Annotated in this window: 84 protein-coding genes (1 of these 84 only partly in view); 44 read left to right on the top strand and 40 right to left on the bottom strand. The window is 58.2% G+C overall.

Features of this window, described 5'->3' with window-relative positions; genetic code table 11:
- Positions 1 to 724, bottom strand: the 5' portion of a protein-coding gene (locus ACP7AJ_RS06555; protein WP_426059459.1) for a bestrophin family protein. It extends 122 nt beyond the left edge of the window; only the first 724 of its 846 coding nucleotides appear in the window; it begins with the start codon at positions 722 to 724; its stop codon lies off the left edge, out of view.
- 75 nt (positions 725 to 799) lie between these two features.
- On the opposite strand from ACP7AJ_RS06555, the gene ACP7AJ_RS06550 reads away from it, so the two are divergent.
- From ACP7AJ_RS06550 to ACP7AJ_RS06540, 3 genes are read left to right on the top strand one after another with little or no spacing between them, the layout of a single operon-like run.
- Positions 800 to 1,096, top strand: coding sequence for a transposase (locus tag ACP7AJ_RS06550; protein WP_426059394.1), 297 nt, complete (start codon positions 800 to 802; stop codon positions 1,094 to 1,096).
- Positions 1,097 to 1,123: 27 nt separating this feature from the next.
- Positions 1,124 to 1,501: a hypothetical protein gene (locus tag ACP7AJ_RS06545; RefSeq protein WP_426059393.1), complete on the top strand. Its 378-nt coding sequence runs from the start codon at positions 1,124 to 1,126 to the stop codon at positions 1,499 to 1,501.
- A gap of 25 nt (positions 1,502 to 1,526) precedes the next feature.
- Positions 1,527 to 2,030 (top strand): IS3 family transposase, encoded by a 504-nt coding sequence (locus ACP7AJ_RS06540; RefSeq protein ID WP_426059392.1) that lies wholly within the window; start codon positions 1,527 to 1,529, stop codon positions 2,028 to 2,030.
- Here ACP7AJ_RS06540 and ACP7AJ_RS06535 read toward each other — a convergent pair.
- Together ACP7AJ_RS06535 and ACP7AJ_RS06530 are read right to left on the bottom strand one after the other, a co-directional pair.
- Complete coding sequence (locus tag ACP7AJ_RS06535) at positions 2,027 to 2,812, bottom strand: phage integrase SAM-like domain-containing protein (RefSeq protein WP_426059391.1); 786 nt, start codon at positions 2,810 to 2,812, stop codon at positions 2,027 to 2,029. The genes ACP7AJ_RS06540 and ACP7AJ_RS06535 overlap by 4 nt on opposite strands.
- 1,162 nt (positions 2,813 to 3,974) lie before the next feature.
- Complete coding sequence (locus tag ACP7AJ_RS06530; RefSeq protein ID WP_426059390.1) at positions 3,975 to 6,218, bottom strand: ATP-binding protein; 2,244 nt, start codon at positions 6,216 to 6,218, stop codon at positions 3,975 to 3,977.
- A 381-nt stretch (positions 6,219 to 6,599) separates the two neighbouring features.
- Here ACP7AJ_RS06530 and ACP7AJ_RS06525 point away from each other — a divergent pair, with 381 nt between their 5' ends.
- The 3 genes from ACP7AJ_RS06525 to ACP7AJ_RS06515 all read left to right on the top strand — a co-directional run bounded on the left by ACP7AJ_RS06525 (position 6,600) and on the right by ACP7AJ_RS06515 (position 8,458).
- Positions 6,600 to 6,986 carry a hypothetical protein gene (locus ACP7AJ_RS06525; protein ID WP_426059389.1) on the top strand — a complete coding sequence of 129 codons (387 nt, stop codon included), beginning with the start codon at positions 6,600 to 6,602 and terminating at the stop codon, positions 6,984 to 6,986.
- 287 nt (positions 6,987 to 7,273) lie between these two features.
- The gene (locus tag ACP7AJ_RS06520; protein ID WP_426059388.1) at positions 7,274 to 7,915 is read left to right on the top strand and encodes a hypothetical protein; all 642 of its coding nucleotides are present in this window, start codon (positions 7,274 to 7,276) and stop codon (positions 7,913 to 7,915) included.
- A gap of 318 nt (positions 7,916 to 8,233) precedes the next feature.
- The gene (locus ACP7AJ_RS06515; protein ID WP_426059387.1) at positions 8,234 to 8,458 is read left to right on the top strand and encodes a hypothetical protein; all 225 of its coding nucleotides are present in this window, start codon (positions 8,234 to 8,236) and stop codon (positions 8,456 to 8,458) included.
- Between the two features lie 222 nt (positions 8,459 to 8,680).
- Here the strand turns inward: ACP7AJ_RS06515 and ACP7AJ_RS06510 are convergent, their stop codons facing one another.
- The 4 genes from ACP7AJ_RS06510 to ACP7AJ_RS06495 all read right to left on the bottom strand — a co-directional run bounded on the left by ACP7AJ_RS06510 (position 8,681) and on the right by ACP7AJ_RS06495 (position 12,305).
- Positions 8,681 to 9,217: a hypothetical protein gene (locus ACP7AJ_RS06510; RefSeq protein WP_426059386.1), complete on the bottom strand. Its 537-nt coding sequence runs from the start codon at positions 9,215 to 9,217 to the stop codon at positions 8,681 to 8,683.
- A gap of 2 nt (positions 9,218 to 9,219) precedes the next feature.
- A complete protein-coding gene (locus ACP7AJ_RS06505) occupies positions 9,220 to 10,581 on the bottom strand; it encodes a 4Fe-4S binding protein (protein ID WP_426059385.1) in 1,362 nt (453 codons plus the stop codon).
- Between the two features lie 145 nt (positions 10,582 to 10,726).
- Complete coding sequence (locus ACP7AJ_RS06500; RefSeq protein ID WP_426059384.1) at positions 10,727 to 10,957, bottom strand: hypothetical protein; 231 nt, start codon at positions 10,955 to 10,957, stop codon at positions 10,727 to 10,729.
- A 10-nt stretch (positions 10,958 to 10,967) separates the two neighbouring features.
- On the bottom strand, positions 10,968 to 12,305 hold the full coding sequence (locus ACP7AJ_RS06495) for an NAD(P)/FAD-dependent oxidoreductase (RefSeq protein ID WP_426059383.1): 1,338 nt from the start codon (positions 12,303 to 12,305) through the stop codon (positions 10,968 to 10,970).
- 172 nt (positions 12,306 to 12,477) lie between these two features.
- Between ACP7AJ_RS06495 and ACP7AJ_RS06490 the strand changes: the two genes are divergently transcribed.
- From ACP7AJ_RS06490 to ACP7AJ_RS06480, 3 genes are all read left to right on the top strand, one after another.
- Complete coding sequence (locus tag ACP7AJ_RS06490; RefSeq protein ID WP_426059382.1) at positions 12,478 to 13,236, top strand: DUF547 domain-containing protein; 759 nt, start codon at positions 12,478 to 12,480, stop codon at positions 13,234 to 13,236.
- Positions 13,237 to 13,507: 271 nt separating this feature from the next.
- A complete protein-coding gene (locus tag ACP7AJ_RS06485; protein ID WP_426059381.1) occupies positions 13,508 to 13,942 on the top strand; it encodes a hypothetical protein in 435 nt (144 codons plus the stop codon).
- Positions 13,943 to 14,359: 417 nt separating this feature from the next.
- Positions 14,360 to 15,091: a carboxypeptidase-like regulatory domain-containing protein gene (locus ACP7AJ_RS06480; protein WP_426059380.1), complete on the top strand. Its 732-nt coding sequence runs from the start codon at positions 14,360 to 14,362 to the stop codon at positions 15,089 to 15,091.
- Positions 15,092 to 15,232: 141 nt separating this feature from the next.
- Here the strand turns inward: ACP7AJ_RS06480 and ACP7AJ_RS06475 are convergent, their stop codons facing one another.
- A complete protein-coding gene (locus tag ACP7AJ_RS06475) occupies positions 15,233 to 16,717 on the bottom strand; it encodes an APC family permease (protein WP_426059379.1) in 1,485 nt (494 codons plus the stop codon).
- A 269-nt stretch (positions 16,718 to 16,986) separates the two neighbouring features.
- Between ACP7AJ_RS06475 and ACP7AJ_RS06470 the strand changes: the two genes are divergently transcribed.
- Both ACP7AJ_RS06470 and ACP7AJ_RS06465 read left to right on the top strand, forming a co-directional pair.
- Positions 16,987 to 19,755, top strand: a complete 2,769-nt coding sequence (locus tag ACP7AJ_RS06470; RefSeq protein WP_426059378.1) for a hypothetical protein — start codon at positions 16,987 to 16,989, stop codon at positions 19,753 to 19,755.
- 140 nt (positions 19,756 to 19,895) lie between these two features.
- The gene (locus ACP7AJ_RS06465; RefSeq protein ID WP_426059377.1) at positions 19,896 to 20,948 is read left to right on the top strand and encodes an AAA family ATPase; all 1,053 of its coding nucleotides are present in this window, start codon (positions 19,896 to 19,898) and stop codon (positions 20,946 to 20,948) included.
- 41 nt (positions 20,949 to 20,989) lie between these two features.
- Here the strand turns inward: ACP7AJ_RS06465 and corA are convergent, their stop codons facing one another.
- A complete protein-coding gene (gene corA / locus ACP7AJ_RS06460; RefSeq protein ID WP_426059376.1) occupies positions 20,990 to 22,198 on the bottom strand; it encodes a magnesium/cobalt transporter CorA in 1,209 nt (402 codons plus the stop codon).
- A 175-nt stretch (positions 22,199 to 22,373) separates the two neighbouring features.
- Between corA and ACP7AJ_RS06455 the strand changes: the two genes are divergently transcribed.
- The 5 genes from ACP7AJ_RS06455 to ACP7AJ_RS06435 all read left to right on the top strand — a co-directional run bounded on the left by ACP7AJ_RS06455 (position 22,374) and on the right by ACP7AJ_RS06435 (position 28,759).
- Positions 22,374 to 23,387 (top strand): hypothetical protein, encoded by a 1,014-nt coding sequence (locus ACP7AJ_RS06455; RefSeq protein ID WP_426059375.1) that lies wholly within the window; start codon positions 22,374 to 22,376, stop codon positions 23,385 to 23,387.
- A 97-nt stretch (positions 23,388 to 23,484) separates the two neighbouring features.
- The gene (locus ACP7AJ_RS06450) at positions 23,485 to 24,774 is read left to right on the top strand and encodes a hypothetical protein (protein WP_426059374.1); all 1,290 of its coding nucleotides are present in this window, start codon (positions 23,485 to 23,487) and stop codon (positions 24,772 to 24,774) included.
- A 43-nt stretch (positions 24,775 to 24,817) separates the two neighbouring features.
- Positions 24,818 to 25,798 (top strand): glycosyltransferase, encoded by a 981-nt coding sequence (locus tag ACP7AJ_RS06445; RefSeq protein ID WP_426059373.1) that lies wholly within the window; start codon positions 24,818 to 24,820, stop codon positions 25,796 to 25,798.
- Between the two features lie 102 nt (positions 25,799 to 25,900).
- On the top strand, positions 25,901 to 27,604 hold the full coding sequence (locus tag ACP7AJ_RS06440; protein ID WP_426059372.1) for a hypothetical protein: 1,704 nt from the start codon (positions 25,901 to 25,903) through the stop codon (positions 27,602 to 27,604).
- A gap of 174 nt (positions 27,605 to 27,778) precedes the next feature.
- Positions 27,779 to 28,759: an acyl-ACP desaturase gene (locus ACP7AJ_RS06435; RefSeq protein WP_426059371.1), complete on the top strand. Its 981-nt coding sequence runs from the start codon at positions 27,779 to 27,781 to the stop codon at positions 28,757 to 28,759.
- 162 nt (positions 28,760 to 28,921) lie between these two features.
- Here the strand turns inward: ACP7AJ_RS06435 and ACP7AJ_RS06430 are convergent, their stop codons facing one another.
- A complete protein-coding gene (locus ACP7AJ_RS06430) occupies positions 28,922 to 29,203 on the bottom strand; it encodes a DUF427 domain-containing protein (protein ID WP_426059370.1) in 282 nt (93 codons plus the stop codon).
- Positions 29,204 to 29,407: 204 nt separating this feature from the next.
- Between ACP7AJ_RS06430 and ACP7AJ_RS06425 the strand changes: the two genes are divergently transcribed.
- Positions 29,408 to 30,514, top strand: a complete 1,107-nt coding sequence (locus ACP7AJ_RS06425; RefSeq protein WP_426059369.1) for a vWA domain-containing protein — start codon at positions 29,408 to 29,410, stop codon at positions 30,512 to 30,514.
- 69 nt (positions 30,515 to 30,583) lie between these two features.
- Here the strand turns inward: ACP7AJ_RS06425 and ACP7AJ_RS06420 are convergent, their stop codons facing one another.
- On the bottom strand, positions 30,584 to 31,624 hold the full coding sequence (locus tag ACP7AJ_RS06420) for a hypothetical protein (RefSeq protein ID WP_426059368.1): 1,041 nt from the start codon (positions 31,622 to 31,624) through the stop codon (positions 30,584 to 30,586).
- Between the two features lie 411 nt (positions 31,625 to 32,035).
- Between ACP7AJ_RS06420 and ACP7AJ_RS06415 the strand changes: the two genes are divergently transcribed.
- Positions 32,036 to 33,556, top strand: a complete 1,521-nt coding sequence (locus tag ACP7AJ_RS06415; protein WP_426059367.1) for a sigma 54-interacting transcriptional regulator — start codon at positions 32,036 to 32,038, stop codon at positions 33,554 to 33,556.
- 164 nt (positions 33,557 to 33,720) lie between these two features.
- Here ACP7AJ_RS06415 and ACP7AJ_RS06410 read toward each other — a convergent pair whose 3' ends face one another.
- The 3 genes from ACP7AJ_RS06410 to ACP7AJ_RS06400 all read right to left on the bottom strand — a co-directional run bounded on the left by ACP7AJ_RS06410 (position 33,721) and on the right by ACP7AJ_RS06400 (position 37,269).
- Positions 33,721 to 34,554, bottom strand: coding sequence for an alpha/beta fold hydrolase (locus tag ACP7AJ_RS06410; protein WP_426059366.1), 834 nt, complete (start codon positions 34,552 to 34,554; stop codon positions 33,721 to 33,723).
- Positions 34,555 to 34,856: 302 nt separating this feature from the next.
- The gene (locus ACP7AJ_RS06405) at positions 34,857 to 36,620 is read right to left on the bottom strand and encodes a M14 family zinc carboxypeptidase (RefSeq protein ID WP_426059365.1); all 1,764 of its coding nucleotides are present in this window, start codon (positions 36,618 to 36,620) and stop codon (positions 34,857 to 34,859) included.
- A 223-nt stretch (positions 36,621 to 36,843) separates the two neighbouring features.
- Positions 36,844 to 37,269, bottom strand: coding sequence for a DoxX family protein (locus tag ACP7AJ_RS06400; protein WP_426059364.1), 426 nt, complete (start codon positions 37,267 to 37,269; stop codon positions 36,844 to 36,846).
- A 159-nt stretch (positions 37,270 to 37,428) separates the two neighbouring features.
- Here ACP7AJ_RS06400 and surE point away from each other — a divergent pair, with 159 nt between their 5' ends.
- The 8 genes from surE (at position 37,429) to ligA (ending at position 47,733) form a co-directional block, all read left to right on the top strand.
- Positions 37,429 to 38,286, top strand: a complete 858-nt coding sequence (surE, locus tag ACP7AJ_RS06395; protein WP_426059363.1) for a 5'/3'-nucleotidase SurE — start codon at positions 37,429 to 37,431, stop codon at positions 38,284 to 38,286.
- Between the two features lie 61 nt (positions 38,287 to 38,347).
- Positions 38,348 to 38,869, top strand: coding sequence for a SixA phosphatase family protein (locus ACP7AJ_RS06390; RefSeq protein WP_426059362.1), 522 nt, complete (start codon positions 38,348 to 38,350; stop codon positions 38,867 to 38,869).
- A gap of 725 nt (positions 38,870 to 39,594) precedes the next feature.
- Positions 39,595 to 41,055, top strand: a complete 1,461-nt coding sequence (locus ACP7AJ_RS06385; RefSeq protein ID WP_426059361.1) for a M20/M25/M40 family metallo-hydrolase — start codon at positions 39,595 to 39,597, stop codon at positions 41,053 to 41,055.
- Between the two features lie 445 nt (positions 41,056 to 41,500).
- Positions 41,501 to 43,222, top strand: coding sequence for a S8 family serine peptidase (locus ACP7AJ_RS06380; RefSeq protein ID WP_426059360.1), 1,722 nt, complete (start codon positions 41,501 to 41,503; stop codon positions 43,220 to 43,222).
- 47 nt (positions 43,223 to 43,269) lie between these two features.
- Positions 43,270 to 43,989, top strand: a complete 720-nt coding sequence (locus ACP7AJ_RS06375) for a hypothetical protein (RefSeq protein WP_426059359.1) — start codon at positions 43,270 to 43,272, stop codon at positions 43,987 to 43,989.
- A 162-nt stretch (positions 43,990 to 44,151) separates the two neighbouring features.
- Positions 44,152 to 44,772 carry a hypothetical protein gene (locus ACP7AJ_RS06370; RefSeq protein WP_426059358.1) on the top strand — a complete coding sequence of 207 codons (621 nt, stop codon included), beginning with the start codon at positions 44,152 to 44,154 and terminating at the stop codon, positions 44,770 to 44,772.
- Positions 44,773 to 44,865: 93 nt separating this feature from the next.
- Complete coding sequence (locus ACP7AJ_RS06365; protein ID WP_426059357.1) at positions 44,866 to 45,486, top strand: DUF4920 domain-containing protein; 621 nt, start codon at positions 44,866 to 44,868, stop codon at positions 45,484 to 45,486.
- Between the two features lie 141 nt (positions 45,487 to 45,627).
- Entirely contained in the window at positions 45,628 to 47,733 is a 2,106-nt protein-coding gene (gene ligA, locus ACP7AJ_RS06360) for an NAD-dependent DNA ligase LigA (protein ID WP_426059356.1), read from the top strand.
- Between the two features lie 39 nt (positions 47,734 to 47,772).
- Here the strand turns inward: ligA and ACP7AJ_RS06355 are convergent, their stop codons facing one another.
- Positions 47,773 to 48,960 carry a glycoside hydrolase family 2 TIM barrel-domain containing protein gene (locus ACP7AJ_RS06355; protein ID WP_426059355.1) on the bottom strand — a complete coding sequence of 396 codons (1,188 nt, stop codon included), beginning with the start codon at positions 48,958 to 48,960 and terminating at the stop codon, positions 47,773 to 47,775.
- Between the two features lie 529 nt (positions 48,961 to 49,489).
- Here ACP7AJ_RS06355 and ACP7AJ_RS06350 point away from each other — a divergent pair.
- The 5 genes from ACP7AJ_RS06350 to ACP7AJ_RS06330 all read left to right on the top strand — a co-directional run bounded on the left by ACP7AJ_RS06350 (position 49,490) and on the right by ACP7AJ_RS06330 (position 59,636).
- Complete coding sequence (locus tag ACP7AJ_RS06350; RefSeq protein ID WP_426059354.1) at positions 49,490 to 51,883, top strand: glycosyltransferase; 2,394 nt, start codon at positions 49,490 to 49,492, stop codon at positions 51,881 to 51,883.
- A 386-nt stretch (positions 51,884 to 52,269) separates the two neighbouring features.
- Positions 52,270 to 54,372 carry a hypothetical protein gene (locus tag ACP7AJ_RS06345; RefSeq protein WP_426059353.1) on the top strand — a complete coding sequence of 701 codons (2,103 nt, stop codon included), beginning with the start codon at positions 52,270 to 52,272 and terminating at the stop codon, positions 54,370 to 54,372.
- A 202-nt stretch (positions 54,373 to 54,574) separates the two neighbouring features.
- On the top strand, positions 54,575 to 55,069 hold the full coding sequence (locus ACP7AJ_RS06340) for a hypothetical protein (RefSeq protein ID WP_426059352.1): 495 nt from the start codon (positions 54,575 to 54,577) through the stop codon (positions 55,067 to 55,069).
- A gap of 432 nt (positions 55,070 to 55,501) precedes the next feature.
- Positions 55,502 to 57,319 carry a glycoside hydrolase family 15 protein gene (locus ACP7AJ_RS06335; RefSeq protein WP_426059351.1) on the top strand — a complete coding sequence of 606 codons (1,818 nt, stop codon included), beginning with the start codon at positions 55,502 to 55,504 and terminating at the stop codon, positions 57,317 to 57,319.
- A gap of 586 nt (positions 57,320 to 57,905) precedes the next feature.
- Positions 57,906 to 59,636, top strand: a complete 1,731-nt coding sequence (locus ACP7AJ_RS06330) for a serine hydrolase domain-containing protein (RefSeq protein WP_426059350.1) — start codon at positions 57,906 to 57,908, stop codon at positions 59,634 to 59,636.
- A gap of 37 nt (positions 59,637 to 59,673) precedes the next feature.
- Here the strand turns inward: ACP7AJ_RS06330 and ACP7AJ_RS06325 are convergent, their stop codons facing one another.
- Complete coding sequence (locus tag ACP7AJ_RS06325; protein WP_426059349.1) at positions 59,674 to 61,848, bottom strand: bifunctional alpha,alpha-trehalose-phosphate synthase (UDP-forming)/trehalose-phosphatase; 2,175 nt, start codon at positions 61,846 to 61,848, stop codon at positions 59,674 to 59,676.
- 338 nt (positions 61,849 to 62,186) lie between these two features.
- Between ACP7AJ_RS06325 and ACP7AJ_RS06320 the strand changes: the two genes are divergently transcribed.
- Positions 62,187 to 62,390: a hypothetical protein gene (locus ACP7AJ_RS06320; protein ID WP_426059348.1), complete on the top strand. Its 204-nt coding sequence runs from the start codon at positions 62,187 to 62,189 to the stop codon at positions 62,388 to 62,390.
- A 108-nt stretch (positions 62,391 to 62,498) separates the two neighbouring features.
- Here the strand turns inward: ACP7AJ_RS06320 and ACP7AJ_RS06315 are convergent, their stop codons facing one another.
- The gene (locus ACP7AJ_RS06315) at positions 62,499 to 63,425 is read right to left on the bottom strand and encodes a polysaccharide deacetylase family protein (RefSeq protein WP_426059347.1); all 927 of its coding nucleotides are present in this window, start codon (positions 63,423 to 63,425) and stop codon (positions 62,499 to 62,501) included.
- 131 nt (positions 63,426 to 63,556) lie between these two features.
- Here ACP7AJ_RS06315 and dapA point away from each other — a divergent pair, with 131 nt between their 5' ends.
- Together dapA and ACP7AJ_RS06305 are read left to right on the top strand one after the other, a co-directional pair.
- Entirely contained in the window at positions 63,557 to 64,441 is an 885-nt protein-coding gene (dapA, locus tag ACP7AJ_RS06310) for a 4-hydroxy-tetrahydrodipicolinate synthase (RefSeq protein WP_426059346.1), read from the top strand.
- Between the two features lie 737 nt (positions 64,442 to 65,178).
- Complete coding sequence (locus ACP7AJ_RS06305) at positions 65,179 to 67,050, top strand: right-handed parallel beta-helix repeat-containing protein (protein ID WP_426059345.1); 1,872 nt, start codon at positions 65,179 to 65,181, stop codon at positions 67,048 to 67,050.
- Between the two features lie 126 nt (positions 67,051 to 67,176).
- Here ACP7AJ_RS06305 and ACP7AJ_RS06300 read toward each other — a convergent pair whose 3' ends face one another.
- Together ACP7AJ_RS06300 and ACP7AJ_RS06295 are read right to left on the bottom strand one after the other, a co-directional pair.
- Positions 67,177 to 67,962, bottom strand: coding sequence for a (Fe-S)-binding protein (locus ACP7AJ_RS06300; RefSeq protein ID WP_426059344.1), 786 nt, complete (start codon positions 67,960 to 67,962; stop codon positions 67,177 to 67,179).
- The gene (locus ACP7AJ_RS06295; RefSeq protein WP_426059343.1) at positions 67,949 to 68,800 is read right to left on the bottom strand and encodes a hydroxymethylglutaryl-CoA lyase; all 852 of its coding nucleotides are present in this window, start codon (positions 68,798 to 68,800) and stop codon (positions 67,949 to 67,951) included. Before ACP7AJ_RS06295 ends, ACP7AJ_RS06300 begins: the two co-directional genes overlap by 14 nt.
- A 145-nt stretch (positions 68,801 to 68,945) precedes the next feature.
- Here ACP7AJ_RS06295 and ACP7AJ_RS06290 point away from each other — a divergent pair, with 145 nt between their 5' ends.
- The gene (locus ACP7AJ_RS06290) at positions 68,946 to 70,322 is read left to right on the top strand and encodes a M23 family metallopeptidase (protein ID WP_426059342.1); all 1,377 of its coding nucleotides are present in this window, start codon (positions 68,946 to 68,948) and stop codon (positions 70,320 to 70,322) included.
- Between the two features lie 142 nt (positions 70,323 to 70,464).
- On the opposite strand, the gene ACP7AJ_RS06285 is transcribed toward ACP7AJ_RS06290, so the two are convergent.
- Positions 70,465 to 71,277 carry a hypothetical protein gene (locus ACP7AJ_RS06285; RefSeq protein ID WP_426059341.1) on the bottom strand — a complete coding sequence of 271 codons (813 nt, stop codon included), beginning with the start codon at positions 71,275 to 71,277 and terminating at the stop codon, positions 70,465 to 70,467.
- A 179-nt stretch (positions 71,278 to 71,456) separates the two neighbouring features.
- On the opposite strand from ACP7AJ_RS06285, the gene ACP7AJ_RS06280 reads away from it, so the two are divergent.
- From ACP7AJ_RS06280 to ACP7AJ_RS06270, 3 genes are all read left to right on the top strand, one after another.
- A complete protein-coding gene (locus tag ACP7AJ_RS06280) occupies positions 71,457 to 71,720 on the top strand; it encodes a hypothetical protein (RefSeq protein WP_426059340.1) in 264 nt (87 codons plus the stop codon).
- Positions 71,713 to 72,051 (top strand): hypothetical protein, encoded by a 339-nt coding sequence (locus ACP7AJ_RS06275; protein ID WP_426059339.1) that lies wholly within the window; start codon positions 71,713 to 71,715, stop codon positions 72,049 to 72,051. The genes ACP7AJ_RS06280 and ACP7AJ_RS06275 overlap by 8 nt, the downstream gene beginning before the upstream one ends.
- An 81-nt stretch (positions 72,052 to 72,132) precedes the next feature.
- The gene (locus ACP7AJ_RS06270; RefSeq protein WP_426059338.1) at positions 72,133 to 72,786 is read left to right on the top strand and encodes a cytochrome c oxidase subunit 3; all 654 of its coding nucleotides are present in this window, start codon (positions 72,133 to 72,135) and stop codon (positions 72,784 to 72,786) included.
- A gap of 22 nt (positions 72,787 to 72,808) precedes the next feature.
- Here the strand turns inward: ACP7AJ_RS06270 and ACP7AJ_RS06265 are convergent, their stop codons facing one another.
- Positions 72,809 to 75,115 (bottom strand): gliding motility-associated C-terminal domain-containing protein, encoded by a 2,307-nt coding sequence (locus tag ACP7AJ_RS06265; protein ID WP_426059337.1) that lies wholly within the window; start codon positions 75,113 to 75,115, stop codon positions 72,809 to 72,811.
- 208 nt (positions 75,116 to 75,323) lie between these two features.
- On the opposite strand from ACP7AJ_RS06265, the gene ACP7AJ_RS06260 reads away from it, so the two are divergent.
- Entirely contained in the window at positions 75,324 to 77,408 is a 2,085-nt protein-coding gene (locus ACP7AJ_RS06260; RefSeq protein WP_426059336.1) for a M1 family metallopeptidase, read from the top strand.
- Positions 77,409 to 77,591: 183 nt separating this feature from the next.
- Here ACP7AJ_RS06260 and ACP7AJ_RS06255 read toward each other — a convergent pair whose 3' ends face one another.
- The 3 genes from ACP7AJ_RS06255 to ACP7AJ_RS06245 form a co-directional block, all read right to left on the bottom strand.
- On the bottom strand, positions 77,592 to 78,227 hold the full coding sequence (locus tag ACP7AJ_RS06255; RefSeq protein ID WP_426059335.1) for a hypothetical protein: 636 nt from the start codon (positions 78,225 to 78,227) through the stop codon (positions 77,592 to 77,594).
- A 261-nt stretch (positions 78,228 to 78,488) separates the two neighbouring features.
- On the bottom strand, positions 78,489 to 78,929 hold the full coding sequence (locus tag ACP7AJ_RS06250) for a DUF2147 domain-containing protein (RefSeq protein WP_426059334.1): 441 nt from the start codon (positions 78,927 to 78,929) through the stop codon (positions 78,489 to 78,491).
- Between the two features lie 697 nt (positions 78,930 to 79,626).
- Positions 79,627 to 80,526 (bottom strand): C40 family peptidase, encoded by a 900-nt coding sequence (locus ACP7AJ_RS06245; RefSeq protein WP_426059333.1) that lies wholly within the window; start codon positions 80,524 to 80,526, stop codon positions 79,627 to 79,629.
- Positions 80,527 to 80,656: 130 nt separating this feature from the next.
- Here ACP7AJ_RS06245 and ACP7AJ_RS06240 point away from each other — a divergent pair, with 130 nt between their 5' ends.
- Positions 80,657 to 82,477 carry a M61 family metallopeptidase gene (locus ACP7AJ_RS06240; RefSeq protein ID WP_426059332.1) on the top strand — a complete coding sequence of 607 codons (1,821 nt, stop codon included), beginning with the start codon at positions 80,657 to 80,659 and terminating at the stop codon, positions 82,475 to 82,477.
- A 114-nt stretch (positions 82,478 to 82,591) separates the two neighbouring features.
- On the opposite strand, the gene ACP7AJ_RS06235 is transcribed toward ACP7AJ_RS06240, so the two are convergent.
- The 11 genes from ACP7AJ_RS06235 to ACP7AJ_RS06185 form a co-directional block, all read right to left on the bottom strand.
- A complete protein-coding gene (locus tag ACP7AJ_RS06235; RefSeq protein ID WP_426059331.1) occupies positions 82,592 to 84,526 on the bottom strand; it encodes a KUP/HAK/KT family potassium transporter in 1,935 nt (644 codons plus the stop codon).
- Between the two features lie 140 nt (positions 84,527 to 84,666).
- Positions 84,667 to 85,398 carry a hypothetical protein gene (locus tag ACP7AJ_RS06230; protein ID WP_426059330.1) on the bottom strand — a complete coding sequence of 244 codons (732 nt, stop codon included), beginning with the start codon at positions 85,396 to 85,398 and terminating at the stop codon, positions 84,667 to 84,669.
- Positions 85,399 to 85,410: 12 nt separating this feature from the next.
- A complete protein-coding gene (locus ACP7AJ_RS06225) occupies positions 85,411 to 86,043 on the bottom strand; it encodes an FKBP-type peptidyl-prolyl cis-trans isomerase (protein ID WP_426059329.1) in 633 nt (210 codons plus the stop codon).
- Positions 86,044 to 86,268: 225 nt separating this feature from the next.
- A complete protein-coding gene (locus ACP7AJ_RS06220) occupies positions 86,269 to 86,403 on the bottom strand; it encodes a hypothetical protein (protein WP_426059328.1) in 135 nt (44 codons plus the stop codon).
- A 94-nt stretch (positions 86,404 to 86,497) separates the two neighbouring features.
- The gene (locus ACP7AJ_RS06215; RefSeq protein ID WP_426059327.1) at positions 86,498 to 87,082 is read right to left on the bottom strand and encodes a pseudouridine synthase; all 585 of its coding nucleotides are present in this window, start codon (positions 87,080 to 87,082) and stop codon (positions 86,498 to 86,500) included.
- Between the two features lie 51 nt (positions 87,083 to 87,133).
- Positions 87,134 to 88,417, bottom strand: a complete 1,284-nt coding sequence (locus ACP7AJ_RS06210; RefSeq protein WP_426059326.1) for a M20/M25/M40 family metallo-hydrolase — start codon at positions 88,415 to 88,417, stop codon at positions 87,134 to 87,136.
- Positions 88,418 to 88,486: 69 nt separating this feature from the next.
- Positions 88,487 to 89,731: a family 1 glycosylhydrolase gene (locus ACP7AJ_RS06205; RefSeq protein ID WP_426059325.1), complete on the bottom strand. Its 1,245-nt coding sequence runs from the start codon at positions 89,729 to 89,731 to the stop codon at positions 88,487 to 88,489.
- Between the two features lie 110 nt (positions 89,732 to 89,841).
- Positions 89,842 to 90,669, bottom strand: a complete 828-nt coding sequence (locus tag ACP7AJ_RS06200) for a polysaccharide deacetylase family protein (protein ID WP_426059324.1) — start codon at positions 90,667 to 90,669, stop codon at positions 89,842 to 89,844.
- A gap of 75 nt (positions 90,670 to 90,744) precedes the next feature.
- A complete protein-coding gene (locus tag ACP7AJ_RS06195) occupies positions 90,745 to 91,839 on the bottom strand; it encodes an OmpA family protein (RefSeq protein ID WP_426059323.1) in 1,095 nt (364 codons plus the stop codon).
- A gap of 183 nt (positions 91,840 to 92,022) precedes the next feature.
- Complete coding sequence (locus ACP7AJ_RS06190; protein WP_426059322.1) at positions 92,023 to 92,892, bottom strand: aldo/keto reductase; 870 nt, start codon at positions 92,890 to 92,892, stop codon at positions 92,023 to 92,025.
- 188 nt (positions 92,893 to 93,080) lie between these two features.
- Positions 93,081 to 93,725: a CatA-like O-acetyltransferase gene (locus ACP7AJ_RS06185; RefSeq protein WP_426059321.1), complete on the bottom strand. Its 645-nt coding sequence runs from the start codon at positions 93,723 to 93,725 to the stop codon at positions 93,081 to 93,083.
- 289 nt (positions 93,726 to 94,014) lie between these two features.
- On the opposite strand from ACP7AJ_RS06185, the gene ACP7AJ_RS06180 reads away from it, so the two are divergent.
- The 4 genes from ACP7AJ_RS06180 (at position 94,015) to ACP7AJ_RS06165 (ending at position 98,566) form a co-directional block, all read left to right on the top strand.
- Entirely contained in the window at positions 94,015 to 95,139 is a 1,125-nt protein-coding gene (locus ACP7AJ_RS06180; RefSeq protein WP_426059320.1) for a P1 family peptidase, read from the top strand.
- A complete protein-coding gene (locus ACP7AJ_RS06175; RefSeq protein ID WP_426059319.1) occupies positions 95,129 to 95,974 on the top strand; it encodes an aminotransferase class IV in 846 nt (281 codons plus the stop codon). Before ACP7AJ_RS06180 ends, ACP7AJ_RS06175 begins: the two co-directional genes overlap by 11 nt.
- A gap of 599 nt (positions 95,975 to 96,573) precedes the next feature.
- On the top strand, positions 96,574 to 97,386 hold the full coding sequence (locus tag ACP7AJ_RS06170; RefSeq protein ID WP_426059318.1) for an FRG domain-containing protein: 813 nt from the start codon (positions 96,574 to 96,576) through the stop codon (positions 97,384 to 97,386).
- A gap of 4 nt (positions 97,387 to 97,390) precedes the next feature.
- Complete coding sequence (locus ACP7AJ_RS06165; protein ID WP_426059317.1) at positions 97,391 to 98,566, top strand: DUF262 domain-containing protein; 1,176 nt, start codon at positions 97,391 to 97,393, stop codon at positions 98,564 to 98,566.
- Between the two features lie 284 nt (positions 98,567 to 98,850).
- Here the strand turns inward: ACP7AJ_RS06165 and ACP7AJ_RS06160 are convergent, their stop codons facing one another.
- From ACP7AJ_RS06160 to ACP7AJ_RS06140, 5 genes are all read right to left on the bottom strand, one after another.
- Complete coding sequence (locus tag ACP7AJ_RS06160; RefSeq protein WP_426059316.1) at positions 98,851 to 99,447, bottom strand: hypothetical protein; 597 nt, start codon at positions 99,445 to 99,447, stop codon at positions 98,851 to 98,853.
- Positions 99,448 to 99,528: 81 nt separating this feature from the next.
- Positions 99,529 to 102,945, bottom strand: a complete 3,417-nt coding sequence (locus ACP7AJ_RS06155) for a methylmalonyl-CoA mutase family protein (RefSeq protein ID WP_426059315.1) — start codon at positions 102,943 to 102,945, stop codon at positions 99,529 to 99,531.
- Between the two features lie 249 nt (positions 102,946 to 103,194).
- Positions 103,195 to 104,421 carry a formaldehyde dehydrogenase, glutathione-independent gene (gene fdhA / locus ACP7AJ_RS06150; RefSeq protein WP_426059314.1) on the bottom strand — a complete coding sequence of 409 codons (1,227 nt, stop codon included), beginning with the start codon at positions 104,419 to 104,421 and terminating at the stop codon, positions 103,195 to 103,197.
- Positions 104,422 to 104,513: 92 nt separating this feature from the next.
- Positions 104,514 to 104,921, bottom strand: coding sequence for a GlcG/HbpS family heme-binding protein (locus tag ACP7AJ_RS06145; protein WP_426059313.1), 408 nt, complete (start codon positions 104,919 to 104,921; stop codon positions 104,514 to 104,516).
- Positions 104,922 to 105,061: 140 nt separating this feature from the next.
- On the bottom strand, positions 105,062 to 105,925 hold the full coding sequence (locus ACP7AJ_RS06140) for a hypothetical protein (RefSeq protein WP_426059312.1): 864 nt from the start codon (positions 105,923 to 105,925) through the stop codon (positions 105,062 to 105,064).
- Positions 105,926 to 105,966 lie beyond the last annotated feature (41 nt).

The raw sequence follows: 105,966 nt of genomic DNA, 5'->3' as shown, positions 1-105,966 counted from the left end.
CGGGCACGGTTTCTTCGTCCAGCAAGTGCCGCAGGTTGATTTCCACGGTGCGGGCGATGGCCGTGACGGGCGTGTCGGTGGGCAGGTTGCTGAAGGGGTCTTGCATGTAGCGGGCGGTGCGCTCGACCAAGAAGAACGTGACGGCGAACATGAGCAGAATGGGGAGTTCCACCAGGCCGTTGATTTCGACCAGGCTCAGGGACAACGTGCCCAGGAACAGGTAGATCAGAAAATGCACCAGCCGCCGGTAGTTGGTGGGAAACACCGTGCTTTTGATGCGTTCGGCCCGCCCCATCGCGTCGCACAGGCGCACCAGGGTGGCGTCGAGCTGCACCTGCTGGAAGGGATTGAGGGCCCCTTGCTCGTACAGGTCCTGGATTTGCTCGGTGTGCAGCGCCAGGAGCGCCAACGGCTTGTTGGCGTGGCGCCCCGCGTAGGCCAGCTCGTGCGCCGGCAGGTAGCGGGCCAGCGTGGCCAGGGGGTCCTGGCCCCGCAGGGCCTCGCCCAGGCCGTAGCACCACGCCATCTGCCGGTACGCCAGGCGGCGCAAGAGCTCCGGCGACCGGTGCTCCGGCTTGACAAAGCTGCGCACCTGCAGCACCAGCGAGCGCGAATCGTTGACGATCGCGCCCCACACCTTGCGCGCCTCCCACCACCGGTCGTACGACTGGCTGAGGGCGAAGGCCAGCAGCAGCGAAATCGAACTGCCCAGAATGGCCGGCAACGCCAGCGGAATGGGGGGCAAGTATGAGGTGGTCTAGTTGAGCTGGACAGAACTGGGTGGTATCTTTCCTTCGTCATGAAAGACACGCCAAAACCCGACCAACGCCGCAAGTACGATGCGGATTTCCGCGCCGAAGCCCTGCGCCTGGCCGAGCAGAGCCGCTCGACCCAAGCCGCCGCCCGGGCGCTAAACATCGACCCCAAACGCCTTTATCAGTGGCAAAAAGCGGCCCAAACGCCGGCTGCGGCCGCGCTGGGGCCGGCGCTGGACCCGGCCACGGCCGCCGAGCTGCGCCAGCTGCGGGCCCTGGCCCGGCGGCAGGCGCAGGAGCTGGAGATTTTAAAAAAAGCCATTGCCAGTTGCCTGCTTTAAGCGCAGGCTCTCCAATACGCCGGACCAATGAGCCGCTATCAGTTCATCAACACGGAACGCGAACACTACCCGGTGCGACGGCTTTGTCACGTGCTGGGCGTGCCGGCCAGCGGCTTTTATGCCTGGCAGGCCGACCAGCAGCGGGCGGTGGGGCAGGCGAAAACACCGGCCTGGGAAACGGCGCTGGTGAAGGTCTTTGGGGTGCACCAACGCCGCTACGGCACCCGCCGGCTGCGGGTGGCCCTGCGGGAAAAAGCCACCGGGTGGGCCGCCAGCGCCTGCGCACGGCCATGCGTCGGCGGGGCCTGCACGCGCTGCAGCCCAAGGCCTTCGCCCCGCGCACCACCGACTCCACCCACGGCTTGCGCTGCGCCCCCAACCGGCTGCTCGACCAGCCCAACCTGAGGTGGTCTAGGCCAACCGCATTTGGGTGTCGGACATCACCTATTTGCCGCTCGCGAACGGCGCCTGGGCCTATTTGTGCGCCTTTCAGGACGCGTGCAGCAAGCACGTAGTGGGCTGGCACGTCATGGCCACCATGCCCGAAGAATTGGTCACCACGGCTTTGCAGCGCGCCTTTTGGGCCCAGCCGCCCACGCCGGGGCTCGTCGTGCACTCCGACCGCGGCGGGCAGTACTGCGGCAATGCCTATCGTGCCCTGCTCCACGAGCGCCAGGCCGTGCGCTCGCAGAGCCGCCGCGGCGAGTGCTACGACAACGCCCAAGCCGAGAGCCTGTGGTCCCGTCTCAAAACGGAGGTGCTCGAACTACGCGAGTGGCCCGTTTTTGCCGACCTGGACGACGCCCAGGCCAGTGCCGCCGATTATTTTGACTATTACAACCACGACCGGCTGCACTCCAGCATTGGCTATCAGATGCCTTATCATGCTCACCAACATTTACTTCAAACTACTGCCCTAAACTGTCCAGCCTAATCGGACCACCTCACTCTTACCTCCGTTTTAGTCTTGATTTGTCGTTTTACAACCATAAGTTGCTTCGCCTGGTCGACGCTTGTACTGCTGGGTTGTATATCGCCCCATTCCAGCGCCTCGACATCAGATAAGCGAAGCCCCGTGTAGCCGGAAAACAAGAAGGCTTCGACGAACCAATCTGGGATGCCCTGCCGATTGTCCAGCAGATGCTGCACTTGTTCCTTAGTTAGGTACTTAGGGGGCTTTTCTTCGCCCCGTACCCGGCGCACATTCAGGATGGGATTAGCAGCAATTAGTTTTTCCCGCACGGCTTGGTTGAGTGCTGTGATGATGATTCCCATGTAGCTGCAAACGGTAACGTCTTGGATGCGGGCACGCAGGTAGTCTTGAAAACGGCTGAGCCACTCTTCTGTCACGTTGCCAAAAGGTAGCTGTCCCTTTGTGAACCGGTGCAGGCGTTTGGCCACGCTTTGCCAGTTGTAGTTACGCGGCCCAGCTAGTCGATTGAAGTAGTCTACAAAGGAGGCACGCTTGTCGTAAGAGGTCGGTATGTCGTGCTCCTGCTTAATAAGCCGGTGTTCAACTTGGTTCTTTAGCAGCTCGGCGCTTCGGTAGGCCTCATCGTAAGCGTTGCGCAGGATGACGTTGCGACTCTTGGCGTCTTTGGGATTGACGTAGATTTTAAGGGTTTGTTTAATGCGTTGGCCGTTCAAGCGGTAGTCAAGAATCAAAGACACGCGGCCGTCGCTGAGCAGCTTTTCGCGGATGGTTACATTAGCCATATTGTGGTTGAGTTAGGGTTGTGAGGTGAACACTGGGGGTAGTGCCTACCGTAAAATACCCTTCGACCTAATGCCTAACAAATCGCTGATATCCCGAACATTTAGCCTAGAATTTGATCGAAATGCATCGGTTTGAAGGCGTTGTGCCTAGCAGGTAGTAAGGCTATGATTGAAGCCTTGACAGTCCTGTAAACGACGATTCTGCTTCAGGCTTGCCTCACTTCCACGGGGTACCGCAGGGGGACCAACTACCCGTACACTACCGTTAAAAACCAGCAGTAACAGCTAGATAACTTTTTTGAGGACGGGCAAAAAAAACCGCCCTGACGTGTCGTCGAAGGCGGTTTTTAGCTGGATACTGCTGGTTGTTGCTGAATGCTAATTAAGAGGCAAAACAGGGTGAGCCTATCATAATCAAAGTGGCCCTTCCGCCTGAAAAGCGGCCTTCACGCACCCGTCTGGCTGGGTTCTCAAAAGCAGGGGTACCGTCGGGGGGGGCGAAACCTGTACGGCAACTCTTTTTGCATATACGGCGAATGTGCTTAGCATATGCAAGGTACAGCCATCTAACGGTGTTCAACTATGTTTAACCGCTCTAGTGATACATCGGCTTTAAGTTAAACACCCGTGGCTGTTGCTGAGCTCTTGAAGACGCATTTGCAGCCCCATTTGCTTTACCTCAAGTGCTCTGTAAAGCGTGAGGCGCCCTCTTCTGGACGTGCACGCCTCCATCAGCTCGCTTAAGACTTGCCTTCAGTGAGCTCTGCAACAGCTACGGAAGTCTTAATTGGAGCTCTTTCCACTTTTCCCTTCATTAAAAAAAGGGGCAGCCATGTTGAAGGGCACACCGGGCGCACTAGCGGCTTGCAGTGTGCCCGGCTTGGTGTAAAACGATGCTTTTAGGTGCTGGCTGCGCCGCTCGATTAGCGGTTTAAGATGGGTTGTTGCCTGCTCTACTGACACATTTCAGCAGGAACCTGCGGTGCCCTGGGTCAGGCGGGAAAGCTACGACGAAAGAAGCCCGCCGATAACCGGCGGGCTTCTTTGTTTTCAGGCTCGGCAGGTTGAAGGAAAGATGCCTAGGGCTGTGGTCAAAGACCAAATGGATTGACTCGTGCATTGCGCCGAAAAGGCGTTTGGAGGGCTGGAATTAGGCCAGAAATCAGACCGGGAGGGTAAGTACTACCTCGGTGCCTTGGCCTTCCTGGGTTTTTACCTGAATGGTGCCGTTGTGGGCTTTCAGCACGTCCAAGCTCAGCGCGAGCCCCAGCCCGGTACCTTCGCCTACGGACTTGGTCGTAAAGAAGGGCTCAAAAATCTTTTCCCGCACACTCTTAGGCATGCCGGTACCGTTGTCAATAATCTGAATTTCAACAGTATTCGCCACTTGCTGGGTGCGCACGTGCACGGTGGCCTGGTAGGAGGGCTCGCCTTGCTGCTGGCGTTGCCGCACCGCGTGCAAGGCATTGGTGAATACGTTCAGCAGGGCCCGGCCAAGGTCTTGAGGGACTACTTCCAGCGGGGGCAGGGCCGGGTCAAGCTCGGAGGTTACTACGGCCTGAAAAGCCTTGTCGGCTCCCTGAACGCTCTGGTAGGCCAAGCGCAGGTATTCCTCCACGAGCTGGTTCAGGTTGGTAAGCTTGGGCTGACCGGTGCCGGACTGGACATGGCCCAGCATGTCTTTGATGATGGAAGAGGCGCGAAGGCCGTGCTGGCTGATTTCCTGCAGGTTTTGCTTGAGCCCGGTCAGAATCTCCTGCTCCAGGCCGCCCGGGCCCGGGGCTTGGCCCGGGGTGGCCATGTGCTCAATCATGGCGGTGCTCACCTCCGCAAACTGCTTCATGAAGCTCAGCGGGTTCTGGAGTTCATGTGCAATGCCGGCCGACACTTCTCCTACGAAAGCCCATTTCTCGGCGGCTATCAGCTGCTTTTGGGTTTGACGCAGCTGCCGCAGGGTGCGCTTGTTCATCTGGAGCTGCCGGTAGGCAAAGGCCCCGAAGCCGGAGACGAGGACAATGGCCACCAGCGCGCCCAGCAGCAGCTGGCTGCGCTGCCGCAGGCGCAGGGCCTGCACCGCCTGTGCCTGGCGCAGGTTGGCTATTTGGGTGCTCTGGGCTTGCTCCACCCGCTCGCCTTCGTACTGGGCCACGTAGTAAGCGCCCTGCTGGGCCGTCATAGAGTCGCTCAGCGTCATGTAGGCCCGGGAGTACTTGCGGGCCTCGGCGGTGTTGTCGCGCTGGTCGTAGAAGTCGGAAAGCTGGCGCAGGTAGTTCCGGCGCAGCACGTTCATCTTGTTGGCTGCGGCTTCCCGGTAGGCGGCTAGCCAAAACCGCTCGGCGGCGGCGTAGTTTTTTTGCGCCGTGTAGTACTGGGCCCACGCTGCGGTCAACTCAAATTCGCTTTGCCGGCGGCCGGTTACGTTCATGCCCAGCGAATCGGCTAGGTGCTGCACTTGGTCCAGCACGCGCCGGGCCTCTTTCATCCTGTGCATCTGCGTCAGCACCATGCTTTTATGCACCATCCCGTAGGCTCTGTCTTCCAGCTTGCTCAGGGGCGTGCCTGTATTCATTCCCAGGGCCAGGTCGGCGTAGCGCAGGGCCTCGGGCAGGTTGTTTTGCCGAAGGTAGATTTTTGAAATGTTCCGCAGGGCGTAGGAATCAACGCCTCCGCTGCGCCGGGCATAGTGGCCGGAGAGCTGCAAGGCCTGCTGCAGGTACTCCAGGCCCTTTTCGGTGTTGCCCCATTCGGCATAGTTGGCGCCGGCCACCAGCAGCTCGGAGATGTAATAGCGTTGGTCGAAGGTCTGGAACAGCTCGGCTGCGCGCAGATATAAGCTGATGGCCTGGTTGTAGGCGCCTTTGCGCCGGTAGTACCCGCCCAGTGAAAGGTAACAGGCCGCAATGTTTTCCTTCGCGTCGTGCAGGCGGTAGTGTGCCAGCTTGTCGCGGTAGTAAGCGTACCGTTCTTCTGCCTGGTCCAGGCGGTTGAACAGGGGGGCCAGCTCAATGAGCAGGCGGGGAATGGGGCGCTCCGTGCGGTCGAATAATTCCACGGCCTGTTGCAGGGTGGCCAGGGCTTTTTCATCGCGGCCGCCCTGCATCCAAAGTGCCACGCCGGCGCGCAACGTTTGGTAGGCCGCCTCTTCCTCCGGTTTTTTCCATTGGTCGAGCACCAACAGCTCATCAAGCAGCACCAGCGTAGTCTGCCGGTCCTGCGCCTCGCCCAGGCGGGCCAAATCAATGAGGTGGCGGATGGTGCGCAGGCGGGACGTGTCGGCGCGCTGAGTGCCCAGTACGGTGCGTATCGAGTCGGTGTCCGCGTCCCAATACCGGTGCTGGGCCCGGCCCGCAAAGCTCGACAGCAGTAGCAGCAGGCACAACAGAAACCGGAAAAGAACGGGGGGCACTACGGGGTAGATAAGTATAGTAGGCAGCTTGCGCTAACCAAGCAGATGTACGGCCGAAAATAGCGCGTTGTAAAGCTAACGCCAGCCAGGGATATCAAATATACGGGGGGGCGGTCACGTTTTCGACGACCGACAAATTAATATCCTGCCGAATTCTAATATTATTATGAACCGAAGGGCCCCCTGTCCTAATAGTCTTTTTTGAAAAAGCGCCCTAGTAGTTCGCTGGATTCACCGCCCTGCGGCCCTGCTTTGGGGGTAGGTAGGCGCTCTGCGAAGACTGTTGGGATAAGAGAACCCGTCGGTATCCGGCGGGCTTCTTTGGCATTGGGCATTGCCATTTCCCAGCTATTTGCGTAGCAGGCACGTAATTCTCACTCTATGCCCGCCGCCCGTTTACTCAAGCCCGCTGCCCGAATTCTGAAACCTTCCTCCCGACAGATCATGGCGCGGGACCCTTTCAGAAGGCTGAAAGCGGGTCACGACTTTATCGGTGAAATCTTTCCGGCCTTGAATTCTCCTGCTACGAAGGCCAGCGGAAAATACCTGCCCAAGAGCCTGGAACTGCTGGAGGAAATCCAGCTTACAGACGACATCTTCTTTCCATATTCCTGGCTGCTGGCCTCGCTGGGCTCTTTTCAAACTGCCGGGGCGGCCAGCGTCGTGCGTGCGTTTCTGCAAGCCCAATTCGACTACAATCCTCCGCTGCGCGCCAAGCTCCAGCAAGCTTCAGATGACCTATGTCAGGCCGAGAAGCTGGTGCGATGAATTGCAGAAAGGTTTATTTAATTGGCGCGAGTTTAGCACAGCGTAATTCGTGCCGACTATTCTGGAGGAGGCTATGCCTCCCAATAGAACAACCTGCCAAAACGAACCATGCGGTGTGGGCTTGCATTGCCGCTGGCGCGGCAGGGGAGGTGCACCTCCCCATTATGTTCAGTCAGGAGTTGCGCTCCGCTAAACTCGCGCCAAGGCTAAGGCAGGTTACTTAAAGGAGTAAATAATTGCCATTTGTGGTATTATTACCCTGCCTTCGCTTTCAGGGGCTTTTGTATATGCGCCCTTTGTGGTTGCCCGTTGCGGGCCTTTTCTTGTTAAGTGCGGTGGCTGCCCCGCCGTTTGCCTTGGTGGCGTTGACCCCGGCCGCCTTTCACCACGCCGTCCGCGCGGCGCCCCCTGCCTCGTTGCGGCTCGAATACCCTGTGCGCAAGTCCAACGGGGCGGTGCGCATCCCCTTAGGCGGGGGGGGCTACAAGACCTTTGCGGACCGACCCGTGAACGCGGAAGGGACCGACGAGACCGAGCAGCTCACGTACACTTATGTCGGCTATATGCCCGACTTCCGGCAACACTTGCTCCAGGAGCGCGCATACGAATCCTCGCAATGGCTGCTGGTGTCGGAAACGGGCGAGACGACGCCGCTGTGGTCCCAGCCGCTGCCTTCTCCCGACCGCGTCTACCTGCTCACGAGCAACGGCAGCTTGGACTACGACGTGATGCCGACGGGGCTACAGCTCTTTCGCCAGGTCGGGGGCCGGGTGGTGAAGCAATGGGAGCACCGCCTGACTACGTGGGAACCCCGCCAAGTGCAGTGGCTCACCAATGACCGCCTGTGCCTGCAAGGGGTGGTACCGGCCCACCTATCCGCCACGGGCAAGCGCAACGTCTTTTACCGTAGCCTTGTGTTGCAACGCTGACCGTTTAATGAAACGGTTGTGGCTGTTGCCGAACTCCTCGACGAGCGCTTTACCCGTGAATTATCGATTGGAATCCGCCCAAAAAGCGGTGGGAGCAGACGCCAGGTGGCAGAATCTCACGGTCAACGGGTTCTGTATTCGAAAGGAAGACTTCTGCAACAGCCACGGTCCGGAAAGTGAGACGAGGGTATTTTTGGCGTGCTCATAACGTATCGTTTTTGCTCAAAGCGCTTCTTTGCCTGCGTGTGGCCTGCTGGGTAGTCAGTGCAGTCGTAACCACCCTGCCACGTATTATCACGTGCAGGGGTTGGTATCTCCGTGACCCGTCAGCCAGTTGACAAGCCGTGGGAAATCGTCGCAGCCGGTGCTGCAGTTGCCAATCGGGAATTGCGGCTGCGCGTTGGATTAAAAGAGCGGCACTACACCATTATTCCAGTTCAGGTATTTATTTCGGCGGCCTATGCCTGCGACCCCGTGCCCGCTGGCAGCTTAGGTTCTGCGGAGCGAATGAACAGTCTGAGCATCACAAGCCTGCACGATTAAGATGCCCTTCATCTAACAGGCATCCCGCTCACCGACGTGCTGGAACTTAATGGGGTAGGGCAATCGATATTCCCGTCGCGTCAAAACCCGCTGGAGCCCTTCCGGTTTGCGGAATTCCGCTTGAGGTATACTCCCGCCGCGTCAGGCCCGCAACAGTTTCGCGTATACTACCGCCAGACCAACGGAGAAATCTATTCTGCAGAAACGGCTACTATCACATTGTTACGATAGACCCGAACTGCTCCAGCTCAGCCAGTATCTGCGCATAGCACCTCGTTCAGGCATTTTCTCTATTTTAACTAAACTGCGGTCCATATCCATAGCGGCGCCTGTAACTACGCTTGCTACAAAAGTTTGCAGGGCCCGCAAATGCATGAATTGGTGCCGCTGAAAGACATACTCCCATGTACTGTAGTATTGGAGCATTGCTGTGAGCTCAGCATCAGTGCGCTCAAAGCTCAGCAACTGGTCAAGTCGGGTGTTAACTGTAAGTTCTGCCTCTAAATCGATGTCATCGATGCCACTGACAAATGAAGGCTCTGACAACGCAAACCATTGAATAAATAAGGCTCCTTTTAACGCTTCTTCTTCATGGTCATTCGTTAACAGTTGTGTATAAGCCTTGTGTATCGATTTATATTCGTCAAACACACCCAAGCTTTTGAGGTGATGCGTTTGATGCTCAATAGTGCCAGTCACGCTTTCGGTGATGCGTATATTTTCTTTTTCCCGAGCCGCCAGAATTGCCAAAGCATCCATACTTAGGAAAGTATCCGCAGCGAGTCGGCATGAATGAGCTGCGAGCCCTGGTAGCGACCTTCGCGGGGCCCGTTTTCCAGGTTGAGTACGCCGCGGGGGCAGGCGGTGCTGCACATGCCGCAGCCCACGCACGAGGCCCGGATGATGGGCTCGCCGCGCTGGGCATATTGCTTCACGTCGATGCCCATTTCGCAGATGTTGGAGCAGTTGCCGCACGAAATGCATTGGCCGCCGTTGGTCGTGATGCGAAATCGGGAAAAGTGCTTTTGCAGCAAACCCAGATACGCAGCCATGGGGCAGCCAAAGCGGCACCACACCCGATTGCCCAAAATCGGGTAAAAGCCCACGCCTATCACGCCTGAGAACACGGCCCCGATGGCAAAGCCGTACCATTTGGCGGCCACGTTGCCTACCTCGCCGAGCAGGCTGCTGCCCATAGCGAAGTTTACCCAAAGCAATACCGTGATAGCGATGATGATGGCCAGAATAGGGTAGATGAGGCGCACTTCCCAGCGCCAGGCAGCGCGGCTTTTGTCAGAAAGGTGGCGGTAAGGGTCACCGGCGGTTTCGGCCAGGCCGCCGCAGCCGCACACCCACGAGCAGTACCAGCGCTTGCCGTAGAAATAGGTGAGCACCGGCGTGGCTAGCAACGACATTGCTGCGCCCCAAAACACCATAAATACACCCAGCCCGCCGTTTTGCAGCAGCCCCGTTACCGTGCCAGGAAACAGGTAATCGTACTTCAGCGGCCAGAAGTAGCTGAAGTAATACTCAGGCCGCTGGAAGAACAGCAGCAAGCCTGGGATGAGGTAGGCAAAGCCCAACTGGAAGAACATCACCGAAATGGTGCGAATAATATGGTAACGCGAGTGCCGGTATTTCCAGAGTGCCCGCCCGCCCATGAGCAGAATGGCCAGCGTGTAAAACTTGCCGTATAGAAACCATTGGTCGGCGGGGCGGGACCGCAGCCACTGGCTGAACCCATCCAGGCCGTGCACCAAGTTGTTGAGCGGGCCAAAATTTCCCTGTCCGTTGTCGTTGCTGTACCAATACAGCACCACATAAAAGCCCGTGAGCACAATGCCGGTGACCCAGGCCACGCTGCCACGCCCGGTGCTGGCTCGCAACCACAAGTTGTTCTGCTGCACCCCGGCCGGCTTGGTACCGAATTTCAGCCAGCTCCAGGCCAGGGTGCCGCCGCTCACCAAGCCCATGGCCAGGTAAAGCCAGGTTTTTTGGCGGCCCGGGTCGCCATCGGCCAGCGCGAGCAGGAGGGCCAGCAGGCCACCGGCTACCACCGCCAGGGTTAGCTTTTCGGCCGGCGTGGAAGTGGGCAGGGGAGGCGTGGCGAGTGTTGGGGTCATGGGGGTGATGCGGGTAGGAAAAACTAATTGCCAGTCAGGCTTCGTTTGTCATGCTGAGGCACGAAGCATCTCATCAAGTTAGAACCGTTCGTTCCACTGGGACAGGATGCTTTGTGCTTCAGCATGATAGATGAGGGGGCAACTCTTAATGATGATGGTGGTCGTGGGGCTCGTCGGGCTTGCCAAATAGGTTGATGAGTGTGCCGATGAGGTAAAAAACCGTCCAGCATACGTAGAGCCAATTGAAGCCAACTGGCATGCGGTCCACAAAAAAATGCAGAATTAAATGCGCCCCGGCGCTCATCAGCAGGCCTGTGAGGGCGATGAACTGAAAGCTGTTGAGGGCCGAGGGGCGGTAAAGTTTGGATAAGTCCACGGAAAAGATGCTAGTGGGTGAAGCGGGCGAACAGGCCCTTTTTCTGCTTCAGCATTACGGGATGCTGAGGGAACTGCTGGTTAAAATCAGCCACAATGGCCCGTTCGTGCTGCGGAAAAAACTCCGGGTCAAAATTAGCCGCGCCCAGGTGAGCCATTACGGTGGCAACGGGCGTCGCCTGCCGAATCCACTGCTCGCAGACGTCATGACGCAGGCGCAGCCCCAGCGTGTTGAAGCCTACTACGGCGGCGGGCGCCCCGGTGCTAAAATAAACGCGTAACGCCACCCGGCCGGATGGATGTTCCCAGTAAAAACTATCCAGCCCAGGGGTGGGGCCCGCCGGGGCCTGGCCGTAGGTCTGATATTCGAGGTTGAAGAACTTGGCCGAGTTGAACCACACGCCGCGCCGGTAGGGGGTGGATTGGCCGCAAATGGTATGAGCCACGGTTTCGCCCTGCATGCGGCCCGTGTACCAAAGCTGCTCAATGGCGACTTCGCCCGCACCGGGCTGGCGGTGCTGGGCGCAGTCGCCGGCCGCGTACACGTTGGGTATGTTGGTGCGCAGGTACTCATCGACGAGGATGCCGCGGTCAGTTTCCACGGTGGAGGTGTGGGCCAGCGCCAGGTTGGGCGCCACGCCGGTAGCGAGGCCCACCCACTGGCAGGCAATTTCCTCGCCGGAGGTGGTCACCACGGCCCGCACACGGCCGTGGGCATCACCCAATATTTCACGCAGCTGGGTGTTGTAGCGCACCGGCACGTGGTTTTCTTCAAATTGCCGGTCTACTAGGTTGGCTTCTTCGGGGGGCAGCACCCCGCCCCAGTAGCGGGAGTCTCGCACCAGCACCAGGGGCTCGATGCCGCGGGAGTGCAGCATTTCGGCCAGCTCGACGCCAATGAGGCCGCCGCCCACCACCACGCCCCGACTGATGCCGTGGGTATCACGGGTCATGGCTTCGAGGTCGGGCAGGCCGTAGAGGCCTTGCACGCCGGCCAGGTCCTGGCCGGGCCAGTTGTAGCGCTTGCTTTCGGAGCCAGTGGCCAGCAGCAGGTGGTCGTAGGATAGGGTGGTGCCGTTGTCGAGGGTCAGCAGGTTTTCGGCGGTGTTCAGGGCAGTGGCGGTGGCGTGCACCAGGCCCAGCCGGTTCTCATCCCAAAACCAGTCTCCGTAGGGCTTGATGTCCTGGGGGCGCAGATGACCCATGTACACGTACATCAGGGCCGTGCGAGAGTAGTGATGCGCGCTTTCGGAGGAAATGATGGTGATTTGCGCGTCAGGCTGTAGTTGGCGCACCGCCATGGCACACGTAACTCCCGTAATGCCATTGCCGATGATAACCAAGTGCATTTGCGTAGACAGCTGTAAGGATGAGAGGAGCTTCCCGTCAAAAGTAATTGGGGCCAAGGGACAAACCACCGGGCCTGCTTCCTACGTTTGTGGCTTAATGATTGACTAGGAGTGGTGTCAACCTCACAACTTTGTACTTGTTATTTTTTCTTTGATACCGTTACCCATTATTATGATTGTATTTGACTTTTCCCGCCGCTTTATTGCCGGTTTGGCTGTTGTGGCTGGGCTGTTTTTAAATACTGCTGCTGCTGCTGTCGCAGCCGCGCCACCTGCTTTGCCCGCGGCCACCTCGGCATTCCTGGCTAAGTTTGTTGATGCCGACGGCAACGTCAACTACGGAGCCATCAAGCGCAACCCCCTCGAATTACAAGGTCTGCTAAAGCGAGTGGCTAGCTTTGATGCCGCTGCTGCCCAGCCCGACGACCGCAAAGCCTTCTACCTGAACGCCTACAACCTGCTGGTGATTGGCGAAGTGGTAGCCCGCTACCCGCTCGAATCGGTGGAGAAAGTGCCGGGTTTTTTTGACAAAAACCTGGTGAGCGTAGCCGGCGAGAAACTTACCCTCAACGACCTCGAAACCAAAAAGCTACGGCAGCCTTACAACGACCCCCGCGTGCATTTTGCGCTGGTATGCGGCGCCAAAGGCTGCCCCAAGCTCAACCGGGCTGCCTATTTGGCCAATTCCCTGGATACGCAGCTTACCATTCAGACGCAGAAGGTGTTGCAGAGCCCCAGCTTCATTCGGGTCGATGACAAGGCCCGCAAGGTGCTGCTTTCCCAGATTTTCAAGTGGTACGACGCCGACTTCAAAGCCAGCGGCAAAACCGGGGTGGCCTACGTCAATCAGTTCCGGGAGGGCAAAACCATTCCCGCTACCTACGCGGTTGATTATTACCCCTATGATTGGAGCCTTAATAACCGCAAATAAGTTGAAAGATTCAACAGATAAGTAAGGTCGAGCTGCTGATATTCGGCTCGGCCTTTCTTTTTTAGGACGATGAGAGAGTAGCGTTTTACGCCACCCAACCTTATAGCGGCACCACGGTTAACAAGCAGACAATCTAGTGAATTAAGCATTCGAAGGCTTGCATTTGGCAGGCGCAACCCACCGCCCAGCAACGTATGACGGGCGCCTGCGTAAGTCTTTGGAAGCAGTGCTAGGTGCACCACTTTCCACATTTACCTTACCCCACCCGTTTATGATACTCGACGATATTTTCGGCAACGGTACCGATACCAACGAAGGCGAGAACGCCAAGATTACGGAGAACAAGGACTTTCCTAAAAACGAGGAGCTGGAAAAGCAGAAGGAGTACAACCAGGACCAAAGCAACAACAAGGCCAGCAACGACCCCACGGCCGCCCGCAACACCGGCGCCAACGGCTACACCCAGCGCGACAACCAAAAGGACCAACTGGAGAACCTTCACATTGGCGGTTCAGAGCTGGAGCCCCAGGGCGGCAACGACCATTCCAGCGCCGGCGAGCAAGCCCAGGGCCCCGGCTTTGAGGCCGAAGGCACCTATGAGTTGGACCACAACATCCGGACCCGCCACCAGGAATTCGGAGAATCGGAGCCCAGCGGAGAACCAACGCCCGCCGGCAAAAACGAAACCATCAGCGACAGCGAGTAGGCTTAAGCCTAATTCCAAACAGAGTGCCCTATGCGGGGCCGACGTCCGAGCCAACTGCTCGGCGTCGGCCCCGTTTTTTGTTTGTTTCGGCAGTGCCGTGCTCAACTGCTTCTTGGCGAGCAACGGGTGCCCAGACTAATTAAGGTGCGATACGAGGCGCTGCGGGAGAGAAGATGCAATTGCACTTTGCAAATAATAGATTTTAGACCAGCATTAGCCCATAAGTTGAGTTGAAGAGGAAGCCATAGTAAGGGTCGTGGTTGCAGTTTTTCAGTTGGTTAAGAAAAAAAACAAGCACTAGCATTGATAACCCGACAAAAGCTTAACTTGCGAGTCATATTAGGGATAGTGGATTGAATTATCCGCTGATTCTTAATAGCTTTCAAACATCCTTCATTCACTTTAAAAGTTAAAATTATGATTCAAGAAAAATTACCCAAAGTAGAAGAACAGGCTTACGACCCCAACCTGGATGCCCAGGACGAGGAGGTAATATCGGGGGGGAATAACCGCCTGATGTATGTATTGGTAGCCTTGGTTGTGGCGCTGGTAGTCGGCTACGTGCTGTTGCCCAAAGGCAGTGGCGGGGGCATGGCGTCTGCCACTCCTTCGTTCATGCTCGATGATGCGGCCGTCACAGCCACTGCTCCCACCTCGGCCGACAGCATTGCCGCTGGCCTGAAAGCCGCGCCGGTGGCCGCCAAACCAACCGAGGAGACAAGCACAGAAACAAGCACAAAAACATCTGACAAACCCGCTACCTCATCGAAGGCCTCGGCTCTTGCAAACAGAGCAGCCCTGGTGTCACCCTCCGCTGTGGCTCCCGTGCAGGCGCCCGAGCCCGAGCCGGTTGAAGCAGTGGCCTCAGCTCCCGAGCCCGCCGCCCCGGCCAACGTTACCCTAATTGGCCGGATTCAGGACGAGAACGGCCGGCCCATGGTGGGCGCCACCGTTTTGCTGAAAGGCAGCAGCAAAGGCACCAGCACCGACGCCAATGGCAGCTACTCGCTGGATGTGCCCGGGGGTAGCGACCACAGCCTGATTTTTGGCTACGGTGGCTACGACGACGAAGTGGTTCGCATCAGCGGCTCTCGCCCCGTGAATGTGACCCTGACGCCCCGTGCCAAATCCGGCCGCAAGCGCCGTTAAGGTAAGGCAGGCGCTACTTGCGCTCAGCCGCTGCGACCGGTTGCCAGCTTCAACAGGCACTGGACTATTTACAAAAAAGGCCTCCTATTGGAGGCCTTTTTTGTGCTATAAGTAGTCAGCAAAAGTGCTTGTAGCCAAGCCTTACCCTTCGGTGCGATTGCCGAACCGGCGGCCAAACAAGAAATACACCGGCAGCCCCAAAGCTACGAGCCCCAAGCCGCGCTGTGAAAACTCGGCCGTGTCGGGCGCAATGAGAAGAATGACGCAAAAGGTGCTGGCCAGCAAAATATAGAGGCCGGGCACCAGCGGGTAGCCCCAGGCGCGGTACGGGCGCGGAGCCTCGGGCCGGGTGCGGCGCAGCACAAATATGCCGATGATGGTGACCACGTAAAACAGAATAACCGAGAACATAACGTAGTTGAGCAGTTGGCCATAAGAGCCGCTCAGGCAAAGCAGGCACGCCCACAGGCATTGGGCCCAGAGGGCGCGGCCGGGTACACCGGCCCGGTTCAGGCGGCCCAGGCCGGAGAAAAACAAGCCGTCTTTGGCCATGGCGTAATAGGCGCGGGCGCCGCTGAGAATGATGCCATTGTTGGCCCCGAAGGTGCTGAGCATGATGAGCACTGCCAGCACGTAGGCGCCCGCTGGCCCAAGCACCGACTCGGCCACGGCGGTGGCCACCCGGTCGTCGGTGGCATACATAATGCCGCGCCCGGCCACGGTGGCCGCGTCGGGCGAACCATTCAGAGGTAGCACCAGCAGGTACACCACGTTTATCAGGATGTAGAGGGCCGTGACAATGGCCGTGCCGATGGCCATGCTGCGCACCAGCGTGCGCTCGGGGTTTTGAATTTCCTCGCCGGCAAAACCAATGTTGTTCCAAGAGTCGGAGGAGAAGAGCGAGCCGGTCATGGCCATGCCGATGGCGATGACGAGCGCGCTGCCGCTGATGGGGATGATGGGTGCGCTCACGCCGGGAGCCGGGTGGCGGGTGGCGCTCCAGAGGTCGGCGAAGTTGACTTGAATGGCCTCGTGGTTTAACCCCAGGGCCACCCCAAATACGATGAGCAAGCCCAGCGCAATCAGCTTAGTACTGCCCAGTACATTCTGAATGAGCTTGCCGGTGCGCACCCCTTGGGCGTTCAGCGCCGTGATGCCGACGATGAGCACGATGGCCAGCAGCTGCACGCTGCTAAACTCGAAGCTGCCGGCCTGAAACAACAGGTTTTTAACGCTAAAAAATGGAATTAGCACGCCGGTAAATTTGGCGAAGGCCACGGCCACGGCGGCAATCACACCGGTTTGGATGACGAGGAAAAGCGTCCAGCCGTAGAGAAACGCGGTGAGGCGGCCAAAGGCTTCGCGCAGGTACACGTACTGCCCGCCCACTTTGGGAAACATGCTGGCCAGTTCGCCGTAGCTGATGGCCCCCGCCATGGTGATAAAGCCGGTAAGAAACCACACCACCAGCAGCCAGCCAGAGCTGCCCACCTGCCGGGCAATGTCGGCCGAGACAATGAAAATACCCGAGCCTATCATGCTGCCGGTCACCAGCATAATGGCATCGAAGAGGGTGATGGCCCGTTGGAAATGGGGCTGAGAGGATGGGGGGTGAGGTTCGGACATGCAAATCTGAAATGAGGGTATCTTGGCCGGAAGATAGAATAAGAAAAGCCTGCTCCGTAAGGGCAGGCTTAGTGGAGCCGCGCATCGGTGCTGGGAAATTTGGTTTTCTGAGAAGCAAGTGCCGGCAGCTTAAGCTCACAGCTGGAAAAAGCGCGGCTTCGCGAAGGTTAAATTTCGGGCGGGGTTCGGCGGGGGGGGCTCCTCGCGAGTCGCTCGTCCATCCCAGCATTCGGCCGTACTTTCGCCGTCCGTCATCCGCTTTCCTTCGCATGTCCCGTAAGCTCCTGGCGTTGTTAACGGCGCTATTCCTGTTGCTCACGCTGGCGACTTACGTCTATTACCGGCGTACCCTGGCGGCCGTGCCCGTAGACCCGTATGCGCTGGTGCCCAACGACGCGGTGCTGGTGCTGAGTACCCACGACCACCCCGCCCTGGTGCGCCACCTGCAGGAAACCGGCCTCTGGGACAACCTCACAGCGGTGCGCTACTTCCAGCAATCGGCCGGGCACCTCGCACTGGCCGACAGCCTGACCGGCCGCACGGTCCGCCGCCGCAGCGGGGTAATGAACTTGCTGGGCCGCAAGCTGGTGATAACTTCCGTGCACGTAACCGGCCCGGGTGTGTTCGACGTGCTTTATCAAATTCCCCTGACCCGCGTGAGCGAGTACCGGCAGGTGCGCAGCCTGCTCGAAACCCTGGGCCGCGACCCCCGATACCGCCTCAGCACCCGCGAATACGAAGACCACGAGTTGACGGTGCTAACGGAACGTAACAGCGAAACCAGCCTCACCGTGCTCAACTACCGCAACCACCTACTACTAAGCACCAACGCTGGGCTGGTAGAGGCCGTGGTGCGCCGCGCGGCCCACCCCGATGCTCCCACGGTGATGACCTCCTTTGGCCCCACCGATTTGCTGCGGGTGAGCGGCGTGGATGCGACCTTGATGGTGAACTACCGCCGACTCCCCCAATTTCTGGATGTGCTGTTCCGGCCCGAAGCCCATGGGCAGTTCGACCAGCTGGCGGGCCTGGTTTCGGAGGGCCTGCTGGGGGTGAAGCTGGCCGGCAACCGGGCGCAGTTGCTAGGCTTTTCGAACCCCGAAACCGCGCGGGGCACGTTGCAGCAGCGCCTGCAAGGGCAGCGCGCCCTGCCCTTGGGCCTTGCTCCCTGGCTGAGTACCCGCACGGCCATGCTGCTGCACCTGGCCGCCAACCCCGGCCGTACCTGGCCCCGGCCCACTGGCTCTTCGGCCGATTTGGTGGACCGCACGGCTGCGCTCGATAGCCTGCGGGCCACCTTTGGGGGAGAAATGGCCATTGCCTACCTGGCCACTACCACGGCCGGTAGCAAGCCCGGGCGGCTGGCTTTTGTGCATTGCCCCATACCCGCCCGTACCCAGCAGTGGCTGGCCCGCCTGCGCCGCGTCTATGGCAGCTCGCCGGCCTTCACCAAAGTAGGTTCCTATCAGATTCACCCCGTGGGCTTTCCGGAAGCCATGGTGCTGGGGCCGCTGCTGGCCCCCGCCCAACCCTACGTGGTGGAAGCCCGGCCCGCCGCGGCAGTGCTGGTAGGCAACTACCTGGTGTTCTCCGACGAACTGACTCTCAACGGCTACCTGGCCGATGTGGTGGCCGGGCACATCTGGTCTCAATCACCTGCGCAAGTGGCGTTTTTGCAGGAAACCCTGCCGCGTGCCCGCCTGAGCATTTTCGTGGATACCCGCAACAGCTGGAATGCACTGCTTGGGGTGCTCACCGAAGAGCGGCGGGCGGGGCTGCTGCGCAACGAAGCCTTGTTCAAACGCTTCCCGCAAGTGGCGCTGCAGCTGATGCCCGACGAAAACGAGTCGGACCCCAATGCCCAGTATTTTACCCAGCTGCTGCTGAGGCATCCGGCCTTGGGCCCTGCTTCCACCAAGCCCGGCGGGGCCGCGGCCAACGGCCGGGTGCTAACCTTCAACCACGAGCTGGTGGGGCAGCCCACGCTGCTGCCCGCCCTGGGCACCCGCATTCCGGCCGTGGTAGTGCAGGACTCGCTCTGGGCCCTTCACTATGTGAGCCCCGACAACACCGTGCTTTGGTCTGACACACTAAAGGGGCCTGCCAGGGGCGTGGGTCTGCTGCCCAGCGGTGGCAGCGTGCCGGGTGGCTTACTGCTAGGAGCCGCCAACCGCCTGCACCTGCTAGGGAATGAAGGCGCCGAAGTGCTGCCCTTCCCCCTGAACTTGCCCGATACCGTACGCGTGGCCTCCCTGCTGGCTATTCCCGCCACGGGAGCCAAAGTATCCGCTCGCCTGCTGGTCGTCACGGCCGGCAATGACCTGCTGCTACTTGATGCCAGAGGCCGTTTGTATCCGGGCTGGCAGCCCAAACGACTCGATTTCCCGCTGGCGGGCCGGCCAGCCTTTTTCAGCGTGAACGGCCGCGACGTAGTTCTGGTACCCTTGCAGAATGGCTACGTGTATGCTTTCGACCAGCAAGGCAGCCTGTTTCCGGGTTTCCCGCTGAGCATGGGCGGGCGGCTGGCCGGCGATGTGGTGGTACAGCCCGCCAGCACCCTGAGCCGCACCCGCCTTACCCTTGTAAACCAGCACGGCGAACTAATTACCTTCAACCTGAGCGGCGACATTGTCAGCCGCGCCCGTATTGCTACCTGGAGCCGGACCGCCCGCTTCCACCTCGTGCCCGACCCCAAAGGCCGTTCTTTCGTGGTGACCCGGGAAGATGGCAACCAGCTCGATGTGTACCTGCCCAGCCAAAAAGCCCCACTGCTGACCCAGCGCTTCGTCACCTCGGGCAGCAAGCGCGTGCAGTTTTTTGATTTCGGTAAAGGGCGCCGCCTAGTGGCCGTGACCGAGCCCGGCCCGGGACAGGTATTCCTTTATGATGGTAAGGGGCGCCTGCTTGGCGGCGAACCGGTGCCCAGCACCGGCTCCGGAGTGGGCCTGAACTACGATGCTACCACTGATACCTACCACCTGGTGCGTGTGGCGGGGCGAGAACTGCGGCGCACCGAGCTCAAGGTGGCCCTCCCGTAGTAGACTTGATACAGTTTGAGCAGCTGATTCCTCCGTACAAGCAGCGCAAGTTCTGGTAGAGGCCAGCGCTGTCCGTCAGCCACGGTGTTACACCTCTACTATTTTCCATGTGTTAACCTTCAAAACCCGGCATTTTCTTCATGACAAAGCTTCCCACTGGGTTGATAGTTGGCAAGTTCTGGCCGCCGCATCGCGGCCATCAGCTACTGCTCGAAGCGGCTGCAGCTCAGGTAGCCGAACTGGTGGTGCTGGTTTATGCCAGTCCTGATGCGCCTGTTATGCCAGCGGCCTTGCGCACCAGCTGGATTAAAGAGCTGTACCGGGGCGATGAAGTGGCCCGTGGCGCCCGCATTGGCTCGACCCCCCTGCGGGTGTTTGCGCTCTCGGCCGAAGCCGATGGCGTGCCCCCCGATGCTGCCCCCGACGAAGTGCACCGTGAGTTTGTGCGCCGCTGGTTAGCCGGGCAGGGCATTGCAGTTGATGTTGTTTTCAGTAGCGAAGACTATGGGCATGGCTTTGCCCAGCACCTAGGAGTTACCCATGTGGTCGTGGATAAGGCCCGCCAGCAAGTGCCGGTTTCGGGCACGCAGCTGCGGGCAGATGTAGCCGTGCTTGCCCATCAGCTGCATCCGTTGGTTGCGGCCCAGCTGGGGGTGGTGCCGCCCACCCATGTGCCGCGGGTGGTGTTGTTGGGCGCCGAGAGCAGTGGCAAATCAACCTTGTGCGCTGCCCTGGCCGAGGCCTGTAATACCGCTTGGGTACCTGAGTACGGACGCACGCTGCACGAACAAAAAAGCGGCAACCTGGACTACGAAGACCTGCTCTACATTGCCCGGCGGCACGTTGAGCTGGAGGATGCGGCCGCGGCTCAAGCCAACCAAGTGCTTTTCTGTGACACCAACGCTGCCACTACGGCACTGTATTCCTACTACTATTTTCATCGCTGCGACCCCATGCTGCAAGCCATGGCGGCGGTGTGCGGGCAGCGCTACGCCCACACCTTTGTGTGTGCTCCCACAGTGCCCTTTGAGCACGATAACTGGCGTGGCCCCGAGGCCCTGCGCAGCTTTCAACACGGCATGATACTAATGCAGCTGGAGTTTTATGGCATCCCCTATACCTTGGTGGAAGGCACGGTGTCCCAGCGGGTAGAGCAGGTGAAAAATCAATTATCAATTAACAGTGAACAGTAAAGCGTTTTACTGCTCATTGTTAACTGTTAATTACCAACTGCTTACCGCTGCTTCGACAGCCAGCCTTTGCGCCAGAAATAATAGATCTGACCAACAACCATCAGGGTCATGAGGGCAAGCACGCCAGGGTAGCCCCAGGGGTGGTAGAGCTCGGGCATGTTGAGTGGGTTGGGGCCTTCGGGTAGGGCTTCGCGCTGGAAGTTCATGCCATAAAGCCCGGCCACAAAGCTCAGGGGGATGAAAATGGCGCTGATGATGGTCAGCACTTTCATCACCTCGTTCATGCGGTTGCTTTGGTCCGAAAGGAACAGTTCGGTTAGGCTGGTGATGTTTTCCCGGTAGCTTTCGGCCAGGTCCAGGGCCTGCATGGCGTGGTCATAGGCGTCTTTGAAGTACACTTTTACCTCTTCTGGCATCACCTCCTCGGGTAGCCGCAGAATCTCGCTGATTTTATCGCGCTCGGGATATACCAGCCGCCGAAAGCGCACGATGTCCTTCTTGATGCGCAGAATGCGGTTGAGCATGCGCCGCTCCCGCCGCTCGGAGAAAATCCGGTCCTCCAGGCCCTCGATGTAGTCGCCAATAGCCGCCATGGTGGGGAAATAGTGGTCGATGACGACATCGGTGAGTGCGTAGGCTAGGTACAGAGAGGGCTTGCGCTTGGTAGTGCTGAAGTTGCCTCGGAGGCGGTTGCGGAGCGAATCGAGGCAGTCTTCGTAGTCGTCCTGAAAGGTGAGCACATAGTTGGGCCCCGTGAAAATCGAGAGCTGGTCGTCATCGATTTCGAGCTCGGAGGTGAAGTCGGTCATGCGCGACACCAGAAACAGGCGGTTGTCGCCAAATACATCAACCTTGGCCCGCTGATAGTCACCGAGCACGTCTTCCATCTGCAGGGGGTGCAAATCGAAATCCTGCATAATGCGTTCCATCAGGGCCAAGTCGCCGTAGCCGCGCACATCTATCCAGTGCTTGCGCTCGGGTTGTGCTTGGAAGCTAGCCCATAAGTCGTCGTAGCTGCTGAACTCACCCTCGGATAAAGCTGTGTCGTCGTAGGAGTAAAGAAAGAGGCGGGGTTTGAGGGCGCCCTCGCGAATGACGAGCGAGCCAGGCCGCTGGCCGAGGGTTTCGGTTTGCTGGCGGGCTTGTAGGGTGGCTTCGCGGTCAGTTATTCCGTAAGCGGAATCGATATCTTCGTCCTCGTCTTGGTCATTGTCAAAATAAGGATGAGGGACAGGATTGGATGAATTCATGCAACGAGAATAAGAGGTAAAGAGGAGGAGCCAGTAGCCTCCGTAGTACGACAATGATACGTGAGGGCCGTTGCAAGGTGGCAATTAAGGGTAAGCCAGGTGCCTGCACGGCCTCTGAGCTAGCAAGCCGCCCATTCTGTGCCGTTCTTTGTCCTGAAAGCCACGAAAATCAGGTTTGAAAAGTACGGATTCCTTAACTACAACTGAAACCGACGCGCAAAGCCACACGGCCGCGATTTGGCTTGCCGAAAGCGGACTTAGCGGCCCCGCTGCGCCCCGCCTGCCGCTGGCATTCGAGTCGTTTCTCTACTTGCAGCCGGCCCACCAGGTGTTGCAGCCGGCCGGCGAATCCGTACTGAGCTGCTACCTCGAAGACCCGGCAGCCGGCAGCACCGTGGCCCAACTGCACCTGGCGCTGGCGCCGCAGCTCGGCACTGCCCAGAGCCCCGCGCAAGCGCCTTTCGGAGCGGTGCAGCTGGCCGCAGGCGTGAGCACAAACCAAATTCACGTCTTCCTGAATACTGTTGAGAACGCCTTGCGCCAGCGGGGCATCCACGCCCTCCGCCTGCGCAGCTACCCTTTTGCCTACGACCCGACCGGGGCGGCCGTGCTGGCCGAAACCCTGCGGCAGCGCCACTACCGCGTAACGTTGGCCGAGCAGAACTACCACCTCGACCCGGGCCGTCCCTACGAAAGCAGCCTGCACCCCTCGGAGCGGCGGCGGCTGCAGAAGTGCCGCCGCCACGGCCTGCATTTCGAGCAGGAGCCGCCGTTTCTGTTGCCGGCCGCCTACGCCTTCATTCAAGCCTGCCGGCAGGAGCGGGGGCAGGAGCTTTCGCTGCCGCTGGAGCGCGTGCAGGAGCTGTTTCGGCGCTTCCCGCGGGAGCACTTTCTGTTCTCAGTGCGCCAGCCCAACGGCGAATGGGCAGCGCTCACGGTGGCCATTCGTGTGCACGAGCAGATACTCTATAACTTCTATCCGGCCAGTCCGCTGCGCTGCAACGCCTTCAGCCCGGTGGTGATGCTCAACGAAGGCCTGCACGCCTTTGCCAAAGCCAGCGACATGCGTGTGCTGGACCTGGGCACCTCCACCCTCGATTCGGGACCCAATGCTTCTTTGCTACGCTTCAAGCGGCACTTGGGCGGCGTAGCTGGCCTGCGTTTGAGTTGGGAGAAGACCATTGGCTGAGGAAGAGCAGTGAAAAACGTGGGAGAAAAAGGCGGGCGGCGAGACCACCAGCCGTACCGTTCTTTACGACCAATAACTTCATTTCTGCTCACCCTTCGTGACGTCTAGTTCGCCGGCCCCGTCCCCCAAACCACCTGCGCCAGCCCCGGTATGGCGCGGCTTCGTGCGTGGGTCGTTGGGGGCAGGCGTGGCGGTGGGCGCCCGGGCTGCGGGCGCTCTGATTCTAAATAAGCTGTTTGCGGTGTATGCCCCAGCGGGTGGGCTCACGCTGTTCGCGCAGTTTCAGAACCTGATGGCCTTGCTCACCACCTTGCCCAGCGAGGGGGTGCAGGTGGGACTGGTAAAGTACCTCGCGCCGCTGCAGCCGGGAAGCGCCCGGTACCGCCTGTGGCTAGGCGCTGCCGCGGCCTTGAATGCCGCGGCCCTGCTGCTGGGTGGCGCAGTGCTGGCGAGTCGCGGCCTACTGGACTGGGGGTGGGGTAGCATGGGCGTATTTATGACGGGCATCGCCCTGCTTACGGCTCAGGGCTTACTGGGAGCCGCGCTGCTGGCTGCTGGCCGACTGCGGGCTTACATTGGTTTGTCGGTAATGCTGGCAGTGCTGAGCACAGGCGCGGCGGCACTAGCCTTGCTGCAGAAGCTGCCCCTGCACGTAGTGCTGCTGGCGTATTTGCTGGCGCAGGGGCTCACGGTATTGCCCGCCCTGGGGCTGGCGGCGCGCGCCGGCTTGTTGCGGCACCTACGGCCTGCCGGCCCCATTAGCCGTGTGGCCCTGCGTCGGCTCAGCCAGTTTTTGCTGATGGCCGTGAGCACGCTGCTTTTTGGCAAAGCCGTAGACTACGTGCTGCGCGACTACCTTCTCGGCACTTATGGACCGGCCCGCACCGACTTGTGGCAGGCCGTGGCCAAGCTGTCTGACAACTACACCATGGTGTTTGCGGCCGTGATGAGCAGCGTGTTTTATCCGCGGCTGGCGGCACTGGCTGGGCAGCCCCGAGCCTCACGGAACTACCTGCGCGGAGTGCTGGGGCTGCTGGCCCCGGTGCTGGCGGTGGGCCTGGGGTTGATTTTTGCCTGTCGTAACTGGCTGCTGCCGCTGCTTTTTGCTCCGCAGCTGCTTGGCGCGCGCGATTTTCTGGCGCCCCAGCTGCTAGGCGACTGGGCCAAGTTTCTGAGCTGGATATTCATTTTTCAACTCACGGTGAGGGCGCGCACCGGTCGGTATGTGGCCGTGCAAGCTGGCTCGGCCATGGTGTTTGCTGGGCTGCTGGCAGTGCTGTTGCCCAGGTTTGGGCTAGAGGGCGCGGTGCTGGCCCACGCCGGCCGCTACGGCTTGCTGCTGCTGGCCTGCGTGGCTTATCAAGTGGGAATGAAGAACGATAAGTGAAGCGCCAGGAGCTTTTCTTCACTTCATTTGCCGCTGTAGTCTCATGTCCAGCTCTTCCTCTTTAGTCCCAACTGCTTCGGCAAGCGCCGTCACGGTTACCATTGTGGCGCTGTGCCACAACCACGCCTCCTTCCTGCGGGAAGCGCTGGATTCCATACTTAGCCAGACGTATCCGCACCTGGAAGTGTGGCTCGTGGACGATGCCAGCACCGATGGCAGTCCCGACATTCTGCGCGAATACGCAGCGCAGCATCCGGAGTGGCACCTGTTGCTGGTTTCCGAAAACCTGGGCAATTGCCGGGCCTTCAACGCCGCCTTTCGGCAAAGCCACGGCGAGTTTCTAATTGATTTTGCCACCGACGACGTGCTGCTGCCCGAGCGGGTGTCCCAGCAAGTAGCAGCCTTTCGCGCTGCCGACTCAAGGGTGGGCGTGGTGTATTCTAATGCCGAAATCATAGCCGAAGACGGCACTTTGCTGGGCCTGCACCACCGCCCAGGGCCTACCGGTGCGCTCGTGCCGCCACCAGCCACCGGCTGGGTTTTTGCCGAGGTGTTGCGGCGCTATTTTATCAGCACACCTACTATGATGATGCGCCGCGCCTGCCTCGCCGAGTTGGGCGGCTACGACGAAACGCTGGCCTACGAAGACTTCGACTTCTGGGTGCGCGCCAGCCGCGATTGGCAGTTTCTGTTCCTCGACGCCGTGACCACCCGCAAGCGCAAGCATCCGCGCAGCATGAGCAGCCGGGCCTACCAGCGGTACGACCCCTACCTGGCATCCACCATTCGCGTGTGCGAAAAAGCCCTGGCCCGGGTCAGCACGGACAATGAGCGTGCTGCCCTAGCCACCCGAGTGCGCTGGGAGATGCGGCAGGCTATGCGTCGGCGCCGCTTTGCCGAAGTACAGGAGCTTTTTAAAATACTGCGCCAGACGAGCCGCCCAGCGCTGCTAGACCTAACTTTGGCTGCCGTGAGTCGTTTGGCGCTTCAGTTTTCTCTGGATGCCCAAGGAGTACATTTTTAAGGCAGGTTCCTCGCGCCTTTCTCATTTATCGGGTTAATCTAAACCCTTTCCGCTTCCGAGGTTTACTTGTCGGGAGCCTAATTTCCCGCTGCCTCCGTGACGATGCCTTCCCGTTTAGCCATTCTGAGCCGCGTGCTGCTGCTGCCTTTGGTGCTCGTGCTGGCAACGTTGGCTACACTGGGGAGCTATTACGAAACCAGCGACGACACCTCTTTTGCCTGGCTGTTCTCGGGGGTGTTGGCAGGGAAGCCGGTTGTTTCGCTTCCCTTGTTTTTCCACGGCTACGGGCACGCGCTGGCCGCCGCCTATACGTCCGCGCCCCATGTGCCCTGGCTAGGGCTGCTGAATGCGAGCCTATTGATGGGGGCCACCATGCTCACCTTTGCGGTGCTGGATAGGTTGCTGCGGCCCTACCTGAGGCCGTGGGCACTGGTGCTGGCCTTAGTCGCCTTCTTCTTCCTAGCCTGGCTCGAGCACTGGCTGTGGTTTAGCCACGTCCGGGTGGGTATTCTGCTGGCTGGGGCGGTGGTGTTGTTTGCGGCGCAGCGGCCTGGCAGCCGAAGTGCGGTGGTGCTGGGCGTGCTCGGGCTCGGCGCCGCCTGGCTCATCCGGCCCAGCCTCGCCATGCTCGGGTTTGGCCTCGCTGTTCCGGCCGCACTGTTGCTGGCTGAAAACTGGCGGCGCTTGGTGCCGGTACTGGCCGCGGCGGCGTTGGGCTTGGGCCTGGCCACGGTAGTGCTGGGCGCCCTGCAAACGGATGACGCAGCCCAGATGCAGCAGCGTGATAAATACTTGGCCCGCATCCTCGATTTCAACCAGCTGCGCCCGACGCCGCGCACCCCCGCCGACAGTTTGGGCACGGCGGCAGTGGAACAGTGGATACTGGGTGATGCCACCCTGGTAAACAATGCGATGCTACAGCGGGCCTATCATTTTGAGCCGGCCGATTTTTGGGGCCGCGAGTTGCCGACCAAGCTTCGCCTGCGCGCAGGCTTGGTGGCGCGCGATTATTTTCCTGTGCTTTTAGCGCTGGCCGCAGTCGTGTTCGGAACGCTTCGCCGGAAGAAGGGAACAGCTGGTTTTTGGCTTGTACAAATCGGGTTTGGAGCCACACTCCTTGCTTTTGCGGGACTGCTCAAACTGCCCCCTCGAATTGCTCTGCCCATTCTTGATTTTTGGTTGATAACCAATCTGATTTTCTGGTGCCGTACGACCCGCTTTTTCGCTCCAGGCTATAAAAAATCCAGCCAAGCCAATGTCACGCAAAAGGTTGATTTTTTCCTGCCCGGGTCGCTTGCTGCTCGCCGGGTAGGAGTGGGGCTCGGCATGTTGGTAGTGGTGCTTTACGGAGCCAAAAACCTGCACCGCTATCACGTGCTGCAACAGGAGCGCAAACAGCACGAACTGGCGTTGCGTCAGATACGCGGCTACTCCTCACCGGCGGGTGCCCGCGGGCGCGTTCGGGTAATGGCTGGCACCAGCGACTTACTTAAAAGCCTGTCTCCGTTCAAAATTTATTCCCCAGGGCGGGGACCCGTTGTAATGCTCTCGGGCTGGCAATCGCACGACCCTTCACAGGCAGGGCTTTTTCGAGAGCTGAGCGGTTCCCCACAACCCATCGAATGCCTGCGCCAGCTCGCGCGCCATGCCCCCAGTACTCAGTGGCTGCTAACGCGCGAAACCGCTCACTGGCTAACTCGTCGTTTTCGTTTTGATACAGACGCACACTCGACCCCCGTATTCGTGCCGATGCAGGCGCTGGCAGCCGACACTTCCCTACATTATCATCAGGTGGTTTTTCGTTAAAAGCCAAGCTCGACTACCTACAAGCCTCCGCTTGCGTAAACCAAGGGAGTAGAATAGAAATGCGGCATTCCAGTAATGCCATAATTTTATACCCGGGCCATTGCTCTCACCGCGGACCTTTGCCCCGGCAAAAGCGGTTCTCCTTACATTATTCACGCTCACCTGCCACATCCTATGCTCTCTTCCACCATGACTTCCCGCGCCGAAGTTCTCCAGCACATGGAGGGCTTTTTGAAAGATAACATGAGCTCCTTCCTCAAGAGTGTGGAAGACAGCTGGCAGCCTGCCGACTTTCTGCCCGACTCGCGACTCGATTCGTTTTTTGACCAAGTAAAGGAACTGCGCGAAAAGTCTCAAAACCTGAGCTATGACCTGCTGGCCGTGCTCATCGGCGACACCATCACCGAGGAAGCCCTACCCAACTACGAAGCCTGGTTTCACGAACTCGACGACCTGAACCGCGACCCCGACAACGGCTGGGCGCAGTGGATTAGGGGCTGGACCGCCGAAGAAAACCGCCACGGCGACTTGCTCAACCGCTACCTCTATCTCTCAGGCCGCGTAAACATGCGCGAATTTGAAGTGAGCACCCAGTACCTCATCAACGACGGCTTTGACCTGGGTACCGCGCACGACCCCTACCGCGCTTTCGTATACACGAGCTATCAGGAGCAGGCAACCAACATTTCACACCGCCGCGTGGGCCAGCTTGCCCGCACCGCCGGCGAAGACCAGCTCTCGAAAATCTGCGGCATGATTGCCGGCGACGAGAATCGTCACGCCCGCGTGTACAAGACGTTTGTTAGTAAAATATTCGAAGTTGACCCCAGCGAAATGATGCTGGCCTTCGAAGACATGATGCGCAAGAAAATTGTGATGCCAGCCCACTACATGCGCGAAATGGGCATCGAGATGGGCAAGACGTTCGGTCACTTTACCGACGCCGCTCAGCGCATCGGCGTGTACACCAGCGCCGACTACACCGACATTCTTGACTCGCTCATCAAAGACTGGAAAATCGAGCACATCACCGACCTGAACGGCCAGGCCGAAAAAGCTCGCGACTACATCATGGCGCTGCCCAACCGCCTGCGCCGCGTAGCCGACCGCATGCCAGTGCCTAAGCTGGAATACAAGTTCAAGTGGATTAGCTAGGCAGCATCCGCTGGCTCAAGAGTTCAAGCAGCGTTATAAAAAAGAACGTCATGCTGAGCTTGCCGAAGCATTTCTACCGCAACACTAAAACAAATTAGTTACGCGGTAGAGATGCTTTGGCAAGCTCAGCATGACGTTCTTTTTTATCGATTATCTAACGGGTTACTTCTCAATTTTCACGCCCTTCCAAAACGCCACGCGGCCTTTGATTTCTTGGGCGGCGTCTTTGGGCTCGGGGTAGTACCAGGCAGCGTCTTTGTTTTGTTCGCCGTTCACGCGTAGGGAGTAGTAGCTAGCTTGGCCTTTCCAGGGGCATGAAGTGTGGGCAATGCTGTCTTCGAAAAACTCCTGCTTGATTGAGTCGGCGGGGAAGTAGTGGTTATTTTCGACTACTACCGTGTCGTTGCTCTCGGCCACGACGGTGTTATTCCAAATAGCTTTCATGGGTTTGGTGCGAAGTATCGGCTTGGTTGTGAAGGATTGCGGGGCCGGGCAGTGCTAATGGTCAACCAAAGCGAACCGCGCAGGTCCCACAATTGAACATTGCCCCCCTCGCCGTTGTTTTCGGGCGCAGCAACCGGCCAATAGGTACAGGTATTATAAGCCCGGGTATTGTTAATTGCTACCAGATAACTGTTCACTGATATTATGGCCGTTGGCTTCCGATTCCGCGATTTTGTGCCCGAAGACCAGCCCGAAAAGGGCTTTGAGTCCTTATTTAAGCTGTTCATGCAGCTGGTTACCATCACCTCCGGCGACGTGGGCGAGGCCCTGCAGTGGCTCAATGAGCTCGATAAGCAGTACGGCCTCACCGACGACAACTACGGCATGGGCAATTTCATCGATGACCTGAAGAAGAAAGGTTACATCGATGAAAACGAACAGGAAAAGGGTGAGTTTAAGATTACGCCCAAAACCGAGCAGGGTATTCGCAAGTCGGCGCTGGAAGAGATTTTTGGCAAGCTAAAAAAAAGCAGCACCGGCAACCACCGCACACCCCACACCGGGCAGGGAGACGAGCAAAGCACCGACCTGCGTGAGTTCCGCTTCGGCGACTCGCTGGAGTCCATCCAGATGACCGAGTCCATTCGCAACGCCCAGCTCAATCACGGCATGGAAGGCGACAGCTTTATGCTAACCGAGGGCGACCTGGAGGTGCGCGAAAACGAGCATAAGTCGCAAACCAGCACCGTGCTGATGATAGACATCTCGCACTCCATGATTCTCTACGGCGAAGACCGCATCACGCCGGCCAAGAAGGTAGCGATGGCCCTGGCCGAGTTGGTGAAGCAGAAGTACCCCAAAGATTTTCTCGACGTCATCGTGTTCGGCAACGACGCCTGGCAGATTGAGGTGAAGGACTTGCCTTACCTGCAGGTGGGGCCCTACCACACCAACACTGTGGCGGGCCTGGAACTGGCCATGGACCTGCTCCGCAAGCGCAAGACGCCCAACAAGCAGATTTTCATGATTACCGACGGCAAACCTACCTGCCTGAAAGAGCCCGGTGGTTACTACAAAAACTCCTTCGGCCTCGACCGCAAGGTGGTGAACAAAACGCTTAACCTAGCTGCTGCCGCCCGCCGCGTGAAAATCCCCATCACCACGTTCATGATTACTTCTGACCCGTATTTGCAGAAGTTTGTGGAGGAGTTCACGGAGGTGAACCAGGGCAAGGCCTACTATTCAGGCCTCAAGGGTTTGGGTCATTTGGTATTTGAAGACTACAAGAAGAACCGACGCAAGAGCTTGTAGAAATAATAAGCCCTTTCTTACGACAAGTAGGAGAGGGCTTTTTATTTTCGTACTACGGTAGCCAGAAGATTAATTTTTTTTAGTCGCTGTTTTCACGAGTTGCTTAAGGTCGTCGTCTTGCACATAACCAATATCATAGGTATGCGTAGCATGAAAACCGCTATAGCCGATTACTTCTCCTGAACCAGCGTCAAGTAACTGATAGCCGTTCTCACTATCTATCGTTACATATCTCACGTACAGATACTTGGAATTTGCATTGGTGATGGCAGAATCAAATGTAGCTTTGTCTGCTACCTTCACAGGGTAGGGATAAACCTTTGCGAGCTTACTTTCAGTTAGGCTCTTCGAAAGCTGATGCTGGGCCAGGAGAAGTGTCTTGCCTTGTAGCAACGTTTCGCTTTTACCAAGGTTCTCCTTGGTTGAATTTTTAACTTCCCAATGGCTTTGGCCCTTAGCGCGCTGCTTTATGTAAGATTGTAATTGCTGTACACCAGCTATTGGCTCAGTGCTGGGGTAAATTTCTTGCCAGAATTGCCGAGAGAACGGATAATACATCTGATAGCATAGCAAAACCGAATTAACTGGCTCATGTTTTTCAAGTAGAGCACCAGAACTGATAATACCTGTATTGCCAAGTAGGGACAAATTCAAAGAGGGTACATTGAATGTAACCTGCGTATGCCGCCTGCCATCATAATTTTCCTGAACTATTTCTTTGGTTCCTATTTCAATTACTAAGTGTGAAGCTTGCTTATCATACTTGAGTGCCTCATACTCAGCCATGGTAACGAATGAAACCGGCGACAAGTGCCAGTGCTTAGCGGCCTCTTCTAAGGCAGCCCGCTTAGTAGCCACCTCAGCCAGATAGCCAGCGTGGTCAACTGCTTTCTTAAACATCTTCTGACTTGCTAATTCGTTCATAGGCACAGGTAGCAGAACGTGCAATGGAGATGTAAGCGGAACTGTGTATTTGCTATTAGGAACCGTGTATCTGTTATTGTTAGACTGACCAGTTATTTGATACAAAGCTTGGTGCTGTGCAGTAGCAGGACCAGCAACGATTAACCCGGCTACCAATAGACAAGTAGTGTAAAAAGTTTTATTCATTCTGGGATAAGTGGTAAAAGATGAATTTTGTATTAATATGGCAAAGCTATAAAGGAGTCAAAGTTAATACTGTTAGAGACTAACCATAATCCTTTTACTAAGTAATTATTCAAATACTCATTACTCAAGGGCTAAAGGTTAATTTGTATCGTTCAGCTTGGCTGGCGAGGCTGAAAATGCGGCAATTCAACAGCAAAATGGTTGTATAGCCAATATTAAAAAAAAGGAGTTTTTTGATAAATAGCAAAGCACATATTCGGGCTCAGCGACCCCTTCCGTTTATTTGGCAATGTGTTACCAATTTGCGCTAATAGTGTACCGAGGTAGTGCTTGCCGCTAAATGGCGTAAAAGCACGTCTTATTCGCTCACCTCACCTGAACCTCAAGCGCCCTCAAGCGGTTTATCAATTAATGACACACGAAACCATCCAAACCCTGGGCCAGCTCCGCGCCAGTGGTTATAAGTCCCGCAGCGTAAAAGCCGAATTGCGGGAAAACCTAATTAACAAGCTGCGCAACAAAGAGGAAGTTTTCCCCGGCATTTACGGCTACGACGAAACCGTGATTCCGGACTTGCAGCGCGCCATACTAGCCGGGCACCACATCAACCTACTCGGCCTGCGCGGCCAAGCCAAAACCCGCATTGCGCGCCTGCTCATCAATCTGCTCGACGAGTACATGCCCGTAGTGGCCGGCGCCGAACTCAACGACGACCCCTTGCAGCCGCTGTCGGTATTCGCCAAAAACCTTATTGCCGAGCACGGCGACGACACCCCCGTGGCTTGGCTGCACCGCGACGAGCGCTACACCGAGAAGCTGGCCACGCCCGACGTGTCGGTAGCCGACCTCATCGGCGACGCTGACCCTATCAAAGCGGCTACGCTTAAGCTGCCCTATAGCGACGAACGGGTAATTCACTTCGGCCTGATTCCGCGGGCGCACCGCGGCATTTTCGTGATTAACGAATTGCCCGACTTGCAGGCCCGCATTCAGGTGTCACTGTTCAATATTCTTCAGGAAGGCGACATTCAGATTCGGGGCTTTAAGGTGCGGCTGCCACTCGATATACAGTTTGTGTTCACGGCCAACCCCGAGGACTACACCAACCGTGGCAGCATTGTGACGCCGCTGAAGGACCGGATTGACGCCCAGATTATAACGCACTATCCCAAGTCCATCGAAATCGGTAAGCGCATCACCAAGCAGGAAGCCCGCATCAAAGACGAGCAGAAAGGCATGGTGACCAGCAACGAAGTGGTGCACGACTTGGTGGAGCAAGTAGCGGTGGAGGCCCGCGGTTCCGAGTTCGTGGATGCTAAGTCGGGCGTATCGGCCCGCCTTACTATCTCGGCCTACGAGCAGGTGATTGCCGGAGCCGAGCGTCGCGCCTTGGTCAATGGCGAAAAGAATACCTATGTGCGCATCGGCGACTTCATCTCGGCGGTGCCCGCTATTACGGGCAAAGTCGAGCTGGTGTATGAAGGCGAGCAGGAGGGAGCTGGCATTGTGGCCGAGAAGCTCATGGGCAAGGCCGTACGTACCCTGTTCCTGCAGTTCTTCCCCAACCCCGACAAGTCCAAGAAGCTCAAAAACCGCCCTTCGCCTTACAAAACGGTACAGGAATGGTTCGGCAACGGCAACACGCTGGACTTGCTGCACGACACCAGCACCGCAGACTACCGCAAGGCCCTGGACCAAGTGCCCGGCCTGCGCGACATCGTGACCGAACTGCATCCCAACGAGACGCCTGAGCACACCTATTTTTTGATGGAGTTCCTGCTGCACGGCTTGGCCGAGCACAGCCTGATTTCACGCAACCGCCTCACGTCGGGCGCGCAATTCAAAGACCTGCTGTCATCGATGTTCACCATGCCGACCTTTGGTGATGACGATGATGAGGAAGAAGACGAAAAGCCGCGTCGCCGCCGCTAACCAGCGGTTTGTCTGAACACAAAAAGCCCCGCGCATTAATTGATGCACGGGGCTTTTTTATGTTTGGGCTTGCTCCACTGAGGCAGTAGCCTATGAAGTTATTTATCTGAGGCGAGACCGCGGGTCGGACCTCATAGGGCGGCCCGACCCGGCGCATACGGTAACTAAAAGCCGGTGGTCACGGCACCATGCCAATCGGCTACGAAAGAGCGAGATTGACTCGTAACCGAAAGGATGAGCTGTATGGTTTCCTCAGGCTGGTCCCAGTGAGGGAAGTGGCCGCAATTCTCGAACCAATACAGAAAACCATCGGGGAAAGCTGCCGCGGCGCGGGGAGCTTGGCTGGGCGGCAGCACCCGGTCTTGCCGGCCCCAGCCAATAACCAGCGGGTGCTGGAGGCTGCCACGGGGCACCCCTTCCTGCTTTGGGCCATAGGCGAGGTGCTTCAACAACTCGTCGAAGTTGGTGGTGCAGGCAAAAGTGCGCATCTCTGTGAATGCGACATCGGCCGGGATTTTCCAGGGCCTGGCCGAAAACTGTGCCATGAGCACGGTGCGGCCCACGGCGCTGCCGGTGATGGCGGGCATCAGGGGCTGCAACAGGCGCACCAGCCGAATGGAACCCGCCACCGAGTAGTAGAAGAACGGAACCTGCCAGCCTTCCCAGAACCCGCCGGGGTCGAGCGAAACCACGGCGCCCAGCACCCCGCGGCGGGCCAGCTCCAGTACCAGTCGAGCCCCCATGGACGACCCCACGCAGTCTACCCCAACCAGGTTGTTGGCGTGCAGCCACGCTTCGACCGCATCGGCAAGGGTATAAAAGGAATTTTCGCCATCCAGCTTCGGCGTTTGGCCATGGCCTGGCAAGTCGAGCGCTATGACTTCCCGCTTGGCCGACAGGCCGTCCAGGACCGTGTTCCACGAGCGCCAGCTTCCGCCAATGCCATGTATGAGCAGCAAAGGCTTGCCTTTACCAAGCCGAATGTGATGCATTTCCATAATAGGGTAGTTGAGGTTATGGAAGGATGTACGCAAGGGCACCGTCGAACGATGATGGAAGAGCGCACAAGATTATTGCCTGCGCAGGCACCTGACCAGACAGGGCCTCGGGACGTAATGCTTCAGAAGCAGAAGGTTAACATATGAAGAAGCTGTCCGAATAAGGCGTGATACCAGGAGAACGTCATGCTGAGCGGAGCCGAAGCATCTCTACCGCAAGAGTAAATCAGTTACTTGCGTGGTAAAGATGCTTCGGCTCCGCTCAGCATGACCGCCTTTTTGCCTATTCAAGAACTGCTACCTCACGGTTTTAGCTCGCCCTCGCCCAGCCACCGGGCCACGGGGTAGCGGTTGAAGCCAGCCTCGTGGTGGGGCGAGTTCACGTACACCCATTCTAGTTGGGCGGCGCCGTTGCTGGCGAAGGCAGGGTCCTGTTTCTTTTGCTGCTCAAGTCGCTCGCGCAACTGAGGGTCGCGGCGCAGCAGGTCGGCGGCCAGGTCTTCGAACACATAGTTGGAGAAATGCTCTTTTTGCTGCAGCACGCTGTCAAAAAAGCCCCAGGCGAAAAAAGAGTCGGTGGCCTGTGGCTCCAGGGTTTCCATGAGGTAGCGAATAGGCGCCTTATCGGTCAGGTACACCACAAAGTCGCCCCGGTGGTAGGTGACGGTTTCGGCCACGGGCCGCACTTTCACCTGGCTGTGCAGGTAGTGGCCTTCGTAGGCGCGTGGGCTGGTCTTATAGTCTTCCAGGTAATATACCTCTGCTGGCACAGTTACGTCCTGCGCCAGTGGCACCAAGGTGGCGCCGTTGCGCCGCAGCCGTTCGGCCACTTCGCCCCAGGCCTGCGGAATAAGGTAGGCTGTGGGTCGGCGGGCGGTGGCAGCCGGCTGGTAGGTATTAAAGTACTTTACGGGCCGAATAAACGGGGCTGCGCGGTCGTAGTAGAGGCGAGGCTGGCCGCTTACTTCGCTCAGTTTGGTTTTGCCTTCGTAGCCGCGAAACTGCACGGTTTCGTGCTGGGTCTCGTCGAGGGTCCAGGTCAGGGGGAATGTGGTCTGGTTGACCAGGGCGGTGTTGGCAGCGGCCCGGGCCGCTGCTAGTGCGGCCGACTGCTGCCCCACGGTTTCGAGCATTGTTTTCAGGAAGTCGTAGGTGGAGTGCACGCGGGGTGCAAAAGCTTTCAACATGTGCGTCTCGGGCATGAAGCCGATGGTGTTGAACAGAGCCGCGTAGCCGGTAGAGTAGCGCGGGGTTTCCAGAAAGGCGCGTAGGCCGCTCTCGGGCGTTTGGCCCTCAAAGTCCACGTAGGGCGTCATGGGCCACTTCTTTTTCTCCATGCCTTGGTACAGCGCCGGCAGCAGCTGCTTTTGCAGATAGGTGCCCAGGGCCGGGGCCAGCTTGCTGTGCTGGGTGGCAATGAGCGTGATGGTGTATTGGTAATCGGCGCCGTTGGAAGTGTGAGTTTCAACAAAAATATCGGGCTGCCACTTCTGAAACAGCGCCGCAAACGAGCGGGCATTGTGCGAGTCTTGCTTGATGTAGTCGCGGTTCAGGTCGAGGTGACGGGCGTTGCCGCGGAAGCCGTAAGCAACCGGCCCGTTTTGGTTCACCCGGGTGGTGGAATTGCGGTTGAGCATGCCGTCCACGTTGTACACCGGCACCACCACCACCGTCAAGCCGTCGAGTAGCTTCCGGAGCTTGGGTTGCTGCACCAGGTCGCGGGCCAGCATCATGCTGGCGTCGATGCCCTCGGGCTCTCCGGGGTGAATACCATTTTGAATAAAAAGTACGCGGCGATTCTTTTGCCGGCTGCTGGCGGGGTCGGCGTCGCCGTCGGACGAGAGCACCACCTCGTGCAGCGGCTGGCCCGAATCGGTGGGCCCGGCTTCGGCCATGTGCAGTTGCTTGGGGTATGCGGCCGTCAGCTTTTGATAAAAGGCAATGCACTCGGCGTAGGTGGCCGTGGTGTTGCCCCCACCAACTTCAAACGGCGTGCGCCATTCCAGGGCAGGTGCGGGTGGGGTAGGAGCGAGGGCCATCAGCGAGGCAAAAAGAAGAGGAATCATAGGTGCAAAAGAACACACTCCTCTCCTTAGTAAGGAGGGGACGCCGCCGTGGAAGCGGCGGCTGGGGTGGTTGCGCCGTCCGCGCCGTCAGGCAAACTCGTCAGGCTCACTTTGGCCCCGCCGACCTTTAGTTCAACTAACTCAGCCATCTGCGTCCATTAGAAAGCGAAAATATTAACCTTCTAATAAAGGAGAAAGCCTAATCACCCCTGCCACTCACAGGCTACCGGAGGCGGCTACCGTACAGCCGCTCATCGAGGCTGTAGCGGCCGGGCCCGGCGAACAGCAGCCCCAAAAACACAAACGCCGATTCCAGCGCGTGCGAGTAACCACTAAACCCATCGCCCTTGCTCACGTGCATCACCGTGGCCATTATCATGGTAATGAGCAAGCCCAGGCACGCCAACCGAAACCACAGTCCCAGGGCCAGCAGGAGCCCGCCGACAAACTCAGCAATAGCCGCCAGGAAGCCCCAAAACGCTGGAGCGAAGCCCAGTCCCATCGTTTTCATCACACCGCCTACACCTGCCCATGCCGCTGGGCCGCCCACTAGTTTGGGGTAGCCGTGCACCATAAACATTACGCCGAGGCCAACGCGCAACAGCAATAAACCCAGGTCATGGTAACGGTAGCGGTTGGTAAGATTCATGGGGGCCGGTGAAGGTGAGGGATGATTGAAGTGCCTAATTACGCAAGCGCCGCTAAAAAGGGGCCGCGATGGCGGCGAAACAATTCGGGGAGGAAAGCGGTAGGCGAGGAGCCTACCTTTGTGGCCGGCCTCACCTTTGCCCTCCTTTTCTTTGCTTTCATGACAGCTTCTCGCCCGCTTATTCTGGTTTCCAACGACGATGGTATCACCGCTCCTGGCATTCGCCATCTGGTCAGCATTGTGCAGGCCCTGGGCGCCGAAGTAGTGGTGGTAGCGCCCGATTCGCCGCAGTCGGGCATGGGGCATGCCATCACCATCGGCGAGCCGCTGCGCATCGAGAACAATCCTGTTTTCGGGCCCGACGTGGAAGCCTACCAGTGCTCGGGCACCCCGGCCGACTGCGTAAAAATCGCCAAGCACCACATTCTGAAGGGCCGCACGCCCGATTTGGTAGTTTCGGGCATCAACCACGGTTCCAACGCTTCAGTAAACGTATTGTATTCAGGCACGATGTCGGCGGCTATTGAAGCTGCGATTGAAGGGCTGCCGGCCATCGGCTTTTCGCTGTGCGAATACGGTGTGCAGGCCGATTTCTCGCACGTGGCCGAGTGGGTAACACAGATTTGCCGCCACGCCCTTGACCACGGCATCCCTGCCGGAACGGCCCTGAACGTAAACATTCCCAAAAACTCGCCCCAGGGCATTGCCGGTATCCGTCTGGCACGGCAGGCGCAGGGCAAGTGGCAGGAAGAATTTGACGAGCGCCAAGACCCGTACCGCCGCCCGTACTTCTGGCTGATTGGCTCGTTCGTGAACCTCGACCACGGCACCGACACCGACGAATGGGCCCTGGCCAATAACTACCTATCGGTAGTGCCCTGCCAGTTCGACCTTACTGCTTACCGCGGCCTCGAAACCATGAGCGCCGCTTGGAGCATGCCCCTGCCCGAAGCCAACGCCGTGGTCAACCCGCCCCAGCCTGTGTTGCCGGAAGACTATGGCCCAGCCAATCCCTAGGCCTGCAACGCACCGCCCGGTTTTCAGGCCTTGCGGCAACACCACATTTCTCTCTTTCATCATGCGCTCCATAGGTTTTCGTTGGATAATATTTCTGGCCGGTCTTCTGGCTGTGGCGGCGGCCCGTCCCGCTGCTAAGCCACCCGTCACCACGGTCTACATCATGCGCCACGCCGAAAAGGACCTGACCCCCGGCTTGGCCGACCCGCTGCTTACGCCTGTCGGCGAAGCCCGCGCCCGCGCGCTGCACCAGCAGCTGCGCCGTGTTAAACCGGCCGCCCTTTTCACCACCGACACCAAGCGCACCCGCGCCACGCTGGCGCCCCTGGCCGCCGCCACTAAGCTCATGCCTCAGGTGTACGACGCGCCGGCTGCGCTGGCCGAGCAAATCCGGCGCAACTACGTCGGCAAAACCGTGGTGGTAGTGGGCCATTCCAACACCCTCCTGCCGCTGGTAACGTCCCTGGGTGCCCAGGCGCCGCTTAGTGAAATTAAAGACGAGGAGTATAGCTACCTGTTCGAGGTGCGCATTGCGGATGGCACCGCGCCCACGGTGAAAGTGATGCAGTACGGCTCCCGGTAGAAGCGCACTTCGCGACCTGAAACACGCTCTGGAGCTTTGCTTGCTTGGCCTGCCCCGATTTCGGCCTCTCTGTCTGTGTTAGGGAGCAGCTCAGCAGCCTGTAGGAACTCCCGTTGCCGAAAGATAAAGCGGTGCCACGTTAGCCTCAGTCCAAGCCATTCGACGACTGCAATACGGCCTCCTATGGTCTAGCCGAACTGTTCCCCGCGTGTTTCTACTGAGACTGCACTTGTAACTGAATCATTAATGCTGATGGCTGAAATATGCCTCAGCTATTACTTGAACAGTATGTTATTTCCCGCTCATTACTAAATGGTAATGCTATCTATTTATTGATTTGAAAACCAGAAAGTCTTTGTGAAGCTGACACCTGCTTGTGAGTGGAGGTAGTGGTTAAGACAGCCTTCTTCTTAAAGCCCTACTCTGGCTGCTCCGTGATACAGATGACACAATATTAGTCGCTGGCTTCTTCCGAAGCGCTTTTTGGATTGTAGCTTACTTTGTAAGTAGACAGAAAGAGGCTTCATCCTGCTGAGCTCTTCTTTACTGTTTCAAAATGAGTTCAATCTGCTTTTATCTGCCTTTTTAACAAGCATACCTTATTACCTACTGGTGAACTCATCAGCGTTTGCCCAGGGGCAACCGGGGCTAACGATAAACCCCGGGAGCATAGGGCCGCGTACTTTCGTGCTAAGCCCCATGTTTGGAGCATCAACTTTTACTTTATGAATCGTAATACTTCTGCGGCTTGGTGTCGCCGTTCTGCCCTGGCTGCCTTGGCCGTGCTGGCTGGCCTAGTGCCTGCGCACGCACAGCGTGCCACCAAAACGACCAAAGTGAGCACCGAGAAGGCCACGGCCAATCGGGTCGACCAAGCCGATTCCCTGGCTCTGCGCAAAATATTTGATGAAGCCTTGCTGCGCGGCCAGAGCTACGAAAACCTGCGCTACCTCACCGGCACCATTGGCGGCCGGCTGGCAGGGTCGCCCCAGGCCCAGCAGGCTGTGGAGTGGGGCAAACTGACCATGGAAAAAGCTGGCTTCGACCGGGTGTACCTGCAAGAGGTAATGGTGCCGCACTGGGTGCGTGGGCCTAAGGAGCGCGGCGAAATCGTGGGCAACAAGGACAAAAGCATCAAAGTAGCAGTGTGCGCCCTGGGTGGCTCGGTGGGCACCAACGGCAAGCTGAAGGCCGGGGTAGTGGAAGTCAAAAGCTTCGACGAACTGAAAAGCCTGCCTGATGAGGCCGTGAAAGGCAAATTTGTGTTCTATAACCGCCCCTTCGATGATGCCTTGATTGAGCCCGGCATAGCCTATGGCCGTGCCGGCGACCAGCGCCGCAGCGGGGCCATTGAGGCTGCCAAGCGCGGGGCCGTGGGCGCTTTGGTGCGCTCGCTCACCAGCGCCCGCGACGACAACCCGCACACCGGCACCATGGCCTACGACCCCGCCGTGCCCAAAGTGCCCGGAGCGGCCCTGAGCACCCTGGCTGCCGAACGCCTGAGCCTGCTGCTCAAAGCCAGCCCCGACCTCCAGTTTGAGCTGGAGATGGCATGCAAGACCCTGCCCGATGAAAAAAGCTACAACGTGGTGGGGGAAATCAAAGGCTCGAAGCTGCCCAATGAAATTATCACTGTGGGCGGCCACCTCGACTCCTGGGACCTTGCCGAAGGAGCCCACGACGACGGAACTGGCGTGGTTCAAAGCATGGAAGCCCTGCGCTTGCTCCGCGCCACCGGTTTCAGACCCGAGCGCACCGTGCGCGCAGTGCTCTTTATGAACGAAGAAAACGGCAACCGCGGCGGCATCGAATATGCCCGGCTGGCGGCTGCAAATAAGGAAAATCACCTCGCCGCGATTGAGTCGGATGGGGGAGGGTTCACGCCCCGCGGCTTCAACGTGGAGGCCGAGCCGGCCGTGGTAGCCAAGCTGGCCAAGTGGGGCCCGCTCCTGCAGCCATACCATGCCTCTAGCATTACGGTCGGGCACGGCGGCACCGACATCGGCCCGCTCAAAGAGGCTGTAAAGCCCAAGGCCCTCATCGGCTACGACTGCGACTCGCAGCGCTACTTCGACATTCACCACACCGCCGCCGACACCTTTGACAAGGTGAACCGCCGCGAACTGGAACTGGGCGGGGCCAGCATGGCCTCGCTTATCTACCTGCTCAGCAAGTACGGTTTATAACGTAACGAGCCGGCCCCTGCAGCCCCGTTGTTGCAGGGGCCGGTTTTGGGGCTTAAAGTAGCAGCGTAGGGTGGCAGTTGCCACCGTATTTAGGGCTTGGTAGCGGTAAAAAGTAAGGCCAAGAGCAATGCATAAGCATTAAGGTTTTAGACTGGTGCCTGAGTTAAGAAGTTCAGCCGGTTAGCCGCTATGCAATGCGGAGCAGCTTGCACTTGGCCGTTGCACGATTGTGGCCAGCGACTTGCGATGCTTGGCATCTCTTTTAACCTCAGGCTCGCTTGGGCTGCTCGATGCTCTTTTTTTTCTGATTTATTATTTAGAAACTAGTCTTTTGAATAGCTATTGGGCTTGTCTTTTGTGGGGGCTTGGGCTGCTGTCCGGGGTTGCAACGCATGCCGCTGCGCAAAGCAGTCGCAGCCAGGCTGCCCAAACGGACCGGTACTGGGTGAGGCTGAGTGACAAGAAAGGCGTTCGGTTCGACCCTGCCCGGTACTTCACGCCGCAAGCCCAGGCCCGGCGGGCGCGCCAGCAGCTTCCGGCCTTTGAAGCCAGCGACCTGCCAGTGCGTGCCGACTACCTGGCCGGCATTACGGCCGTGGCTGATACCGTGACGCTGGTCAGCCGCTGGTTCAACGCCGTGGCCTGCCGGGCTACGCCGGCGCAGGCAGCAGTGCTGCGGAGCCTGCCCGGGGTGGTGGCCGTAGAGGCTTGGCCTCAGGCCAGCGGCGCCTTGGCATCTCGCAGGCCGGTGCCCACTGCCGCGCTTCAACCTCTTGAGCCCCCAGCCAAACTAATATCGGCCAATGACTACTTGCTGGCCCGCCGCCAGACGGCCCACCTCGATGGCGCAGCCCTACGCGCCGATGGTCTAGATGGCCGCGGCCTTCGCATTGCGGTGTTCGACGTTGGCTTCCGCGGCCTGCCCGAACACCCCGCTTTTCAGGAACTGGTGAAGAGCAAGCGCATCGTCGCTACCCACGATTTTCTGAAAAACCGCGACAACGTTTATCAGACCGGTAGCCACGGCATCGAGGTAATGGGTTGTTTGGCTGGCCGCCTGCCCGCGGGCCTGGGCGGCGTGCCCGGCCCGGCCCTGGGCCTGGCGCCCGCGGCCGAGTACCTGTTGGCCCGCACCGAGCAGCTGGGCCGGGAGCGCTACGCCGAGGAAGAAGCCTGGCTGGCCGCCGTGGAATGGGCCGACAAGCTAGGGGTCGACATCATCAATTCTTCGCTGGCCTACACCGAGCAGCGCTACTTTCCAGAGCAGATGAACGGACACCGCAGCCTTATTTCCCGCGCGGCCAACCTGGCCGCTCGCAAGGGCATATTGGTGGTGAGCGCCGCTGGCAATGACGGCGACAACGACTGGTTGCGCATCGGCACGCCCGCTGATGCCGACTCGGTGCTGGCCATTGGCGGGCTCGACCCCGAAACGGGCCTGCACGCCGAGTTTAGCTCCTACGGCCCCACCGCCGACCGCCGCGCCAAACCCAACCTGGCGGCCTTTGGCATTGTGCTCACCACCACGCCCAAGGGCTACGAGCGGCTGGAGGGTACCTCGTTTTCGGCACCGCTGGTGGCGGGGTTTGCCGCGTGCCTTTGGCAAAAGAACCGCCAACTAACGGCCATGCAACTGTTCAAGGGCATGGAAAAGTCAGCTGAGCTTTTCCCCTATTTTGATTATGCCCACGGGTACGGGCGCCCCCGCTACCAGCACTTTGTGCCCAAGCCTGGCCCCAAACCAACCGCTGCGCTTACGCCAACTTTTGATTTTGTGCAGCATGACAGCCTGATAGCCATTGTCATCCGCTCCGAAGCTGCGATGCGCCCCGCCGAAATGCTGCCGCTGATGGTGGAGCAGGGCGAAGCGGCGGCCCAGGTAACCTCGGAGCTGTCCGAGCCCAAAGCCTCGGCCGAAACCCCCGTGCCACCCGTGGGCCGCGAGCAGCCCGCCACGGCTGGCGGCCCGCCCCTGGCCCCTTTGCCCGAACCCCACTACCCGGCCTACCTCTACTGGAACCTCGCCGACCGCCGCGGTGTGCTCCGTCGCTACGAGACCCGCGCCGTCACCCAGCGGTTGGTGGTGCAAGTGCCGCGCCGCCTGCTGCAGAAAGGCGATGTGCTGAAAGTGTACTTTAAGGGCTACACCGGGACGTATTCGGAATGATGAATTCATACGCAGCTACCACTAGGCTTTCTTCTCTCCACCTTCGTATGCCCAAGAAAGTGGCTGGGCTAGCCCTGGCCGTTGCCGGTTTGTCCACGCTGCCCCAAGTGGTTGCAGCCCAGCAAGTGCTGGTGCAAGCCAACGTGGCCGATGACACGGTGAAAACCATGTTTGGGGCCAACCGCAACTATTTTGGCCATCTCTACGCGGGCTACGGATGGGTGGCGGGCCCGGCTGGTACCGGGGCCGGGGTCCGCTACGGCCTGGCCTCGGCCGATATGCGCGTGGGCGGACGCATGAAGTTTCGCTTCACCCAGGCCCTGGCGCTCAACCTAGACCTAGGCTATGCCTACCTGCGCTACGAGTTGGCGCAGAACGGCCAGAAGGTTGTGCCCACGCCCGACCTGCACCGCCGCGAACGTCTCGGCATGCACCAGGTGTATTCCGAGGCCAGCCTGCGCCTGAACGTGGGCCGACGGGGCAACACCGTCGGCAATTACCTCGACCTGCTGGCCGGCGGCGGTTGGGTGGCCGCTACCAACCACGTGACCGAAGACGAGCCCTCGGCAGGCATTCGTTCCGTTGAAACGACCGAGCGCGGGCTGTCGTATCTGCGGCGCTGGACGGGAGGCGTGGGGGCCCGTCTCGGTGCCGACCGTTATGCGCTGGTGGGCCGCTACCGGGTTACATCGGCTTTCGGCGGCAGCTATGCCCAATGGCCCGAACTGCCCCGGTGGGAGCTAGGTCTGGAAATAGGTTTGTTCTAGCAGCAAGCCCGCGCTTTTGCAAACCCATTGCTGAGGCTTTTTCGTAAAAATCATTGTTTGCTGACGCTACTTTCTGTACTTGCCTAGCAGCATGTAAGTATGCGCGCATTTTCCCACCTTACCTTCGTGTGGCAACTTCCTTGTTGCCTGTGCCTCCTTATCATGAAAACCTCTTCCCTTAAACTCGCTGGCTTGGCCCTAGTGGCGGCCAGCCTTTCGTTGCAGCTTGCGTCCTGCGTAAGCACCGAGCGCGAAGTGAGCAGCTCCACCGTCGACCCGCGCACCACCTATAAGCCCCCCGTGGCCGGGGACCGGACCCGGGTCGGAAGCAAAACCGTGCTCAACACTGTGAGCCGAACCCATTCCTTCTCGGACCCCAAAACCAAGGACAACTTTATTCTGCAGCTGCGCGGAGCCCGCGTGCTTTCGGCCCAAGCGCACTTTATTGTGACCAGCAGCACTGGCGACACCCTGCGCCATGAGGTATTGCCGGCTCGTGCTCTGCTCAGCGAAAAAGCCCTCAGCGACCCTCAGGCTGCCACCATCCGGGAAAAGGAAATTGCCATTCTGCAGGGCATGAACAACTTCTTTGCCGATGGCCGCTTCAGCCAGCCCGCCGTACCCGCCGATGCCCAGCAGCCCGCTGAACTGGACACCAAAACCTGGGTTGCTCTACGTGAAGACCCCACCATTGTAGGCTTCGATTACGTCGGTGCAGGAGGGGGCGAGCGCCGGGTAGCGTATGTGCGCAAGCTGCGCAAAGCCGTAGTTATTAATCACTAATTGGGTGGATGCTTCCTCAAGGTGAGGAGTTGTAGACTTGCTTTGATGGCTGGCTTTTTTTAAATTCAAGCATAATTTTTAGATTTTCGGGTTATGAAGTTTTTCCTTTCATTCGTTGGCGTGTTAGTCGCCATTTTGCTCTACATCCGTTTCGTACCCTCAGCCCCCATTAACCCGGTGCTGCCTGTGGAGGAAGCGCAGGTTGAAGTAAACGGGCACAATGCCGAAGTGCCCCCTGGCAGTGAAGAAAACACCACGGCCCCGGAAGAGGGAGAAGCCGAAGAAGGCGAAGGGCCCAGCACCCGCGTCCCCGCCGCTGTACCTGGGCAAACCTACGGGGCGGCCATTACCCTGGCCGGAGCCGTGCCCATGAGTGCCCTGAGCACGGCCCTAGGCAACCGTGACTCGGCCCGGATGAAGCTGGTAGGCAAGGCAAAAGCCGTGTGCCAGGTGAAGGGCTGCTGGATGACCCTGCCCACCGCCGATGGCAAAGAAATGCGCGTGCGATTCAAGGACTATGCGTTTTTTGTTCCCAAGAACCTCAGTGGCCGCAACGTGGTAGTAAGCGGCTGGGCCCACCGCAGCAAGGTGAGCGCTGCCGACCAGCAACATTACCTCCGCGACGCTGGTAAGTCAGAGAAGGAAGTTGCCGCCATCACTAACGACGAGCAACAGCTTACTTTTATGGCCGACGGTGTTTTGGTACAGGAGTAGGCATTAGCCATTGACCCTGAAAGTAGTAGAAAGGCCACCCGCTGAGGTGGCCTTTTTCGTTTTAAAAATCTTTTTAAAGCGTTGGCGTAGCTTGCGCCATTAGTTACCACGACCCGCCTGGCCACCCCCGGCTTCCTGCTCATGTCCGATTCTTCCGCTGTTCAGCAACGCATTCTGGCCCTCACCGAGCGGCTGCACCACCTCAACCATCAGTATTACCAGCTCGATATTTCGGAAGTCTCCGACCAAGAGTTTGACCAGCTGCTGGCCGAGTTGCAGCAGCTTGAAACCGAGTACCCCGACCTGGCCCTGCCCAATTCGCCCACGCGGCGGGTTGGCGGCACCATCACCAAGCAGTTTCCCACGGCGGCTCACCGCTTTCCCATGCTCAGCCTGGGCAACACCTATTCCGAAGACGACCTGCGGGAGTTCGACGAGCGGGTACAGCGCGGCCTGGAAGGGGCGCCTTACAGCTATGTCTGCGAATTGAAAATCGATGGCGTCGCCATGAGTCTGCGTTACGAGCACGGCGAGCTAACCCAGGGCGTGACCCGCGGCGACGGCACCCGTGGCGATGTGGTGACGGCCAACGTGCGTACCATCCGCACGCTGCCGCTGGCCCTGCGCCCCGGCCTGGGCCGGCCCGAAGACTTCGAAGTGCGCGGCGAAGTGTTTATGCCCCTGCCCGTGTTCGACGAGCTGAATGCCGAGCGCGAGCAAAACGGGGAGCCGTTGCTCGCGAACCCTCGCAACGCAACCAGCGGTACTCTCAAGCTACAGAATTCCACTTTGGTGGCAGCTCGCAAGCTGCGCTTTTATGCGTACTCGCTGCTCACGCCGGGCCGGCACTTCCTCAGCCACAGCGCCGCTCTCGAAGCGCTTACGCGCTACGGCCTGCCGGTGTCGGACACTTGGCGCCGCTGCGCTAATATTGCTGAGGTGCTCGATTTTGTGCATCAATGGGCCAAGCAGCGGTTTGAGCTGCCCGTCGCTACCGATGGCATCGTCATTAAAGTAGACGACTTGCGGCAGCAAGACCAGCTGGGTTACACGGCCAAAAGTCCCCGCTGGGCCATTGCCTATAAGTACCCGGCCGAAGCGGCCCGGACCCGTCTCAACGAAGTCATCTACAACGTGGGCCGGACCGGGGCGGTGACGCCAGTGGCCATGCTCACGCCCGTGCCACTGGCCGGCACCGTGGTGAAGCGCGCCACCCTGCACAATGCCAACCAGATTGAGTTGCTTGACCTGCGCCTCGGCGATATGGTGTACGTGGAAAAGGGCGGCGAAATTATTCCCAAAATCACAGGGGTTGACCTCAGTGCCCGTTCGGCCGAGGCCACTCCCATTGAGTACCCCACCGAGTGCCCGGCCTGCGGCACCGCACTGGTGCGCCCCGAGGGCGAGGCTCACTTCCGTTGCCCCAATGAGCGTGGCTGCCCCCCCCAACTCAAGGCCCGGCTAGAGCACTACGTCTCGCGCAAAGCTCTTAACATTGACGGCCTAGGTGCCGAAACCGTGGGGCGCTTCTTCGACCTAGGGCTGGTAAACACGCCCGCCGACATCTACGACCTGCCCGCCCGCCGCCCCGAACTGGTGACGCTGGAGCGCATGGGCCAAAAGAGCATCGACAACCTGCTCGCCGGCATCGAGGCCAGCAAGCAGGTGCCCTTCCCCCGCGTACTCTTCGGTCTGGGCATTCGCTACGTGGGCGAAACCGTGGCCCAGAAACTGGCAGCTCACTACCGCACCATCGATGCGCTGATGGCAGCTTCAGCCGAAGAAATGGCGGCCGTACCAGAAGTAGGAGGGGTGATAGCCGTAGCGGCCTCCCACTGGTTGCGCCAGCCCGAAAACCGGGAAATAATTGAGCGACTGCGCCAGGCCGGGGTGCAGCTTGCCGTGACCGGCGAAGCGCCCGTGCCGGCTTCCGACCGTTTGGCAGGCCTAACCTTCGTCATCTCCGGCGTTTTTGAGCAACATAGCCGCGATGAGCTTCAACAGCTCATTATTTCCAATGGTGGCAAGATTACCGGCTCCATCAGCAAGAAGCTGAGCTACTTGGTGGCCGGCGACAACATGGGACCAGCCAAGCGGGAAAAAGCCCTGGGCTTCAAAGTGCCCATCATCTCCGAAACCGAGCTTATGGCGCTGCTGCCTGCTCCGGACGAGGCTGCGACTGATAGCCTGCTTGCTCCGGTGGTGTCGGTGGTAAACCCTGGCAACCGGGGTGAGCTGTTTGGATAAACAACGGGTTCTTAAGCTTGCTGTGACTAAGCCAACTTTCTAAAGGTCGGTTTCCGACCCGCAGAAAAAAGGAATGTTGGCAGTCCCAATGCCTCTGTGCCCATCATGAACCGTCAGGAGTAAGCGGTAAGCGCCGGGCTTCATGGGCGTGCGCAAGGTGGCCCCCTGAGCCGTGGCGTGGCTGATGTAGCCTGATAGGGCCTCCGTTCTTTCTTCTGCATCGGACTCGGGCGCTAACTCAGGCCACAGTTCCCATACTGCAGTCAAAGCGTCACCATCAGGGTCGGTGGCAATAGCGGAAAGCGGGTAGCTGGTATTGGGGCTTAGCCGTGGAAAATTGCCATCGCGCTGTCCGGCCAGCTCCAGGCGAACAACGGAGGGAGAAAAATTGGCAGGCCGCTTACCAGACCATAAGTACCGCATGCTGTCCACGAGCAAGGTTTTTTCTCCTTTTTCGTTGAAAAGGCTAAACCACGAGGATGTTTTTTCAAATTTTCTACCCCAAAAAAACACATAGGAACCAAGGCAGCGGTTCGAATCGGCAATAACCGTCTGGCGGTATCGGACTGCAGTGAATGCTGCTTTTTGGGCACTGCTTTGCTCGCGTGGGGCGCCCCAAGGGCTTTTATCAGCCTCCCAATACCCCATGGGCCCAAACTCCGTAACTATGTATGGACCAGTCCAAGTAGTCTCGCGAATTTTCGCGGGCAAGTCACCAAACCCCGCATACGAGTTGATGGATATAATGTCAATTGCTGGGGCCCAGCGTACGACAAAAGAGGCCGAGGCGGGGTTAGCTAAAGAAGTGGTAATGAGGTGGGCGGGGTCGAGCTCGCGTATCATAAGTGCTACTTCGTTCATAGCGCTGTACAGTTCCGGATTCGGTTTAGCCAAGTCTAACTCATTGCCCACGTTCCACATCAGCAGGGCTGGGTGATGTCGGAAGCGTAGCACTTGCTCCCGTAACCGCTGGAGTTGGGCTTGCACCGAAGTGCGGTCGTAGTAATCAATGCTCTTGCCCTCGGGCTCGAGCCAAAGGCCCAGCATGACGGTAAGGCCGTTGCGGTGGGCTTCATCGAGTAGGGGCCCGGCATATTCGGCGCTCCACAGCCGGACTGTATTTCCGCCGGCCTCCTTAAGGCGGTCATAATACTGAGTACCACCCGCGCCGCGAAGTCTGAAGGGTTTCCCATTGCGTTCCAGCTTGAATCCTTGGGGCGTTTTCACTACTCGCACACTGGCTTTTGGAAGTTCATCAATTGAACCAGTCGTTGAACCTCCACAGCTTGCCAGCATTACCAGCAAGTAGGCCCCGAGTAATGTTGTCCATAAGACTCGCAAGGCCTTGGAACTTCTGATTATTATCATTTTAAGCGCTCATCGTTTTTATTGTAATCAGCATTTTATAATTATTTGGTAAATGATAGATATTAAAGACGTAAATCTATAATTGGGGAAGATGAAGAAACGTTGTTCTTGATTTTCGGCAAGGGCCCGGAAAGGATAATGACTAAACAAAAAATCAGTATACGGAACGTTTACGAGCGAAGGTCGTTAGAAAGATGATAGATTTTCGGAGATTAATTTAATTATGCTTATCTATAAGGATAGCAATCTGCCTATAAAAGAGAAAAAGCGTGCAAATCCCCAGTTGGTTGATTTACTAACTAACAAGGCAAGCTCTTATTCGGTAGATTTTAAGTTGGCGGCGGGCGTACGGTCCATGCGTGTGCTGGTAGGCTTAGGGCTAGCGGCCATGCTGTATTTTCTAATATGGTTCATTAACCCCGAGCACATTGGATATGCGCCTTTATTTTGGCTGCTGGCTGTTTCGCTTGGATTTAAGATGCTGCGCATGCTGCACGAATGGGCACACTACGTGCACGTGCAGGAGCCCGTGGCACCTACCCGGGCCCGCCGTTCCCTGCATACGGTAGATGTGCTCACTACCGCCTGCCCCGGCGAACCACATGATATGATTGTGCGCACGCTGGAGTCCATGCAAGCGCTGAATTATCCGCACACCAGCTACCTATGCGACGAAGGCGATGACCCATTTCTGCGGCGAGAGTGCGAGCGGCTGGGAATAATCCACGTCACCCGTCAAGAGAAGACAAATGCCAAAGCTGGTAATATCAATAACGCCCTTCGGCAGGCCACTGGGGAATTTTGCGTGGTGCTCGACCCCGACCACGTGCTGGCTCCCGACTTTCTGGACCAGGTAATTCCCTTTTTCGAAGATGAGAAAATCGGGTTTGTGCAAGTGGTGCAGGCTTATGGCAACCAGCAGGAAAGCCTTGTAGCCCAAGGGGCCGCCGAGCAGACGTACCATTTTTACGGCCCCTTAATGATGGGCATGAATGGCTATGGTACGGTGCAAACCATTGGCGCCAACTGCACCTTTCGCCGGGCGGCGCTCGACTCGATTGGAGGCCACGCGGCCGGACTGACTGAGGACATGCACACGGCCATGCGTCTGCACGCCGAGGGATGGAAGTCGGTGTATGTGCCCAAGGTGCTCAGTCGTGGGCTGGTGCCAGCTTCCATGGGCGCGTTCTATGCCCAGCAGTTGAAGTGGGCGAGGGGTGCTTTCGACCTGCTGCTGCGGGTATATCCTAAGCTGTGGGGCCGCTTTACGTGGCCGCAGCGCTTGCACTATCTCACGCTGCCTCTGTATTTCTTTTCGGGCGTTGTCACGCTCATCGACATCGCAGTGCCCATTGCGTCACTGCTTCTGGCCAAGTTTCCGTGGTACGTGCCCTTGCAGGAATTTGCCCTCCACATGCTACCGCTATGGGGCATCAGCTTGCTCATTCGGTGCTACGCGCAGCAATGGCTGCGCGAGCCCCACGAGCGCGGCCTTCACTTGGTAGGAGGCTTTCTGCGGGTGGGCACGTGGTGGGTGTACGCATTAGGATTTGTTTATGCTCTGTTCCGTGTGCGGGTACCGTATATCCCTACACCTAAAGACGAGGGCCGGCTGCCTAACGAATGGCGCGTCACGCTGCCTAACCTACTGGCCGTCGTGCTGCTGCTAGGCGCATGCAAGGTAGGGCGCATGCAGTCCCTTACCATCTATACTCACCTGATGGTGACTTTGTCGCTCCTGCTGGCGGCGATTTTATTAATTTCCGTTGCTATGGGGCAGCACGAAGCCCTGCGCAACTTCGTGCGCGACATGGCTTCCTGGCCTTACCGCCCCTTGGTGCTTTGGGTAAATCGTCAATATGTAGAAATAACCCGGACTGTGGGCTGGGGACTGCGGCAATCCACCGTTGGTTTAGCTATGGGAGTTGGGGGCATAGTGGCCCTTTTTCAGTTTCTTATGCTGATGGGGGTCGTAAAGCCGGTGCCCCACATAACCTGGGCCAAGACTGGCGGCATGGCTGTGCACACCGGGCTGGCCTTGGCGCCGAATGCAGCTGGCAGCGCTGGCATGGGGGCTTCTTTATCAACTTATAAGGGCAACGACATAAAGCCCTTCGTTGTGGATGCCAGCAGCCTACTGCACAGTCCTCCAGACGCCTTGCGTCAGCTACAGCCAACTGAAGTGCCTTTGCTTACCTGGCCCATCTCGGCACAGGCCTACAGCGTGGGGCAGTGGCAATCCATAGCCCGGCAGTTCAAGCAAGGGGTTGCTCGGCCAATCATGCTGCGGCCCCTCTTTTCGGCGAAATCACCGGTCGAGTACCGTCGAGCCTGGCGGGATATGATTAAGGGGTTTGCGGCGGAGAACGTGCACAATGTAGTGTGGCTCTGGACGCCCCCAAATCCGGAGGCAGTGGCTGATTATTGCCCCGGTGGAGCTTACTTCGACTGGATGGTGGCCGACCACCCGGTAGGGGAGAACAGTGATGAGTACCCGCGCATGCGGTTCCAGGCCGCGCAGCAGTTTGAGTTGCATCGGAAGCCAGTGATGCTGCTGGCCACGCTGCCCGCCAATGCACCCGCCGCAAACGTGCTGGCACGCCGTGTAGCTTCTCAATACCCCGAAATCAGGGCAGTGGTTTATGACAGCTACGCACCTGCAAACGCTGCTTCTTTGCAGTGCGATTCTCCGGACAATAACCTGAAGAGGAATTCCCTGATTTCCAAAGGTGCACAGTTGGCCACGGGAGAGCAAGGCAATCGTAATAATCCAAAAGGATAGCGAACTGATTCCTTTCGTCAAGTGGTGTCTTACCTCAAGCCTGGTTTTAGGAACCGATGGTTGAGGGGAGGTTCTCTTGCCTATTGCTTAGTAGGCAGGGGCCCTTCACATTGCTATTGCTAATACACAGGTTGTTTGGTTAAGCATGCTCCATTATATAGATTAAGTCTTCCGTTGTTTTTGGACTTATTCATAAGTAATGCAATTTTAGTTAGTGATAAAATTTATTCTGAAATTGAATATTTAGCCTCAAAAGTTCTTGTTTAATTATAAAAAGACTTGCCAAATGTTGATATTTTAATAATGAGCAAATGAATTAGTTTTGTGGCGTCACTTTTTAATGATGCTACATGAAATTAAAAATTATACTCTTATTGCTTATTGCTGTGATTACTGTTCGTCCCTTGCTGGCGTCAACATTTTATATCAGTCCTAGCGGTAGTGACATGCAGGCTGGTACTTCTGTGGCAACGGCTTGGCGCACTATTGCCAAAGTCAATGCTACGGCATTTCAGGCCGGCGATAAGATTCTTTTTGAAGGAGGGCAGACGTTTACTGGGGGTATTTCACTCACTGCAACAACTCAGGGAACGCCCACGCACCCCATCATTTTTAGTTCGTATGGAGTCGGTCATGCTACTATTGCGAGCGGCAATTCGTTCGGGTTTCATGCTCACAACTCGGCCGGCATCGAGCTGCGTCGGCTGGCGTTTGTCGGTTCTGGCCGAACGACGAATACCACCTCAGGAGTTACGTTCTACCTCGACCAAGCCAATACCCACTTGCAGCACCTCCGTCTGGACAGCCTGGACGTTAGTGGCTACCAAAAGTCTGGCGCTTTGGTGGGCAGCTGGAAAGGTACCAGCGGCTACACCGACGTGCGCATCACCAACTGCCACTTTCACGCCAATGGCGAAGCAGGGCTAAGCTCGTATCAGTTTTTCCCGTTGCAAGGGCAAGCCCATCACAACTGGTATGTGGGCAATTGTGAGGCCTATGACAATTCCGGTCGTGCCAACATCACCAATACGCACACTGGCAACGGCATAGTGCTGGCCGGTATCGACGGCGTCATCATCGAGCGCTGCAAGGCTTATAACAACGGTTGGCTCAACGGCAATACGTCGGGCGGCCCCGTGGGCATCTGGGGCTGGGCCTGCAACAACCTCGTGATTCAACTCTGCGAGTCTCATCATAACCAGTCGGGCACTGGCATCGACGGCGGCGGGTTCGACTTGGATGGGGGCTGCACCAACTCGGTGATGCAGTATAATTACTCGCACGACAACCAGGGCGCAGGGTACTTGCTAGCGCAGTTTCCCGACGCAGCTCCGATGCACGACCTAACTGTGCGCTACAACATCAGCGAAAACGATGCTCGTGGCCATAATCAAGGGGCCCTAGCCGTGTGGTCGTCGGGAGCCAACGGCGGCATTGCGCGGGCCAGCTTCTATAACAACACGGTGCTTTTGAGCCCGCCCGCCAATGGCACGCGGCCCAAGGCGGTGTACATTATGAGCGACGGAATTTCCGACATCACGTTGCGCAACAACGTGCTGCAAACCAGCGGCGGCTTGCCCGTTCTCACCACGCTTTCGGCGGCGGGCCTGCGCCTGGAAGGGAACTGCTATTGGAGCGCCGATGCGCCCTTGGTACTGGAATGGAACGGGGCGGCCTATCCCGATTTGCAGGCCTGGCGCGTCGCTACTGGCCAAGAGCAGCTTGCCAATGGCAGTGCTACCGGTCTCAACGCCGACCCCCAACTCGCCCGCTCTGCCACCGCTGCGCCCCTGTCTACTTCGCCGGTCAAGGCCGCCGGCCTCAGCCTACAGGCAGAATTCAGCATCAGCCCCGGCCCGCGCGACTTCATCGGCAACCCCACTGTTCAGGCCCCCGCCCGCGGCAACATCGGCGCCTTTGAAGGCCCTCTGACCTCCGCTGCGCCGCTGCCCGTAGCGCTCACGGCCTTCACCGCCGAGCAAGATGGCAGCAGTGCTTTACTACGCTGGACTACTGCTACCGAAAAAGACAATGCTTATTTTGTGGTCGAGAGCAGCCCCAACGGTCAGGATTTTACGACCCTGCACCAGGTAGCTGGACAAGGTAATAGCTCCCGGGCTCAGCATTACCAGTACTCCGACCAGAACGTGGCGCGCTATGCGACCAGCACGGTCTACTACCGCCTGCGTCAGGTCGACACCGATGGCAAAAGCACCTACTCGCCCGTGCGGGCGTTTTTGGGCCGGCAGGTGGCGGCTAAAGAGGCTCGCCTGCAGGTGTGGCCCAATCCGGCCCAGCCCGGCAGCCTAGTGCGCGTGCAAGGCGAACCAGCCACTCAGGTTCAGCTTTTCGATGCTCGTGGCCGTCTGCTTGCCAGTGTACTGGTAGCAGCCGATGGGGTAGCCGGGCTACCGGCAGAAGGCCTTTCGCCTGGGGTCTACCTGGTTCGGTGTGGTCTGCAACGCACCCGCCTAACCCTGACGAATTAGGGGTTAAATCCGAAGCAGACACTGCCTTCCGTTCTGCCAAATACGGCCCCATGCGTTATGGAGCTGACTGAGAAATATTTTATTTTTTAGGTGAAGTTCAGGGATATTATCGGCTGCATTTTTGTGTACCGACTTAAATGCTGATATTGTTCCTCTATTTTTCCCACTCATGCGAATAACAATACTATTTTCTTTCTTTTTAATGCGTGCTGCATTCCCGCTGACGGTGCAGGCCCAGTGTTTGGGTTTGTCGGAGCTGTTGGTCATTGGGGCCGAAGCTACTGCCGTCTCAACACCGCAAGTGGTAACCCAACACCTGCCGGAGTGGATGTTTAATGCGCCAGCAGCCGGTTCGCTGGAGGCCTACTGGACTTCAGCTCTGCCAGTAGGAGGGAGGCTCGCCCCTTCCCGGCTCACAGTGCGGCCTCAGCGACCTGGCCAGGATGTAGTGCTTAAAACTACGCAGGCTTCCTGCGTGCGTCAGCTGCGCAGCGAACTCAAGAGCCAAAAGCTGGAAGCCCAGCCCGTAACCTGTGCCGGTTGCGAGGCAGTCCGGTTCAAAGGGCCGGATTATGAAGCTACTATCTATAGCCAGATGAAGGGCGATTACCCTTTTGTGGTGGTAGTGCATCAAGTTTCAACAATTGTTCAAGACCCGGCCGCCAAAGGCACTACCATCAAATCTGACCGAAGGTGAACTCGCTGTAGCCCGCCCTGGACATAGCCACCGCCGCCGACCTGATAGCCGACCCTCAGACCCTGCTGCATGTGCGCACGCCCGAACAAAATGCCGCTAGGTATATGGAGCGTGCTTAAAATCTGAATTTTCGCTCACGGGACTTTCACTAGCACCAACTGCAGCAACCACGCTGCCTAGTTCATGCAGGCATAAGGCATTAGCGCTGTTGCCAACCAGGCGGCTACAGCCGGTTAAAGGCTGCGGGCGTAAACTAATATCAATAGGGCAGGCACGTTAGGGCAGCCTGGAATAGCTGCCTCAGCTAGCATAACAGTAACCTCGGCCGCATTCCGGCGTATTTCAATAAAGACCCGGCAGGTGGCTGCCGGGTCTTTTTGGATAGTGACCGCCGGCATCGCCGAGCCCAACACGCGTATTTACTTGAATTCTATGACTGCTGAACCCTTGCTTATATCGCCCACCCCCACGAAACACATCTATGAGATGGGCTTGGTGGGCAACTGTGCCTTCCTCGCCCTCATCCGAAAAGACACGTCGGTGGCTTGGCTCTGCTGGCCGCGCTTCGACAGCAGCTTTGTGTTTGGCAGCCTGCTCGACTCCCGCAAAGGGGGCGAATTCAGCATTCTGCCGGCTGTCGGGGCTGGCTTCAGTTCCGAGCAGTACTACTTGGAGAATACCAACGTGCTCTGCACAGAAATTACGACCGAGGATGGTCGCTACCGGGTGACGGACTTTGCTCCGCGTTTTGCGCAATACGAGCGCTACTACAAACCCCTGATGTTCATCCGCAAGCTGGAACCGCTGGAAGGCGCCCCCCGCGTGCGCGTGACCTGCGACCCCGTGGGCGAGTACGGCAGCAAGGAGCTGAGCCGTCGTCGCAGCTCCAACCACATTGCTTACCTTGGGCTGGAAGAAGAGATTCGCCTCACCACCAACATTCCGCTCACTTATATACTGGATGAGGAGGACTTCGCCCTCAACGAACCCAAGTACCTTGTGCTGACCTACGGCGCGCCGCTGGAAGCCCCGCTGGAGAGCACCGCCGAGCGTTTCCTGCGCAGCACCATTGAGTACTGGCGCAAGTGGGTGAAAAACATGAGCATTGGCAACTTTCACCAGGAGCAGGTCATCCGCTCGGCGTTGGCCCTTAAGGTGCACCAGTACGAAGACACGGGCGCCATTATTGCGGCCAGTACCACCAGCCTGCCCGAGGCCCCCGGCAGCACCCGCAACTGGGACTACCGCTATTGCTGGATGCGCGACACCTATTACATCCTCACGGCGTTCAACAACATCGGTCACTTCGAGGAAATGGAGCGGTATTTTCACTACATCGCCAATATTTCGTCGAAGATTAAAGGCAAGTACCAGCCCCTTTACGGCATCAGTGGCGCCTCGGAGTTGGTAGAGCAGGAGCTTGATTTGGAAGGCTACATGGGCAACCAGCCCGTGCGCATTGGCAACGATGCTTATACCCACGTGCAAAACGACGTGTACGGGCAGGTGCTGGTAGCCCTGCTGCCGCTCTACGTCGACCAGCGCTTTGTAGACCCCGAACGGACCAATCCCGAAGCCCTCATGTACGAAGCGCTGGGCTTGATTCGGGCCACCATGGACATGCCCGATGCCGGCCTGTGGGAATTCCGCAACTTGGCGCAGTACCACTGCTATACCTACCTTTTCCACTGGGCCGGCAGCCACGCTGCCGCCAAAGTGGCCCGAGCCCTTGGCAATACCGCGATGGAGTCGCTCGCGACCGAGCTGAACGAAGAAGCAGCCCGCCGCATCGAACGGTGCTACAGCCCGGAACTGGGTGCCTACACCAACGCCATTGGCTCGCCGCACCTTGATGCCAGCACCTTGCAGCTCATCCTCATGGGCTACCTCGACCCGCACTCTGAGCGGGCACGCCGACACCTCGAAGCTCTGGAAAAAGACCTAAAGACCAAAGAGGGCCTGTTCTACCGCTACCGCCACGCCGACGACTTTGGTACGCCCGAAACCACCTTCCTTATCTGCTCTTTCTGGTACGTGGAAGCCCTAGCCGTGGTAGGCCGCGTCGACGACGCCATCCGGGAGTTTGAGAAGCTCATCAGCTACACCAACCACCTCGGCTTGCTAAGCGAAGACGTAGACGCCAAAACCGGCTCGCAATGGGGCAACTTTCCCCAGGCCTACAGCCACGTTGGGCTAATGAACGCCGCTTATCGCATTGCCAAGAAACTGGACAGGCCGGGGTTTGTGTAAACCGCTTCAAGTGTACGTTCCTGTTGGTAGTAGTCATACCAAGGGCGCCATCCATTTCATATCAAGAGCCCCTTGCCGAAAGCATGGGGTTCTTTTTTGCGCATAAACGTGAGGCTGCTTCCTGTAAAGAAAACCTACAATAAGCTCAGAGCCCACCGGACTGCAGGTAGCGCGGAAGATTATTAAAGCATTTTTCTGAAGACTTTAAGGAGAAGCTTTCTGGTTAAAAATTGCTTGGGTTGACGAGAAATAATATTATTTCTAAAACAAAATGATTAACAGTGTTGCCGAGGATAGAGCCAAAAGCCTGGCATAGTAGCAACGGGTCGTATTTACTCAAAACATGCCTTTAGTTGCCTGAGATTCTTAAATATTAACCTTTTTTATATATTGTTCATTCCTTTTAAAAAAGGAATAATTATATAAAATGAAAAAACGTTAGACTTGTTTAACTTAGGGTAATGCAATAAATTTGCTTAGTCGACTGCTCAGCTAATTAATAGCGACAAGTGGTGTTTTGACTTGTGATTTATTCTAAGTGAAATTATTCGTCACTTTTCTTCTGGGGCTGCTATGCTTTAATGGCATGGCCCAAACAGGTATTGTGGTGCCCGAGCTGGCACACTGCGATGAATCCATGCAGGAGTTCATGCGGCGCTGGAAGGTGTTAGGGGCTTCGGTAGCGCTATCGAAGGATGGGCAATTGGTGTACGACCGCGCCTTTGGCTACGCCGACGTGGACCGCACCGTGCCGTTGCAGCCCTATCATCTGATGCGGGTGGCCAGCATCTCGAAAAGCGTGACGGCGCTGGCCGTTATGAAGCTGGTGGAGCAAGGCAAGCTTGGCCTTTCCCACAAAGTATTTGGCCCGGCCGGCTACCTCAAAAGCGCGGCTTACAGCAAGGAGATTAAGGACCTGCGCCTGCATGATGTGACGGTGCAACAACTGCTGGAGCATACCGGCGGCTGGGACCGCGACATTGGCTGCGACGGCTACGGCGGCTGCGACCCCATCGACTTTCCTACCCACGTGGCGAAAGTGATGCGCGTGCCCAATCCCGTGGGCGATTCCACCATCATCCGGTACATGCTCCGGCAAGGGCTGAATTATGCCCCGGGTACCCGGTTTGCATATTCAAACATTGGTTACCTGGTGTTGGGCAAGGTGGTAGAAGCCGTCACCCACCAACTCTACGGCACCTGGGTGCGCCAACATGTGCTAGAGCCCAGCGGGGTGCTCGAAGCCCACCTTGCCCAAAACCTGCCCATGGCTCGGCGCGAGCGCGAAAGCGACTACCTCAGCCGTTCCAGCATGGTTTCCTGCTACAACACCGGCCTGCAGGTGCCTGCCGCTTACGGTGGGTTTCAGGTAGAAGCCATGAATGCTCACGGCGGCTGGATGTTCTCGGCACGCGACCTGGTGCGGCTGATGCTCGCGGCCGACGGCTCTGGCACCCGACCCGAACTGCTGGCGCCGGCCACGTTGAAAAGCATGACCACCCCCTCGGCCCTTACGCCCTGGTACAGCAAGGGCTGGATGGTGGACGGCCACAACTGGTGGCACACCGGCCTGCTCGACGGCACTTCCACGCTGGTGATGCGCTCTGCCAGCGGCTACACCTGGGCTATTCTGCTGAACACCGACAACAACACTACCCAGTTTTGGCACGAGCTCAAAGCCCTGGGCTGGAACTGGGTAGATAACGCGCGCAAGTGGCCCAAACACAATCTTTTTGCACCCGAGCAGAATGCCTCCCAGCTCGACGCAAGTGCCAACGACTCGGCCCACGCCCACCTCAGCTGGGCCAATGGCAGCGGCACCCACCGCCTGCTGCTGCTTAAGGCCAGCGGCTGCAGCACGGCCTTTCCCGTAGATGGCGCGGTGTACCCGGAAGGCAAAGTGCTAAGCGACGGAACCATGGTGGTGGCCAACAGCACCGCCAGCGCGGCCCTGCTGCCCACGCTCCAGCCGAATACTACCTACTATGCCCGGGTGGTGGAATACCGCCAGGACTCAACTACCAACAACCGGCCCGTGTACACCCTGGAAGGCAACGCCACCTTGGTGCTGCAGCCCAAGGTGCTGGCCCAACAGCCGCCGCAGCTCGCTGTTTACAGCAGCCCGGTGCAGAAAACCACGGGGGGAGGCAATAGGTCGCTGCGCAATTCGCAGGTGGCCGGCCCGCCCAGGCAAGCACTTCCTCAGGCCGCCAAGCCTGTGCGCAACATGCCAGCCCGCCAGCAGCTTCCCAGCCCCGCGGTGCTGCACGTGCGTCGCACGGGCCGGGAAAGCAGCACGCGCCTGGCCCGGCAATAGCCACGCCTGGACAGACGCCAATGCCGGGCGCAACTCTTTACAGGAGCTTTCGCAGCAAGTTGCGCACCTCGGTGGTGCCAGCCACGTGAAACCGGGCCAGGGAGCGGGGCGCGCTGCCCACCTTCACGGTATAGGCCTCCGGGGGCAGGGCCCGAAACGTGTCCTCGTCGGTGCGGTCGTCGCCGAGAGCCAGGATGAAGTCGGGCTGATGGGTGCTAACCCAGCGCGCGGCCGCCGTGCCCTTGTTGATGCCGGCATTCTTAATTTCAACCACTTTATTGCCTTCCAGCACCTGCAGGTCGGTGTTGGACGCCATAAAGGTGAGGTGGCTCGTTAGCTCACGGGCACGGCCAGCGGCCAGCTCGGCATCGGCGCGGCGGTAGTGCCACACCAGCGAGTAGTCTTTCTCTTCGATGAAGGAGCCCGCAGTTCGGCTCACGTACAAGTCCAGCACCGGCCGGATGTCGCGTTTCCAGTCGGCCCGCAACTCCTGAAACAAGCTCCATTCGTCGCCCGCCGACCGCAGCCAGACGCCGTGTTCAGCAATGAAGTCTATGGGCAGGTGGCCCAGCCACTTTTCCAGCGTGTCGCGGTCGCGGCCGCTGATGATGACCACCCTGTTTTGGGGATTGTCGCTGAGGGCCCGCAGCAGCAGGCGCAACTCCTCGTCGGGCTGGGCGCGTTGGGGGTTGCTGTGAAAGGGAGCCAGTGTGCCATCGTAGTCGAATAGGAGCAGGCGGCGCTCGGCTTGCAGGTAGTCCTCCTCCAGCTTTTTCGCAACCACAGGAGATAGGATGGAAGTTGCCAGCGAAAGCTGTTGGGTTTTGGAGTAAGCCAGCCGGTCCATAAACAGCTTCGTCCAGGCGAAAATATCGTATTGGCGCACCAAGGCCTGCATGTTGGCCATGCGAGTTACCTGCTCTTCTTCGGGCATTACCAGGGCCTCGTGCAGGGCTTCGGCCAACTGGCCGGTGTCGGTGGGGTTGATGATGAGGGCGTCAGAGAGCTCGCGGGCCGCCCCGGCCCGCTCGCTGAGGATGAGCACGCCGCGCTGGTCGGCCTTGCTGGCCACAAATTCCTTGGCCACCAGATTCATACCGTCGCGCATAGGCGTCACCATCGCTACTTCAGCCATGCTGTAGAAGGCGGCCAACTCATCGAGCGGAAAAGAGCGGTAGAAGTAGTGCACCGGGTTCCAGCTGATAGTGCGGTATTGCGCATTGATGCGGCCCACCAGCTCATCAATTTCCTCTTTCAGCGACGCATACTGCGCTACTTGGTCGCGCGAGGGCACGACCACCATCAGGAGGCTCACTTGCGAGCGCCACTCCGGGTAGCGCTGCAGCAGCAGCTCGAAGGCGCGCAGGCGCTGGGCAATGCCCTTGGTGTAGTCGAGCCGGTCGATGGAAAGAATTACGCGCACCTCGCGCAGGGCCTCGCGGTACTCGCGCACGTGGGCCTGAGCAGCGGCCGATGCCGCCACTTCGGCGTAGCGGGCGTGGTCGATGCCCATGGGAAAAGCGTCGACCAGCACTGTGCGGGTGGGCGTCTCAATCTGGCCGTTGTGGTTGGCCAAGCCCAGCAGCTGCGATACCGCACTGAGAAAATGGCGCATGTAGCCAAACGTGTGGAAGCCGATGAGGTCGGCCCCGAGCATGCCGCGCAGCAACTCATCGCGCCAGGGCAGCACCCGAATCAGCTCATAGGAAGGAAACGGAATGTGCAGGAAGAAGCCAATGGTGGCGTTAGGACGCGCCTTGCGCAGCATTTCAGGCAGCAACAGCAGCTGATAGTCGTGCACCCAGATGGTGTCGTCGGGGCCAGTCTGGGCCAGCACGGCCTTGCAGAATTTCTCATTCACAGCCACATAAGCGCGCCAAAGGGCATCGTCGTACACGGCCAGCTGGGCGAAATAGTGGAAAGTGGGCCAGAGGGTGCCGTTACTGAAGCCTTCGTAGTACTCCTTTATTTCGGACTCGGTCAGGAATACCGGCGCCATGCTGTCTTCAGCCAATTGCGCCCGCACGTATTCTTCCTCCGATTCGTCCTGCACGTACAGCCCCGGCCAGCCCACCCACACATTGCCTTCGGCCCGGTAGATGGACCCCAACCCCGTAGCCAGTCCGCCTTCGCTGGGCTGAAAAGTGAGGTTGTCTTCGGTGCGTTGGACTTTTATGGGCAGGCGGTTGGAAACGATTACGGTTCTTGGCATAGTGCACTGGGCAGATGGTTAATCATTAGGCTTACGGCAGAGAACGGCATTTAGCCGAATTTATGCGCTAGCAGCTTCATTCTCTGCGGCCTGTGTCCTGGCCACCCGCACACGGCCCAGGGGCCAACGGATTTATCTTTGAGGGCCTGAGATGTTGTGTGGCTACACGCGTCGGGTAAGGAGGAGCCCGGCTGCTCATCCTGCTAATAACAAACACTTCGTAATGTAACTATTGGCAGGACTCCGTCTTCTAAGTGGGCATTAGCGGGAGCCCTCAAATTGCCCACATTCGGTAAGAAAGTGGGCACTGGCTCGTCAGGTACCCCTACCTTTGTTCCATGGAATTTCAGAAGAAGAAGTACACATTTCGCGGCATGGACGGCTATGCCGGATTCCGGCACGGTCAGGAGTATGAGCTTGAACTGGGCATGACGGCCGCCGACGACGAGCGCCCCGCCGAGGTGGTTATCGTTAACCCGGTTTCCAGGGGTTGGATGTATTGTAGCAAGCAGGAGTTTGCCCAGCGATGGGAAAAACGCTAAGCAGAAAGAAGCAGGCCCTTTCAAAGCGAGCATGAAAAAAGGCTCCGTCCCAGCGGGACGGAGCCTTTTTTCATGCTCGCTTAAGAAATCTGTTTGGCTAATCTAATGTTAAAACGACTGCACAATGTTATTGCGGAGCGTCTTCGGAGTCCAGTAGCCGCTGGCGATGATGCGCCGAATAGTAAACAGCGGGTCGTTTTGGTCGCGCTTCTCGGCCAGGCTGAACGCTGCCACAAACCCACGGGATTTTAGCTCCGGGAAAGCTTCCGGGTTCCAGAGGCCGAAGGGGTAGGCGAAGTATTTGATTTTTTTGCCCGTGATGTCTTCCAGCGTTTTGGTAGGTTTCTCGATTTGAGTCACCCAGTCCTGGCCCTGATACTTCTTCACGTTGTGGTGGTCCCATGTGTGCGAGCCAATGACATTGCCCTCGTCGGAAAGCTGTTTGATGTGGGCTTTGGTCATGTAGCGGGGGCGGCCTATGCTCACGGTCATCACAAAGTACACCGCCTTGTAGCCGTACTGCTCCAGTGTAGGGCGCGCCACAGTAAACTGGTCGAGGTCGGTGTCGTCGAAGGTGAGCATGATGGGCTTGCTCGGCAGCGGGGCACCCGTAGTGAGGTAGGCGTAGAGCTGGTCGGGCAGCACGGTGTGGTAACCAGAGTCGGCCAGCATCTTCATCTGGGCCTTGAACTGCGCTACCGGGATGATGTAGTCCTTAGCACCTTTTGAGTCTTTGGCCGTCCAGTCGCGGATTTGATGGTAGCACAAAATGGGTACCTGCGGACGGGCCAGAATGGCGGCCGCGTTGCGAGTGTTGGCTACCGGAATGGTGCTGGGGTCGGGAGCAGGCGTGGCGTTGGCCTCGTCGAGAGCAGTGGCGCGGGTGCCCGAAGTGCCGGCCTCGGCGGGGTCGGCGCCGGCAATGGCTTCAACAGTGGCAGAGCTAACGGCGGCCTCGCCGGTGGTGGCTGTTTTTGAATCGCAGGCAGCCACAGCAAGGGCCACCAAAAGGAGGGAAGCAGAAGTGAATTTCATGGGGATTGGGCCGCGTCGCACGCGTCCGCCGGGCGGGGCAGCTATTAATTTGAAAGAGTGTAGCGTGGGCAATGCGCCGAGCGCGTGCGACGCGCCCCTACCTTTGTACAAAACTAACCCCATCCTTTTGCATGAACAACTCTGGTACCCGTCTTCCTGCTTTTCATGGTACGGGCGTGGCCCTGGTCACTCCCTTCACCCCCGATTTTGCGGTGGACTATCCCGGGTGGCGTCGCCTGTTAAACTTTTGTATTGAAGGCGGCGTGGAATACCTCGTGGTGAACGGCACCACCGGCGAGTCGCCCACCACCACGGCCGACGAAAAAGCGGAGCTGCTGCGCGTGGCCAAGGAGCAAGTGGACGGCCGGGTGCCCCTGGTATATGGCATTGGCAGTAACGACACGGCCGCTGCCGAAAACCTGTTTCGCACCACCGACCTCACCGGCATTGCGGCCGTGCTCTCGGCCAGCCCCGCCTACAGCAAGCCCACGCAAGCCGGCCTCGTGGCCCACTACCAGCGCCTGGCCGATGCCAGCCCCGTGCCCGTAATACTATACAACGTGCCCGGCCGTACCGCCTCCAACATCACCGCCGAGACCACCCTGCGCCTGGCCCAGCACCCCAACATTATTGGTATCAAGGAAGCCAGCGGCAACATGGAGCAATGCATGGTCATCGCTGCGGGCAAGCCCGCCGATTTTCTGCTGCTTTCCGGCGACGACATGCTCACCCCCGCTCTCATTGCCTGCGGTGCCCAGGGTATTATCTCGGTACTGGCCAATGCCTTCCCGCAGCAGTTTAGCACCATGACCCGCGCGGCGCTGGCCGGCGACTTTCCCGCCGCCCGCCGCGAGCTGTTTTATTTACTGCCGCTGAACCCCCTCATGTATGAGGAAGCCAACCCGGTGGGCGTAAAAGCAGCGCTCGAAGCCCTGGGGGTGTGCGGCAGTGCCGTGCGCTTGCCGTTGCTCGAGGCCACGCCCGGGCTCAAGGCGCGCATCGGAAAAGTGCTTTAGGCACTGCCCGCAACCCAAGCAAGGCACACGCCTGGAGCGTGCCAACAGAAAAGCCCCGGCGGGCTGGCCTACATAGTGGGTCAGCCCGCCGGGGCTTTTCTGTTGGCTCTAGCAAGCCGTAGCGTAAGGCCATTTCAGTGAGCTAAACTGGTAGGGCATCAAATGCTCAGTGGATTTGAAGAGTTTGGGACTGTAACCCATTGTTAAACAAGTAGATGTTGCGTATTATTAAGTATTTAATATTTGTAATATATTCAATCACCATTTATAAATCACCGCTTATGAGGGAACGAAAAGGTGTTTTGTTTTTGCACTTATTATGAAAGGATGCAATTCTATAAGTTTGCCTAGTGAAAATTCAACTTTACACTTTAAGAAGTTGAAAGTCTTGAATTATTATAAAAAAGCTGCTGAAATGTTGATATTTTAATTCAATAGGCGTGATGTAGCTTTGTGTATTGAATTTACACAAGAGTTAGATTATGACTAAAATTATACTTTTCTCACTTTTTGTATTTGCGCTCGTTTTTCCTTCTGCCGCCGCAACTTATTACATCAGCGCGCGTGGAAACGACACCAATGCTGGTACTTCAATCGCAACAGCGTGGCGCTCGATTTCCCGGGTAAACTCTGCAACGTTTCGGCCATGCGATAAGATATTATTTGAAGCAGGCCAGACTTTTAACGGGAGCATCTACTTGCAGGCAGCGAGTTTTGGTACGCCCACGCAACCGCTCGTGGTAAGCTCGTACGGAACCGGCCGGGCTACCATTTCGAGCGGAACAGCTTTTGGTTTCTATGCCGAAAACAACGCCGGCATCGAACTTCGTCGCCTCAACTTTGTGGGCAGCGGCCGCCTCGTCAATACTACTTCCGGCGTTATTTTCTTCCTCGATACCCAAAATACCAACCTGAGGCATCTGCGCCTCGACAGCTTGAACGTGAGTGGCTACCGCAATACCGGCATCACTATCAGTAGTTGGAAGGGCAAAAGCGGGTACACCGATGTTCGCATTACCAACTGCCGGGTTTTTGCCAACGGTGAAAACGGCTTGACCTCGGTTTCGCAAGACCTGGCGGCCCACCACGACTGGTACGTGGGAAACTGCAAAGCTTATGAAAACTCGGGCCGTGCCGACATGCCCAACAAGCACACGGGCAGCGGCATTGTGCTGGGCGGCATCGACGGCGCTCTCATCGAGAACTGCGAAGCCTACAACAATGGCTGGCTGAACGCCAGCACGGCCGGCGGCCCCGTGGGCATCTGGGGCTGGTGCTGCAACAACCTGGTGATTCAAAAGTGCGAGTCGCACCACAACAGCTCCGGCACGGCCATCGACGGCGGCGGGTTTGACTTGGACGGGGGCTGCACCAACTCGGTGATGCAGTATAACTACTCGCACGACAACGGCGGCCCCGGCTACTTGCTGGCTCAATACCCCGGCGCGCCGCCCATGACGGACCTGATTGTTCGCTACAACGTGAGCGAAAACGACGCTCGCCGCGACCACCAGGGCGCCATCGCCATCTGGTCGACGGGTTCCAACGGGGGGATTCAGCGGGCCAGCATCCATAACAACACGGTTGTGCTGAGCCGCCCCGCTAACGGGTCGTATCCGCGGGCAGTAAGCATTCTTAGCGACGGTATCAGTGGGATTTCTCTTCGCAACAATCTGCTGAAAACAAGCACTGGCCTGCCTATCATCACAAATCACGCTTCAAGTGGAGTGCGCATGGAAGGCAACCTTTACTGGAGCGAGTCGAGCCAGCTGGCTCTGCAATGGAACGGCACCACATTTGCCGACCTCGCCAGCTGGCGGACCGCCACCGGCCAAGAGAAGCTGGCCAATGGCCGCGCCACCGGCCTCCACGCCGACCCCGAGTTGCAAAGCACCACGTCGACCTACTTGCCCGCGCCATCCTCGCCCGCCCGGGGCGCCGGTCTCAACCTGCAGGCTGAGTTCAACGTGAGCCATGGCCCCCGGGACTTTGCCGGCAACCCCACGCCCCAAACGGCTTCTATCGGCAACATTGGCGCCCTCGAAACGGTCGGGATTGCTCCGCTGCCCGTAACCCTGGCGAGCTTCACGGCCGAACAGCAGGGCACTGCCGCGCTGTTGCGCTGGAGCACCGCCACGGAGAAGGACAACGCTTACTTCGCAGTTGAGAGCAGCCGCGATGGCCAGACCTTCACTGCCCTAAACCTAGTACCCGGCCATGGCAATAGCGCGCGCCTCCAGACCTACAAATACAGCGACCAGAACGTGGCGCGCTACGCCACCAACACGGTGTATTACCGCCTACGCCAGGTCGATATGGATGACAAAATCACCTACTCGCCAGTGGTCACCTTATCGGGCAACTGGGCGGCTGGTACGGTAGCTACTTCCCTGCAGGTAATGCCCAACCCGGCAGTGGCCGGCGCCGCGGTAATTGTGAAAGGTGCCAGCAGCGCCAGCTTACAGGTGCTCGACGTACGTGGACAGCAGATAGCAACGGTGGCAGTAGGCGCCGATGGCACGGCCGCTTTGCCCATTGCCGGGCTCCAGGCGGGTATCTACATTGTGCGCAGCGGAGCCCAGAGCACCCGCCTGGTGGTGGCTAACTAATTGGTTGTCGCTGGGTAGTTGTTCGGTGCCAATGCAGCGGCTAAAACAGACAATACAAGTGCTCCTTAGAAAGTAAAAAGAACGTCATGCTGCGCGCAGCATGACGTTCTTTTTATGCCTGAGTGCTTACCAGCCGCTGGCCAGCACGTCGGCAATGTGCAGGCACTTGAGCGGCAGCTTTTCCTTTTTGATGTAGGCCTCCAGATGCATTAGGCAGCTCACGTCGGTACTCACGAGGTAGTCGGCGCCCGTGTCGAGGGCGTGCTCTACTTTTTGCTGCGCCATGGCCACCGAGATGGCTTCAAACTTCACCGCAAAGGTGCCGCCAAAGCCGCAGCAGGTAGTCGTCTCGGCCATTTCCAGGCGTTCGAGCCCGGCCACGCCATCGAGCAGCTGGCGCGGCGCCGCCCGAATGCCGCACTCGCGCAGAGCTGAGCAAGAGTCGTGGTAGGTGTATTTGCCCGCCAGCCGAGCCCCGGGGATGGCTGTTATGCCCAGCACATCAACCAGAAACTCGGTCAGCTCGTAGGTACGGGCCTGCACCTTTTGGCAGGCGCTGTGCTCTAGGGTGCCCATAAATAGCTCGGTGTAGCTGTTGCGCACCATGCCCACGCACGAAGCCGAGGGGCTGACGATGTAGCGGGGAAGGGTATTTTGGGCAGTAACGACGGCAGGAGGAGCCGCAAAGTCAAGCAGGAATTTATCGGCCACGGCGCGGCTTTGCGGATGGTAGCCGGCGTTGTAGGCCGGCTGGCCGCAGCACGTTTGGTTGGGGTTGTAGTTCACTTGCACGCCAACCCGCTCCAACACCTTCACCATGTTCATGGCCGTGGCAGGATAGAGCTGGTCGACAAAGCAGGGTATGAAGATATCGACGGTGGCAGGCATGGCGCTGGCGTTAGTGGAAAGCAAAAACCCCGGCTGCTGCGGTCTGTGCCCGGGCGAAAGCCGCCATATCGAGCCCCGCGTCAACGCCCTGCTCGGCCATGAAGGTGAGCAGGTTTTCCGTAGCCATATTGCCCGTGAGCTCATCGGCTGCCATGGGGCAGCCACCGATGCCCCCAATGGCGCCATCGAAGCGGCGACAGCCGCCTTCGTAGGCCGCCGCAACTTTTTCGCGCCAGGTGGTGGGAGTGGTGTGCAGGTGAGCCCCGAACTCAATGGCGGGGAATGCCGGAATCAGGGCAGAGAACAACGGGGTGATGGTTGCGGCCGAAGAAGCCCCAATGGTATCCGAAAGCGCAACAATACGAACCCCCAGCTCTGCCAGCTGCTGGGTAAAGTCCGTAACTATTTCCGGGCTCCAGGCATCGCCGTAGGGGTTGCCGAACCCCATTGATAGGTAAGTGACCAGGGTTTTGCCCCTGCGCTCGCACTGCTCGTGCATGGCGGCCACGTCAGCCAGGGCTTCGGCGGTGGACTGGTTGGTGTTGCGCCGCTGAAAAGTGGCCGATAGTGACAGCGGGAAACCCAGGTAGCTGATTTCGGGGTATTGAAGGGCCGTTTCGGCGCCGCGCAGGTTGGCCACGATGGCCAGCAGCTTGGTTGAAGAGCTGCTCCGGTCAAGGCCCGCCAGCACTTCGGCGGTATCGCGCAGCTGCGGAATGGCTTTGGGTGAAACAAAGGAGCCGAAGTCAAGGGTATCGAAGCCGACCTGCAGCAGTGCGTTGAGGTAATTGGTTTTGGTAGCAGTCGGAATGAAATCGGGCAAGCCCTGCATGGCGTCGCGGGGGCATTCGATGAGCTTCATGGCGGTTGGAAGAGGAATAAGAACTGGGCCATAAAGGTAGCAGCCTAGCCCTGGCGCACACGAGCAGGCTCACGCGCGCCCGGCTCGTGTTTAAAGAACTCGCGAACCCGCTGCGCTTGTTCACTGTTAAACAGCCATGCTTTATATGATGAATGCTGTTTTTCAGCGGCTGGTGAAGCGGCCGCTCTCAGGATATTCGTGGCCTTTTCTGCTCGGGGCAGTGCTGGTGCTGAGCGGCTGTAGCAAGCAGCAAAGCTTCAAGGCGCTTTTTCAAAAGTCGACTCCCCACCAGGCGTATGCCCGGCAGCTGCAGCAGGCCGGCCTCGACCGGGGCCCCGCAGGCCGGGCCTGGCTGCAGGCGGCCGAACAAGCACTGCGCGATTCGCTGGTGGTGACCTTGCCCTTTGCCGAAACCGGCTATTTCCGGCCCGAGCGGCCCAGCGCGTCCAGCTACCGCTATGCCGTGCGTGCCGGCGAGCAGGTGCACGTTAGCCTCTCGTTGGGCTCGGGGTCAGCCGTGCGGGTTTTCCTCGATGCGTTTGAAGTAGTACCCGGCCGCACACCGGCCCCCCTGGCCAGCGCCGATACCCTGGTGTTGGACTTCCGCTACCAAGCCGAATCCGATGGGCAGCACCTGCTCCGGGTGCAACCCGAGCTGCTGGCCACGGGCCGCTACACGTTGCGGGTCAATCGGGAGCCTAGTCTGAGTGTCTTTCCCGTGCTGGGCCGCAACGATGCCGCGGTGGGAAGCTACTGGGGAGCAGCGCGCGACGCCGGAGCCCGTCGGCATGAGGGTATAGATATTTTTGCCTCGCGCGGTACGCCGGTGGTCGCAGCCACTTCGGGACTCATTACCCGCACCGGCGAAACACCCATTGGCGGCCGGGTGGTGTGGCTGGCCGACGGCTTACGCGGCAACCATATTTACTATGCGCATCTAGACAAGCAGTTGGTGACACCGGGCCAGCGCGTGCGGGCCGGCGACACGCTGGGGCTGGTTGGCAACACAGGCAATGCGCGAAACACGGTGCCCCACCTGCACTTTGGCATTTACCGCAGCGGCCAGGGGGCAGTCGACCCATTTCCTTTTGTGCGCCGTCCGGCAGTGGCTAGCGCACCCCCCGCCGGTCCCGACCACCGGGGTGAGTTTGTTCGGCTGCGCGCCGATGCGCTGCTGCGGCCAGTGCCCAGCTTCGAAAAAGGGAAGTTCACAAATTCGGGTGCTCGGCTTACCAAACAAATGCCGCTGCTGGTGGTGGGGCAGCAAGGCTCGTCATTGCGGGTGCAAACCCCCAGCGGCCAGATTGGCTACGTAACCACGCAGGCCGTGGTGGCTGCTTCGGGCACTCCGCTACGCCGCCTTGTGCTGCCTGCGGCCACCGAGCTGCGCACACTGCCGGCCGCCTCTGCACCAGCTGGTGGTGCTCTAAATGCGCAGACGGCAGTGGTGGTGCTCGGGCAGGCCGAGGGCTTTAGTCTGCTGCGGGGCCCGGAAGGCGAAACCGGCTGGGCTATTATCTGAAGCGGGTTAAAGGTTGATAGAAAGTAGCGCGAACTTTTAGTTCGCGTCCCCGCACTATAAGAAATAGCGTGTCGTTGCTCCGGTCCGCCCGTTCTCGGTGGGCCAAGCGGAACAATGGCTAGGTAGGGGCCAGAACCAGAAGCTAATGTTTTGTCAGCACCCGGGTTTGCACCAGTTTCCGGTTCTTGTCGTAGAGTTCGGTCTTGACAATGCCCACAGCCGGGTCGTAGTAAGTCACCTCGCGCCCGCTGCTTTTCAGGACCAGGTCGGCGCGGGGAGCCGTTGAGGCTTCCTGCTGGCTCTCTACAGTGTAGCAGCTGAACGTGCCAGCGGGCACCGTGATAAGAGAGGTGCCAGGCAGGATTTTGCGTTGCCGCACCACCGTGCGCACCTTGGCAATGGCTACCGACGGACTGCTTACCTGAATGGTAACGCCCCCATCGGCCAAGCTAGTGCCGGCGGTGGGCTGACTGGGCCAGGCCAAAGGGGTGCCCTGATAAGCCAGGCGGCGGCCCCGAAAAGATTTAAGGCTTTCGTAGTTGATGCAGCCCAAACCATCGGTGAAGGTGGTGTCATTACGGCAAAAGTGGGTGAGGTCTTGCTGGGCCAGCACCCGGTTGGAAAGGTCGTAAAGGCCGCTTTTCAAGAAAACCGTTGTGGTGGCCACGGGCTTTTTCTTCTTAACAGCCACAGAGTCCTGGCTGATTTTTACGACCCGATAGCGCCAGGTGCCAGCAGGCTTGCCCCGGCCGTCTAGCAATTGATATTCAAAATATTGCCCCTCGCGCATGCCAAAGGGCTGAGCGCAGTGGGTAGTCTTCTCAAAAACGAGCTGAGAAACAGCCGCCGGGCGTGGCAGCCGCGCCGAGTCGGGCAGAGACTGAGCGCGACCGCACTGGCTACCCAAGCTTATGACAGCCGCCACAAAAACCGGAAAGGAGAAGGAGACGCGCATGGCTAAGGGGCAAAAAAGACAAGAAGCAGCAAGGTACAAGACGGGCCGTTCAGCCACCATATCCGGCAACCCAAGCCGTTTCATTGCGTTAGCAGGGGCAAGGTCGTACTTTGCGGCCAACCGGGAGCAAGTTCGCTTGCCTTGCCCAGAACCTCTTTCTTCTATACCTAACAGCAACCATGGCTGATTCTTCCTCTTCTAACTGGGCCGACATGGCCGCCTCGCTGCTCGGCAAGCTTTCGGGCGGTGTTGAGCTTAGCTGCGCCTTCGAACAAATGGAGCTGCAGGTGCCCAACCCACAAAATCCCCACGCCCCAGCTGCTACCTGGAAACTAAACGGCTCGCTCCGCATCCGCACCCGCGGCGAGCAGCAGCCCGGTGGGGGGGCAGCCCCGCAGCCCATTCACCAGCTGCCGCCTAGCCCTCCCGAAGCCGGTGCCTAGTAGCCTCGAAATAGAGGCCCAGCTGGTCATCACCTGGAACGGCCATGCTTTGCAGCTGGCCGCTGCGGGCACCTACCTCATCCTGAACATTCCCAGCCAGCAAGTGCTCGACCAGCTCACGGCGGGCCCGCCCAAGCCGCCGGGCGCGCCCAAGACCCCCAAGCCTACCGGGCCCGACCCCATGCAGCAAATCAATGACCTGGCCCGGCAGCTGGGCTGGGTGCTCGATTTGCGTGTGGCCGGCAAAACCTACGTGACCTTTGGGGTGCAACGAACCCCCAAAATCACGCTTAATGCTGTGCTTGGCAAAATAGGCTCGTTTTTTCGGTAGCATTTTCACGGGTAAACCAGGGCCGGAGTGCAACTAATTCTGCTCCGTTTAGTTTGCAAGAGTACAAACTCTGCGCACCCGATGAAATCCGAACACGAACACGAAAACCGGGTCGGGGCCCGGCATCGCTCCTCGCCTTTTGGCCGAATTGAGGGCATGTCCCCCATACTGGTGGCGCTGTACTTTGCCCTACTCGGCATCACGGTAATGTTTCTGATGCTGGTGGTAGCGTACGTGGCCACCCGGCTCCGGAGCGGGGCGCCCACGGGCTTATATTCTCTGCCACGCTATTTCTCACTGAGCACTATTGTGCTGGTGGTTAGCAGCTACATCATTGCGCAGGCGCACCGCCTCTATGCGCAGGATGATTTGGGAAGTCTGGTCCGCTGCCTGGGGGCGACCCTTTTTATGGGGGCGGTGTTCTCGGGACTGCAGGTGCTGGGCTGGCGCGAGCTGATGATGAACGGCGTGCCCTTTCGGGGCATGGCCAGCAACAGCAGTGGCCAGTTTATCTACCTGATATCGGCGCTGCACGTGGCTCACTTACTGGGCGGCATGCTGTTTTTGCTGGTTGTGCTGCTGCGCGTAATTCATGCCGACCGCGATGCCGTGCGCGCCCTGGTATTTATCCGCAACCCCTACCACCGCCGCCACCTCAAGCTGTTGGCAACCTACTGGCATTTTATCGACGTGTTGTGGATAGTGCTGTTTGCCGTGTTTCTGTTTATGTATTAGGAGCGCTACTCAGGCCGAGGCGTTATCTGATAACCTCCAGCCAACCTCGGAAGCGGCGGCCATCGGTGTAGGTGATAAAGTAATAGTACATGCCCCCACTGCCCTCGCCAGCCCAGCGAAACTCCCGGTCGGGCGAGCTAAATACCTGCTGGCCCCAGCGCGTAAAAATCTGGATGTCCCGGAACTGCGAATCGCAAAAGTTGGGTGGCAGGTCGGGCAGACGGAACACGTCGTTCTTCCCATCGCGGTTCGGGGTGATGACGTTGTAGAGCTTGACAGCCAGGGTATCGGGGTTTTTTACGTGCAGCCTCACTCGCTGCACTTGCGGCAAGGGCCGACACGTAGCATCCACGAGCTGGAAGGTGACGACGAGGTTGCGGTGCAGGGTGGCAGCGGCGCAGCTTACATCCCAGCGGAAAGTGCCGGTAGCCACCCCGGTGCCGTTCTTGGCTTCAAAGCGCATGCCCAGTGCGGCCAGGTCGAAGCCTTCGCTGCCATCTTCTGAAGAGCCGGTGGCGGTTAGGGTCAGGCCGTCGCGGTCCACGTCGGCTCCGTCGAAGGTGGCGGTGTACACCTGACCCAGCGGCAACTCCACCAGCGGGATGGTATTGGGCTGCACTACCGGCGGCAGGGTCGAGGCCAGGGTAGGCGGGTGGTTGTCGTAGCGAACAACAATGGGCACGGAGATGGTAACCGCCTGCCGAATGTTGCACGGCGAGGTGGCCGCCGTAAACTGAAAGGTGCGCACCGAGTCGGGCCCCACGGCCCGGCAGTCGACACGCCACGTGAAGCGCCCGCGCTGCTGGTTACCCACGGTGCCCTGCGAAAGGGTGGCGCCCACATTAGCCGGGTTGAAGCCCTGCCCGCTCATATCCAACTGAATGACATCATTGTCGGGGTCGGTGCCTGTCACATCGAAGGTCACTAAATCACCCACCCGCACACGCAGCGGTAGAGTTGGGCCCGCCGTGGTCACCAGCGTGGGGAGTGAGTTGGCGGGCGGAGATGCTATGAACGCCACCCGCACCGTGTCGCGCTTGGGCAGACTGCAGCCATCGTCGCCCACCACCACATCCAGCAGAAACACCCGGCCCTGCGTGTTGATGCACTCCGGGAAGCACAGGGTGGCCGTGAGGGTGTCGGGTGCTCCGGGGGTACGCACCGCCCCGCTCGTGGCCGTGGTAAAACTGGGCATCAGGCCCGTGAAGTTGACCGGGCTCAGTGAAAGTGATAAACGCGAATTGGGGTCGGAGTCGGTGAAGCGCACGTTCACGCAGCGGTTGCCGCCCTGCACCAGGCGTAGGGTGTCACGCCCCGGCCGGTAGGGGGTCGGGCTGTTTGGGGCTGGCAGCAGCACCATACTGGGCTTGGCGTTGGCGGGGCAATTGAGCACCATCAACTGGAAGTCGCGTCGGGCTTCGCCTATTTTCTCGCCGTCCCGGTACTCCGAGCAGCGCACTCCAAACACAAACAGGCCCATGTCGGTGGGGCGCACCGTGAGGCGGCCCGTGTTCCGGTCTATGTTCAGGGTAGGGGAGCCCGGAATCTGGTTGAGCGTGCTCAGGGGCGGACGGGTGGGCACCCCCGGGATGGTGGGCGCGGGCGGCAGCCAGGTAATTAGCGAATACGGCGCAGGAGAAGCCGCCGCGGGCTTGGGTACATTGGAACTGGAGTTGCCATTGAGTGGCGTCACCAGGTCATAAACCAGGGAGTCGCCATCGGCGTCCTGCCCGCTAAAGTCGTAATAAAATAGCTCGTCGCGGCAGGCATAGTCGGCCAGCGGAGGGAAAATGCGGGGCGTGGAGTCGACGAAAGGCTGCCCACGCCGCACCACGGCCGGAAACTCCAGGTAGAAGGTTTGACCGGCGCTGTTAGGCAGCACAATGTTGTTGATGCTGTTGTTGCGGCAGCAGCGTTCCACAGCCACGTAATAACCCTGCGGGTTGTTATATATGTTGGCTGAGAGAGCGATAACCTTGCTGTAAACCAGCCGACGGGTGCTGAGCGTGGGCTTTGCGCAAGCCGGGTTGGTGTAGTTGACGAAGGTGTTGTTGGTGAGGGGGAGCAGCACGTTGGTCACACGCTGGTTAGAGCCTTTTTCGAAGATGCTGGCCGTTAGGTCGGCGTCCAGGGCACTGGGGCTGCCATTCGCTGCATCAAAGTACAGGTTGAGCACCAAGGTGTACGATTCGCCGGTGTTATGCACCAGCTCCATTTCGCCGCCTACGATGTGGGTGGCTCGTGCCGAGCTGGCCAACAAAAGCCAGGTACACAAAAGCAGCAGCGCTACTGACCACGCCGGACGCAGGGGAAAAAAGCGAAATGGCATCGGGTGGAGGAAAAAGCGTAATAAATCCAGATTAAGCCGAAATATACGGATGCAATAGTCAACTTATAAACCAAGGCGCGCGTTTGCCAGTCGCCCAGCAGCCCCATGGCCGGCGGAACTTTACGAGGCACCCAACCTACCTTCGGTTTTTAGGAGCATGGCTATTTAACCCGGCTGAAAATTAATTGTCACGACTGCTTTATTATCTATGCGTCACTTTCTTTACGCCCTTCTAGGCTGTAGCTTACTATTGGCACCTTCGCCGATGAGAGCCCAGCAGCCTGTGGCGGTCAGCGCTTCCTTTGCCCGCGTCCTCACGCAGGCCGAGTTAGAAGGCGGGCGTTTATGCGCAGCTGCTCATGGCCAAGCAGCCCAGCGCTCGGCCACTGCTTCGGTCACGCACCGCGCCAAGATGGAACGCTACGACGTGAAGTACTATAAGCTGGATCTGGCCCTGGAAAACACTTCGCTCAACGTGGCCGGTTCGGTCTGGATGCGCGTCCGGGTGGGCAGCCAAGCCCTCGATTCCCTGGCCTTTGAGCTATACCAGGCCCCCGCGGGCTCGGGTGCCAACGTGGCCACGCTGCTCATCGACTCGGTGGTGGTGAACGGGCGGCGCTCGCCGGGTGTCCGCCGCGCCGGACCCGACGCCACTGCGCGGCTGGCCCAGTCCGCCCCCGCCAACTCCCTCGTCGACGCCCGCATTTACTACCACGGCACGGCCCCCAGTGGCAATTCGGCGGCCATTGGCAATGGCCTTAGCAACCGCAGCTCCGTCCACCTCGATACTTATAGCGGCGCCCCTACGTTTCCTTATAACGTTACCTGGTCGCTCTCCGAGCCGTTTTCGGCGCACGAGTGGTTTCCATGCAAGCAGGTACTCACCGACAAGGCTGACTCTTCCGATGTGTGGGTGACCACCACCCTGCCCAATAAAGTAGGGTCCAACGGCGTGCTGGTGCGCACCGTGACGCTGCCCGGCAACAAGGTCCGGTACGAGTGGAAATCCCGGCATCCCATTGTCTATTACCTGATTTCGGTGGCTGTGGCGCCCTATCAGGAATACGTGAACTACGCCAACCCGGCGGGTGGGCCACGCATTCCCATTGTTAACTACGTTTACAATCAAGCTTACCTCGACTACTGGAAAACCCGCATCGACCTGACGCCTGGCTTCATCGAAAACTTCTCGGCCCTGGTAGGCCTCTACCCGTTTGCTGACGAGAAGTACGGCCACGCCAACGCGCCCCTGTTCGGCGGCATGGAGCACCAGACCATGACTACGCAGGACGGCTACAGTTTCACCCTCACGGCGCACGAGCTGTTTCACCAGTGGTTTGGCGACAACGTGACCTGCGCCAGCTGGGAAGACATCTGGCTGAACGAGGGCTTTGCTTCCTACGGCGAATACCTCGCACTGCAGGCCTTCGACACGCCGGCTAACGCCCGGGGGTGGATGAACGAAGCCCATCGCCTCGCCTTTCTCAACTCCGGTAGCGTGTACGTGTCGGATACCACTAGCGTCAGCCGCATTTTCGACTACTATCTGAGCTACAAAAAGGGCGCGGGCGTAGTGCACATGCTGCGTTATCTGCTCCACGACGATACCAAATTTTTCCGGGCCCTGCGGACGTTCCAGACCCAGTTCAGCGGGTCCACGGCTCGCACTGCCGACCTGCAGGCCATCTTCGAGGCCGAGGCCGGGCGGCCATTGGGGTATTTCTTTCAGCAGTGGTTCCGGGGGCGCGGCTACCCCGCTTTTGAGGTGCGCTGGAACCAGAGCGGCAGCAACGTGGTGCTGCGGGTAGACGAAACGGTGTCGCAACCCGCTACCACCCCGTTTTTTGAAACCGACGTGGACTACCGCCTCACCTTCACCAACGGCACCACCCAAACCGTGCGCCTGCGCCAGGGGCAGGGTTCCGAAACCTTCCAGCTAACAGTGAACGGCACTGTAGCCAGCGTGGCCGTCGACCCCGACCAATGGATACTTGACCGCAGCAGTGCGCCCACGCGCGACAATACCTTGCTGCCCACCCGTGCCAGCGCAGGTCTGCTTCCGCTTACGCTCTTCCCCAACCCCTGCCGCGAGGAGCTGCGCTTGGCGGCTCTACCCGCTTTCAGTGCCAGGGCCGAAGCGCTCGATGCTACCGGGCGCGTGGTGCTGCGGCAGGCCATCGCGGCCACTCAGCCACAGGTCGATACCGGTCTGCTGGCACCTGGCCTATATTATTTGCGACTGCTAAGTGCTAACGGTGAGCTGGTGGGCCACGGCCGCTTCGTGCGAGAGTAGAGGCGCGTTTGTTGGTTGACTTTAACCGGCGGAGCGGGGTATTGACGCATACTTGCGTTTGGTCGGCTGCGCCGGTTTCAAGTCACCGTTCAACGAAGAGACGGGAACCAAAGGTCGGCGCAGCCAAGCGCTGTCACGTTTCTCCAATAAGCGGATAAATACTTCTGCTAACGCAAACAGCCTCTAAAATACGTCGTGGTATTCCTGAATTCTGGCCTCAATGGCAGCATCGGCAGGGGGGGCGTCTAATAGGGCCTTCAGCAGGTCGTCGAACGAGCAGGCGGGAGTGAACCCGGCCTGGAGCACGGCGTTGCTGGAAATTCGAATGAACATTGGTTGCTCGTTCAAGGCAACCAGGTCTACCGTGACAAGGCCGTAGCGCTGGTTGCAGTGGCCGGTTTTGGGGCAATCGGTGGGGTTGGGTTTGAAGAGCTGTTTGAACGCAACTTCCCGGTGCGAGTCGTGCTGCCAGGTGCATTGGTCGGCGCAGGCCCGGTGGTAGCCCAGGGTGAGCAGGCGCTCGCCCAGGTGCTCGTAGAAATGCCGGAAATTGCCCGGGCCAATGCTGGGGTCAAACAACAGCATGGCTCCCTGGCGGCCACTTTCCTGTAGCAGCTGCACCTGAAAACCCCGCGAGCCCGCCGCCCCACCTTTCCGCAAGTGGTAGGCTTTAAAGTAGGGCCCCAGCCAGTTCAAGTACACCCGCTGCTCCACCCAGCGTGCGTGCCGCTTCACCTGGGCAGGCGACAGCTTCACGGCCTGCCAGGAGCCCGGAACCCCGTCTTTGGAGCGGAAAAGGTTTTGAATAAAATCGAACAAAACGTGGAAAGTTATTGAAGTCGAAACACCCGGCCGGGTAAATAGTTTCTGAGCGCCATGCTGGCAATTTGCCTTTTCGGCGTCCTGTAAGCACAAGAATACGCTTGCTTAAGAAGCCGCACAACTGAAGCGCAGGCATTGACCAGGCCTTGGGTATGGCAATCATCGCAGACCCCGGCCATTCCATAACCAAGCCGTAAACCAAAGGCCGGCCTCAATCTGAAGCCGGCCTACCGTTTGGTTTCGCGTCGACGGCTGAGGCTATTTTACGCGGGTCCAGGTTTGCGATTTGCCGATGAGCGAAAAGCCGATGTAGCCTTTCACCTCCATTGTATTGGCGTTCTGCATTTTCATGTAGCACGAATACGACTTGCCCGTTTCGGGGTCGTAGATTTTACCATCGTCCCACTTGTTGCTGTCGTCGTATGTGAAGTCTTCCATAAACACCAAGCCCAGCCGCGGACGGCTGCGGAGCTTGGGGTCAGGGTTCTGCGTGTCGGTTTTGGGCTTTCCGGTATCCGGGTCGTCCGGAACGGCCAGGCTCATAATTCTGCCGCACAGCTTAGTGCCGCACTGAAAAATCTCAAACGTCGCTTTCTTATCCGATTGCGTCCAGACCCCAATCGGAGACAGGGTTTGGGCTGAAGCCATGCTGGCGGCACCCAAAACGATGACAATAAGTAAGAGGAGTTTTTTTTTCATCTCAGAAGGAAAGAATTGAAAAGGCAAGGTAAACTATCGGCCCGCTGCCGGCTAGGGCCGCAAGGGCAGTTTGGCAAGTTTACGGCCAAGTTGCGTGCTGATACGAACGGCTGGTTTAGCAGGATGAAAATTGCAAAAAAAATAGGTCTGTAAATCAGGGCGCAAGCTACAATGGGGGGCGATTTGGGAAAAATTAAGTCCCCTAACTTTGAACCTTAGTATCCGCTATTAACTTTACCGTCCAGTAGTGAGTGCTACGGCCCCTCCCAAGCAGCCCTAAGGTGCTGGGCCGCGCGAGGGGGGTTATGTCGAACGTAAAGAAAGGAGGTACAAAATGTCTAGTAGTCCCAAACAAATCCTGCCCAGCCTGTCGAATGTCGTACGCTTCACCGCAGTACGCGCCTAACAACAGCTTCGTGGGGTAGCTCCTAAGGCTTCCCACATTCGGCCAGGTCTTACTCTCAGTAGTGGACGCCGGAACTGTACCCCAGTTTCGCCGCTCGGTAAGATTTGAAGGATTAGATGCCCGGTTAGCCCAGCCGCCCTTTAGTGGGCCGGCAGAGGCCAACCGGGCATCGCTTCGTTATAAGGGTTTTGAAAGAGGCTGGACAGGCGGCCTGCCTGTCCAGTTATGGCTAGTGGCTGTCATGTGCCGAAGCTTTAAGCCCACCCTGCCGGCTGCCTCTGAGCGAGCTGTTTACCGCGTTGCACGCTTCTTGGCAGGAGTGCTGCTTTTAGCAGGCACTTTGCGCCGTGCCGTGGGGGCGGGTTGCTTTTTCGAAGCCGCCTTTTTTTGAGCGACGGCCTTCTTTTTAGCCACGGGGGCCGTGCTCTTCCGGGCAACACTCTTGCGGCGGGGTAGCACCTTGGGCAGAGTGGCCGCCAGAGCATCTTCTGCTTCCACAGCCACTGGCAGGGAAGGCAAGGCTGCTACCGGCACAGCCTTTCGAACCGAGGAGGCGGTGCGGGCAACAGCAGGAGCGCCCGGCCCAAGCACACGCCGCACCTGCATGAAGCGGCGCTCATAGTCGGTGCCCTCCACCTGACTCACTTTCACCCCTGACTCGCGCCGGGCCGACGACGAATGCACAAACCGAATGGGCCCGCTGGGGCCGGCAGTGGTGATGATGCCCGCGTGCCCCGGGGTAGTAGCCGCCTTGTCGGTGCCGGTGAATACCACGATGTCGCCGGGCCGGGCATCGGAGCGGGGCACCGGCTGCCCCACACTAATGAGCAAGGCCGTGGAGTGGGGCATGGCAATCCCGAAGCGGCTGTACACAAACTGCACAAAACCCGAGCAGTCGAAACCCGTTTCGGGCGTGTTGCCGGCATAGCAGTAGTTGGTGCCGAGCTGCTGCATGGCGTAGCGCACAATGCTGTCGCGCTGGGAAGCTTCGCCCACCAGCTCACCGGCCTCCCGCGTGGAGGTAAACACGGCCTCCAGGTGGCCATCGTCGGCAGCCGCGGCCTGGCCGCCAGGGGCCTGAGCCGAAGCTGCCGCCTCCCGGGCTGCCTTGGGCTTCGATGACGTCAGGCGGGGCAAGATCCCCACCATAGCCAGTATTAGTCCCACAAAAATCAGCCAAAGGAAACGCATAACGAAAATGAAAAAAGGTACCGGTGTGTTCTATACGTCACCTTCGCTCCTAACGGTGCAGCTAGCTGCTAGGTTGGTGGCAGCCCCAAGGACTTACTTTGTGGCCTTGATACATCTCAAAACAGCGCTAATGCTCAAAAATTCAAAATCATTTTTCTGTCAGGCTACCTTGGCTGTGCTGCTGACCAGCGCATTGCCCGCCGCGGCTACTGTCGCCGCGGTGGTACCTACGCTCCGCTACACGCTGGCCATGCCCACACCCCAGACCCACTACTTCGAAGTGAAAATGGACCTCGGCGGCTTCCCCGCCGAGTATACCGACATCAAAATCCCGGTGTGGGCGCCGGGCTCTTACCTGGTGCGGGAGTTTGCCAAAAACGTGGAAGGCTTCCAGGCTCGCACCACCGGCGGCCAGGCTCTGGCCGTGGAGAAACTTAACAAGAACACTTGGCGCGTGCGCCATCCCAAGCAGGCCGATTTTCAGGTGAGCTATAAAGTGTATGCCTACGAGCTAACCGTGCGCACGTCGTTTATCGACGCCGACCACGGCTACCTCAACGGCACGAGCGTGTTCATGTACCCCGCCGACAACAAGATGCTGGGCAGCACCGTGGTGGTAGAGCCGGCCACGGGCTGGTCGAAGGTGAGCACCGCGCTCAAGGCCGCCCCGGGCAAGTTCACCTACAAGGCCGCCAGCTACGACGAGCTGGCCGACTCACCCATTGAGATAGGCAACCACAAGGTGTTGGAATTCAACGCCAATGGCACGCCCCACCAGGTGGCCATGTACGGCACCTACACCGCGGACGACACCAAATTGACGGCCGACCTGAAAAAGGTTTGCGAGGAAGCCCACCGCGTGGTAGGCCAGAACCCGCTCGACCGCTACCTCTTCATTGTGCACAACCTGGAGCGAGGCGGCGGCGGCCTCGAACACCTCAACTCCACCACCTTGGAGGTGAGCCGCACCACCTACGGCACCGAAGCCGGCTACCAGTCGTTCCTGGACCTTGCCGCCCACGAATACTTCCACCTCTGGAACGTAAAACGCATCCGCCCGGTCGCCTTGGGGCCTTTCAACTACGACCAGGAAAACTACACCAACATGCTGTGGGTGAGCGAGGGCATGACGTCGTACTACGCGCGCCTCATCAACAAGCGCGCAGGCTTTATCTCGCAGGAGGCGTACCTGGGCAAGCTAGGTAACGCCATCACGCAGGTAGAAAACACCCCGGGCAACCGTGTGCAGTCGGCAGCCGAATCGAGCTTTGATGCCTGGATTAAGGGGTATCGCCAGAATGAAAATTCGAGCAATTCCGAAATCAGCTACTACTCCAAAGGCGACCTTATCGGGGCGGTGCTCGACCTGAACATTGCCGAAGCCACCAAAGGAGAGAAGCACCTCGACGACGTTTTCCGCTTGCTGTACGACACTTATTATAAGAAGGCCAACCGCGGCTTCACGGACAAGGAGTTTCAGGACGCCGTGGCTACCGTGGCCGGCCGTCGCTACGACGACTTCTTTCAAACCAGTGTGTACGGCACCAAAACGTTGGACTACGCAACTGCCCTCGGCTACGCCGGCCTCACGCTAAGCGTGGCGCCCCTCAACGAAAACGGCACCCTCGGCGCTTCGTTTGCCAACCGCGCGGGCCGCATTGTGGTGGTGAGTGTGAAGCGCGACGGCGCTGCCTGGAACGGCGGCCTTAACGTGAACGACGAAGTTTTGCTCGTCAACGGCAGTGCCCCCAACGAGGAGTCTATCAGACAGTTGCTTGGCAGCCCCGTGGGCACGGATGTCAAGCTGCAGGTGCGCCGCGACGGCCTCACCCGCGACATCGCCCTCAAGGCCCTAGCGGACCCCGACCGCAAGTACACAATTCAGCCCGTGGCCAGCCCCAGCGCTGCGCAGCAGCGCGTGCTGGCCCGCTGGCTTGGCCCAAAGAAATAGGAGGATGAGCAACCGGCGCTTTTCAGCCTGCTTGAATAAATACAAAAGGCCCCGTACAGCTTTGTACGGGGCCTTTTGTATTTATAGTGAACGACTAAAAACCAAGCCGGCAGGTCAGATAATGCGCTTCAGCGCCACCTCGCGTGCTGGCGCAATTACGAGCGGTACTTTCTCTACTTTAACCGAAGAGGTGTCGAGGCCGAAATACTGGTCTTCCGACGCAATAAACTGCCGGATATAGAAGTAGGCCTGCATCACGAGCTTTTCCATGGTGGGGAAGTCGTTCTCAACGCTCAGGAATTTCTGCAGCACCACAAACCGGAAATCGCCGGTCACGTGCTGCTTGCTTAGCGACTCGTAGCGCGAGGTGATGTCCACTTCCTTGTTGCGCACCAGGTCCTCAATCACCTTGCGGAAGTAGAGGTTGATGCGCTGCTGCACCCGGAAACCCAGCCGGAAGTTGATGCGGAATACGTCATCCTTGGCCACCTCGGTCACCTTATACTCCATAGTATAAGGCTCGTCGGTGGTTTCGACGTGAATGAACCAGTAAATGTCGGCCCGCTTGGGGCGCTTTTGGAAAATGGAGTAAATGATTTTCTGCTCAATCTCAGAGTTGCGCTCGGCCGAGGTCATGAACACCAGGTGGGTGGCGTATTTCGGAATGGATTCGTCGTCGCTGAGTTGCTTGAGAGCGTCCACGTAGGGTTGGAGGCGGACAAATTCGGTAAGGCGGCGCTTGATATAGAACGCTTTAAGCCACACGTACATCACCCCAATGAGGGCGGCCCCAATCGCCAGCGAAACCCAGCCCCCGTGCGGAAACTTAATGAGATTGGCAACGAGAAACGAGCCCTCGATGAGGCCGTAGACGATGGCAAAACCATACACCAAGGGCGTGGCCACCCGCTTGGCCCGGAGCCACATGGTGAGCAGGATGGTGGTCATCATCATGGTGAGGGTGATGGCCAGGCCGTATGCCGCCTCCATGTTTTCCGACTTTTGGAAGTACAGCACAACGCCGACACAACCCAGGAGCAGCAGCCGATTCATGCTGGGCACGAAAAGCTGCCCTTTCACATCAGTTGGGTAGTTGAGCTTCACCTTGGGCCACATGTTGAGGCGGATAGCCTCGGCTACCAGCGTAAACGAACCCGTAATAAGTGCCTGCGAAGCAATGATGGCCGCAATGGTGGCAATGCCCACGCCAATGAGCAGAAACCACGGCGGCATCAGCTCATAAAATGGGTTGCGGCCGTCTAGCTGCTCGCCCTGGTGGGCCACCAGCCACCCGCCCTGCCCAAAGTAATTGAGCAGCAGGCAAGTTTTCACAAATATCCAACTGATACGGATGTTGCCCTTGCCGCAATGGCCAAGGTCCGAGTACAGGGCCTCGGCCCCAGTGGTGCACAGAAACACTGCGCCCAGCAGCCAGAAGCCACCCGGGTACTGCACCAGCAGCTCGTAAGCATACACGGGGTTTATGGCCCTGAGTATCTCGGGGTGCATAGCAACCCCCTTTATGCCCAGTATGGCCAGCATGGAAAACCACACCAGCATCATGGGGCCAAAGGCCTTGCCTACAATCTGAGTGCCAAAGCTCTGCATGAAGAAGAGCCCTAGCAGAATGGCAATAACGATGGGCACCGTCGGAATGCTGGGGTACACGGCCTGCAGGCCTTCAATAGCCGACGAAACCGAAATGGGCGGCGTGATAACGCCATCGGCCAGCAGGGCAGCGCCGCCAATGATGGCCACTGCCGACAGCCAAGCCCCCCTGCGCCGCACCAGGGCATAAAGCGAGAAAATTCCGCCTTCCCCGTTGTTGTCCGCGTTCAGCGTCAGCAGCACGTACTTGACCGTGGTTTGCAGCGTGAGGGTCCACAGCACGCAGGAAATGCCTCCGTATACCAACCGCGGGTCAATCAGCCCGGGCACAATGGCCTTCATCACGTAGAGCGGCGAAGTGCCGATGTCGCCATAAATAATGCCGAGGGCAATCAGCAATCCCGCCCCCGAAACGGCGGTATGCGAATGTTTAGAGTCCATGAAGAATAAGCAGCGGTAAGTAGCAGGGCCAGTGCTATTATTAAAATTAGGCGCGCGAAGGTATGAGCCAACTCTTCGAGTGGGGAGTCAGGTGCGGCCCGCTGCACAGGCTTGCCGCTGATGCACAGCAAATTGTGGGGTTAATTATCCAGCTGCTCAGCCCCGGCTTCGGCCTGAGCGGCCGCCTGTGCTGCTTCGGCAGCCTGGCGGGTGGCCTCGTCGGCGGCCGCCAGCACATAGGCCGCCTGGCGGGCTGCCCAGTTGTGGGCACGAAAGATGCGGCGGTTGACTTCGGCCGTGAGGCGCTGCCAGCCAGCTGTGTCGCCGGGCAAGGCGAAATTGACCATTTCGCGCCCCAGTCGATGCAGGCGCAGTCGGTTGGTGCCGCGGTGCCCGTAGGCGAGTAGCAGTGCGGTCAGGGCCATGCCTATCATGGCGGGCCCGGTACGCAGCCAGTTTTGCAAAAAGGCAATCATCACAGTGGCCAGGCCTATGCTGCCCAGTAGGTACCATAGTATCCAGCGCACCGGCGTGAGCTCGGCCCGCTCCAGTTCCAGCAGCAGAAACGCGTGGCCGCGCACGGTCAGGGTGGCGTCGGTGAGCACCACGCGGCCGTCTTCGCTTTGCATAGTGGGCAGCGGGGGCGGAGGCTCGGGCGGGGCCATTTCGGGGGGCGGCCCTGGCTCATAGAAAGGCGCCGACACCAAAGCGGCCCCGGAAGGTTGTTCCGGGGCCACGGGTGGGATGGGGTCAGCGGGTGGCTGGGCTTCGAGGTCGTTCATGTGCTCAGAAACAGCCAATGTGCTAGTGGTGCGCGACCAGGTGGGCGCACCAGTGCGGGTGGGGGTAGAAGATGTGAATGGATTTTCCACCCCCACGGCGCCTTAGTTGTTTACTTTAATCAGCTCTACATCGAAGATGAGGGCCGTGTCTCCGGGGATGTCGCGGCCTGCGCCCCGCTTGCCGTAGGCAAGGTCCGAGGGAATATAAAGGCGGTACTTCGAGCCTTCGGGCATGAGCTGCAGGGCTTCTGTCCAGCCGGCAATCACGCCGTTGACGGGGAAGGTGGCAGGCTGGCCACGCTGGTAGCTGCTGTCGAATACGGTGCCGTTGATGAGGGTGCCGTGATAATGCGTGGTCACCGACGATTTCAGCGTGGGGGTTTTGCCCGTGCCTTGGGTCAGCACTTCGTACTGCAGGCCGCTGGGCAGGGTGGTCACGCCCGACTTGCTGGCGTTTTGGGCGAGGAAGGCTTCGCCTTCGGCTTTGTTGTTGCTCATGGAATTGGGGTCTTGGGTTTGGTCGTCGTCTTCGGCACCGCCCATCTGCTCCTGCAGCTGCTGCATGGCGGCCTGCATTTGCTCTTGGGTGAGGCGGCTGGGTTGGCCCTGCAGGCCTTCTTTGAGGGCGCCGGCCAGGGTATCAATGTCGAGGTCGAGGCCCTGCTGGGCAAAGTTGCGGGCCAGGTCGCGGCCGATGATGTAGCTCACTTGAGCCTGGTGGGAATCGAGGTTCATGGGCAGGTGATGTAAATGCTGCGGGTGTTTCAGGCCGAAACGGTGCCCGGCAGCGGATGAAAGAATAGCTCAAAGTTACGCCGTTGCCAATGCAAGGTTCCAAAAGCCGCGCCGAACCGCTTGGCCGGTCTTAATGGCCGAATCCACAACAAAAAAGTCCGGCCATTGGACCGGACTTTTTCAGATATTAACCGCTAAAAACAGTAACTAACAATAAACTAAGGCTTAGCAATACAGGTGCTGGTCGTCGTCTCCGTGAAAGAAGAAAGTCAGGTCAAGGCCAGCCACTTTGGCAGCCAAGTAGCTAACGCCGCCCAATAAAAGCAGCGAAGAAAACGATAATGCGGTGGTCTTTTTCATTTCTAAAGGCGAAATAGCCTAATTGGTGATTTCAGGGCAAAGATACGAAAATCAAGCCAAAAACGTTATGCATGCAGCATAAGTTAATCTTTGATTAACATTCAAATGTTTGAACCTCTACGACTTCGCCGGGCTGCATGGCGCCCAAGTGCAGGGAGCCTACCCGCACCCTGATTAGCCGCAGGGTGGGAAAGCCCACGGCTGCGGTCATTTTGCGAATTTGCCGGTACTTGCCTTCGGTGAGGGTGATGGAAACCCAGCTGGTGGGGCCGTGCCGGTCGTCGCGAATTTTGCGGGAGCGGGGCGCGAAGGTCGGCGCCGGGTCGAGCTGGCGGGCCTGACAGGGCGTGGTTTGGTAGCGTACGTTGTGAATACCAATCTCCACCCCGCCTTGCAGTTGGGCAATGGCGCCTTCGTTAATCAGTCCGTCTACCTGGGCGTAGTATTCCTTCTCTACCTTCTTGCTGCGGATATGCTCGCTCATGCGACCATCGGTGGTAAGCAGGAGCAAGCCTTCGCTGTCCTCATCGAGCCGGCCAATGGCCATGATGCCTTCCGGGAAGTGGTGGAACTCGCCCAGTTTCTTCTTTTTGGCCTCGCCAATAAACTGGCTGAGGTAGCCGTAGGGCTTGTGAATGAGGAAGTGGCGGTGGGTGGGTGGTGCTACGCTGGGGAACATGCAGGGGAGGGCGTACGAGGGTTTTCTGCCGCAGAGTGGGAGCAACTTGGCTTAGCGGGTGAGGCGGTAAATCATGAGCGCCGCGCGCTGCACCAGCAGCGGAAACTCTTTAAGGTTGATGGTTTCGCCGGCCGCGTGGGCGCCCTTGCCCGACACGCCTAGTCCGTCGAGGCAGTCGACGTATTGGGCCACGTAGGAAATGTCGCCGCCGCCGCGCGAGCCGGGGTCGCCGGCAGCTACAGTTCCGTGGCCCAGGTCGCGGCTGACCTGGTCGGCGAGGGCGGCCAGCTTTTGATTGCCGGGAGTGGGCGCCATGCCGGGCAGGCCATCGGCAAAGGTGATTTCGGCCCGGGTCTTATTGAGGCTTTGGGCCACGATGGCACGCATCTTTTCGCGGGCAGCTTCTTTCTGGGCTTCGGTGAGGAAGCGTAGGTCGCCGATTACGGTAGCGCCGGGGGCAATGATGTTGGTTTTGCCAACTACTTCGCCGCGGGCTTTCGCTTCGTCGTAGCTCACTTCGGAGCCGCCCACTATTAGTCCGGGGTTGAAGGTGAGGTACTGCTCTTGGCTTAGGGTTTCACGAAAGGAGTTGAGGATGCGGGCGGCTTCATAAATGGCCCCGTCGCCCACGGCTGGCTTGAAAACGCCCGAGGAGTGAGCGGCCGTGCCGTACGTTTTCAGCAGCCAGGTGCTGGAGCCGCGCCGTGCCGTGGCCACGGTGTGCAGGTTGGTGGCGGTTTCGAATGCCAGGGCCACCTCGGCCTGTTTGGACCGGGCAATGAAGTCGGCGCGGCTTTCGGGGCCTTTGCCGCCGCGCTCCTCGTCGCCGGTGAAGTAGGCTGTGATGCTGGCATCTTTCAGCAAGCCGTTGGCGTGCAGGGCCTGCAGGGCGGCCAGTATCACCACGTCGCCGCCTTTCATGTCGTTCACGCCCTGGCCGGTGGCCGTGGAGTCGTTTAGCCGGGTGAATTTGGTGAAGGGCATGTCCAACTCAAACACCGTGTCGAGGTGGCCAATCAGGAAGAGCTTCTTGCCCTTTCTGCCATTGCGCTGGGCCACGAGGTGGCCGGCCCGCTGCATGGTTTCGGGCATGGCCACCCAGTGGGTTTTGAACCCGATGGCGTCGAACTCTTTCTGCAGTACCGTGCCTACCTCGCGCACGCCCTTCACGTTGAGCGTGCCGCTGTTGATGTTGACGAGCTGTTCCAAAAGCTGCTCGCTCCGCGGCATGTTCTGCTGCACCGAGGCCACGATTTTGCGCTCGGTGGCAGTGAGCTTTTGCGCTGAGGCAGCGTGTCCACAGAGAATAGCAGCAGCAAGAAGTATTTTTTTCACCAACAAGAGAATTAGGGTTGCAGTATTACCTCAAAAGTAAGGAAGTAGGGCACCTGTTAGTATAGCTGTTCAATGCCAGTTTTTGTCGGGTTGTTTCCTGAGGCGTTTAGCCGCGGCGATAACCTCCACCAGTTCTACGGGGTCGCTGAAAGGGTCCGCATCGAGGGTGGTGACGCGGTTAAGCTCCTTTTGCCAGCGCCGGAGCTCGGCTACGTAAGCGGCATTGGGCTGCCGGTGCAGGGTCTCGCCTTCGGGAATCAGGTCGCAGATACCGTTGTGCAGCCACTCGCCGGTGTGCCAGTTGGGCATGTCGACGGCCGGAAACAGGCAGATGCCATGCAGGTCCATGCCGGCTTCCACGGCGGCCAAAGACTCTTCCATTACGTCGCAAAGCCATTCGTCGCGCCCGCCTTCCAGCCCACTGGTTTCCCCAATAATCATGGGCCGGCGGTAGCGTTCCCACACCAGGCGCAGCAGGTCGCACAGCGGTTTGATGCGGTCGTCGTCGGGGGGGAGGGCCTCGTGCGGTCCATGCTCGCGGTACTCCATCTGGCCAAAGGAATAGTTGTTGGCGCCCACAATGTCGAGAATTTCGGGAGTGCCACCCAATTCCGGGTGCTCTTTGCCCGCGATGATGTCCCAGGCCAGAAAGGTGTCCACGTAGGTCTCCTCGTGGGCGGCGGCTTGTAGGTCGGGCCGGTCGCGGGGGGCCACCACCTGCACCAGCGGGTTGATGTGTACCATGCGGGCTTCGGCCTCCACTTCACGGATGGCTTTTACGCCGGCAATAGCAGCTTTGCACAGGTTCAGGCGCAGCTTAAACCGGTCTTCCCGAGTGTTTTTATACGGCGCTATCCAGCCCCATTCACCACCACAAACCGAGAAAAAGGTGATTTCATTGATGGGCGTGAAAAAGTGCGGGCCGCGCATTTTCGGAATAACGTATTCGGCAGCGGCCCGGCAATAGGCAGCGAAGCGGGCGACAAAGTCCTCCGAAAAAGGGTCTAACTCCTCAGGATAGCCGTAGTGGCACAAGTCCCAGATGGGCAGAATCTTATTTGTGTTCAGGGCTTCCAGCATCGGGTCGATGCAAGAGAAATCGTACTGCCCGTTGGTGTCGACGAGTGGCCATGGAATGCCTTCGCGGGCCACAGCGATGCCCAGCGTGCGCAACATCTCATAATCCTCGTGCACAAAGGTGTGGTGCTGCGTTTCGTGCACCAGGTTGCGCCGCTTTTTATCCTTCCAAAGAAAGGTAGAGCACTCAAAACCCGAAATAAAGAAGGTCGGAAAGATGCCTGGTTTCTGTGCCATATCGGATAGGAACGATGGTTACATAATGGTGTCCAAGTAGTATTGGATAGGGACACAACCACTTCGCGGACGGATGCTCCAGAATTGAGCAGGGCGAAGCCATCGTATCCTTACGGTTGCTTTTTAGGAACAACAGGCTGCTGAAGGACCTTGATTTTCTCAGCCACTTCGACCATCGGCGCCACCCAGATTTTCTTCTCGTTCGCCTTTAGGTACCGGAGCAGCTGGCGGTGGGCCTGCAGGTCTACGTTGAGGCCATGGCCACCGCCCACGCCGTGAAACAGAAACACCAGCAGCGTGCGCGACTGCTGGGTCTTCTTCACCAGGTCAATCAGGTATTCAGCCGACTGGCCGTTTATCATGTAGCTGTTAATGTTGGATAAGTTGACCTGCGCGGGTGTCTGCAGGCCCGCAGTGACGCCCCGGGCAGCCACGAAATCGTTTTGCAGCTGGTCGTAGAAGGCCACGTTTCCGATTTTTAGGTCGCCGCAGGGGTAGGCAAACGTGCGCTTGGTCTTGCCATCGATGGCTGTGAGTAAGGTGTTGTTGGTTCTAATCTCGCTCACAGCCCGGCTGACGGTGTACTTGCTCAGGTCGTTGTCGGGCGTCACGAAGCCGCGGCCCGGCAGGCTGCCATCGCAGGGATGAAACAAGGCGTGGTTGCCCAACTCATGCCCACGCTTGGCGGCCTGCCGCCATTCCGGAAGCCGGCGCGCCACTACGGGCGAAGACCCAATCAGGTAGAACGTGCCACGCAGCTGCAGGGAGTCGAGCGCGGGCACGGCGTTGTCGAGGTCAACGTCGATGGCGTCGTCGTAGGTCAGCACCACGGCGCACTGCTTGTTGTTCCAGGGGCCGCCTGCCTGTGCGTGCGCCCCGGTGAGGAACAGGAGAGAGTAAGCAGCGGCCAGCGCTAGCAGCCTGCGTGGGTATATCATTAGTGGTTGCCTTTCGTAGTTGTCAATGATACAAGGGCAAATGCCACGGCCTGGCCCTTGGCGAAGTAAAGCGGTTTATTTCACCTCTTCGACTTCTACGCGGCGGTTGCGGGCATCGGGCGAGGGGTAGAGCGGGCGCGCATCGCCGTAGCCAACCGTGGCAATCCGGTCGGCGGCAATCCCAGCCTTTACAAGGTAGCTTTTTACAGCCTCGGCCCGTTGCTCCGATAGAATCAGGTTTTTCTGGGGCTCGCCAATCTTGTCGGTGTGCCCGGCTACGCGCACTTTCAGGGTGGGCCGGGCTTTGAGCTCAGCGGCCAGTTGGTCTAGCGTGGGCAGCGCTTCCGCCAACAACTCGGGGGTGCCCAGCTTAAAAAGCACGGTGGGCAGCACCACCGGCGTGGCGGCTATGATAGGAGCCGGGCGGGCCGGCTTTGCGGTATCTGGTCGGGCGGCAACGGGAGGGCCAGCTGGAGCTGGGGCCGGAGCAGCCGTGAGTGGGGCAGGCTTGGCAGCTGGTGCTTTGCCCGTTACCTGAATGGTGATGGGCACCACGGGGCTTTGGCTGGTGGGGTAGTAGCCTTGAACCAGGTAGAAAGTGGTGGTTTTGTTAAGCCTGGTGGGGTATGTGTTGCCGGTAGCCACCGGTTCTTTCATGTCTGCGTCGGCATACCACATCACGTTGCGGCCCGATACCCGGATGGTGGTTTCGGCACCGGCTTTCACCGTAGCTGCCGATTTTAGCTTGATGCGATAAAAGGTGAAGGTGCCCATGTCGCAGGTACCCACGGGGCGGTAGGTGGCCCGGCCGGTGAGCTTTTCCAGCTTGGCGTCGTAGGTAAACGAGATGGCACCATCGCACCAGTAGCTGGTGCGGGTGCGGCCGGTTTCGTTTAGCTTACGTTGATGCTCCAGCCGCATTACGGCACCCGTCTGGGTGCCCTGCATTTGGAACGTGACGGAAATGGCCGGATTTCCACCTACTTCCTGGTAAAGCACCCCAAAGAGCGCATTGCCCTTGCTTTTTTGCAGGCGCAGCACCGCTGGCCAGTAGCCTTCTTCCTCGCCGGTGTCAGACTCTACGCCCTGCCATACGCCCGTCAGGGATTGGGCTTGTCCGGGGCCCGCCAACAGCAGGGCCGCTATGCCATACCAAAAGCAGCTTTTCATGACGCCAAATTATGCGCTAACTATAAAAAGGCCAATGTCGAGCCTACTTTGGACAGGCTCTGTTTTCTAACTAGAACTGTCATGCTGAGCTTGCGAAGCATCTTATTTATCGCCGCGGAACAATTCGTTATGGCGTGATAAGATGCTTCGCAAGCTCAGCATGACAGACAGCGTGAGAACCAGCTACCCCAAGTACGCCATGTCCTCGGCGCTAAGCTGAATTTCGGAAGCTTTTAGGTTCTCACGCAAGTGCGCCAGTTGCGAGGTGCCCGGAATCGGCAGTATCCAGGGCGACATGTGCAGCAGCCAGGCGATGTTAATCTGTGCTACTGTTGCGTTGTGCTTCCGGGCAATGGCCGCAAGCTTCTCGCCGGCGTTGGGCAGGCCATGAATCAGAGAGAAAAAAGGAATGAGCGGAATGCCGTGCTGCTCGCAAAGGTCCAGCACTTCCTCGCCGCCCGGATTGGCGACATGGGGCAACTGCACCGTGGTGCGCTGCGCGTAGCTATACATGTTCTCGACGGTGGCAATCGGCCCCAGCTGCAAGCCTTCTTCCAGCTCGGTGCGGGTCACATTGCTCAGGCCCACGTGCAGTATTTTGCCTTCTCGCTGCATGGCAAACATGGCTCCGAGTTGCTCGGCAAGCGGCACCCCGCTGTGGCCCAATAGCCGCAAGTGCACCAGCTGAATCTGCTCTTGCTTTAGGGTGCGCAGGTTATTGTCGATGCTGGCCCGCAGGTTTTCGGGGGTGTTGTATGGCACCCAGCTTTTGTCGGTCCTGCGGGTGGCGCCCACTTTGGTGCAGATAACCAAGTCCGGCGGGTACGGATGCAGAGCTTCCGCAATTAGCCGATTGGTGACGTCCTCGCCGTAGTAGTCGGCGGTGTCGAGGAAGTTGACACCCGCCGCAACGGCAGTTCTGAGAATCTCCAGTGCCTCGGGCCGGTTGGCAGGTTCGCCCCAGATTTCGGGGCCGGTGAGGCGCATGGTACCGTAGCCTAAGCGCGAAACGGTAAGGGGATGGGCAGAATGTTGGGCGATGGTAATGTTCATGGTGACTATAGTCGCATGAAAGGCCGATTTGTTTTGAGCTACGGTCATGCTGAGCTTGTCGAAGCATCTCTACCGCTTTGTTGCACCGACTAGGTTAGTTGCGCGGTAGAGATGCTTCGACAAGCTCAGCATGACGTTCTGTTTTGAAGCATTTATGCGCAGTTGTCCTTAAACATCATAAAATGTGTTTATAGGCGAATGATGTGCCTACCCAATAGTTCCTGAAACGCCGCCAGAAATAGCCCCACGTGGTAGCCATCGGCCAGGCCGTGATGAACATTGATGGACACGGGCATCAGCGTAGCCCCGCCCTCTACATAGGTTTGGCCCACCGAAATTTTGGGGCAGCTGTCGGGATGGCTGAAGCTGCGGGCGTGGCTCAGACCGGTGAAGCGCACCCACGGCACCGCCGAGAAGTGAATCACGTCGGGCCGGCTGGTGGTCTCATTTAGTCGTAAGCCCTTGCTGGCCTGCACGGCCGCGATTTCAGCATTGGCAGTGGGCAGGAAGTCCGCCAATTCGTCGTGGTGCTCGATAAAGGAAAACGCAAACGTGTGGTCGGGCCGGCCAATGGTGGCCGAGGCGTGAATGCGGTCGTAGCAGTACACCTGGCCATCGTCGATGCGGTAGCGGAAGGCTTCTACTTGGTTCACCGCCTGCAAAGCCGCGTGCAGGTAATACAGGAAAAACGGTATGCCCAGCCGCTTGGCTTCAGCCAGAGCGTGGGTGCAGTCAACGGTGGCTACCAGGCCGAAAAATGGCTCTTCAAATGCGGAGAAGAAAGCGAAATGCTCGCGCCGGTTCCAGCTGGCCAGGTCAATAAGGTGCTTCATGGGCCGGCAAAGGTCGGGCATTTCTGCTGTGGTAGCAGTTTTGGCGCCTGAACAAATGGTGGCAGCAAAGCGGGGTGTGAGTTGGCATTGCTAAACCAAACATGGGCGGGCGCTGATTCGCACTATTTGAACCCACTAGTATGTATTGCCCCGCAAGCGTGGCCGGTGGAGCGCCACTTCGGGCGGTTGTCAGCAGGCGATTTTGCTCTTGTCTCTACCGTCGCGGCCTGCTATTATTTACCTCGACGCCCGATACCTTTAGTCCACCAACCTGCTATCCATTCCGCCCATGAAACAACTTCTACTCGTGCTGCTGCTGGTGAGCCTGACCATTCAGGCCCAAAGCCAGGAACGCAAGCGCGCCCGCGAGTACGGCATCCGCATTGGCGTGCTGCCAACCGGGCCGCTCAATGCCATTACCGACGTGGCCGGCGTCCGCGTGGGCCACACTACCCTGATACAAGGCGATGCCGTACGAACCGGCGTCACGGCCATTGTGCCGCACCCGGGCAACGTGTTTCAGCAGAAAGTGCCCGCCGCAGTCTACGTTGGCAACGGCTTTGGCAAGCTGGCAGGCAGCACGCAGGTCCAGGAGCTTGGCGTGCTGGAAACGCCTATTGTGCTGACCAATACCCTCGGCGTGGGCACGGCCCTAAACGCCGTGGTGGAGTACGTGCTGCGCCAACCCGGCAACGAAACGGTGCAATCGGTGAATGCCCTCGTGGGGGAGACCAACGACGGGGCCCTCAACGACATTCGTGGCCGGCACGTGACGGCGCCGCACGTCCTGGCCGCCATTGAGCAAGCCCAGGCCGGGCCGGTTGCCGAGGGCAACGTCGGGGCCGGCACGGGCACGGTGTGCTTTGGTTTCAAGGGCGGCATCGGCACGGCGTCGCGTGTGGTGCCGGCCGCGCTGGGCGGCTACACCGTGGGCGTGTTGGTGCAAACAAATTTTGGCGGCGTGCTGCAGATAAATGGGGCCCCGGTCGGCCAGGCGTTGAAGCAGTTTTACCTGAGCCAGCAGCTGCGCGACCCCGCCGACGGCTCCTGTATGATTGTGGTGGCCACCGATGCCCCCCTCGAGGCCCGCAACCTGGAGCGCCTGGCCAAACGCGCCATGCTGGGCCTGGCCAAAACGGGCGGCATTGTTGCCAACGGCAGCGGCGATTACGTCGTTGCTTTCTCGACCCACCCCGGCGGGCGCGTGCCCTATGGGCCGACGGCCATGACTCAAACGACCACCACGCTGACCAACGAGGCGTTGTCGCCGCTGTTTCTGGCTGTGATAGAAGCCACGGAGGAAGCCATCATCAATTCCCTGTTTCGAGCCGAAACCATGCAGGGCAAGCAGCGCATCGAAGCTCTGCCCCTGGACAAAGTGCTCAAGATTTTAAAGCAACACCATGCCCGCTAACCCGCCGCTCTACGCCTACATACACGGCCAATTCACGCCCCTCGACCAGGCGTTTCTGCACATCAGCGACCTAGCCATTCAGCGTGGCTATGGAGTGTTCGATTTTTTTAAGGTTCACGCCGGAGAGCCCCTGTTTCTCAACGCCTACCTCGACCGCTTCTACCGTTCGGCGCAGCTGCTGGAGCTGGCAGTGCCCTTGGAGCGGGCGGCATTGGCGGGTGTGATTGAGCAGCTGATTCAACGCAACAACCTGCCCTTGTCCGGTATCAAGATGGTCCTGACCGGCGGCTACTCAGCCAACGGCTACGAGCCGGGCGTGCCCAACCTGCTGCTGACCGAGCAGCCGCTGGCGCTGCCCACGCCGGAGCAAGTCGCAACGGGCATCAAGCTCATCACCCACGACTACGTGCGTGAAGTCCCACCAGCCAAAACCATCAACTACGCCACAGGCATCCGACTGCTAAAGCAGATTAAAGCGAAGGGCGCCGACGACGTGCTCTACCACCACCAAGGCGTGGTAACAGAGGCACCGCGGGCCAATTTTTTCATTGTGAAGCACGACAACACGGTCCTCACGCCCGACACTGACGTGCTGGCAGGCATCACGCGCCACAACCTATTGGCCCTGTCCGCGCCGCCCTTTCGCATAGCCGAAGGCCGGGTTACCCTCGCCGAAATGTACCAGGCCAAAGAAGCCTTCCTGACCAGCACCACCAAGCGCGTGCTGCCGGTGGTGCAGATTGACGACTTCGTCCTAGGCACAGGCCGGCCCGGGCCCGTAACCCTAGCCCTCCTGCAGGCGCTGTTGGACCTGGAGGCACAGGAGCAGGGGTAAGGGGCTGCCGAGCGCCGGTTGGTTTAACTTGATGGTAAATCAAAGACATCGGCCGCCCTCACCGCCGCTGCCGAAGCTTCGCGTGCCTCAGTGCCGCGCCCAAATACCCCATGCGCCCGCCCCAGTGCTCTTGGCGCCTCTCGAAGCCGCTGAGGAAGCTTAGTGTATCATCTGTAAGGCGGTGTGCAGGTATTACAGCAAAAACGGTACCCCGAGTCGCTTGGCTTCGTCTAGAGCGCGGGTGCAGTCAATGGTGGCAACTAGACCCAAAAAGGCCCCTCAAACGCGAAGAAGAAGGCAAAATGCTCGCGCTGGTTCCAGTTGGTTAGGTCAATCAAGTGCTTCATGGGCCTGCAGACGATTCTTTTTCTAGACCACGAAGTCCCATTGATGCCTAAGTAGTTAAGAGTAAAGTTCAACAAGCTAACAATGGCTGTTGTTTTGCTATGTGATATACAAAACTATTTAGAGGAGGTAAGGCATAGGGATTAGTGAATTAGGACGTCACACCTCATTTGACTAAATAGTGATACTATTATAAACATACTTCTGTTAGATTTGACGGTGCTAAATACATTTCAAAATCTACCAGCCTTTTCATGCAAACATTGCAAGTTCATCAAATAGAGAATCTGCCAGACCTAATGTCTTTCGTCAGTAGTTCTCTTGATAGTGCAAAGCCAAACTTTCTGTGGTTTAGAGGCACCGCCCGGGCTAGTTTTAAACTTTTGCCTACGCTTTATCGCCATCCTGGTAAATCTGGAAGTGAAGATTTTTTTGAACTGGAGGAACAAATAATGACGAGGTTTAGTCAGCAGTCCATACCTTTTCAGACACGGGAGCTTACAGGCGACTGGGAGCCACTGTTTTATATGCAGCATTTTGGGGTTCCAACCCGTTTGTTAGACTGGACTGAAAATCCCCTTGTTGCCTTGTTTTTTGCCCTTACTGGGGCAATAGCTGATAATAATCCTGAGGATGCTGTAGTTTGGGTTGTTAATCCAGTTATGTGGAATAAACACCTTATGACACAAATGAGAGGAGATAGAATATTCTCTCCCGGTGAGGAGGCTTTAAAGGGCTTTGTGCCACATACACCAACTACTCCCTTCCGAAAAGCTGACCGTAATACTATCCCGGTTTTTATGAATGGTACTTATAATAGTCCGAGAATCGTAGCTCAGAGGGGAGGTTTTAGTATTTTCGGTACTGACGTCATAGCTATGGAGGATGTATTTGTTAATAATGTTGCTTTACCAAATGACTGCTTAGTGAAGCTAGTAATTCCTCTTGCATGTGTAGAAGCATTGCTCATTTCTATTACAAGTCTAGGTATAACAGATTCCGTAATCTACCCAGATATGGAGGGTTTAGGAAAAGAGACAAAACGTTACTTCGGCTTTAATAAATAGTTTTATGCAACAAATACTTCAAGTTCGCGAATTTCCGGCTCGTACTCTTAGGTGGTGGTATGATGAACAAGATAATATAGATTTTAATCCTTCCTATCAAAGGAAAGGAGGCGTATGGTACCCTTCACAAAAAGCTTTTTTGATTGATACTATTCTCAATGGCTTTGACGTACCCAAGATTTACTTAGCAGATTTTACTTACAGGGATACATCTCTTAACATTAGAAAAAAGCCATATGCAGTAATTGATGGTAAGCAGCGATTTGAGGCTATATTTGGGTTCTTTAATGACGAATACCCTTTGTCTTCCAATTTTACTTTTTTAGAAGATTCTGGTATTAATATTAGCGGATTACGTTTTTCAGAATTACTTATTAAACACCCTAGGGTGGCCAGAATATTCGAAAATTCTAGCCTCACTGTCATGAGTGTAATAACGAGTGAGGAGTCTCTTATCAATGAATTGTTCGTTCGCTTAAATTCAAGCAAACCCCTAACGGGAGCAGAAGTAAGGAGTGCTTTGACCGGTGAAGTGCCAGAATTAATTAAATCCATAGCTTCTCATGTTTTCTTTACTGATTGTGTGTCCTTTGCTGATAATAGAAAGCAGGACGAGAATTTAGCCGCAAAATTATTGCTGCTAGAGTTCCGGGGTAAATTCACTGATACAAAAAAGCGTCATCTTGATAATTTAGTGAAGGAGCACGCTCAAACCTCTTCCAATGGAATAATACCTGAAGGAATTACAGAGCAGCTAGTTTTAGATGCATTTTTAGCCGAAACTCCAACTTTAGAAAAGGCGACCAATAGAATCAAATCTGTTTTAACAGATATGCATTTTGCATTTCAACACAAAGACCCTCTTTTGAAATCTGAGGGACCTATTCCATTATACTATTGGCTAGCGCGTAATTCTACAACAACGCCAATTACATACTTGAGAAACTTTCTTGAATATTTTCAAGATATTAGACTAAAATTCAAAACTCGAGAAGAGCGTATTGAACTTCGAAATTTGCAAGACCATACACGCCTAATTGATATGGTCGAAATGCTAAGCCAATATGATGTTAGGTCAAGAAGTATAAATGATGCTGGAAGTTTGACCCACATGTATGAGATTCTTTGCTATTGGCAGGCTGCATACCTCAACGGTGCCAGACTTAAAATGCCTGATTGATTATATTATTCCTAATGTAAAACGAAGCGGGTGGCCATATTATGGCCGCCCGCTTCGTTTTACATTTAGTCGACACCCCTACATATTCCGCCGGTACTGCCCGCCGAACTCTAACAGCGCATTCGTAGTCTGACTAAGACAGCAGTATTTCACCGTTCCTATCGGCTCGGCGAAGAGGTTGCCGTTAGCCACGTCTACTTGCTGGAGATGCTTAAGCTGCGCCGGGGCTCATTTGGCGTTGCCAATGTCGTTTCAGTTCCAGGTAGCTTAGTTGGAGAAGATTTTCATCCAGGCTGAGACATTATCATTTGGCCAATTTGAAGAAGCAGCGAACTTACTCCAGCAACATTTGATGCTAGCTCAGATAACTGTTTGAATGAGAATTTGGGCTTTCTACCCGCATTGAGAGCACTCTCTACTTCTTCTAGACACTCGTTTATTTCTTGTTTTTGTGTTTCGTCAACGTTAACATCTTCAGCAACGAGCTTCCTGAACTCATTGATTTTATGTTTCAATTCACCTTGAAAGTTATTCTGAACACTAACACCTGTTGAAGCTGAAACAATGTTAGCCTGTGGGCTATTTGAAATCGTTAAATTATATGTATTCATAATAAGTGGTGTCCCTTTATATGAGTACGAGTCCTCTTCGCAATATTCAATGCCATAGCTATTGAGTATTGCCATAACACCCGCCCCTATGTAATGACACTCAACTAAATTGTCGTTTTCGAGCCTTTTAGCGAGTATATAAAGTTCATCTCTCGAAACTAAAGGAACCCCAGAATTCTCGCAAATGGTTTTTAGAAACTGAGGCTGCCCTGTTACCCTTAGTTCATACAGCGTTTGAAGGATTAAATCTAACTTTTCAGATTGCTTCATTATTCAAGAGCTGTATTATAGAACAAATAACGGGCATAAGCGTCCTGTAAAGGATGCATATGCCCGTTATTACTAAGTAAGTTACATATTCCGCCGGTACTGCCCGCCGACCTCAAACAGCGCGTTCGTAATTTGCCCGAGCGAGCAGTATTTCACCGTTTCCATCAGCTCGGCAAACAGGTTGCCGTTGGCAACTGCCACTTGCTGGAGCTGCTTGAGGCGCGCCGGGGCCTGGTAGGCGTTGCGCTGGTGTAGCAGGGTGAGCATGTCGATTTGGTACTGCTTTTCCTCCTCCGTGGCCCGGATGACTTCGGCCGGCACCACCGTGGGCGAGCCCTTCGACGAAAGGAAGGTATTTACCCCGATGATGGGGTACTCGCCGGTGTGCTTCAGCATCTCGTAGTGCATGCTTTCCTCCTGGATTTTGCCGCGCTGGTACATGGTTTCCATGGCCCCGAGCACGCCGCCGCGCTCCGTGATGCGGTCGAATTCGAGCAGCACCGCCTCTTCCACCAGGTCGGTCAGCTCCTCGATGATGAAGGAGCCTTGCAGCGGGTTTTCGTTCTTGGCCAGGCCCAACTCACGGTTGATGATGAGCTGAATGGCCATGGCGCGGCGCACCGATTCCTCAGTGGGCGTGGTGATGGCCTCGTCGTAGGCGTTGGTGTGCAGCGAGTTGCAGTTGTCGTAGATGGCGTACAGCGCCTGCAACGTGGTGCGGATGTCGTTGAAGTCGATTTCCTGGGCGTGCAGGCTGCGGCCCGAGGTCTGGATGTGGTACTTCAGCATCTGGCTGCGGGCGTCGGCGCCGTACTTCAGCTTCATGGCCTTGGCCCAGATGCGGCGGGCCACCCGCCCAATCACGGCATACTCCGGGTCGATGCCGTTGGAGAAGAAGAAGCTCAGGTTCGGCGCGAAGTCGTTCACGCTCATGCCGCGGCTCACGTAGTACTCCACGAACGTAAAGCCGTTGCTCAGCGTCAGGGCCAGTTGGGTAATGGGGTTGGCGCCCGCCTCGGCAATGTGGTAGCCGGAAATGGACACGGAGTAGAAATTCCGCACCTTCTGCTGGATGAAGTATTCCTGCACGTCGCCCATCAGGCGCAGGGCAAACTCGGTGCTGAAAATGCAGGTATTCTGGGCCTGGTCTTCCTTCAGAATGTCGGCCTGCACGGTGCCGCGCACCTGCGTCAGGGTCTTGGCTTTGATGGTCTCGTACACGTTGGCCGGCAGCACTTGGTCGCCGGTCACGCCGAGCAGCATCAGGCCGAGGCCGTCGTTGCCGTCGGGCAATTCGCCCTGGTAGCGGGGGCGAGTGAGGCTTTTCTCGGCGTAAATCTGGTCGATTTTGGCGTCAACTTCTGCTTCCAGCCCGTTTTCCTTGATGTACAGCTCACACTGCTGGTCGATGGCGGCGTTCATGAAAAATGCGGCCAGATGCGCGGCCGGGCCGTTGATGGTCATCGATACCGACGTGCTGGGGTTGGCCAGGTTGAAGCCTGAGTAGAGCTTCTTGGCATCGTCGAGGCAAGCGATGCTCACGCCAGCGTTGCCGATTTTACCGTAGATATCGGGCCGCAAATCTGGGTCTTCGCCGTAGAGCGTCACCGAGTCGAAGGCCGTGCTCAGGCGCTTGGCGGGTAGGCCCATGCTCACGTAGTGGAAGCGGCGGTTGGTGCGCTCCGGTCCGCCCTCACCGGCAAACATGCGGGTGGGGTCTTCGCCCTCGCGCTTGAAGGGGAACACGCCGGCCGTGTAGGGAAATTCGCCGGGGAAGTTCTCCTGCATGGCCCAGCGCAGGCGGTCGCCCCAGCCGGTGTAGCGCGGCGTAGCCACCTTCGGAATCATGTTGCCCGAGAGCGACTTGCTGTGCGTCTGCACCCGGATTTCCTTGCCACGCACCGAGTACACGTACTCCGGGTTGCGGTAGTTCTGCAGGGTGCTTTCCCAGTTTTCCAGAATGGCCTGGCTGTCGGCGTCGAGGCGGCGGAGCTGGGTTTGCTTGTTCTTGCTGAACTCCTCCACCGTGCTGTCGCCGTCTTTTTTCTCGGCGCGGTAGTGCTCTTCCAGCTTGGCAAACGCGCCGGCTATTTCCGCAATCAGGGCCTGTTCGCGCACGCGCTGGTCGTAGGCGCGGTTGGTTTCGGCAATCTCGGAGAGGTAGCGGGTGCGGTGCGGCGGGATGATGTAAATCTTCTCCGAATCCTCCACCGTGGTTTCGAGGCTGGAGGCGAAGGTGGCGCCGGTTTTGGTTTCCAGCATCTTCAGCACGGCCCGGTAAAGGCGGTTCATGCCGGGGTCGTTGAACTGCGAGGCAATGGTGCCGAACACGGGCATTTCGTCCGTGGGCTGGTCCCACAGCCCATGGTTGCGCTGGTACTGCTTGCGCACGTCGCGCAGGGCGTCGAGGGCGCCGCGCTTGTCGAATTTGTTGAGGGCAATGACGTCGGCGAAATCGAGCATGTCGATTTTCTCCAGCTGCGTGGCCGCACCGTACTCAGGCGTCATCACATACAGGCTGGCGTCGGAGTGTTCAATGATTTCGGTATCGGACTGGCCGATGCCGGAAGTTTCCAGAATAATCAGGTCGTAGTTGGCAGCCTTCACCACGTCCACGGCGTCCTGCACATACTTGCTCAAAGCCAGGTTGCTTTGGCGCGTGGCCAGGCTGCGCATGTACACCCGCGGCGAGTTGATGGAGTTCATCCGAATCCGGTCGCCGAGCAGGGCGCCACCCGTCTTCCGCTTGCTGGGGTCCACGGAGATTATGGCAATGGTCTTATCCGGGAAGTCCATCAAAAAGCGCCGCACCAGCTCATCCACCAGCGACGATTTGCCCGCGCCGCCCGTGCCCGTGATGCCGAGAATGGGAGCGGAGTGCTTCGACCTCAACTCCTGATTCTGGTTTGCCTCACTCTGCTGAAACTCCTGTACCAACTGGTCTTTCACCCGCTCAAACTCCTCGGGGAAGTTCTCCGCTGCTGAAATCAGACGGCCAATGCTGCGGGCATCCTTCTCCTTCACGTGACCAACTTCGCCGTTCAGATTCTGGCCCGTTGGGAAGTCGGCATGCTCCAGCAGGTTGTTAATCATGCCTTGCAGACCCATGGCGCGGCCATCATCCGGCGAGTAGATGCGCGTGATGCCGTACCCCATCAGCTCTTCAATTTCTGTGGGCAGAATCACGCCGCCGCCGCCACCGAAGATTTTGATGTGGCCAGCGCCGCGCTCCTTCAGCAGGTCGTACATATACTTGAAGTACTCGTTGTGCCCGCCCTGGTAGCTGGTGATGGCAATGGCCTGGGCATCTTCCTGAATGGCGCAATCCACGATTTCCTGCACCGAGCGGTTGTGGCCGAGGTGAATAACCTCGGCGCCGCTGCTCTGAATGATGCGGCGCATGATGTTAATAGCCGCGTCGTGGCCGTCGAACAGCGCGGCAGCAGTTACAATACGAACGTGATTCTTGGGTTTGTAGGGCGCAACAGGAGCTTGCATGAGCAGGGGAGTAGCGGGTGGGAATTTGACGGGGTGAAGGTACGAAAGAAGCCCCGGCGCGTTGGCACCGGGGCTTTTCTCAACAAACAGGTCCGCATGCCTAGTAGGCTAAGAGCCTATCTGAACAGGCAAAAAGGCCGTCATGCTGAGCTTGTCGAAGCATCTCTACCTCGGAAGTAGTCAACGATGTACAACAAAGCGGTAGAAATGCTTCGACAAGCTCAGCATGACGTTCTTTAAGAGTAGCCGCTAAACAGCTACTTCTGCTTTCGCCTTCGGCTTCACGTTGGGAATCATGTTGTGCGGGTTAATTACAAACTTCTTCGCCACGCCGCTGTCAAATTCGGCATAGCCTTCGGGAGCCTGGTCAAGGGTAATGATTTCCACGTTCACGGCTTTGGCAATTTGTACTTTGTCGTACAAAATGGCTTGCATAAGCTGGCGGTTGTAGCTCATCACGGGCGTCTGGCCGGTATGGAAGGAGTGGCTCTTGGCCCAGCCCAGCCCAAAACGGATGGAGAGGTTGCCTTTCTGTGCCGATTCATCTTTGGAACCCGGGTCATCGGTCACGTAGAGGCCCGGGATACCAATGGACCCACCCGCTCGGGTGATTTCCATGAGGGAATTCAGCACCGCTGCGGGCACTTCCTTCTTGGAGTCAGTGCCGTGGCCGCTGGCCTCAAAGCCCACGCAGTCGACCGCGCAGTCAATTTCGGGCACGCCCAGAATCTGCGTGATTTGTTCAGTGAGCGTAGCGTCGAGGGTAAGGTCCACCGTCTCGCAGCCGAACGACCGGGCGTGCGCCAAGCGGGCCTTGTTCATGTCGCCCACAATCACCACGGCCGCGCCCAGCAGCTGCGCCGAAGCTGCGGCAGCCAGGCCAACCGGCCCAGCACCAGCTACATACACCGTGGTGCCGGGGCCCACACCTGCCTTCACAGCGCCGTGAAACCCGGTTGGAAAAATGTCGCTCAGCATGGTCAGGTCGCGGATTTTCTCCATGGCCTGGTCCTTGTTCGGAAACTTGAGCAGGTTGAAATCGGCGTAGGGCACCATCACGTATTCGGCCTGGCCCCCGACCCAGCCGCCCATGTCGACATAACCGTAGGCGCCACCGGCGCGGCCTTCGTTTACGGTCAGGCAAATGCCGGTTTTCATTTCCTTGCAGGTGCGGCAACGGCCGCAGGCCACATTGAAGGGCACGGAAACCAAATCGCCTTTTTTGAGAAACTCCACGTCTTCGCCGGTTTCAATCACTTCGCCCGTGATTTCGTGACCCAGCACCAGCCCGGCGGGCGCCGTGGTCCGCCCGCGCACCATGTGCTGGTCAGAGCCGCAGATGTTGGTTGAAACGACCTTCAGAATAACTCCGTGAGTAATTTTCTTGCCTTTGGGGTTTTTCAGTTCGGGAAAATCAATGCTTTGAACCTCGACTTTGCCGGGGCCCAGATACACTACTCCTCTGTTGTCTGCCATGATGCTGGGGTTTTGATAGTAACGAGATATAAAAACCATCGTCATGCCGGGCGAGACCAGCATGACGATGCTATTACCAGTTAAAAAAAGGCTTACTTGCCTTCGATGGCCTGGACGCCGGCTTCTGCCACGGCGTGGTCATCTTCCACGGTGCTGCCCGAAACGCCGATGGCACCCATCACCAGGCCGCCATCGCCCTTGATGGGAATGCCGCCGGGGAAGGTGATAAGGCCGCCGTTGGAGTGCTCGATGCCGAAGAGCGAACCGCCGGGCTGCGACAATCCACCAATGGCGCCCGTGGGCATGTCGAAAAAGCGAGCCGTCTTGGCTTTCTTGATGGAGATGTCGAGCGAACCGAGCCAGGCATCGTCCATGCGGATGAAGGCCACCAGGTTGGCACCTGCGTCCACCACGGCAATATTCATCTTGACGTTCATTTCGACGGCTTTCTGGTGGGCTGCCTCCAGGGCTGTCTGCGCTTGTGCTAGGGTAATTCCCATGGTTTTCTAAGGGTTTAGGAGAAAAGGTCTCCTAACACAACGGTGTAGCGGCCGTCGGGTTTACTCCTTGCCCATGTTTGATACAATACTTCCCAACATTGCGACGATACTACAATCGCCGCCGCGCACCTCAACCGGCTCTACCCGGCGTAGCCAAACGTGACCGGCGGGCTCAGGGCCAGGCGCCAGGCCACTGCCAGCAAAACGGCAAGGCCCACCAGTCCCCATGATACGTGCGTTGGCAAAGGCCGACGAACGGTGTCGGAGAAGGTCTCATTAAGGCAGCCTAAAGCCATTGGGGCCACCAGCAATCCCATCATGAACAAATGCAGCAACTCTTGCAGGGAGAAGTAAGGCAGCTTGGTGAGCGTGATGAAAAGGCCACCCAACACCCACGGCACCATCAGGGTGAAAACCACCATAAAGCGGCGATTGGCATAGCGCATCACGGTGCGCGAATCGTGCGCCTGCAGAAAAGCAATGGACCCAAAGTAGCCCGCTGCCAGCTGCACCAAGCCAAATAGTATGCCCACCAGTGCATTCACCACGTTGCCCATCCGAAACAGCCAATCGGGCACATACCAGAAGCCAGACTGGGTGAACGTGTCAGCCAGCATGGCGCCGAACACGGCATTGCAGCTATGAAAAGCTATCCACAGCATCAAGAGCTTCAGCTGGCCGCGGTGGGCCCGCTGGCGCTTCCAAAACCATAGGAACGCCACTATGCCGAGCAGCAAGCACACTAGTGGGCCTATGCCGTAAACCGCAATAATGGCCAGTGGCCACCATTCGCTGTCGACCATGGTATACACAATGCGGCTGGGGTCCCAGTTGCCGCGCAGGTTATAGGCATGCGAGAGGCCCACTTTAGCCAGTTGGTGCACACCCCACACCACGTAGTAAGCCAACACGTAGAGCGCCGTGCCATTCAGCGCCGAGATTAGAAATTTATGCCTATCGGTTTCGAGAGTAGCGGAGGGGAGAGTAGCGGTTTCCGGTTGCATAGGCGGCTGAGATAAAATCGCGCTCAAATAGGATAAATAGC

Source organism: Hymenobacter sp. B1770, assembly GCF_049896385.1.
GTDB lineage: Bacteria > Bacteroidota > Bacteroidia > Cytophagales > Hymenobacteraceae > Hymenobacter.
This window is presented reverse-complemented; position numbering and strand designations above follow the sequence as displayed.

Bases quoted from the DNA above. Each gene is read 5' to 3' on its own strand.
- ACP7AJ_RS06190 (WP_426059322.1), bottom strand. From the start codon at position 92,892: ATGAACATTACCATCGCCCAACATTCTGCCCATCCCCTTACCGTTTCG.
- ACP7AJ_RS06145 (WP_426059313.1), bottom strand. From the start codon at position 104,921: ATGGGAATTACCCTAGCACAAGCGCAGACAGCCCTGGAGGCAGCCCAC.
- ACP7AJ_RS06170 (WP_426059318.1), top strand. From the start codon at position 96,574: ATGCAAACATTGCAAGTTCATCAAATAGAGAATCTGCCAGACCTAATG.
- ACP7AJ_RS06505 (WP_426059385.1), bottom strand. From the start codon at position 10,581: ATGACCCCAACACTCGCCACGCCTCCCCTGCCCACTTCCACGCCGGCC.
- ACP7AJ_RS06390 (WP_426059362.1), top strand. From the start codon at position 38,348: ATGCGCTCCATAGGTTTTCGTTGGATAATATTTCTGGCCGGTCTTCTG.
- ACP7AJ_RS06290 (WP_426059342.1), top strand. From the start codon at position 68,946: ATGATGAATGCTGTTTTTCAGCGGCTGGTGAAGCGGCCGCTCTCAGGA.
- fdhA (WP_426059314.1), bottom strand. From the start codon at position 104,421: ATGGCAGACAACAGAGGAGTAGTGTATCTGGGCCCCGGCAAAGTCGAG.
- ACP7AJ_RS06495 (WP_426059383.1), bottom strand. From the start codon at position 12,305: ATGCACTTGGTTATCATCGGCAATGGCATTACGGGAGTTACGTGTGCC.
- ACP7AJ_RS06445 (WP_426059373.1), top strand. From the start codon at position 24,818: ATGTCCAGCTCTTCCTCTTTAGTCCCAACTGCTTCGGCAAGCGCCGTC.
- ACP7AJ_RS06420 (WP_426059368.1), bottom strand. From the start codon at position 31,624: ATGAATAAAACTTTTTACACTACTTGTCTATTGGTAGCCGGGTTAATC.
- ACP7AJ_RS06200 (WP_426059324.1), bottom strand. From the start codon at position 90,669: ATGATATACCCACGCAGGCTGCTAGCGCTGGCCGCTGCTTACTCTCTC.
- ACP7AJ_RS06165 (WP_426059317.1), top strand. From the start codon at position 97,391: ATGCAACAAATACTTCAAGTTCGCGAATTTCCGGCTCGTACTCTTAGG.
- ligA (WP_426059356.1), top strand. From the start codon at position 45,628: ATGTCCGATTCTTCCGCTGTTCAGCAACGCATTCTGGCCCTCACCGAG.
- ACP7AJ_RS06405 (WP_426059365.1), bottom strand. From the start codon at position 36,620: ATGATTCCTCTTCTTTTTGCCTCGCTGATGGCCCTCGCTCCTACCCCA.
- ACP7AJ_RS06335 (WP_426059351.1), top strand. From the start codon at position 55,502: ATGACTGCTGAACCCTTGCTTATATCGCCCACCCCCACGAAACACATC.
- ACP7AJ_RS06370 (WP_426059358.1), top strand. From the start codon at position 44,152: ATGAAAACCTCTTCCCTTAAACTCGCTGGCTTGGCCCTAGTGGCGGCC.
- ACP7AJ_RS06215 (WP_426059327.1), bottom strand. From the start codon at position 87,082: ATGTTCCCCAGCGTAGCACCACCCACCCACCGCCACTTCCTCATTCAC.
- ACP7AJ_RS06350 (WP_426059354.1), top strand. From the start codon at position 49,490: ATGCTGTATTTTCTAATATGGTTCATTAACCCCGAGCACATTGGATAT.
- ACP7AJ_RS06365 (WP_426059357.1), top strand. From the start codon at position 44,866: ATGAAGTTTTTCCTTTCATTCGTTGGCGTGTTAGTCGCCATTTTGCTC.
- ACP7AJ_RS06315 (WP_426059347.1), bottom strand. From the start codon at position 63,425: ATGAAATTCACTTCTGCTTCCCTCCTTTTGGTGGCCCTTGCTGTGGCT.
- ACP7AJ_RS06295 (WP_426059343.1), bottom strand. From the start codon at position 68,800: ATGAAGCTCATCGAATGCCCCCGCGACGCCATGCAGGGCTTGCCCGAT.
- ACP7AJ_RS06400 (WP_426059364.1), bottom strand. From the start codon at position 37,269: ATGAATCTTACCAACCGCTACCGTTACCATGACCTGGGTTTATTGCTG.
- ACP7AJ_RS06545 (WP_426059393.1), top strand. From the start codon at position 1,124: ATGAGCCGCTATCAGTTCATCAACACGGAACGCGAACACTACCCGGTG.
- ACP7AJ_RS06265 (WP_426059337.1), bottom strand. From the start codon at position 75,115: ATGCCATTTCGCTTTTTTCCCCTGCGTCCGGCGTGGTCAGTAGCGCTG.
- ACP7AJ_RS06185 (WP_426059321.1), bottom strand. From the start codon at position 93,725: ATGAAGCACCTTATTGACCTGGCCAGCTGGAACCGGCGCGAGCATTTC.
- corA (WP_426059376.1), bottom strand. From the start codon at position 22,198: ATGAATTCATCCAATCCTGTCCCTCATCCTTATTTTGACAATGACCAA.
- ACP7AJ_RS06415 (WP_426059367.1), top strand. From the start codon at position 32,036: ATGACACACGAAACCATCCAAACCCTGGGCCAGCTCCGCGCCAGTGGT.
- ACP7AJ_RS06320 (WP_426059348.1), top strand. From the start codon at position 62,187: ATGGAATTTCAGAAGAAGAAGTACACATTTCGCGGCATGGACGGCTAT.
- ACP7AJ_RS06465 (WP_426059377.1), top strand. From the start codon at position 19,896: ATGACAAAGCTTCCCACTGGGTTGATAGTTGGCAAGTTCTGGCCGCCG.
- ACP7AJ_RS06470 (WP_426059378.1), top strand. From the start codon at position 16,987: ATGTCCCGTAAGCTCCTGGCGTTGTTAACGGCGCTATTCCTGTTGCTC.
- ACP7AJ_RS06245 (WP_426059333.1), bottom strand. From the start codon at position 80,526: ATGCGTTTCCTTTGGCTGATTTTTGTGGGACTAATACTGGCTATGGTG.
- ACP7AJ_RS06425 (WP_426059369.1), top strand. From the start codon at position 29,408: ATGGCCGTTGGCTTCCGATTCCGCGATTTTGTGCCCGAAGACCAGCCC.
- ACP7AJ_RS06510 (WP_426059386.1), bottom strand. From the start codon at position 9,217: ATGGATGCTTTGGCAATTCTGGCGGCTCGGGAAAAAGAAAATATACGC.
- ACP7AJ_RS06205 (WP_426059325.1), bottom strand. From the start codon at position 89,731: ATGGCACAGAAACCAGGCATCTTTCCGACCTTCTTTATTTCGGGTTTT.
- ACP7AJ_RS06520 (WP_426059388.1), top strand. From the start codon at position 7,274: ATGCGCCCTTTGTGGTTGCCCGTTGCGGGCCTTTTCTTGTTAAGTGCG.
- ACP7AJ_RS06195 (WP_426059323.1), bottom strand. From the start codon at position 91,839: ATGAAAAGCTGCTTTTGGTATGGCATAGCGGCCCTGCTGTTGGCGGGC.
- ACP7AJ_RS06385 (WP_426059361.1), top strand. From the start codon at position 39,595: ATGAATCGTAATACTTCTGCGGCTTGGTGTCGCCGTTCTGCCCTGGCT.
- ACP7AJ_RS06240 (WP_426059332.1), top strand. From the start codon at position 80,657: ATGCTCAAAAATTCAAAATCATTTTTCTGTCAGGCTACCTTGGCTGTG.
- ACP7AJ_RS06225 (WP_426059329.1), bottom strand. From the start codon at position 86,043: ATGAACCTCGATTCCCACCAGGCTCAAGTGAGCTACATCATCGGCCGC.
- ACP7AJ_RS06490 (WP_426059382.1), top strand. From the start codon at position 12,478: ATGATTGTATTTGACTTTTCCCGCCGCTTTATTGCCGGTTTGGCTGTT.
- ACP7AJ_RS06375 (WP_426059359.1), top strand. From the start codon at position 43,270: ATGCCCAAGAAAGTGGCTGGGCTAGCCCTGGCCGTTGCCGGTTTGTCC.
- dapA (WP_426059346.1), top strand. From the start codon at position 63,557: ATGAACAACTCTGGTACCCGTCTTCCTGCTTTTCATGGTACGGGCGTG.
- ACP7AJ_RS06480 (WP_426059380.1), top strand. From the start codon at position 14,360: ATGATTCAAGAAAAATTACCCAAAGTAGAAGAACAGGCTTACGACCCC.
- ACP7AJ_RS06140 (WP_426059312.1), bottom strand. From the start codon at position 105,925: ATGCAACCGGAAACCGCTACTCTCCCCTCCGCTACTCTCGAAACCGAT.
- ACP7AJ_RS06430 (WP_426059370.1), bottom strand. From the start codon at position 29,203: ATGAAAGCTATTTGGAATAACACCGTCGTGGCCGAGAGCAACGACACG.
- ACP7AJ_RS06270 (WP_426059338.1), top strand. From the start codon at position 72,133: ATGAAATCCGAACACGAACACGAAAACCGGGTCGGGGCCCGGCATCGC.
- ACP7AJ_RS06260 (WP_426059336.1), top strand. From the start codon at position 75,324: ATGCGTCACTTTCTTTACGCCCTTCTAGGCTGTAGCTTACTATTGGCA.
- ACP7AJ_RS06175 (WP_426059319.1), top strand. From the start codon at position 95,129: ATGCCCGCTAACCCGCCGCTCTACGCCTACATACACGGCCAATTCACG.
- ACP7AJ_RS06285 (WP_426059341.1), bottom strand. From the start codon at position 71,277: ATGCGCGTCTCCTTCTCCTTTCCGGTTTTTGTGGCGGCTGTCATAAGC.
- ACP7AJ_RS06155 (WP_426059315.1), bottom strand. From the start codon at position 102,945: ATGCAAGCTCCTGTTGCGCCCTACAAACCCAAGAATCACGTTCGTATT.
- ACP7AJ_RS06235 (WP_426059331.1), bottom strand. From the start codon at position 84,526: ATGGACTCTAAACATTCGCATACCGCCGTTTCGGGGGCGGGATTGCTG.
- ACP7AJ_RS06435 (WP_426059371.1), top strand. From the start codon at position 27,779: ATGCTCTCTTCCACCATGACTTCCCGCGCCGAAGTTCTCCAGCACATG.
- ACP7AJ_RS06250 (WP_426059334.1), bottom strand. From the start codon at position 78,929: ATGAAAAAAAAACTCCTCTTACTTATTGTCATCGTTTTGGGTGCCGCC.
- ACP7AJ_RS06325 (WP_426059349.1), bottom strand. From the start codon at position 61,848: ATGCCAAGAACCGTAATCGTTTCCAACCGCCTGCCCATAAAAGTCCAA.
- ACP7AJ_RS06180 (WP_426059320.1), top strand. From the start codon at position 94,015: ATGAAACAACTTCTACTCGTGCTGCTGCTGGTGAGCCTGACCATTCAG.
- ACP7AJ_RS06220 (WP_426059328.1), bottom strand. From the start codon at position 86,403: ATGAAAAAGACCACCGCATTATCGTTTTCTTCGCTGCTTTTATTGGGC.
- ACP7AJ_RS06525 (WP_426059389.1), top strand. From the start codon at position 6,600: ATGCCCGCCGCCCGTTTACTCAAGCCCGCTGCCCGAATTCTGAAACCT.
- ACP7AJ_RS06340 (WP_426059352.1), top strand. From the start codon at position 54,575: ATGCGTGCTGCATTCCCGCTGACGGTGCAGGCCCAGTGTTTGGGTTTG.
- ACP7AJ_RS06550 (WP_426059394.1), top strand. From the start codon at position 800: ATGAAAGACACGCCAAAACCCGACCAACGCCGCAAGTACGATGCGGAT.
- ACP7AJ_RS06280 (WP_426059340.1), top strand. From the start codon at position 71,457: ATGGCTGATTCTTCCTCTTCTAACTGGGCCGACATGGCCGCCTCGCTG.
- ACP7AJ_RS06440 (WP_426059372.1), top strand. From the start codon at position 25,901: ATGCCTTCCCGTTTAGCCATTCTGAGCCGCGTGCTGCTGCTGCCTTTG.
- ACP7AJ_RS06330 (WP_426059350.1), top strand. From the start codon at position 57,906: ATGGCCCAAACAGGTATTGTGGTGCCCGAGCTGGCACACTGCGATGAA.
- surE (WP_426059363.1), top strand. From the start codon at position 37,429: ATGACAGCTTCTCGCCCGCTTATTCTGGTTTCCAACGACGATGGTATC.
- ACP7AJ_RS06475 (WP_426059379.1), bottom strand. From the start codon at position 16,717: ATGTCCGAACCTCACCCCCCATCCTCTCAGCCCCATTTCCAACGGGCC.
- ACP7AJ_RS06410 (WP_426059366.1), bottom strand. From the start codon at position 34,554: ATGGAAATGCATCACATTCGGCTTGGTAAAGGCAAGCCTTTGCTGCTC.
- ACP7AJ_RS06535 (WP_426059391.1), bottom strand. From the start codon at position 2,812: ATGGCTAATGTAACCATCCGCGAAAAGCTGCTCAGCGACGGCCGCGTG.
- ACP7AJ_RS06160 (WP_426059316.1), bottom strand. From the start codon at position 99,447: ATGAAGCAATCTGAAAAGTTAGATTTAATCCTTCAAACGCTGTATGAA.
- ACP7AJ_RS06485 (WP_426059381.1), top strand. From the start codon at position 13,508: ATGATACTCGACGATATTTTCGGCAACGGTACCGATACCAACGAAGGC.